The organism is Streptomyces sp. ADMS, from assembly GCF_033441795.1.
Classification (GTDB): domain Bacteria; phylum Actinomycetota; class Actinomycetes; order Streptomycetales; family Streptomycetaceae; genus Streptomyces.
The window spans coordinates 1-82,517 of record NZ_JAVFVX010000026.1 but is presented as its reverse complement, the minus strand read 5'-3'; the positions used below and the strand labels follow the sequence as shown (position 1 = coordinate 82,517).

The 82,517-nt window shown below is 71.6% G+C and carries 78 protein-coding genes, 4 pseudogenes and 1 riboswitch; of the genes and pseudogenes, 46 read left to right on the top strand and 36 right to left on the bottom strand.

The window, feature by feature from the left end:
- From RB628_RS14360 to RB628_RS14340, 5 genes are all read left to right on the top strand, one after another.
- Window positions 1-838 (top strand): ATP-dependent 6-phosphofructokinase (locus RB628_RS14360; protein WP_318320779.1); only part of this gene is annotated, 838 nt, incomplete at its 5' end.
- A gap of 163 nt (window positions 839-1,001) precedes the next feature.
- Complete coding sequence (locus RB628_RS14355; RefSeq protein WP_318320778.1) at window positions 1,002-1,952, top strand: cytochrome c oxidase assembly protein; 951 nt, start codon at window positions 1,002-1,004, stop codon at window positions 1,950-1,952.
- Window positions 1,953-2,084: 132 nt separating this feature from the next.
- Window positions 2,085-3,674 (top strand): PASTA domain-containing protein, encoded by a 1,590-nt coding sequence (locus tag RB628_RS14350; protein WP_318320777.1) that lies wholly within the window; start codon window positions 2,085-2,087, stop codon window positions 3,672-3,674.
- On the top strand, window positions 3,632-5,482 hold the full coding sequence (locus RB628_RS14345; protein ID WP_318320776.1) for a serine/threonine-protein kinase: 1,851 nt from the start codon (window positions 3,632-3,634) through the stop codon (window positions 5,480-5,482). The genes RB628_RS14350 and RB628_RS14345 overlap by 43 nt, the downstream gene beginning before the upstream one ends.
- Window positions 5,483-5,495: 13 nt before the next feature.
- The gene (locus tag RB628_RS14340; protein WP_105969565.1) at window positions 5,496-5,666 is read left to right on the top strand and encodes a hypothetical protein; all 171 of its coding nucleotides are present in this window, start codon (window positions 5,496-5,498) and stop codon (window positions 5,664-5,666) included.
- 35 nt (window positions 5,667-5,701) lie between these two features.
- Here RB628_RS14340 and RB628_RS14335 read toward each other — a convergent pair whose 3' ends face one another.
- Genes RB628_RS14335 through RB628_RS14320 form a run of 4 tightly spaced genes read right to left on the bottom strand, consistent with a single transcriptional unit; the run spans window position 5,702 to window position 9,850 of the window.
- A complete protein-coding gene (locus tag RB628_RS14335; protein WP_318320775.1) occupies window positions 5,702-6,916 on the bottom strand; it encodes a sensor histidine kinase in 1,215 nt (404 codons plus the stop codon).
- The gene (locus tag RB628_RS14330; RefSeq protein WP_318320774.1) at window positions 6,913-8,676 is read right to left on the bottom strand and encodes a cation acetate symporter; all 1,764 of its coding nucleotides are present in this window, start codon (window positions 8,674-8,676) and stop codon (window positions 6,913-6,915) included. The genes RB628_RS14335 and RB628_RS14330 overlap by 4 nt, the downstream gene beginning before the upstream one ends.
- Before the next feature lie 24 nt (window positions 8,677-8,700).
- A complete protein-coding gene (locus tag RB628_RS14325) occupies window positions 8,701-9,066 on the bottom strand; it encodes a hypothetical protein (RefSeq protein WP_318320773.1) in 366 nt (121 codons plus the stop codon).
- Between the two features lie 16 nt (window positions 9,067-9,082).
- Window positions 9,083-9,850, bottom strand: a complete 768-nt coding sequence (locus RB628_RS14320; protein ID WP_318320772.1) for a LytTR family DNA-binding domain-containing protein — start codon at window positions 9,848-9,850, stop codon at window positions 9,083-9,085.
- A 100-nt stretch (window positions 9,851-9,950) separates the two neighbouring features.
- Between RB628_RS14320 and RB628_RS14315 the strand changes: the two genes are divergently transcribed.
- The 3 genes from RB628_RS14315 to rocD all read left to right on the top strand — a co-directional run bounded on the left by RB628_RS14315 (window position 9,951) and on the right by rocD (window position 12,637).
- Entirely contained in the window at window positions 9,951-10,466 is a 516-nt protein-coding gene (locus RB628_RS14315) for an Lrp/AsnC family transcriptional regulator (RefSeq protein ID WP_318320771.1), read from the top strand.
- 123 nt (window positions 10,467-10,589) lie between these two features.
- On the top strand, window positions 10,590-11,402 hold the full coding sequence (ddaH, locus tag RB628_RS14310; protein ID WP_318320770.1) for a dimethylargininase: 813 nt from the start codon (window positions 10,590-10,592) through the stop codon (window positions 11,400-11,402).
- Window positions 11,399-12,637 (top strand): ornithine--oxo-acid transaminase, encoded by a 1,239-nt coding sequence (gene rocD, locus RB628_RS14305; RefSeq protein ID WP_318320769.1) that lies wholly within the window; start codon window positions 11,399-11,401, stop codon window positions 12,635-12,637. Before ddaH ends, rocD begins: the two co-directional genes overlap by 4 nt.
- A gap of 69 nt (window positions 12,638-12,706) precedes the next feature.
- Here the strand turns inward: rocD and RB628_RS14300 are convergent, their stop codons facing one another.
- Window positions 12,707-13,597: an SCO2521 family protein gene (locus RB628_RS14300; RefSeq protein WP_318320785.1), complete on the bottom strand. Its 891-nt coding sequence runs from the start codon at window positions 13,595-13,597 to the stop codon at window positions 12,707-12,709.
- Between the two features lie 179 nt (window positions 13,598-13,776).
- Here RB628_RS14300 and RB628_RS14295 point away from each other — a divergent pair, with 179 nt between their 5' ends.
- Together RB628_RS14295 and RB628_RS14290 are read left to right on the top strand one after the other, a co-directional pair.
- A complete protein-coding gene (locus RB628_RS14295; protein WP_318320768.1) occupies window positions 13,777-14,526 on the top strand; it encodes a lysophospholipid acyltransferase family protein in 750 nt (249 codons plus the stop codon).
- Between the two features lie 71 nt (window positions 14,527-14,597).
- A complete protein-coding gene (locus RB628_RS14290) occupies window positions 14,598-15,608 on the top strand; it encodes an NAD-dependent epimerase/dehydratase family protein (protein ID WP_318320784.1) in 1,011 nt (336 codons plus the stop codon).
- A 72-nt stretch (window positions 15,609-15,680) separates the two neighbouring features.
- On the opposite strand, the gene RB628_RS14285 is transcribed toward RB628_RS14290, so the two are convergent.
- The 8 genes from RB628_RS14285 to RB628_RS14250 form a co-directional block, all read right to left on the bottom strand.
- Window positions 15,681-15,794, bottom strand: coding sequence for a hypothetical protein (locus tag RB628_RS14285; RefSeq protein ID WP_412180653.1), 114 nt, complete (start codon window positions 15,792-15,794; stop codon window positions 15,681-15,683).
- 22 nt (window positions 15,795-15,816) lie between these two features.
- Window positions 15,817-16,587 carry an urease accessory protein UreD gene (locus RB628_RS14280; protein WP_318320783.1) on the bottom strand — a complete coding sequence of 257 codons (771 nt, stop codon included), beginning with the start codon at window positions 16,585-16,587 and terminating at the stop codon, window positions 15,817-15,819.
- Window positions 16,584-17,264: an urease accessory protein UreG gene (gene ureG, locus RB628_RS14275; RefSeq protein WP_318320767.1), complete on the bottom strand. Its 681-nt coding sequence runs from the start codon at window positions 17,262-17,264 to the stop codon at window positions 16,584-16,586. The genes RB628_RS14280 and ureG overlap by 4 nt, the downstream gene beginning before the upstream one ends.
- A 246-nt stretch (window positions 17,265-17,510) precedes the next feature.
- Entirely contained in the window at window positions 17,511-18,188 is a 678-nt protein-coding gene (locus tag RB628_RS14270) for an urease accessory protein UreF (RefSeq protein ID WP_318320766.1), read from the bottom strand.
- A gap of 28 nt (window positions 18,189-18,216) precedes the next feature.
- A complete protein-coding gene (locus RB628_RS14265; protein ID WP_318320765.1) occupies window positions 18,217-19,938 on the bottom strand; it encodes an urease subunit alpha in 1,722 nt (573 codons plus the stop codon).
- Entirely contained in the window at window positions 19,931-20,242 is a 312-nt protein-coding gene (locus tag RB628_RS14260; RefSeq protein WP_318320764.1) for an urease subunit beta, read from the bottom strand. Before RB628_RS14260 ends, RB628_RS14265 begins: the two co-directional genes overlap by 8 nt.
- Window positions 20,243-20,256: 14 nt before the next feature.
- Window positions 20,257-20,559, bottom strand: coding sequence for an urease subunit gamma (locus tag RB628_RS14255; RefSeq protein ID WP_055535472.1), 303 nt, complete (start codon window positions 20,557-20,559; stop codon window positions 20,257-20,259).
- A gap of 86 nt (window positions 20,560-20,645) precedes the next feature.
- The gene (locus RB628_RS14250; protein ID WP_318320763.1) at window positions 20,646-21,350 is read right to left on the bottom strand and encodes a TetR/AcrR family transcriptional regulator; all 705 of its coding nucleotides are present in this window, start codon (window positions 21,348-21,350) and stop codon (window positions 20,646-20,648) included.
- 197 nt (window positions 21,351-21,547) lie between these two features.
- Here RB628_RS14250 and RB628_RS14245 point away from each other — a divergent pair, with 197 nt between their 5' ends.
- Window positions 21,548-22,528 (top strand): ABC transporter permease, encoded by a 981-nt coding sequence (locus tag RB628_RS14245; RefSeq protein ID WP_318320782.1) that lies wholly within the window; start codon window positions 21,548-21,550, stop codon window positions 22,526-22,528.
- Between the two features lie 93 nt (window positions 22,529-22,621).
- Here RB628_RS14245 and RB628_RS14240 read toward each other — a convergent pair whose 3' ends face one another.
- Both RB628_RS14240 and RB628_RS14235 read right to left on the bottom strand, forming a co-directional pair.
- A complete protein-coding gene (locus RB628_RS14240) occupies window positions 22,622-22,897 on the bottom strand; it encodes a type II toxin-antitoxin system Phd/YefM family antitoxin (RefSeq protein WP_318320762.1) in 276 nt (91 codons plus the stop codon).
- A complete protein-coding gene (locus tag RB628_RS14235; protein ID WP_318320761.1) occupies window positions 22,876-23,955 on the bottom strand; it encodes a zinc ribbon domain-containing protein in 1,080 nt (359 codons plus the stop codon). The genes RB628_RS14240 and RB628_RS14235 overlap by 22 nt, the downstream gene beginning before the upstream one ends.
- 239 nt (window positions 23,956-24,194) lie before the next feature.
- Between RB628_RS14235 and RB628_RS14230 the strand changes: the two genes are divergently transcribed.
- The 4 genes from RB628_RS14230 (at window position 24,195) to RB628_RS14215 (ending at window position 27,020) form a co-directional block, all read left to right on the top strand.
- Window positions 24,195-24,830: an ATP-dependent Clp protease proteolytic subunit gene (locus RB628_RS14230; RefSeq protein WP_318320781.1), complete on the top strand. Its 636-nt coding sequence runs from the start codon at window positions 24,195-24,197 to the stop codon at window positions 24,828-24,830.
- 7 nt (window positions 24,831-24,837) lie between these two features.
- Window positions 24,838-25,146, top strand: a complete 309-nt coding sequence (locus tag RB628_RS14225; protein WP_318320760.1) for a hypothetical protein — start codon at window positions 24,838-24,840, stop codon at window positions 25,144-25,146.
- A 382-nt stretch (window positions 25,147-25,528) separates the two neighbouring features.
- Window positions 25,529-25,708: riboswitch (cyclic di-AMP (ydaO/yuaA leader) on the top strand.
- A 3-nt stretch (window positions 25,709-25,711) separates the two neighbouring features.
- Window positions 25,712-26,185 (top strand): C40 family peptidase, encoded by a 474-nt coding sequence (locus RB628_RS14220; protein ID WP_318320759.1) that lies wholly within the window; start codon window positions 25,712-25,714, stop codon window positions 26,183-26,185.
- Window positions 26,124-27,020, top strand: coding sequence for a LysR substrate-binding domain-containing protein (locus RB628_RS14215; protein WP_412180652.1), 897 nt, complete (start codon window positions 26,124-26,126; stop codon window positions 27,018-27,020). The genes RB628_RS14220 and RB628_RS14215 overlap by 62 nt, the downstream gene beginning before the upstream one ends.
- Before the next feature lie 9 nt (window positions 27,021-27,029).
- On the opposite strand, the gene RB628_RS14210 is transcribed toward RB628_RS14215, so the two are convergent.
- Window positions 27,030-27,491 carry an ATP-binding protein gene (locus tag RB628_RS14210; protein WP_318320758.1) on the bottom strand — a complete coding sequence of 154 codons (462 nt, stop codon included), beginning with the start codon at window positions 27,489-27,491 and terminating at the stop codon, window positions 27,030-27,032.
- 212 nt (window positions 27,492-27,703) lie between these two features.
- Between RB628_RS14210 and RB628_RS14205 the strand changes: the two genes are divergently transcribed.
- Both RB628_RS14205 and RB628_RS14200 read left to right on the top strand, forming a co-directional pair.
- Window positions 27,704-28,561, top strand: coding sequence for a helix-turn-helix transcriptional regulator (locus tag RB628_RS14205; RefSeq protein WP_318320757.1), 858 nt, complete (start codon window positions 27,704-27,706; stop codon window positions 28,559-28,561).
- Between the two features lie 9 nt (window positions 28,562-28,570).
- Window positions 28,571-28,795 carry a DUF397 domain-containing protein gene (locus RB628_RS14200; protein WP_318320756.1) on the top strand — a complete coding sequence of 75 codons (225 nt, stop codon included), beginning with the start codon at window positions 28,571-28,573 and terminating at the stop codon, window positions 28,793-28,795.
- A 78-nt stretch (window positions 28,796-28,873) separates the two neighbouring features.
- Here the strand turns inward: RB628_RS14200 and RB628_RS14195 are convergent, their stop codons facing one another.
- A complete protein-coding gene (locus tag RB628_RS14195) occupies window positions 28,874-30,001 on the bottom strand; it encodes an 8-amino-7-oxononanoate synthase (protein WP_318320755.1) in 1,128 nt (375 codons plus the stop codon).
- Between the two features lie 374 nt (window positions 30,002-30,375).
- Between RB628_RS14195 and bioB the strand changes: the two genes are divergently transcribed.
- The 3 genes from bioB to bioD are packed head-to-tail and all read left to right on the top strand — an operon-like array spanning window position 30,376 to window position 33,542.
- On the top strand, window positions 30,376-31,548 hold the full coding sequence (bioB, locus tag RB628_RS14190) for a biotin synthase BioB (RefSeq protein WP_318320754.1): 1,173 nt from the start codon (window positions 30,376-30,378) through the stop codon (window positions 31,546-31,548).
- Complete coding sequence (locus tag RB628_RS14185; protein WP_318320753.1) at window positions 31,541-32,821, top strand: adenosylmethionine--8-amino-7-oxononanoate transaminase; 1,281 nt, start codon at window positions 31,541-31,543, stop codon at window positions 32,819-32,821. Before bioB ends, RB628_RS14185 begins: the two co-directional genes overlap by 8 nt.
- A 1-nt stretch (window position 32,822) precedes the next feature.
- Window positions 32,823-33,542, top strand: a complete 720-nt coding sequence (gene bioD, locus RB628_RS14180) for a dethiobiotin synthase (RefSeq protein ID WP_318320752.1) — start codon at window positions 32,823-32,825, stop codon at window positions 33,540-33,542.
- A gap of 71 nt (window positions 33,543-33,613) precedes the next feature.
- Here bioD and RB628_RS14175 read toward each other — a convergent pair whose 3' ends face one another.
- Entirely contained in the window at window positions 33,614-35,962 is a 2,349-nt protein-coding gene (locus tag RB628_RS14175) for a LuxR C-terminal-related transcriptional regulator (RefSeq protein ID WP_412180651.1), read from the bottom strand.
- A gap of 116 nt (window positions 35,963-36,078) precedes the next feature.
- Here RB628_RS14175 and RB628_RS14170 point away from each other — a divergent pair, with 116 nt between their 5' ends.
- Together RB628_RS14170 and RB628_RS14165 are read left to right on the top strand one after the other, a co-directional pair.
- Entirely contained in the window at window positions 36,079-36,765 is a 687-nt protein-coding gene (locus RB628_RS14170) for an esterase/lipase family protein (protein WP_318320750.1), read from the top strand.
- A 125-nt stretch (window positions 36,766-36,890) separates the two neighbouring features.
- On the top strand, window positions 36,891-37,598 hold the full coding sequence (locus RB628_RS14165; RefSeq protein WP_318320749.1) for a class I SAM-dependent methyltransferase: 708 nt from the start codon (window positions 36,891-36,893) through the stop codon (window positions 37,596-37,598).
- On the opposite strand, the gene RB628_RS14160 is transcribed toward RB628_RS14165, so the two are convergent.
- Window positions 37,593-37,967, bottom strand: a complete 375-nt coding sequence (locus RB628_RS14160) for a fic family toxin-antitoxin system, toxin component (protein ID WP_318320748.1) — start codon at window positions 37,965-37,967, stop codon at window positions 37,593-37,595. The two genes, RB628_RS14165 and RB628_RS14160, sit on opposite strands and share 6 nt — an antisense overlap.
- A 4-nt stretch (window positions 37,968-37,971) precedes the next feature.
- The gene (locus tag RB628_RS14155) at window positions 37,972-38,211 is read right to left on the bottom strand and encodes a toxin-antitoxin system HicB family antitoxin (RefSeq protein ID WP_318320747.1); all 240 of its coding nucleotides are present in this window, start codon (window positions 38,209-38,211) and stop codon (window positions 37,972-37,974) included.
- Between the two features lie 169 nt (window positions 38,212-38,380).
- On the opposite strand from RB628_RS14155, the gene RB628_RS14150 reads away from it, so the two are divergent.
- The 6 genes from RB628_RS14150 to RB628_RS14125 all read left to right on the top strand — a co-directional run bounded on the left by RB628_RS14150 (window position 38,381) and on the right by RB628_RS14125 (window position 45,904).
- Entirely contained in the window at window positions 38,381-39,229 is an 849-nt protein-coding gene (locus tag RB628_RS14150; RefSeq protein WP_318320746.1) for an ABC transporter ATP-binding protein, read from the top strand.
- A gap of 6 nt (window positions 39,230-39,235) precedes the next feature.
- The gene (locus RB628_RS14145; protein ID WP_318320745.1) at window positions 39,236-41,803 is read left to right on the top strand and encodes an ABC transporter permease; all 2,568 of its coding nucleotides are present in this window, start codon (window positions 39,236-39,238) and stop codon (window positions 41,801-41,803) included.
- Between the two features lie 529 nt (window positions 41,804-42,332).
- Complete coding sequence (locus tag RB628_RS14140) at window positions 42,333-42,818, top strand: hypothetical protein (RefSeq protein ID WP_318320744.1); 486 nt, start codon at window positions 42,333-42,335, stop codon at window positions 42,816-42,818.
- A gap of 169 nt (window positions 42,819-42,987) precedes the next feature.
- Window positions 42,988-43,671: a class F sortase gene (locus tag RB628_RS14135; protein WP_318320743.1), complete on the top strand. Its 684-nt coding sequence runs from the start codon at window positions 42,988-42,990 to the stop codon at window positions 43,669-43,671.
- 85 nt (window positions 43,672-43,756) lie between these two features.
- Window positions 43,757-44,818: a nitrous oxide reductase family maturation protein NosD gene (locus RB628_RS14130; RefSeq protein ID WP_318320742.1), complete on the top strand. Its 1,062-nt coding sequence runs from the start codon at window positions 43,757-43,759 to the stop codon at window positions 44,816-44,818.
- 48 nt (window positions 44,819-44,866) lie between these two features.
- Window positions 44,867-45,904, top strand: coding sequence for a methyltransferase (locus tag RB628_RS14125; RefSeq protein WP_318320741.1), 1,038 nt, complete (start codon window positions 44,867-44,869; stop codon window positions 45,902-45,904).
- 65 nt (window positions 45,905-45,969) lie between these two features.
- Here the strand turns inward: RB628_RS14125 and RB628_RS14120 are convergent, their stop codons facing one another.
- The 7 genes from RB628_RS14120 to RB628_RS14090 all read right to left on the bottom strand — a co-directional run bounded on the left by RB628_RS14120 (window position 45,970) and on the right by RB628_RS14090 (window position 51,332).
- Entirely contained in the window at window positions 45,970-46,302 is a 333-nt protein-coding gene (locus tag RB628_RS14120; RefSeq protein ID WP_318320740.1) for a TcmI family type II polyketide cyclase, read from the bottom strand.
- Window positions 46,303-46,327: 25 nt separating this feature from the next.
- The gene (locus RB628_RS14115; RefSeq protein WP_318320739.1) at window positions 46,328-46,807 is read right to left on the bottom strand and encodes an SRPBCC family protein; all 480 of its coding nucleotides are present in this window, start codon (window positions 46,805-46,807) and stop codon (window positions 46,328-46,330) included.
- A 1-nt stretch (window position 46,808) separates the two neighbouring features.
- Window positions 46,809-47,069, bottom strand: coding sequence for a phosphopantetheine-binding protein (locus RB628_RS14110; RefSeq protein ID WP_318320738.1), 261 nt, complete (start codon window positions 47,067-47,069; stop codon window positions 46,809-46,811).
- 25 nt (window positions 47,070-47,094) lie between these two features.
- Complete coding sequence (locus RB628_RS14105; RefSeq protein WP_318320737.1) at window positions 47,095-48,387, bottom strand: ketosynthase chain-length factor; 1,293 nt, start codon at window positions 48,385-48,387, stop codon at window positions 47,095-47,097.
- Window positions 48,384-49,652, bottom strand: a complete 1,269-nt coding sequence (locus RB628_RS14100) for a beta-ketoacyl-[acyl-carrier-protein] synthase family protein (RefSeq protein WP_318320736.1) — start codon at window positions 49,650-49,652, stop codon at window positions 48,384-48,386. The genes RB628_RS14105 and RB628_RS14100 overlap by 4 nt, the downstream gene beginning before the upstream one ends.
- Window positions 49,649-50,131, bottom strand: coding sequence for a cupin domain-containing protein (locus tag RB628_RS14095; RefSeq protein WP_318320735.1), 483 nt, complete (start codon window positions 50,129-50,131; stop codon window positions 49,649-49,651). The genes RB628_RS14100 and RB628_RS14095 overlap by 4 nt, the downstream gene beginning before the upstream one ends.
- 76 nt (window positions 50,132-50,207) lie before the next feature.
- Window positions 50,208-51,332, bottom strand: coding sequence for a SchA/CurD-like domain-containing protein (locus RB628_RS14090; RefSeq protein WP_318320734.1), 1,125 nt, complete (start codon window positions 51,330-51,332; stop codon window positions 50,208-50,210).
- 276 nt (window positions 51,333-51,608) lie between these two features.
- On the opposite strand from RB628_RS14090, the gene RB628_RS14085 reads away from it, so the two are divergent.
- From RB628_RS14085 to mug, 7 genes are all read left to right on the top strand, one after another.
- A complete protein-coding gene (locus RB628_RS14085) occupies window positions 51,609-53,267 on the top strand; it encodes an FAD-dependent monooxygenase (protein WP_318320733.1) in 1,659 nt (552 codons plus the stop codon).
- Window positions 53,268-53,359: 92 nt separating this feature from the next.
- On the top strand, window positions 53,360-53,785 hold the full coding sequence (locus tag RB628_RS14080) for a GNAT family N-acetyltransferase (RefSeq protein WP_318320732.1): 426 nt from the start codon (window positions 53,360-53,362) through the stop codon (window positions 53,783-53,785).
- Window positions 53,786-53,940: 155 nt separating this feature from the next.
- Window positions 53,941-55,287, top strand: coding sequence for a hemolysin family protein (locus RB628_RS14075; protein ID WP_318320731.1), 1,347 nt, complete (start codon window positions 53,941-53,943; stop codon window positions 55,285-55,287).
- Window positions 55,284-56,321 carry a hemolysin family protein gene (locus RB628_RS14070; protein WP_318320730.1) on the top strand — a complete coding sequence of 346 codons (1,038 nt, stop codon included), beginning with the start codon at window positions 55,284-55,286 and terminating at the stop codon, window positions 56,319-56,321. Before RB628_RS14075 ends, RB628_RS14070 begins: the two co-directional genes overlap by 4 nt.
- A 90-nt stretch (window positions 56,322-56,411) precedes the next feature.
- Complete coding sequence (locus tag RB628_RS14065; RefSeq protein ID WP_318320729.1) at window positions 56,412-57,191, top strand: SGNH/GDSL hydrolase family protein; 780 nt, start codon at window positions 56,412-56,414, stop codon at window positions 57,189-57,191.
- A 59-nt stretch (window positions 57,192-57,250) separates the two neighbouring features.
- Window positions 57,251-58,693 carry an adenylosuccinate lyase gene (gene purB / locus RB628_RS14060; protein ID WP_318320728.1) on the top strand — a complete coding sequence of 481 codons (1,443 nt, stop codon included), beginning with the start codon at window positions 57,251-57,253 and terminating at the stop codon, window positions 58,691-58,693.
- On the top strand, window positions 58,690-59,232 hold the full coding sequence (mug, locus tag RB628_RS14055) for a G/U mismatch-specific DNA glycosylase (RefSeq protein ID WP_318320780.1): 543 nt from the start codon (window positions 58,690-58,692) through the stop codon (window positions 59,230-59,232). Before purB ends, mug begins: the two co-directional genes overlap by 4 nt.
- Window positions 59,233-59,264: 32 nt before the next feature.
- On the opposite strand, the gene RB628_RS14050 is transcribed toward mug, so the two are convergent.
- Window positions 59,265-59,993: an ABC transporter permease gene (locus RB628_RS14050; RefSeq protein WP_318320727.1), complete on the bottom strand. Its 729-nt coding sequence runs from the start codon at window positions 59,991-59,993 to the stop codon at window positions 59,265-59,267.
- A 2-nt stretch (window positions 59,994-59,995) separates the two neighbouring features.
- Entirely contained in the window at window positions 59,996-60,958 is a 963-nt protein-coding gene (locus tag RB628_RS14045; RefSeq protein ID WP_318320726.1) for an ABC transporter ATP-binding protein, read from the bottom strand.
- A 107-nt stretch (window positions 60,959-61,065) separates the two neighbouring features.
- Here RB628_RS14045 and RB628_RS14040 point away from each other — a divergent pair, with 107 nt between their 5' ends.
- From RB628_RS14040 to RB628_RS14030, 3 genes are all read left to right on the top strand, one after another.
- On the top strand, window positions 61,066-62,355 hold the full coding sequence (locus RB628_RS14040; protein WP_318320725.1) for a sensor histidine kinase: 1,290 nt from the start codon (window positions 61,066-61,068) through the stop codon (window positions 62,353-62,355).
- A 77-nt stretch (window positions 62,356-62,432) separates the two neighbouring features.
- Entirely contained in the window at window positions 62,433-63,089 is a 657-nt protein-coding gene (locus RB628_RS14035) for a response regulator transcription factor (RefSeq protein WP_318320724.1), read from the top strand.
- A gap of 100 nt (window positions 63,090-63,189) precedes the next feature.
- The gene (locus tag RB628_RS14030; protein WP_318320723.1) at window positions 63,190-64,347 is read left to right on the top strand and encodes an ROK family transcriptional regulator; all 1,158 of its coding nucleotides are present in this window, start codon (window positions 63,190-63,192) and stop codon (window positions 64,345-64,347) included.
- 227 nt (window positions 64,348-64,574) lie between these two features.
- On the opposite strand, the gene RB628_RS14025 is transcribed toward RB628_RS14030, so the two are convergent.
- Both RB628_RS14025 and sigJ read right to left on the bottom strand, forming a co-directional pair.
- Complete coding sequence (locus RB628_RS14025; RefSeq protein ID WP_318320722.1) at window positions 64,575-65,336, bottom strand: GntR family transcriptional regulator; 762 nt, start codon at window positions 65,334-65,336, stop codon at window positions 64,575-64,577.
- Between the two features lie 111 nt (window positions 65,337-65,447).
- Complete coding sequence (gene sigJ / locus RB628_RS14020; protein ID WP_318320721.1) at window positions 65,448-66,350, bottom strand: RNA polymerase sigma factor SigJ; 903 nt, start codon at window positions 66,348-66,350, stop codon at window positions 65,448-65,450.
- Between the two features lie 149 nt (window positions 66,351-66,499).
- Between sigJ and RB628_RS14015 the strand changes: the two genes are divergently transcribed.
- Window positions 66,500-67,342, top strand: coding sequence for an alpha/beta fold hydrolase (locus RB628_RS14015; RefSeq protein WP_318320720.1), 843 nt, complete (start codon window positions 66,500-66,502; stop codon window positions 67,340-67,342).
- Window positions 67,343-67,432: 90 nt separating this feature from the next.
- On the opposite strand, the pseudogene RB628_RS14010 reads toward RB628_RS14015, so the two are convergent.
- Window positions 67,433-68,242 (bottom strand): annotated as a pseudogene (locus tag RB628_RS14010) (DMT family transporter); the annotation flags it as partial.
- Window positions 68,243-68,289: 47 nt separating this feature from the next.
- Here RB628_RS14010 and RB628_RS14005 point away from each other — a divergent pair.
- The 4 genes and pseudogenes from RB628_RS14005 to RB628_RS13995 all read left to right on the top strand — a co-directional run bounded on the left by RB628_RS14005 (window position 68,290) and on the right by RB628_RS13995 (window position 73,280).
- Window positions 68,290-69,733: pseudogene (locus RB628_RS14005) on the top strand (PLP-dependent aminotransferase family protein).
- A gap of 60 nt (window positions 69,734-69,793) precedes the next feature.
- Window positions 69,794-69,979: pseudogene (locus RB628_RS42600) on the top strand (alkaline phosphatase); the annotation flags it as partial.
- A gap of 229 nt (window positions 69,980-70,208) precedes the next feature.
- The gene (locus RB628_RS14000; protein WP_318320719.1) at window positions 70,209-71,477 is read left to right on the top strand and encodes a GNAT family N-acetyltransferase; all 1,269 of its coding nucleotides are present in this window, start codon (window positions 70,209-70,211) and stop codon (window positions 71,475-71,477) included.
- Window positions 71,478-71,588: 111 nt separating this feature from the next.
- Window positions 71,589-73,280, top strand: coding sequence for a DUF885 domain-containing protein (locus RB628_RS13995; RefSeq protein WP_318320718.1), 1,692 nt, complete (start codon window positions 71,589-71,591; stop codon window positions 73,278-73,280).
- Window positions 73,281-73,366: 86 nt separating this feature from the next.
- Here RB628_RS13995 and RB628_RS13990 read toward each other — a convergent pair whose 3' ends face one another.
- Window positions 73,367-73,861, bottom strand: a complete 495-nt coding sequence (locus RB628_RS13990; protein WP_318320717.1) for an immunity 21 family protein — start codon at window positions 73,859-73,861, stop codon at window positions 73,367-73,369.
- Between the two features lie 77 nt (window positions 73,862-73,938).
- Between RB628_RS13990 and RB628_RS13985 the strand changes: the two genes are divergently transcribed.
- Window positions 73,939-74,733 (top strand): ATP-grasp domain-containing protein, encoded by a 795-nt coding sequence (locus RB628_RS13985; protein WP_318320716.1) that lies wholly within the window; start codon window positions 73,939-73,941, stop codon window positions 74,731-74,733.
- A gap of 40 nt (window positions 74,734-74,773) precedes the next feature.
- Here the strand turns inward: RB628_RS13985 and RB628_RS13980 are convergent, their stop codons facing one another.
- Entirely contained in the window at window positions 74,774-75,256 is a 483-nt protein-coding gene (locus RB628_RS13980; protein ID WP_318320715.1) for a rhodanese-like domain-containing protein, read from the bottom strand.
- Window positions 75,257-75,392: 136 nt separating this feature from the next.
- Between RB628_RS13980 and RB628_RS13975 the strand changes: the two genes are divergently transcribed.
- Entirely contained in the window at window positions 75,393-75,839 is a 447-nt protein-coding gene (locus RB628_RS13975) for an Lrp/AsnC family transcriptional regulator (RefSeq protein ID WP_318320714.1), read from the top strand.
- Here RB628_RS13975 and RB628_RS13970 read toward each other — a convergent pair.
- Both RB628_RS13970 and RB628_RS13965 read right to left on the bottom strand, forming a co-directional pair.
- Window positions 75,833-78,820, bottom strand: coding sequence for an SMC family ATPase (locus tag RB628_RS13970; protein WP_318320713.1), 2,988 nt, complete (start codon window positions 78,818-78,820; stop codon window positions 75,833-75,835). The two genes, RB628_RS13975 and RB628_RS13970, sit on opposite strands and share 7 nt — an antisense overlap.
- Window positions 78,821-78,998: 178 nt before the next feature.
- Window positions 78,999-80,162 (bottom strand): exonuclease SbcCD subunit D, encoded by a 1,164-nt coding sequence (locus RB628_RS13965; protein WP_318320712.1) that lies wholly within the window; start codon window positions 80,160-80,162, stop codon window positions 78,999-79,001.
- A 1,199-nt stretch (window positions 80,163-81,361) separates the two neighbouring features.
- Between RB628_RS13965 and RB628_RS13960 the strand changes: the two are divergent.
- Window positions 81,362-81,842: pseudogene (locus tag RB628_RS13960) on the top strand (LacI family DNA-binding transcriptional regulator); the annotation flags it as partial.
- Window positions 81,843-82,517: the final 675 nt, after the last annotated feature.

Sequence of the window (82,517 nt, the reverse complement as noted above, 5' to 3'; positions counted from 1 at the left end):
CGGCGGCACCATCCTCGGCTCGTCCCGGGTCCGCCCCGAGCATCTGCGGGACGGTGTGGAGCGGGCCAAGGGCCATGTCGCGGAGCTCGGGCTCGACGCGATCATCCCGATCGGCGGCGAGGGCACGCTCAAGGCGGCCCGGCTGCTGTCCGACAACGGCCTGCCGATAGTCGGCGTTCCGAAGACCATCGACAACGACATCGCGGTCACGGACGTCACCTTCGGCTTCGACACGGCTGTCGGGGTCGCCACGGAGGCCCTGGACCGGCTGAAGACCACCGCCGAGTCCCACCAGCGCGTCCTGATCGTCGAGGTCATGGGCCGCCACACCGGCTGGATCGCCCTGCACTCCGGTATGGCCGCCGGCGCCCACGCCATCGTCGTACCTGAACGCCCCTTCGACATCGAGGAGTTGGCCGCACGCGTCGGCGAACGCTTCGAGGCGGGCAAGCGGTTCGCGATCGTCGTCGCCGCGGAGGGTGCGAAGCCGCGCGCGGGCTCGATGAAGTTCGACGAGGGCGACAAGGACGTGTACGGCCACGAGCGCTTCGCCGGGATCGCGCGGCAGCTCTCCCTGGAGCTGGAAAAGCGGCTCGGGAAGGAGGCGCGGCCGGTGATTCTGGGCCATGTACAGCGGGGTGGGACGCCTACGGCCTATGACCGGGTACTCGCCACCCGGTTCGGGTGGCATGCGGTGGAGGCTGTGCACCGGGGGGAGTTCGGGCGGATGACCGCGCTTCGGGGGACGGACATAGTGATGGTGTCCCTGGCCGAGGCGGTGGAGACGTTGAAGACGGTTCCTGAGGCTCGGTATGCGGAAGCCCAGTGCGTGCTGTGACGGTTGTCTGTCGGGTGCGGGTACGTGGGGCCTTGTTGTCGCGCAGTTCCCCGCGCCCCTGAAGGGGCGCTTGCGCCGCCCCCGGTCCAAGTCGTGACCGGGGGCGGTTCTACTCTTGGTTCGGACAGACAGCACGCAACCAGCACGAACCAGGAGCCGGCGGATGGATCACAGCGGGCACGGTACGACCATGGATCTTCTGCCCTTCACCTTGGGGCGGGGGCTCGGGTGGTCCGCCGACCCGTTCTTTCTGGTCGCCTGTCTGGTGGGCCTCGGCCTCTACGGGTGGGGGGTCGTACGGCTGGCCCGGCGTGGGGACAAGTGGTCATCCGGGCGGACCGTCTCCTTTGTGCTCGGTGTGCTGACCGTCATGCTCGTCATGTGCACCCGGCTCAACGACTACGGCATGGTCATGTTCAGCGTGCACATGGTGCAGCACATGGTGATCAGCATGGTCTCGCCGATCCTCATCCTGCTCGGCGCTCCGATCACGCTCGCGTTGCGGGCGCTGCCGGTCGCGCCGCGCGGGCGCAAGGGGCCGCGTGAGCTGCTGCTCGCGGTGCTGCACAGCCGGTACATGCGGATCATCACGCATGCGGCGTTCACGATTCCGCTGTTCATCGCGAGCCTGTACGTCCTGTACTTCACGCCGCTCTTCGACTTCCTGATGAGTTCGAAGGCAGGGCACATCACGATGATGTGTCACTTCCTCGCCGTCGGACTGATCTTCTTCTGGCCGATCATGGGCGTCGACCCCGGTCCGAACCGGCCCGGTTACCTGATGCGGATGCTGGAGCTGTTCGCGGGCATGCCGTTCCACGCGTTCTTCGGGATCGCGCTGATGATGGCGTCGACACCGATGGTGGACTCGTACAGGAATCCGCCCTCCTCGCTCGGTATCGACGCGCTGTCCGACCAGAACGCGGCCGGCGGGATCGCCTGGGCGTTCAGCGAGATCCCGACCGTGCTCGTGCTGCTGGCACTGCTCTTCCAGTGGTACGGCTCCGAGCAGCGGCAGGCCAAGCGCCAGGACCGGGCCGCCGACCGCGACGGCGACAAGGAACTCGAGGCGTACAACGCCTATTTGGCCTCACTGAACGCACGCGGGCGCTGAATCAACTTCAATTCCCCTTGCCTGAAACTCTTTCGCATTCAGTAGCATGGACGTGACGTACCCGCCGGGGGGAGCGGTATGACACTTCGTGCTTTCGGGAAACGTGGACTTCAGCGGCTGACTGTCGCACTGTTGTGCGTTCTATTTGCCGGCAGTTGCGACAGCGGGGCGCCGCTGACGGTGGTGAAGGCGGTGGCTTCGGGAGTGCCCTCCCTCGCTCCGTTCTTCGACGAGAACATCGGCCTGGGCCAGGACGCCCAGGTCCGTTCAGAGCCCGCCCATGGCAGCAGCCTGCAGCAGGGCAGCACGCCTGGCCTGTACGGGGGGACGAGGAAACCGACGGTCTGTGACGTCGACCGGCTCAAGCAATTCCTCATCGACCCCAAGAACAACAGGAAGGCCCAGGAATGGGCACGTGTGGTCGATATTCCGCAGAGTGGGATTCCTGCCCATCTCGACCGGCTCACGCCCGTTCTCCTGCGCCACGACACTCTCGTGAAGAACCACGACTACAAGAAGAAAAAAGCGGTCCCCTTCGACGCGCTGCTCCAGGCGGGAATCGCGGTTCTCGTCGACGACGCGGGAGTTCCCGCTGTGAAGTGTTCATGCGGAAATCCGCTGAAGCCGTTCAAGGGTGCCACGGACCGCATTTCCGTCGAGTTCGAGGACGGCAACGAGAAGTGGAGCGACTACGACGCCGACGAGGTCGTGCTCGTACGTCCCGCACCCAGCGAGGTCGACCGGTTCGCGCTCGTCGACGTGGAGGAACCGGAGCGGGGCATCTACCGCCGGACCGGTACCCGGGGCGAGGCCGACAAGGTCTTCGACACCCGTGAGCGGCACCGGGTACCGACGCTCACCGGGACGACCTTCGGCGCCGCGAGCGGCCGGCTGACGAACCTGGGCCTGGCGACGGCATACGACAGCGACGGTCTGCCGCCGTCCGACGCCACCGTCACCGGGTCGGACCCGGGGCCGGGGACCACGCTCCCGTTCGGCTCGTACGTCATGCTGAACGTCCGCATCGAGTCCGGGTCGGCGGATGACGGGAGCGGCGGAGGCGACGGAACGACACCGCCGGAGTCGGGCTCGGGCTCGGGCTCGGGCTCGGGCTCGGAGCCAGGGTCCGGGACGGAGCCAGGGCCGGGGCCCATCACCTCGGCGCCCGGCGGGACCGATCCGTCGTCTCCCTCGTCCGATCCGGCGACGTCTCCGTCGTCTCCGTCCTCGTCCAGCAGCGAGCCCGCGCCCTCCACGTCCGAACCCTCCTCGTCGGATCCCTCGCCGTCCGGGCCCGGCAGCGGTACCCCCGACAGCGGGGCCACGAGCGAGGCGCCCTACTCCGAGCCACCTCCACCATCCCCTCCCCCTCCCCCGCCTCCCCCTCCCCCGCCTCCGCCTCCGCCGTCGAGCGACACGCCCGGCCCCGCCCCGCCGAACAGCGAACCCCCGCCTCCACCACCACCGCCGGAAACGACCAGCGCACCCACCGACCCGCCGCCGTCCGAGGTGAGCAGCCCGCCGGCGACGGCCCAGGGGAAGTCGGGTGCGCACCGCGCCCGGACAGGGGCGCGGGACTGTATCGACTTGCGGCTCAGCCGCGTGGGCGCGACCAGCCCCCACCGGCCCGCAGCAGACGAACCGCATGTCCAGCGGATCGCAGACCCGGGAGTCACCGGATGCCATCAGGATCACCGACATCAGGAGTGGGCCGGGTCATAGCCGGCCGTTACCTGCTGCTGAACCAGCTCGGCAGCGGCGGCATGGGCCACGTCTGGCTCGCCCACGACCAGAGACTCACCTGCGAGGTCGCCCTCAAGGAGATCGTGTTCCGCGATGCGGCGGAGGCCTCCGACGAACGCGCCACCCGGGTGGCGCGCGCCCGCGCCGAGGCCCGCCACGCGGCCGTGCTGCGCGGCAACCCCAACGTGGTGACCGTGCACGACGTGCTGGAGCACGAGGGCCTGCCGTGGATCGTCATGGAGTACGTGGCGGGCGCCCTCGACCTGCGTGACCTGGTCGGTATGCGCGGCCCGCTGGCGCCCGCCGAGTGCGCCCGCATCGGCCTCGCCGTACTCGACGCGCTGACCGCCGGACACGAGCAGGGCATCATGCACCGGGACGTGAAGCCCGCGAACATCCTGCTGGCGCCGGACCGCACCGGGACGCCGTACGCCCGGATCCTGCTCACCGACTACGGCATCTCGGTGCAGCCGGACACGGGTGAGACGCGGTACACACTGGCGTCGGCCCTCGTCGGCACGGCGGGCTATCTGGCACCCGAGCGGGCCACCGGCGGGCAGCCGACCGCCGCCGCCGACCTGTTCTCGCTGGGCTGCACTCTTTACTACGCGGTCGAGGGCGTCGGACCGTTCGAACGGGACACGCATCTCGCGGAGATCACCGCGGTGGTGATGGAGGAGCCCCGGAGGCCGGAGCGGGCGGGCGCGCTGGGCCCGGTGCTGGAGGCGATGCTCGCCAAGGACCCGGCGCAGCGGATCACGGCGGCCGGTGCGGAGGCGGCTCTGGACTCCATCGTCACGCCCCGGGCCGATCCGTACGAGCGCACCAGGACGGACCCGGGGTCGATGCCGCCGTGGGGCGGGCCGGAGGAACTGTACGGGCCCCGGCACGCGCCTGCCGCCTTCGCGCGAGCGGGCGAACTTCCGCGGCCTCCGGGCCTCGCCTCACCGCCCCCTCCCCGGCGTGCCCGTGCGCTCCCCGCCGCCCTCGGGGCCCTTCTCGGGGTCGCCCTGGCCGGTGCCGGTCTCTGGTTCACCCTGGGCGCCCCGCCGGGCGGCGGTGACGAGCAGACCGTGCGGAAGCCGTACGGCGACCCCGTCGGTCTCGCCGCGCCGCTGGCAAAGGGCGACTGTGTGATCGCCGACTGGCCCGGCGGTACGCGTTTCCGGGGGACGCCGCGGCTGACCGTGGATCCCACCTGCCGGGACGCGCCGCCGGACGGACAGGTGCTGGCTGTCGTGAACGCCGGGTCCGCCGCCGAGGCGCGGGAGCAGGGGCCCGTCGAGTGCGAGGAGCGGACCCGGGATCTCCGGGAGAAGCTTGCGGACGTACGCGGGTATGCCGTCGTGCCGGCCGAGGGCGGGTTCGAGGCCGCCGAGGGGCGTACGGCCTGTGTGCTGCTCGGTGCGCACGGGCCGGTGTTCGGGCCGCTCGGGCCGCACCGCGAGCCCGGGCAGGCGTTCCGTGAGACGGCCACCATGCAGAAACGGGACTGCCTCCGGGCGCCCTCCGGGCGGGAGGCGCGGCTGGTCCCCTGTACCGAGCCGCACGACGAGCAGGTGCTCGGGTTCGCCCGGCTGGACGCCGGTGTTCCCTTCGAGAAGGCGCGGGACATATCGGACGCGGCCTGCGCGCGGGACGTGCCGCCGACCGACTACGGCTTCGATCCGTCGGTCTACGAGGCCGGGTCCTGGACGAGCCGCGGAGCGTGGGACTCCGAAACACATTTCGTCGTCTGCACTGTCCGGAAGCAGAACGGGGGCACCATGGAGGGAGAAGAGCCATGAGGAGGGTGTTGCGATGCCCGGTTCCACGAACGGTTCCACGAAGACCATGGGGGTGCTCACCGTAGGCGGGCTCGTCGTGGTGACGGCCTACACGGTGGCGCTCGGCAGCAACGGCTGGCTGTGGTTCGGCTGGGTCGTATTGGGCCTGATCACCCTCGGGATGGTGGTCAGTCGCCCGACATGACATCCGTACACCCGTATGGAGCAAGGCGGGCCGGGTCAGTCCTCGAAGAGCCGGCCCGCCGAGTGCACACCCGGCTGGTACTTCGGCAACCGGGCGGTGATCTTCATGCCGGCCCCGAGCGCGGTCTCGATGACGAGGCCGTGGTCGTCGCCGTAGACCTGACGGAGCCGGTCGTCCACGTTCGAGAGGCCGATGCCTCCTGACGGGCTGACCTCGCCCGCGAGGATACGGCGGAGCAGGACCGGGTCCATTCCGGCGCCGTCGTCCTCGATGACGACCAGAGCCTCGGCTCCCGCGTCCTGCGCCGTGATGCTGATGTGGCTCTTGCCCGCGAACGCCGCTCTGCCCTCCAGGCCGTGTTTGACGGCGTTCTCCACGAGGGGCTGGAGGCAGAGGAAGGGCAGGGCGACCGGGAGCACCTCGGGGGCGATCTGGAGGGTGACGGAGAGGCGGTCGCCGAAGCGTGCCCGGACGAGGGCCAAGTAGTGGTCGATGGCGTGGAGTTCGTCGGCGAGGGTGGTGAAGTCGCCGTGCCTGCGGAACGAGTAGCGGGTGAAGTCGGCGAACTCCAGGAGCAGTTCGCGGGCGCGCTCGGGGTCCGTGCGTACGAAGGAGGCGATCACCGCGAGCGAGTTGAAGATGAAGTGCGGGGATATCTGGGCGCGAAGTGCCTTGATCTCGGCCTCGATGAGGCGGGTGCGGGACTGGTCGAGGTCCGCCAACTCCAGCTGGACCGAGACCCACCTCGCGACCTCTCCGGCCGCGCGGACGAGGACGGCGGACTCACGGGGCGCGCAGGCGACGAGGGCGCCGTGGACGCGGTCGTCGACGGTGAGGGGGGCCACGACAGCCCAGCGCAGGGGGCAGTCCGGGGCGTCGCAGGTGAGGCGGAAGGCTTCGCCGCGGCCGGTTTCGAGAGGGCCGGCGAGCCGTTCCATGATCTCGGCGCGGTGGTGTTCGCCGACGCCGTCCCAGACGAGCACCGACTTCTGGTCGGTGAGGCAGAGGGCGTCCGTGCCGAGCAGGGTACGCAGACGGCGGGCCGAGCGGCGGGCGGTCTCCTCGGTGAGGCCGGCGCGCAGCGGGGGCGCGGCGAGGGAGGCGGTGTGCAGGGTCTCGAAGGTGGCGTGCTCGACGGGGGTGCCGAGGCCGCCGAGGCGTTCGGGGCGGGCGGTGCGCCGGCCGAGCCAGAAGCCTGCGGCGAGCAGCGGGAGGATGGCCACGCAGAGCCCGGCCAGGAATCCGCTCATGTCCGGGACACCTCCGTGCGCGTCGGTCCCCCGAGGCCGTGGCCGCCATGGCCGCCGGGCGCCCCGGACAGCTCCTCCGGCAGATGGAAGCGGGCCAGGATGGCCGCCGTACCGGCCGGGACACGGCCCGGGGTGGCCAGGGACACCAGGACCATGGTGAGGAAGCCCAGGGGCACCGACCAGAGGGCGGGCCAGGCGAGCAGGGCGTGCAGGGCGCCCGTGCCCGGGAAGCCCGCCATGGTCGCGGCCACGGCGAGGAGCGCGGAGCCCCCGCCGACCAGCATCCCGGCGGCGGCGCCCGGCGGGGTCAGCCGGCGCCACCAGATGCCGAGGACGAGCAGCGGGCAGAAGGAGGACGCGGACACGGCGAAGGCGAGCCCGACGGCGTCGGCGACCGGGAGTCCGCCGACGATGACGCTGGCGGCGAGCGGTACGGCCATGGCGATGACCGTACCGAGCCGGAAGTGGCGTACGCCGCGTGAGGGCAGGACGTCCTGGGTGAGGACGCCGGCGACGGCCATGGTGAGCCCCGAAGCGGTGGACAGGAACGCGGCGAAGGCGCCGCCGGCGACCAGTGCGCCCAGCAGGTCGCCGCCGAGGCCGCCGATCATGCGGTCGGGCAGCAGGAGGACGGAGGCGTCGGCGTCGGAGGTGAGGGCCAGTTCGGGGGCGTAGAGGCGGCCCAGGGCGCCGTAGACGGGCGGGAGGAGGTAGAAGGCGCCGATGAGGCCGAGGACGGCGACGGTGGTGCGGCGGGCGGCGACGCCGTGGGGGCTGGTGTAGAAGCGGACCACGACGTGCGGCAGGCCCATGGTGCCGAGGAAGGTGGCGAGGATCAGGCCGTACGTGGCGTACAGCGGGCGTTCGTCGCGGCCCTCGGCGAGGGAGGTCGACATGCCGCCGTTGGTGCCCCGGTCTGCCTCGGGGACGGCGGCGCCCTTGGCGAAGGTGAGGCTGGTGCCGGCGTCGATGTGGTGGGTGCCGGCGGGGAGGCGGAGGACCTGCTCCTGGTGCGGGCGGCCGTCGACCGTGCCGGTCACGGTGACGGTGAGGGGGGCCTGCAGCTTCAGGTGGAGGCCTTCCTCGACGCGGACGACGCGCTGTTCGCGGAAGGTGGCGGGTTCGTCGAAGGCGTGACGCGGGGCGCCGTCGCCCTGCCAGGCTAGGACGAGGAAGAGGGCGGGGACGAGCAGCGCGGTGAGTTTCAGCCAGTACTGGAAGGCCTGGACGAAGGTGATGCTGCGCATGCCGCCGGCGGCGACGGTGGCGACCACGACGACGGCGACGATGACCCCGCCGACCCAGTCGGGCGCGTCGGTCAGCACGGCCAGCGTCAGTCCGGCGCCCTGGAGTTGGGGCAGCAGATAAAGCCAGCCGACGCCGACGACGAAGGCCCCGGCGAGCCGTCGTACGGCCTGGGAGGCGAGGCGGGCCTCGGCGAAGTCGGGGAGCGTGTAGGCGCCGGAGCGGCGCAGCGGGGCGGCGACGAAGAGGAGCAGCAGGAGGTAGCCGGCGGTGTAGCCGACGGGGTACCAGAGCATGTCGGGGCCCTGGACGAGGACGAGGCCCGCGATGCCGAGGAAGGAGGCGGCGGAGAGGTACTCGCCGCTGATGGCGGTGGCGTTGAGGCGGGGGCCGACGGTGCGGGAGGCGACGTAGAAGTCGGAGGTGGTGCGGGAGATGCGCAGGCCGAACGCGCCGACGAAGACCGTCGCCACGACGACGAGGGCGACCGCCGGGACGGCGTAGTTCTCGTTCACTGGGACCGGTTCCCGTTCATGACGTCAGCGGTCCCGGTCCTCGACCAGCCGGACGAAGTCCCGCTCGTTGCGTTCGGCGCGCCGCACGTACCAGCGGGCGAGCAGCACCAGCGGCGTGTAGAGGCCGAACCCGAGGATCAGCCACTCCAGGTGGTGGGCTTCGGGCATCGCCGCGAAGAGCAGCGGCAGCGGGGCGATGAGCAGTGCGAGGACCGCGAACACGGCGAAGGCGGCGCGGAGTTGGGAGCGCATAAGGGAGCGGACGTAGGTGTGGCCGAGGGTGGTCTGTTCGTCGATCTCGGTGCGCGGCCGGTAGTAGCCGGAGGTATGGCGGGCGCGGCGGGGCGGCCCGGTGACGACCACACGGCGTTCGGAAGGATCCTGGGGCATGGCTGGATGGGCCCCCTCAGCTCGTGGGCCGGCGCATCAGCAGGTCCCGCAGCTCACGGGCGTGCCGCCGGCTGACCTGGAGCTCCTCGGCGCCGACCAGGACGCTCACGGTGCCCGCGTCGAGGCGGAGTTCCCCGATGTGACGCAGGGCGACGAGATGGCGTCGGTGGATGCGGACGAATCCGCGGGCGCGCCAGCGGTCCTCCAGGGTGGAGAGCGGGATGCGTACGAGATGGCTGCCCCGGTCGGTGTGCAGACGGGCGTAGTCGCCCTGGGCCTCGGCGTGGGTGATGTCGTCGACGGCGACGAAACGGGTCACGCCGCCGAGTTCGACGGGTATGTGGTCGGGGTCGGGTTCGTGCACGGGTATGGGTGCGGGGAGGGGCGGGGCGGTGATCCGCAGTTCGGCGGCTCTGCGGATGGCCTCGGCGAGGCGTTCCCTGCGTACGGGTTTCAGTACGTAGTCCACGGCCTTGAGGTCGAAGGCCTGGACGGCGAAGTCCTCGTGGGCGGTGACGAACACGACGAGCGGCGGCTTGGCGAACCCGGTGAGAAGGCGGGCCAGGTCGAGGCCGTCGAGGCCGGGCATGTGGATGTCGAGGAACACCACGTCGATGGCCTCGGGCCCGCCGGGCCCCGACTCCAGGGCCCGGTTGATGCGGCGCAGCGCCTCGGTCGCGTCACCGGCGCCTTCGGCGCTGCCGATCCGTGGATCCGCGTTCAGCAGATACAGCAGCTCCTCCAGGGAGGGGCGTTCGTCGTCGACGGCGAGGGCGCGCAGCATGAACGTGGAGTGTAGGTGGAATTCGTACGTGTGCACATGCGCCGGACATGCAAGCCGCCGCCGGGGCGCGGTACCCGCCGTCGCTGGATACAGTGCCCGGGTGAACAGCAGGCCGGCGCCTTTCGACGAGATCGACCGGAAGATCATCACCACCCTGATGGCGAACGCCCGTACGAGCTTCGCCGAGATCGGCGCGGCGGTCGGACTGTCCGCCACCGCGGTGAAGCGGCGGGTGGACCGGCTCCGCGAGACGGGCGTGATCACCGGGTTCACGGCGACGGTGGAGCCGTCGGCGCTCGGCTGGAGCACGGAGGCGTACGTCGAGGTGTACTGCGAGGGGGCGGCGCCACCGCGGCGGCTCGCGGAGGTGGTACGCAACCATCCGGAGATCACGGCGGCGATGACGGTGACGGGCGGCGCGGACGCGCTGCTGCATGTGCGGGCGACGGATGTGGAGCACTTCGAGAACGTGCTGGAGCGCATCCGTACCGAGCCGTTCATCCGGAAGACGATCAGCTACATGGTCCTGTCCCACCTCCTCCCGGAAAGCCCGGAGGCGGGCGCCACCCACCCCGCTCCGAACAACCCTTCGGGCGACGCATCAGACCTGCGTTGAGAACCTGAAAGACGCAGGATTCCTGCGCGGACACGCAATCGTTGTCACTTGTCGGGCGTCAGGCTCTGTTTCTACCGTGGTGTACATCCAACTCAACACCGCAGGAAGCGGAGGAACCCCTCTGTGCCCGACAGCCGTGTGCCGCGCCCCCGGCGCTTTCTTGTCTGTGAACCCAGACATTTCGCCGTGCAGTACGCGATCAACCCCTGGATGAACCCCGACACCAGGGTCGACGTGGATCTGGCCCAGGAGCAGTGGCGCTCACTGATCAGCGCCTATCGCGCCCACGGCCACACCGTGGACACCGTGGAGCCGGTCGCCGGCCTGCCCGACATGGTGTTCGCCGCGAACTCGGCGGTCGTCGTCGACGGCCGTGTCTTCGGCTCCTCCTTCCACGCCCCCGAGCGCCGTCCCGAGTCGACCGCGTACGAGACGTGGTTCAAGTCGGCGGGCTACGACGTCCACCGCCCCGAGTCGGTGTGCGAGGGCGAGGGCGACCTGGTCCCGGCCGGCCGCTGGATCCTGGCGGGCACGGGCTTCCGTACGACCCGGGAGGCCCATCACGAGGTGCAGGAGTACTTCGGCGTCCCGGTGATCGGCCTCAAGCTGACGGACCCGTACTTCTACCACCTGGACACGGCGCTGTTCGTCCTCGACGAGAGCAACATCGCCTACTACCCGGACGCGTTCTCGCCGGGCAGCCGCGAGGTGCTGGCGCGGCTGTATCCGGACGCGGTCGTGGCGACCCGCGAGGACGCGCTGACGTTCGGTCTGAACTCGGTCTCGGACGGCCACCACGTCTTCATCGACCCGGGCGCCACGGCTCTCGCCGCCGAACTGACGCGCCACGGCTACCTTCCCGTCCCCGTCGACCTGTCGGAGTTCCGCAAGGCCGGCGGCGGCATCAAGTGCTGCACTCAGGAGATCCGCTCATGACCGCACCAGCGAGCACAAGCACGGGCACGCGTACCTCCGCGGACCTGATCCGCGCCGAGGAACCGGTCCTCGCCCACAACTACCACCCGCTGCCCGTGGTCGTGGCCCGCGCGGAGGGTGCCTGGGTCGAGGACGTCGAGGGCCGCCGCTATCTGGACATGCTGGCCGGCTACTCGGCCCTCAACTTCGGCCACCGCCACCCGGCACTGATCGAGGCGGCGCACCGCCAGCTGGACCGCCTCACGCTCACGTCCCGCGCCTTCCACAACGACCGCCTGGCCCAGTTCGCCACCTCCCTGGCCGAGTTGACGGGCCAGGACATGGTCCTGCCGATGAACACCGGCGCGGAGGCGGTGGAGAGCGCCGTCAAGGTGGCCCGCAAGTGGGCGTACGACGTGAAGGGCGTCCCGGCCGACCGGGCGACGATCGTGGTGGCGGCGGACAACTTCCACGGCCGTACGACGACGATCGTCAGCTTCTCCACCGACGAGACGGCCAGGGCGGGCTTCGGCCCGTTCACGCCGGGCTTCCGGATCGTCCCCTACAACGACCTGGCGGCCCTGGAGGAGGCGGTCGACGAGACGACGGCGGCGGTCCTCCTGGAGCCCATCCAGGGCGAGGCGGGCGTGCTGATCCCGGACGACGGCTATCTGACCGGCGTACGCGAACTGACCCGCCGCATGGGCTGCCTCTTCGTCGCTGACGAGATCCAGTCGGGCCTGGGCCGCACGGGCAGCACGCTCGCGGTCGACCACGAGGGCGTCGTCCCGGACATGCTGCTCCTCGGCAAGGCCCTGGGCGGCGGCATCGTGCCGGTGTCGGCCGTGGTCGCCCGCCGGGACGTCCTCGGGGTACTGCACCCGGGCGAACACGGCTCCACGTTCGGCGGCAACCCCCTGGCGGCGGCGGTCGGCCAGGCCGTGGTCGAGCTGCTGGAGACGGGCGAGTTCCAGCGCCGGGCCGCCGAACTGGGCGTCGTCCTGCGCGACGGTCTGACCGGCCTTGTCGGCAAGGGCGTGGTCGGGTTCCGGTCGCGCGGACTGTGGGCGGGGGTCGACATCGACCCGGCCATCGGTACCGGGCGGGAGATCAGTGAACGGCTGATGCGCGAGGGGATTCTGGTCAAGGACACGCACGGGTCGACGATCCGGCTGGCGCCGCCGCTGACGGTCACCGGGGAGGAACTGGGGATGGCTCTGGAGGTGCTGGAGAGGGTGCTGACGCGGGGCGCCTGACGCCCGACGGCACGGCCGGACCCGGCCGGTTCCCTCACTCGGGCCGGCTGTCCATGCGCCGTGCCGTCATCAGCTCCAGCGCGCGGAGCGCCATGCGATCGCGCGTGCGGTGCACGCACGCGTTCCACTGCCGGGTGAGTCCCGGGCGTTCCTCCGGGTGCTCCCACACCCTGAGCGGTCCCGGGGCGACGCCCGCACCCGGCATCCGCAGATGGACCAGGTGGTCGACCACCGGACGCGGCGCGCGCAGTCCGGCGGTGTCGTCGCCGGCGCACGCCCGTCGACGACGAGGGCGACCGTGGCGAGCAGCCAGTCGTGCGGGGCCAGGTCCTCGCGCAGGGCCACCGGCCGCTCCGGAGTCGCTCCCGCCGTCGGTTCGAGCCCGGGACGCACCCTGCGTGCTTCGTCGTCGGCCAGGGCGAAGGCACCGTGGAAGTCCTCGCCGCCGACCGCGGCCCAGCGCAGCCTCGTGCGCCGGGCCGGAAACGCGGCGCGGTGGTCCGGCAGCGGTGACCGCTGGACGCGGCCGGCCAGCGACGCGCTCACGGCTCCGGGGTCCAGGCTCTCGTCGTCGCGGCCCGCCAGGAAGCGGCTCTGGAGGCTCTCCGGGGCGCGGTGCCCGCCGACCTCGATCACGCCGGGCCGCGCCAGACAGTGCGCCCAGGGCAGTCGGCGGTCCCCGCCGGCGACGACCACGGTACGCGTCGAACCCTGGGCGACCCGGCCGCCCACCACACAGGCCCGGGCCGGCAGGGTTCCGATGCCACGCCCCCGTCCGCCCGACTCGGTGAACAGCGGACGGTCCACGCCGTACGGAAGGTCGGCGGACACCACCCGGCGCACCGGTCGTTCGTGCACCCGGACCCACTCGCCCGGCACGAGATCCAGCAGGCGCGCGTCGGCGGGGGCGGGCAGGGGCGTGCGGTTCATGAACAGCCCGGTACGGATCTCACCGAGCACGGCCCACGGGGCGTCGCCGGTCGGGGACCGCCCCGGCTTCGAGGCGCTCGACCGCGTGTGGGAGGTGGGTTGCAAGCGTCTCGACGAGGTCCTCTATGACTGCACAGGATGCTGATCACCCCCGTTACAGGGGGCCGCCTCGACACATAGACTGGCGTCCCAAGTGAGGAGCGACGCCCTTGTTCTACTACGTACTCAAATACGTGCTGCTCGGGCCGCTGCTGAGACTGGTCTTCCGGCCTCGGATCGAAGGGCTCGAACACGTACCGTCGTCGGGCGCCGCCATCGTCGCCGGCAATCATCTGTCGTTCTCGGACCACTTCCTGATGCCCGCGATCCTCAAACGGCGCATCACCTTCCTCGCGAAGGCCGAGTACTTCACGGGGCCCGGGATCAAGGGGCGGCTGACCGCGTACTTCTTTCGCAGCGCCGGGCAGATTCCGGTGGACCGGTCCGGCAAGGAGGCCGGGCAGGCGGCGATCCGTGAAGGGCTCGGGGTCCTGAGCAAGGACGAGCTACTCGGCATCTATCCGGAGGGCACCCGGTCACACGACGGACGGCTGTACAAAGGCAAGGTCGGGGTCGCCGTCATGGCGCTCAAGGCCCAGGTGCCCGTCATCCCGTGCGCGATGATCGGCACCTTCGAGGCACAGCCGCCGGGCAAGGTCATCCCGAACATCCACCCCGTGGCGATCCGCTTCGGCAAACCGCTCGACTTCTCCCGTTACGCCGGGATGGAGAACGAGAAGGCGGTTCTGCGGGCCATCACCGACGAGATCATGTACGCCATCCTCTCCCTCTCCGAGCAGGAGTACGTCGACCAGTACGCGGCCGTCGCCAAGAAGGAGGAGGCCGCGCGGAAGGCCGCCGAGAAGAAGGCGGAGAAGGAGCAGCGGGGGCGCAAGTTCCCGCGCATGCCGCTCAGTTGACGATCTGCTCGTAGCTAATCCCCGCTGGACGGGTCGGTTTCAGCGGTTACGGTCGCTCCATGAGACGAGCTGTGGTGATCGGAGCGGCCGGGCAGATCGGGCGGGTGGCGGTGGGGGCGCTCGCCCGGGACGGGTGGGAGGTGACCGCCGTATCTCGGGGCGGCGCGCGGGACGTGAGCTGGCCGGACGAGGTGCGGGTGAGCACCGCCGACCGGGCCGACGAGACGGCGCTCGCGGCCGTCGTGGGCGACGGGTGTGACGTCCTCGTGGACATGGTGGCCTACGGGCCCGAGCACGCACGGCAGTTGACCGGACTCGCCGGCCGGGTCGGGTCGGCCGTGGTGATCTCCAGTCTGTCCGTGTACGAGGACGACAAAGGACGGAACTTCGACACACAGACGGAGCCCGACGGCTTCCCCGAGTACCCCGTGCCCATCACCGAGGGCCGGCGGACGGTCCGGCCGGGCGAGGGCTCGTACAGCACCAGGAAGGCGGGCCTCGAACGTGAACTCCTCGTCGCCGGAGATCAGTTGCCGGCCACACTGCTGCGGGCGGGCGCGATCCACGGGCCGTACTGCCGCACCCCGCGCGAGCTGTACTTCGTCAAGCGCAACCTGGACGGGCGGCGCCGTCGGGTCCTCGCCCACGGGGGCGCGAGCCGCTTCCATCCGGCGAGCGTCCACAACATCGCCGAGCTGATCCGGCTGGCCGCCGCACAGCCGGGGACCCGGGTCCTCAACGCCGTCGATGCCGAGGCGCCGACGGTGGCGGAGATCGCCGGGGCGATCGACGCCGTGATGGGGGTCGAGGTGGAGACCGTCCTGGTGGACGGACCGCCCCCGGCACCCACCGTGGGCGACACGCCGTGGTCGGTACCGGTTCCCGTGGTGTGCGACATGTCCGCCGCCGCACGGGAGCTGGGCTACCGGCCCGTCGTCACGTACGCGGAGAGCCTGCCGGAGACCGTCGCCTGGATCGAGGACCGGCTGGCCGGGCAGGACTGGCGGAAGGCGTATCCCAGGATGTACGAGGCATACGGCGACCTCTTCGACTACGCGGCGGAGGACGCCTGGCCCGCGTGACGGGAAGGGGGCGTCAAGAGGAGTCTTTGGCCGCCCCTCACCTCGTACGACGACTCGCTGCCGCTCCTGCTGCTACGGCTTCGGTGCGGCGCGCGGGGCGCAGGTCACGTCCGCCGCGTCCGCCCTGGCGGTGCGCAGGTAGGTGTCCACCCGCTCGTTGACGCACCGGGTGGCGCGCCCGGTCACGCGATGTGCGGCTTTGCCGTTCTCAGCAGAGGGACGTCGACTCCAGCGCCCCGAGTGCCTCGTCCAGCACCCGGCGCAGCCGCAGCGCGTCCGGTGCGACCGCGGTCACCAGCGCGGCGGGGCCCGCGAGCGGGACGAGCGCGGCCCCCTCCCCCAGCAGCCGGGCCTCGACCGGGGTGTGCACGAACTCCGGCCGTACGACGACGAGTTGACCGAGGGCGCGATGTCCCGCCAGTACGGCGGGCCCGTCCCAGCCGCCCGGCGCTCCGGGGCCGCAGGCCAGCTCCTGGTCGAGGACGACCCGGCCTCCGACCCGCACCGTGAGACGGCTGCCGAGCCGTCCGGGCTCCTCACCGGAGCGCCCGAGCACCTGCTCCTCCCGGAACACGAGCCGGGCGCCCGGCGCGAGATCGACTCGGGTGGCGACGTACAGCTCGCTGCCCTGGGCGCAGATCAACTGCTCGGGCAGCCAACGGAGTTCGCCTCCGTCGGCGACGACGATCCGTACGTCGTAGCGGGCCTCGCCCTTCGCCTGACCCGGCAGTGCGATGGTGGCCGCGGCGGACGCCAGATGCAGTCGGGCGCCCTCCCCCACCTCCGCCTCGACGGCGAAGTGGTCGCCGCCGAGCGGGCCGCTCATGGCGCCGACCAGCATGACGCGGGCCTCGTCTCCGTGCGCACGGATGCGGCGCAGTGCCAGCGGTCCGTCGCCGTCGAGCACCGGAAGGGCGGTGCCGCCCCGGCCGTTCTCCCGGGCGACGATCCGAGCGGTGGCCCGTACGCCGACGCTCATGCCGTCCACGCCGTGAGCCGCGCCCGCACCCACAGGGCGACCTCCGCGACGCCGGCTTCGCTGCGCAGCGACTGGAAGACGACGGGCATCTCTCCGCGCGCCGTCTTCGCGTCGGCGGCCATCCGGCCGAGGTCGGAGCCGACGTACGGCGCGAGGTCGGTCTTGTTGACGACGAGCAGGTCCGATGTGGTGACACCGGGGCCGCCCTTGCGCGGGATGTCGTCCCCGCCGGCGACGTCGATCACGAAGATCTGCGCGTCGACGAGCCCCTTGGAGAAGGTGGCGGTGAGGTTGTCGCCGCCGGACTCGACGAGCACGATGTCGAGTGGCCCGACCTCGTCCTCCAGGTCCTCGACGGCTTCGAGGTTGGCGGAGATGTCGTCGCGGATCGCGGTGTGCGGGCAGGCGCCTGTCTCGACGGCGGTGATCCGCTCGGGCGGCAGCACGGCCTCGCGCAGCAGGAACTCGGCGTCCTCGCGGGTGTAGATGTCGTTCGTGACGACGGCGAGGGACAACTCCTCACGGAGGGCGCGGCAGAGGGCGGCGACGGTGGCGGTCTTGCCGGACCCCACGGGGCCGCCGAGGCCGATACGGAGAGCGCGGCGGGTGCCGTCGGGGCGGTGCGCGTCCGCGCCCACGGCTGCGCCGACTTGGGGGTGGGAGTGGTCGAGGTGCATGGGATACGGCTCCTGTTCTGGCTGCTGTTGTTGTGCGTGTGCGTGTGCGTCGACGGTCCGGGATCGCTTTCCCATCCGCCCGTTGCCGGTCCGTTTCGCCAGGCACCCTCGAACTTCTCGGTGCCGGGCGGCATTCCCAGCCCGTCCGACGGTTGAGACCGAGGCTCTTTCAGGGCCGGAGCGGGGGTCTGGGGGGCGGCAAGCCCCCAGTGGATGGGAACGGACAGGGGAGGCGGGGGCGAACCCCTACGACGCGAACAACCGCACCGCCCAAGCCGCATGACCCTCCGCGCTCACCTCCAGCATCGGTGCGGAAGCCGCGGGCAACGCGTCAACGCCGCCCCCAGCCCCCACCCCCCGAGCCGCCTCCACCGCCCGGTCCGCGACACGATCCAGCTCCGGCGCCAGCCGAGCCAGTACCCCGGTCGCATCGAACGGATCAAGACTCAGCAACCGAACCGTCGCCGAAGCAGGCCCACTGACGCTCTCGTACACGGAGCAGTACGCCGCATCCTCCGGCCCCAGCCCCGCCGCCCGCGCCGCGAGCCCCAGCACGACCGGCTGATGCGCTCCCTTTGGGAACTCCCTTGCCAGTGCGTCGAGTTCGGCCGACGGCCAGGTCGCCCGCGCCGCCCGCATCAACTGGCGCCCCAGCTTGCGCGCGGCAACACGCAACGCCGGCGACGGCGTCCGAGCGTCCGCCGCACCGTCGAGTGCCACCGGATCGACTCCCAGCACCGCGGCCGCGGCCAGCGCGGCCGACACCAGCCCCGCCGTGTGCAGCCGGCCCCGGCAGAACTCCTCCAGACTCGCGGCCCCGGTGATCCGCCCCGCCTTGACGGCAGCCTCAGCCCCGCCGGAGTGCGCGTGCCCTCCGGCGGGGAAACGGCCGTCGGCCAGGACGAGCAACGCTGCCCTGCTCATCAGGCCCTGCCCAAGGAAAGAGTGCTCATCAGAAGAGGAAGTAGCGCTGGGCCATGGGCAGTTCGGCGGCCGGAGTGGCCTCGACCAGCTCCCCGTCGATGTGCACGGCGAAGCTGTCGGGGTTGATCCGTACGTCCGGACGCGCGTCGTTCTCCCGCATGTCGGCCTTGGTCACGGCGCGCGTCGACTCGATCGGCACGAACCGCTTACCCAGCTGGAGCCGCTCCGGCAGTCCGTCCTCGATCGCCAACTGCGCGACGAAGTTGAACGAGTTGGCGGCAGGCGCCCGCCCGATCGCCCCGAACATCGGCCGGGGCAGGATCGGCTGCGGAGTCGGGATCGAGGCGTTCGCGTCGCCCATCTGCGCGTACGCGATCTGCCCGCCCTTGATGACGAGATGCGGCTTGACCCCGAAGAACGCGGGCTCCCAGAGGACCAGGTCGGCGAGCTTGCCCGTCTCCACGGAGCCCACCTCCCCCGCGAGGCCCTGCGCGAGGGCCGGGTTGATCGTGTACTTGGCGACATAACGACGTACCCGACGGTTGTCGGCCCTGCCGTCGCCCGGAAGAGCCCCCCGCCGCCGCTTCATCACATGAGCCGTCTGCCAGGTCCGCATGATGACCTCGCCGACCCGGCCCATGGCCTGAGAGTCGGACGAAATAATGGAAATAGCACCAAGATCGTGCAGGATGTCCTCCGCCCCGATCGTCGACGGCCGGATGCGTGACTCGGCGAACGCCAGGTCCTCCGGCACCGCCGGGTTCAGGTGGTGGCAGACCATCAGCATGTCGAGGTGTTCCTCGGCGGTGTTGACGGTGTACGGCCGCGTCGGATTGGTCGAGCTCGGCAGGACGTGCGGCTCGGAGACCACGGACATGATGTCCGGCGCGTGGCCGCCGCCCGCACCCTCGGTGTGGTACGCGTGGATGCCACGACCCGCGATCGCGGCGAGCGTGTCGGCCACGAAACCGGCCTCGTTGAGGGTGTCCGTGTGGATGGCGACCTGGACGCCCGTGCGGTCGGCGACGGTCAGGGCCGCGTCGATGGCGGCCGGGGTCGAGCCCCAGTCCTCGTGGATCTTCAGACCGAGGGCGCCGCCGCGGATCTGGGAGAGCATCGCGTCGTGCGAGACGGTGTTGCCCTTGCCGAGCAGACCGAAGTTGAGCGGGTACTGCTCCATCGCCTCCAGCATCCGGGCGAGGTGCCAGGGACCGGGGGTCACCGTCGTCGCCTTCGAGCCCTCGGCCGGTCCCGTACCGCCGCCGACGATGGTCGTGATGCCCGACGCGAGCGCCTCGTCGGCGATCTGCGGGCAGATCAGGTGGACGTGCGCGTCGATGGCACCCGCCGTCACGATCCGGCCGTTGCCCGCGATGATCTCGGTCTCCGGACCGATGACCAGGTCGGGATGGATCCCGTCCATCGTGTCGGGGTTGCCGGCCTTGCCGATGCCGGTGATCCGGCCGTCACGGATGCCGATGTCGGCCTTGACGATGCCCCAGTGGTCGACGATCACCGCGCCCGTGATGACCGTGTCCGGGGTGCCGTCTGCGCGCGTAGCACGCGCCTGGCCCATGGATTCGCGGATGACCTTGCCACCGCCGAACACCGCCTCGTCACCGGCGAGTCCGGGACCGCCGCTGCGGTCCTCCTCGATCTCGACCAGCAGGTCGGTGTCGGCGAGCCGGATACGGTCGCCGGTGGTGGGGCCGAACAGGTCGGCGTACGCGGCACGCGAGATCTCAGGCATCGAGGGCACCTCCGGTCTCCCCGCGCAGTCCGGGCACGATGCGCGCGCCGGCGAGCGGAACGAGTTCCACGTCGACGGGGATCCCGGGTTCGAAGCGGACGGCGGTGCCGGCGGCGATGTTGAGTCGCCTGCCGCGCGCTGCCACACGGTCGAACTCCAGTCCGGGGTTGGCCTCGGCGAAGTGATAGTGGGAGCCGACCTGGACGGGCCGGTCGGCGGCGTTCAGCACGGTCATCGTCGTGACCTCGCGGCCCTCGTTGTACTCAACGGGTCCGTCGGCGAACAGGATCTCTCCGGGAATCACGGCAGTCCCGCCCCTCAGACGATCGGGTCATGGACGGTGACGAGCTTGGTGCCGTCCGGGAAGGTCGCCTCGACCTGGACGTCGTGGATCATCTCGGGGATGCCCTCCATGACGTCCTCCCTGGTCAGCAGCTTGCGTCCGGAGGACATCAGCTCGGCGACCGTACGACCGTCCCGGGCGCCTTCGAGAATGTGCGAGGTGATCAGCGCGACCGCCTCGGGATGGTTCAGCCTGAGCCCACGGGCCCGGCGCTTCTCGGCCACGTCCGCCGCCACATGGATCAGCAGCCTCTCCTGCTCGTGCGGGGTCAGTTGCACGGCGTCCCACCTCACATCCTCGCTCCGGACCGTGCGGGGTCCGGTTGCCCGATGCCACCAAAACCGCTGGTGGCGAGATGGGCACGCTAGTTGGCCGGAGTTTCAGGGACGTTAACCGCCCGGGGATCGAGCGACCCGCTGTCAACCGGCCTTCGACCCGTTCGGCCCCCGGGAGCGGGGGCGCCCATGCTCATCAGTCCGCGCAGCCCGTCCTGAAGCACCTCCACCGGCGCACCGCCGAAGAGGGCCATCTGTGCGAGGAATCCCTGAGCTGCCGCGATCATGGTCCGTGCGACGCTCTCGGCCGGTACGTCGGCACGCATCATCCCCGTCTCCTGGTACCGCTCGACCACCCGCACCCAGGGCACGCGGACCTGGGCGTAGCCCTCGTTGAGCACCTTCGACAGCGCGCCGTCACGCAGCGTCTCGGCCCACACCTGGATGATCAGCCGGGGAAAGACGGCCGCTCCCTCATGCACCAGCCCCGGGCGCAGGCCCAGCATCCTGCTCATCACCTCGCCCACGATCTCGTCCGGGGGCGGAGGCGGACTCTGCTCTCCCGCGGTCTCGAAGGCGTCACGGACCTCCTGGAGCACCTCGGTCACGATGGCGGCGATCAGCTCCTCCTTGCCGCTGAAGTAGCGGTAGACGGCCCCGGCGGAAAGGTCGACCTCCTTGAGCACGTCCTGCATCGACGTGGCGTGGAAGCCGTTGCGGGCGAAGCAGAGTGCCGCCCCGTCGAGGATCTGACGGCGCCGGGCGTCGAGGTGTTCCTGGGATACGCGAGCCATGCCACCAAAGTAAAACGAACATTCCTTCTTGACAAGACAAGCGGGCGGCGGGACGGTGATGACGTACCTAAAACGAACGATCCTTCTTTTTGGATCGTCGGTCCCGTCGATTCGAGGGGGAAACCATGCCCACCACGCCCACCGCGGCGGCTGCGGCCGTCACGAGCACTGCGACCGCCCAGAGGCACCGCCGCCACATGATCGCCGTCGTCGTCCTGATCCCCGTCCTGGTCGCACTGGCGCTCTGGGCCTTCGCCTGGCCCGCCGCCCGCACCGCCCCCCGCGACCTGCCCCTGGGGGTGGCGGGCCCGGCCGCCGCGGTCACCCAGGTGGAGCAGCAACTGTCGGCACACGAGGGCGCCTTCGAGATCCACCACTACGCCGACGAGGCCGCCGCCCGGGACGCCATCGAGAACCGGACCGTATACGGTGCCGTGGTCGTCACCGCCCAGGGTCCGAAGCTGCTCACCGCGTCGGCCGCGAGCCCCTTGGTCTCCCAGCTGCTCCAGCAGGCGGTGACCACACAGGCGGCGCGGTCCGGCACCCAGGTCACGACCGTCGATGTCGTCCCCGCCGCCGCGAGCGATCCGCGCGGCGGCGCTTTCGGCGCGAGCGTGCTGCCGCTGGCTCTCGCCGGTGTGGCCGCCGGCGCGGTGGTCACCCTGCTCGGTCTGCGTGGGGTTCGTGCGGCCGGTGCGCTGCTGGCCGCCGCCGCGCTGGTCGGTGTCGTCGCCGCCGCGATCGCGCACAGCTGGCTCGGCGTGCTCACCGGCGACTGGTGGACCGAGGCAGCCGCGCTGGGACTGACGGCGCTGGCCGTGAGCGGTGCAGTCGCCGGACTCGCCGCGCTGCTGGGAACCGCGGGAATCGGCCTCGGCGGCCTGACCGTCGTGCTGATCGGCAACCCGTTCTCCGGCGCGTCCAGTGCCCCGCAGTTGCTGCCCGAGCCGGCGGGCACGATCGGTCAGTGGCTGCCGCCGGGCGCCGGCGCCTCCCTGCTCCGCTCGGTGTCGTTCTTCGACGGCGCGGCGGCCTTCGGCCCCGCCCTGACGCTGGCCTGGTGGGCGGCCCTGGGTCTGGGCGCGGTTCTGCTGGGCAGTGCGCTCAAGCGCCGTACGGAGGACAGGGACTGCGCGCCGGTGACGACCGCCGAGCGGGAACCCGCTTTTGTGAACTGACCGCCCGCGCGGAACCCGACCGGGTGCCCCCGCTGCGGCGGGCGGGGCATCCTGTCCTTCTCCCGCCGTGCCCATCACCCCCCGCGCGTCCGCTCAGCGGGCCCCGGGCCCCCGGTGCTCCGCCGCGATGCCGAACCGCTGCCGTTCGACGGGCACCGCAGGGACCTCCCTGACGCTGGAGACCGCGCTGACGACCTGCTCCTCCGCCGCGTCCAGCTCGTCGAGGCGTTCCAGGTCGGCTGCGGAGACCAGGGCGACCAGGGGCTTGCCGTGCCGCGTCACGACGACGCGCTCACCGCCGTACACCACCTTGTTGATCAGGTCGGCGAGTTCAGCCCTGGCTTGCGTCACCGGAATCTCGTAGGCCATGTGTTCCAGCCTAGAGCGTCTCTAGAACTCTGTGTGTGCCTGTGGTTTCCAGGCTTTTCGGGCGCGGCGTGGCCGTGTGCGGTTGCCGTCGGGTGGTCCGAACCTCGGGGTGAGGGGGTGGACTTCGGTGGCGTGCAGGTGGTGGAAGCCGGTCCGCTGGGCGCGCGGGTGCGCCGTCGACAGGTTCTGCGTGAGAGCCGCACCCGGCCGGGCCGAGGAAGGTCTTCGAGCTGGCGGGGTGCGGGTACTGCATGACCTGGCACCGGCCTGCACGCTGCTGGTGTCGTGGTGTCATGCCCCGCCGGACGCTGGACCACCCCGGTGGGGGTGGTGGCGGGGACCGTACGCACATCGGGCATACGGCGGGGAGTCTGTGAGTCCCGGGCCGGGCCCGGGGCTGGGTCTTTGGCAGCGCGCCGGGCGGTCCGGTGCCGGGGGGCGGTGAGTCTGGTGGGGGTGGGGTGCCCCTTGCCCGGGGTGGTCTTCGGACCGGCCGGCCGGGGCGGGGCCGCCTCCGCGTGGCGTTGGCGGCGCAGGCGGCGGGTGGTCTTCTTCGGGCGCCGGACCAGCGTCACGGTGCCCTCCACCGTGGTGTGGATGGTCCGGGTCCCGGTGGTGCGTTCGGTGGTGGTGTGGGTCTGGGCGAGCAGGCCGCGGGAGACGATGCGGCGGGCGGCGGCGTGGTCGCGGTCCATGGACAGCCCGCACCCGGCGCAGTGCGCCCATTTCCAGCCGCGTTCGGATAGCCGGTCGGGGGCGGGGTGGTGGGTGAGGGCGTTCAGGCAGCCGGGGCAGAGTCTGGAGGTGCCCCGGGCCGGGACGGTGACCACCGCGAGCCCGGCCTTCGCGGCCAGGTGGCGGATCGCCTCGGCCACGGTGCCGCGCACCTGCCCCGACAGGCGGGCGTTGCCCCGCCGGTGGCCGCGGGTTTCCAGGGTGGTGAGGTCTTCGAGGTAGATGACGGACGCGCCGAGCGCGGTCGCCTGGTCGACGGCCCAGCGGGCCGCCGCCCAACCGTGCCCCATGGGGTGGCCGACGCGCGGCATACCGGAACGCATCGAGCAAGGTCGCTCACACCACGAAGCGGGACACGACTGACGGCACCCCTTCCACGGCGGCCCGGCCGAGACCCACCCACCTGACTCCGCGGGCAACCGACAGCGCGTGCCTCGTGCGGCGAGCTGCTCCACGGCATTTTCGCTGTCAGCGAGCACCTCGCGGAGGCCCTCGCGGCGGACTCTGTACGTCCTGTACATTTTTTACGGAAGCCACCGAGGAGGCGCGCGCCATGAAGGCCATCGACGAACCGTCAGCCCGCTATGTCCTGCCCGAGTTCACCGAACGGACCAGCGCCGGGCACCGCACGCTCGACCCGTACTCGAAGTTGCTGGAGGAGCGGATCGTCTTTCTCGGGACGCCGGTCGACGACATCTCGGCGAACGACGTGATGGCGCAGTTCATGCATCTCGAATACCTGGCGCCCGACCGGGACATCTCGCTGTACATCAACTCCCCCGGCGGCTCGTTCAGCGCGATGACGGCGATCTACGACACGATGCAGTTCGTCACCTGCGAGGTGGAGACGATCTGCCTGGGGCAGGCGGCGTCGGCGGCGGCCGTACTGCTGGCCGCGGGTACGCCGGGCAAGCGCAGCGCGCTGCCGGGGGCCCGCGTACTGATCCACCAGCCCTCGCTGCCCGAGCCGATCCACGGCCAGGCCAGCGATCTCGCCATTCAGGCCCAGGAGTTGGGCCGGGTCCGTACCCTGCTGGAAGAACTGCTCGTGCGGCACACCGGACAGAGCCCGGAGCAGGTCGCCGCGGACATCGAGCGGGACAAGATCCTGGACGCCCAAGCCGCCCTGGAATACGGGCTGGTGGACCGGGTCGTGCCCAGCCGCAGGTCCTCGCACCCCGCCCCCGGCACGAGGTGAGCCGCCGATGCTTCCGCCCGAACTGCCTCCGCTGCCCGCCCTGACGCGCGCCGAGGGCGAGTTGATCGACCGATATCTCGAAGTGGCCGATCTGCTCGGCCGTATCAACCCGGCGTATCACGGGGACACGTACCGCGGACTGCGGGCCGCGCAGGCTCTGGTCACCAAGGCGGTGGCGTTGCGGGACGCGCTGGAGCTGATGCATCAGCGGGGCGAGGCCGAGGTGCACGCCGATACGCTGGCGCGTGCGCTGCGCGTCCTCGACGGGGAGCGCCGCACGGCGCGTGTCACCGTTCCGCGTGAGCCCGCCAGTTGACTCACCCGGTCGGCGGACTCGTATCGGACGGGCCCACGTGTCGCGGTGACGGACTGTCCGGAACGGGACGGGACGTGACTGGATACCATCCCCCGTTCGGAGTAGCCGTAGGTCCCTCGACGGGCCCGTTCGCCTTGCGCGACGCGCGTAGTTCCCAGCCGGAACGAAGACGTTTCAGGGCTGGTCCGGGGGTGCGCGACCCCCTCGAAAGTCGCCCGGGGGTACGGGTGTCCACCCGAATGGGGCAGCGGTGAGTAACACCACAAAGCCCCGATTCCATTGGGATTTTCATACTTCCATGAGCCAAGATCCCTTCCTGACGACAAGCCCCCGCCACAACGGTGGGGCGATCCGGGCGGACGCCGAGTCCTGCCGCCGCCCGGATGACCGGTCGACAGATGTGCATCGGCAGGAGTGGAGGACCCAAGCACGACGGGTCGCCGGAACGGTCACGCCATGACCGGGCCGAGCAGCCCTTGGGGTGAAGCCGCAGCAGCGGCCGGGCAACTTCGCCAGCCCGAATCCGACAGGTCATCCTTCACAGGCGGCTGACGAAGGGTTGCGCATGTCTGCGCTCAATCGTGTCCCGTCGCTGATGACCCGTGCCGGTACGGCCTCGGCTCTCACCCTCGCCGCCGTGGGCGGCAGCTTGGTGATCCCCGGTGCCGCAACCGACGCCGCGGCGATCGCACCGTCGACGAAGGCACTTCAGATCGCGGCTTCCAAGAAGGGCTCCCCGTACAAGTACGGCGCCGCGGGACCGAGCAGGTTCGACTGCTCCGGGCTCACGCTCTACTCGTACAAGAAGGCGGGCAAGAAGCTGCCTCGTACGGCGGCGGCCCAGTACAACAAGACCAAGCACATCTCCGCCAAGAGCCGCAGGGGCGGAGACCTGGTCTTCTTCCACTCGGGCTCGAACGTCTACCACGTGGGCATCTACGCCGGGAAGGGAAAGATCTGGCACTCCCCGAAGACCGGTGACGTCGTCAGGCTCCAGAAGATCTGGACGAAGAGCGTCTGGTACGGCCGGGTCAGCTGACCCGCCCGGAGCGCGGGGCGGCTGCCAGAGCCGCCGCCCCGCACTGCTCGTACGGCATCACCGGGGCGCCCGGCTCACACCGGCGGGCGAGCTGCTGGTGGCGCGGGCCCGCCGGGTGCTGGACGAGCTGGAGCGGGCCCGGCACGAACTGGCCCGGCTCACCGGCCTGTCGGGCGGCGCGCTCAGGCTCGGCACCTTCCAGACGGCCGGTATCCAGCTGCTGCCGCCGGTGCTGAGCGCGTTCCGCCGGGCCCATCCGGACGTGGAGCTGTCGGTCGCGGACTACGAACCGCCGGCCGGGGTGGCCGCCGTAGCCGCCGGAGAGGTCGATCTCGCGCTCACGCACGCCTACGAACCGGGCGGACCCGCACCGCTGCCCGCGTCGGTCGCCGCCGAGCCGGTCCTCGTCGAGGAGCTGGTCCTGGTGACCGCGCCGGGCCATGTGCTGGCCGGGGACTCGTCCAGGCTGCCCCTGACCGAGCTGGCGGGCCAGCCGCTGATCAGCATGGCGCCGGACCATCCGCCCCGACAGAGCGTGGAAACGGCCCTCGCCCGGGCGGGCGCCACTCCGTCGGTGCTGGTGGCGACGCCGGGGTACGCCCTGGTGTGCGCGCTGGTCAGCGCGGGCCTCGGGGTGGCGGTCGTACCGGAGATGGTCGCGCGGACGGCGGTCACGCCGGTCGGGACCCGGCTGCTGGAGCCGGGCGACCTCCGCCGGACGATCTCGGTCGTCCGCCGTACCGACGAGACCGCGCCCGCGGCCGACGCCTTCCGCGCCCTGCTGCGGGGCGCGTTCGGGCGAGCCCACGGCAGCGGAGTGCAGGGGCCGACCTGAGCCGAACCGTTACGGCTCCTGCTGGCCGGCCGCCGGTACCGGAGGCCTGGCCGGGGCCGTCCACGGGAGTTCGATCGACACCGTCTTGCCGCCCTCGCGGGTGGGACGGACGCGCAGTTTGCCGCCCGACTCCGCGGTCAGCCAGCGGATGATGACCATCCCGCGGCCGTTGTCCTGCTGGACGGCGGCGGGCAGGCGTTTGGGGAAGCGCGGGTGGCTGTCGGTCACCCCGATGCGCAGGTGTTCGTCACGGTCGAGCGCGATGTCCACCGTGAAGGTGGGTGACAACCCGAAGGTGTGCTGTACGGCGTTGGTGGCGAGTTCCGAGACGATCAGGCGGATGGTGTCGGCCGCTTCGGCGTCACTCGGCAGCCCCCATTCCGCCAGTACGTCGGCGACATATGCGCGGGCGGCGGAGACCGAGGCGGGATCGCTCGGCAGAGTGACGGATGCTTCCAGGTGGTCTGCCATGGCGACGTCGTCCCTTTCCCACAGGACCGGGGCCCGACACGGAGCGGCTGGTTCGAGTACGGTCCCGGACTGGTGCTTCGCGCCAGACTGCCATTCCCGTGCCGGTAACGGGGTGCGATCCACCAAGATATGCATATATCTGTCGCTCGAAGCGGTGAACTCTGCGACCCCAGCACGTATTTGGGCGGCCCATCAGGAGTAGGGAGCAGCCCATGCAGTACGGTCCCGCGGTACGCCGCCGGAAACTGGGATCCGAACTGCGCGCACTGCGCGCCAGGGCAGGCCTCACGAGCGGTGAGGCGGCCCGCTTGGTGGGCTGGCACCAGTCGAAGGTGAGCCGGATCGAGACCGGTACGAGCGGGGTGAAACCGGCCGACGTCCGGTTACTTCTGGATGCGTACGAGGTCCCCGGCGGCGAGTCGCGCGACTTGCTGCTCGTGCTGGCGGGCGCCGAGGACGGTGGCCGGCACCACTGGTGGCACGCCTACCGTGGCGTACTGCCGCCCACCTACCGGGACTTCATCAGCCTGGAGTCACAGGCCAGCACGATGCGCACCCTGGAGACCTCGGCCGTCCCGGGGCTGCTGCAGACTCCGGAGTACGCCCGCGCGATGACCCGGGCCGCCGTGGACGGCCTGGAGGAGACCCGGCTCGATGCCCTGGTCGAGGTGCGGCTGGCCCGGCAGGACGTGCTGCGTTCGGATCCGCCGCTGACCCTGCGCGCGGTCCTCGACGAGGCGGTGCTGCGCCGTGAAGTGGGTGGCCCGGAGGTGATGGCACGTCAGCTGGAACGGCTCATGGAAGCGGCCCTGCTGCCCCAGGTGCGGCTCCAGATCCTGCCGTTCGCCGCGGGGGCGTACATCGGCATCACAGGTCCTTTCGTTATCTTCTCCTTTCCGACCATTTCTGACCTGGATGTGGTTGTTCTCGACCAGATGATGAGTAGCCTCTATCTCGAACGGAAAGAAGACCTCCAGGCCTACAGTGAGGCCTTCAACACCCTTCAGATCCACGCCCTTTCGCCCGAGGACTCGTTGGATTTCATCGCCGGTCTGCATCACGGCGTGTAAGGAGGCACCATGCCAGCACTGCCTCGGAACGCTTCGTCCGTCGTCGAACCGTCCGGTGTGCAATGGCTGCGCAGCAGCTACAGCACCGGCGCGAACAACTGTGTGGAGACGGCCCGTCCGGACACGGAAGTCCGGGTCGGCCTGCTCGCCGTACGCGACTCCAAGAACGCTGCCGGGCCCGTCCTGCTCTTCTCCCCCGAGAGCTGGGCGGGATTCCTCACCGCGTTACGGTGATCGCCCCAGGACACACGGCCGTGGTCCGCCGACTCATGGTCGCGTGTCACTGATCAACCGTACTGACGCACTACCGGTCTACGGCCGGTTCTCGCCGATCACCTGTACCGCCCGTGCGATCTGTTCCTCGGCCAGGTCCGCTCGGGCGGTCAGCCGCAGCCGGGACACCCCGTCGGGCACGGACGGCGGGCGGAAGCAGCCCACACCCACTCCCGCGGCCCGGCAGTCGGCCGCCCACCGCACCGCCTTCTCCGGGGACGGCGCGCGCACGGAGACGACGGCCGCGTCCGGCCGTACCGCCGCCAGTTCCTGAGCCGTCAGCCGGGTGTGCAGATCACACGCCACCGCACGCGCCCGTGCGGCCCGTTCGGGCTCGCGGCGCAGCAGCGTGAGGGCCGCGAGGGCGGCGCCCGCCGCGGCCGGGGCGAGACCGGTGTCGAAGATGAACGTACGGGCCGCGTTGACGAGGTGCTCGATCACCGGAGCGGGTCCCAGCACCGCACCCCCCTGACTGCCGAGCGACTTGGACAGCGTTACGGTCACGACGACGTCCGGCGCCCCCGCCAGACCGGCCGCGAACGCCGATCCCCGCCCGCCCTCACCCAGGACACCCAGCCCGTGCGCGTCGTCGACAACCATCCCCGCGCCGAACTCCCGGCAGGCGGCGGCAAGTTCGGACAGCGGTGCAGCGTCCCCGTCGACCGAGAAGACGGTGTCGGACACGGCCACGGCGGGCCCCGTGTGCGTACCGAGCGCCTTGCGGACGGCGTCCGGGTCGGCGTGCCCGACGACCTGGGTGGTGCCCCGGGCAAGGCGGCAGCCGTCGATCAGCGAGGCGTGGTTGCCCGCGTCCGAGACGACGAGGGAGCCGTGCGGCGCCAGTGCGGTGACCGCGGCGAGGTTGGCCGCGTAGCCGGAGGAGAAGACGAGAGCCGCCTCGAAACCGCAGAAGCCGGCCAGTTCACGTTCGAGTTCCGCGTGCAGTTCGGTGCTGCCGGTGACGAGCCGCGACCCGGTGGCACCGCCGCCCCAGCGCCGGGCGGCCCGGGCCGCGCCCTCGGTGACCTCGGGGTGGCGGGCCAGACCCAGATAGTCGTTGCTGGCGAGGTCGAGGAGCGGGGAGTCGGCGGGGCGCGGACGCAGGTTCCGTACCAGTCCGGCGCGGCGGCGCGCCTCGGCCTGCTGGTCGATCCAGCCGAACGCCATGAGTCCTCCGGGGCACGGGAACGCACTCCCGGAACACATTTCCGGGCAGCTACACGTTTGTAGGCAGTGAACAGACCCTAGGGCCTGTCCGGCGGACCACGCCGCAGACGCGTGGCCCGGCACGCGCGTCGCCGCGCTGTCGTCATGCGCCGACGCTCCGCGTCGACTCCCCCCTCCGCCTTGTAGCGGCGCACGCCAGGCCCCGCCCACCGGCACTGATGAGGCTCCGCCGCTTCCCTGCGGCCTGCTCCGCCGAACAGACCCTAGCGGGCCCCTCTGGCACCCGGGATGTGGCGATAGCCACACGTCGAAGCACCTCTCTTGTGCGAACCCTCCTTTCCCTCGGCCCGTCGGATACGTCAGGATCGACTTCCATGGACCTGCTGACGACGCTGGTGGACAAGGGGCTGCGGCGCGAGTTGCCGACCCGCGAAGAGGCGCTGGCCGTGCTGGCCACCTCCGACGACGATCTGCTCGATGTGGTGGCCGCGGCCGGGAAGGTGCGCCGGCACTGGTTCGGCCGGCGGGTGAAGCTCAACTATCTGGTCAACCTGAAGTCGGGCCTGTGTCCCGAGGACTGTTCCTACTGCTCTCAGCGCCTCGGCTCCACCACCGGCATCCTGAAGTACACCTGGCTCAAGCCGGACGAGGCCTCCGAGGCCGCGGCGGCCGGGCTGGCCGGGGGCGCCAAGCGGGTCTGCCTGGTGGCGTCCGGGCGCGGTCCGACGGACCGGGACGTGGACCGGGTCGCAGGCACGATCAAGGCGATCAAGGACCAGAACGAGGGCGTCGAGGTGTGCGCCTGCCTCGGGCTGCTCTCCGACGGCCAGGCGGAGCGGCTGCGCGAGGCCGGGGCGGACGCCTACAACCACAACCTCAACACGTCCGAGGCCACTTACGGGGACATCACCACGACCCACACCTACCAGGACCGGGTCGACACCGTCCAGAAGGCGCACGCGGCCGGGCTGTCCGCCTGCTCGGGCCTGATCGCGGGCATGGGCGAGAGCGACGAGGACCTCGTCGACGTCGTCTTCTCCCTCCGCGACCTGGACCCGGACTCGATTCCGGTCAACTTCCTCATCCCGGTCGAGGGCACCCCGCTGGCCAAGGAGTGGAACCTCACCCCGCAGCGCTGTCTGCGCATCCTGGCGATGGTCCGGTTCGTCTGCCCGGACGCGGAGGTGCGCATCGCGGGCGGCCGCGAGGTCCATCTGCGCACGATGCAGCCGCTCGCCCTGCACCTCGCCAACTCGATCTTCCTGGGCGACTACCTCACCACCGAGGGTCAGGCCGGCAAGGCCGACCTCGACATGATCGCCGACGCCGGTTTCGAGATCGAGGGCACCGACCAGGTGACGCTGCCGGAACACCGGGCAGCGGTTGGCTGCGGCACGGCATCCGCATCGGCATCGGCATCGGCATCGGCGGGAGGGTGCGGCACGGACTCGGGCACCTGCGGTTCGGACACGGCACCCGAACCGCGTACGGATCTGGTCACTGTACGACGCCGAGGTGCCGGAACGGACCTCGCGCCCAATGCCTGACCTGCTCCTGTCCGACCTGCTGGACCTGGACCGGCGGCACGTCTGGCACCCGTACGGGCCCATGCCGGGCCGCGTCGAACCGCTCGTCGTGGAGTCGGCGAGCGGGGTGCGGCTGCGGCTCGCCGACGGGTCGGGCGAGTTGGTCGACGGGATGTCCTCCTGGTGGTCGGCGATCCACGGCTACAACCACCCGGTGCTCAACGAGGCGGCGCGCGGGCAGCTCTCGCGGATGAGCCATGTCATGTTCGGCGGGCTCACCCACGAGCCCGCCGTTCGGCTGGCGAAGCTTCTTGTCGACTTGTCGCCGGATGGACTCGAACATGTCTTCCTCGCGGACTCGGGGTCGGTGTCGGTCGAGGTCGCGGTCAAGATGTGTCTGCAGTACTGGCGTTCGGTGGGCCGTCCGGCGAAGCGGCGCCTGCTGACCTGGCGCGGCGGCTACCACGGCGACACCTGGCAGCCGATGTCCGTGTGCGACCCCGAGGGCGGTATGCACGAGCTGTGGCAGGGCGTCCTGCCCCGCCAGGTGTTCACGGACGCGCCGCCGACGGAGTACGACGAGTCGTACGCCGACCAGCTGCGCTCGACGATCGAGCGGCACGCCGGTGAACTGGCCGCCGTGATCGTCGAACCGGTGGTGCAGGGCGCGGGCGGGATGCGGTTCCACTCCCCCGCGTATCTGCGGGTGCTGCGCGAGGCGTGCGACGCGTACGGCGTGCTGCTCGTGTTCGACGAGATCGCGACCGGGTTCGGGCGCACGGGCGCACTGTTCGCGGCGGAGCACGCGGCGGTGACGCCGGATGTGATGTGCGTGGGCAAGGCGCTGACCGGCGGCTATCTGACGATGGCGGCGACGCTGTGCACGGCGCGGGTGGCCGACGGCATCTCCCGCGGCGAGGTCCCGGTGCTCGCCCACGGCCCGACGTTCATGGGCAACCCGCTGGCGGCGGCTGTCGCCTGTGCCTCGATCGGGCTGCTGCTCGACCAGGACTGGCGGGCGGAGGTCAAGCGGATCGAGGCCGGACTGCGGGAGGGGCTCGCCGGGGCGGCGGAACTTCCCGGGGTCCGGGATGTGCGCGTGCTGGGTGCGATCGGGGTGGTCCAGCTCGACCACGAGGTCGACATGGCGGCGGCCACAGCGGCGGCCGTGCGCGAGGGCGTGTGGCTGCGGCCGTTCCGCGACCTCGTCTACACGATGCCGCCGTATGTCACCGGCGACGCGGACGTGGCCCGGATCGCGCGCGCGGTGTGCGCGGCGGCACAGGAGGGATGACATGCCGATCCTGGTGATCACGGGGACGGGCACGGAGGTCGGCAAGACGGTCACGACGGCCGCAGTCGCCGCCACGGCGCTCGCGGCCGGCCGCACAGTCGCCGTGCTCAAGCCCGCGCAGACGGGGGTACGTCCGGACGAGCGCGGGGACGCCGACGAGGTCGCGCGACTCGCGGGTGACGTTCGGGCCCTCGAACTCGCGCGTTATCCGGACCCGTTGGCGCCCGCGACGGCCGCCCGGCGAGCCTCGCTGCCACCGGTACGGCCGGCCGAGGTGGCGGAGACCGCCGCGAAACTGGCCGCCGGGTACGACGTGGTGCTGGTGGAGGGCGCGGGCGGGCTGCTCGTACGGTTCGACGACGAGGGCGGAACCCTGGCGGACGTGGCCGGGCTGCTGGACGCACCGGTACTGGTCGTCACGTCGGCGGGCCTGGGCACGCTGAACGCGACGGAACTGACGGCCCGTGAACTGGTCCGCCGGGACCTGGCCTTCATGGGGTGCGTCATCGGCAGCTGGCCCGACTCACCGGATTTGGCAGCCCGTTGCAACCTGGCCGACCTGCCGGTGGTCTCCGGGGCTCCTCTGGTCGGTGCGCTGCCCGCGGGGGTGGGGGCACTGCCCCCGGCCGATTTCCGCACCATGGCTGGGAGTTGGCTGGCGCCCGCGCTGGGCGGGACATGGGACGCGATGGATTTCGCGGAGCAGGAAGCGCTCCTTTAGGGGCGCCGGGCCTGTATCGATCTGCGGCTCCGCCGCTGGGCGCGACCAGCCCCCACCGCCCCGCAGCCAAGTCACACACCCTCCTCCCCAAGCAACCGCACCAACTCGATCCTCGACCGAATCCCCAACCGCGAGAACACCCCCCGCAGATGATGGTCGATCGTGCGCGGACTCAACGCCAGGCGGACAGCGATCTCCCGGTTGGTGGCCCCCTCCGCCGCCATCCGCGCAACCATCAACTGCTGCGCCGTGAGCCGCGTGGTGAGATCCGCCGGCCCCGGCGTGATCGTCGCCGGCGCCCCCAGCGCACGAAGCTCCGCCCGGGCCTGCGTCGCACAGTGCGGCGCACCGAACGTCTCGAAGGCCTCCAGCGCGCTGTGCAGCCGGTCGCGGGCCTCGGTACGGTGCCGCAGGCGGCGCAGCGCGCTGCCGAACAGCAGCTCCGTGCGGGCGCGTTCGAAGTCACGGCTGCCGTGGGCGTGCAGGTCGAGGGCCGTGCGGTAGTGGTCGGCCGCTTCGGCGCCGGGGGCGAGCAGGGCGCGGCAGCGGGCGCTGAGGGCCAGGTCGTCGGCGCTGCGGACGGCGACGGCCCAGCGGTCGTAGTCCGCGTGGGCGGCCCGTGCGACGCGGGTGTCGCCGGTGCGGACGGCGGCCTCGACGTAGTGCGGGGTGGCCAGGTGCCGGATGGCCCGGTGGCCGTGGCCGGGACCGAACCCGGCGAGGGCGCGCAGCCGGGCGGCGGCGCTCTCGAAGCGGCCGGTGGAGAGGTCGAGGAAGGCGAGCGCCCACAGGGCGAGCGCGGCGGGCAGGCCGAGGCCGTGGGCCCGGGCGTGGGTGCGGGCCGCCTCCGCTCGTTCCCTGCAGACCTCACCGTCGCCGGTCACCGCGGCGAACATGGCGAGCGCCGCCTGAAGATGGCAGGCGCCGTTGTCCTGGCCGGTGGCGTACGCCTGCCAGAGGGCGTCGGCCGCGGCGGCCTCGGCGGCGCGCGGGCGTCCGGTCCAGAAGTCGGCGTACGCCCGGAACTCCATGGCCTGTGGGACGGTCACCGTCTCGCCCCGGGCGCGGGCGGAGGCGGCGGCCCGTACGGTGGCGCGTTCGGCACCGGAGTGGTCGCCGAGGAGCAGGGCGGCGATGCCGGAGTGGATGAGCAGGGTGGGGTCGCCACCGGGACCGCAGCGGCCTGCGGCGGCCTTGAGGAGGTTGCGGGCGTCCTCGTACCGCCCCTCTACGGCGGCGGCGAGTCCCGCGAGGGTGCCGGGCGGGATGACGCCGAGCCGTGCGGCCACGGTGGCCGCCTCCCGGCAGCGGCGGAGGTCGCCGGTGTAGACGGCGGCCTCGGTGGCACGTGCCAGCAGGTGCACGGCGATGTCCAGAGCGGGGTTCGGGACGCGGTGCGACGACTGTGAGTCCGGGTGGGAGTACCGGGACGCGGAAGGGTACGGATGCGGGCCGTCCGGCCTGACAAATCGTTCCGGCAGGCCGGAGTGAGACCCCTGATCCCCGGCGGAACGATTCGGCACGCTTCCCTGCTCCAGCGCGGCCCGCGCATGTCGGACCGCGGCGGTCAGCAGCCCGTCGAAGGCCTCGGTCGCGTTGCCCGACCGCAGGGCGAGCATGCCGTTGAGCGCACTCTCGTCCGAGGTCGCCACCAGACCGCGGGCCCGGTCTCCGTCACCGCGGTGCCAGGCGTCGGCGGCGGCCCGGGAGAGCAGCCGGGACCGTTCGCGCGGGTCGGGTGAGAGGGCGGCGGCGCGTTCTCCGAGGGCGCCGGCCAGGGCGTGGTCGCCCAGCTCACGCGCCTCGTGCGCGGCGGTGCCCAGCTCGGCGGCGAGCCGTCCGCTGGGGCCGAGGGCGCCGGCGCCCCGGTGCCAGGACCGCCGGGGCGTCTCACCGTCGCCGTGCAGGACGCGCGCCAGCAGTCGGTGCACGTCCCGCCGGTCCGCCGAGGACCCGGACTCGTACGCCGCGATCCGCGTCCACGCGTCGCGGAAGACGACTCCGCCTGCCGTCGCGTGCGCGATCCCGGCCGTCTCGGCGGCTTCGAGTGCCCGGGTGTCCAGGCCGGCTGCGGTGACCGCGCGCAGGAAGGCCTGGGTCGCCACCGGGTACTGGTCGGCCGCGGCGAGCAGGAGCAGCAGCCGGGTGTCGTCGGGCAGGGCGCGGATCTCCCGGCGGTGCGCCCGCAGCAGTTCGGGGGCGAGCGCGGCGGGTTCCGCCGGGAGCGGGTCGAGCCCCGCCGCCTGCCGTTCGGTGAGGCGCGGTACGAGTTCGGCGGCGGCCCGCGGGTCGCCGTACGCGGCACTGAGGACGCGCACGCGGACCCCTTCGGGAAGCGGGGGGCCGAGCTGCTGCCACGCGTCCGTGAGCTGCGGTGGCGAAATGCGCGGGAGAGGCGGGGGATTCACCGAGGTCACCACACCACTCACGTTACTGGCGAGTTACAAGGTGCGTAAAGACCGGCGATTTCACCGATGCGGCGCGCGTAGACCCGGCCTGACACTCCAGCCAACCCCCGCCCTCATCAGGAGGCACCATGCAGCGCCGCATGCGACGCGTCACGGCAGCCGTCTCGGCCGTCGTGTCCTCGATGCTTCTGTCCCTCTCGCTCACCGCGACGCCCGCCCAGGCCGCAACCCACAATCCGGTCGTTTTCGTACACGGTCTCAGCAGTTCGTCGAGCAGTTGGAACGACTGGGTCGCCGACTTCAAGGCCGACGGCTACACGGCCTCCGAGCTGGACGCCTGGTCGTACTCGTGGTCCCAGTCGAACGTCACGACGGCCCAGCAACTGGCCACCGAGGTCAAGCGAGTTCTGGCTGCGACGGGCGCCACGAAGGTCGACCTCGTCGTCCACTCGATGGGCGCGCTCAGCGCTCGCTACTACCTCAAGAACCTCGGCGGAACCGCGTACGTCGACGACTTCGTCTCCACCGCCGGCGTCAACCACGGCACGACCGTCGCCTCGTGGTGTTCGTGGCTGTACACCTCGTGTTCGGAGATGTACACCGGGAGTTCTTTCCTGACCGCACTGAACTCGGGTGACGAGACGCCTGGCAGCGTGTCGTACGCCAGTTACTGGTCCAACTGCGACGACGCGCTCACCCCGGACACCACCGCGATCCTGAGCGGCGCCACGAACGTCGAGGTCGGCTGCGTCCCGCACAACGAGATGAACAACGACCACGGCGTCTACACACAGGTCCGCGACTTCATCGCCTGATCCAGCCCGATCAAGCCCGATCCAGCCAGATCCGTCCGGTCCGGCCGGATCCGGGCGACAGCGAGGGTGCGCGGGTCCCGTACGGGGGACAATCGCGGTAGGCCAGTCCTCCCCGGGAGGTCCCCATGCCGCTACGGTCCACCGCAGGCTCCGGCAAGGTGCCGCGGGATCCCGTGCACCATCCGCTGTTCGCCCGTTACTACGCCCGGATCAGCGTGGCCGCCGACACCGCCGGTCTGGGCGCCCTGCGGCACCGGCTGCTCACCGGGCTCTCCGGGCGGGTGATCGAGATCGGCGCCGGCAACGGACTGAACTTCGCGCACTATCCGGGCACCGTCTCGGAGGTCGTCGCGATCGAACCCGAGCGCCTGCTGCGGAAGTTGGCCATGGAGGCCGCCCTGCGCTCCGAGGTTCCCGTGGATGTCGTACCGGGTGTGGCGGAGGCGCTGCCGGTGAAGGGTGAGGCCTTCGACGCGGTCGTTCTCTCGCTGGTCCTGTGCGGCCTCCGGGACGTACCCCGGGCGCTCGGCGAGGTACGGCGGGTGCTGCGGCCCGGCGGTGAGGTGCGGTTCTTCGAGCACGGCGTCGGCGGCGGGCCCGCGATGCGGTTCACGCAGCGCGCCCTCGACCGCACGGTGTGGCCCGCGCTCGCCGGCGGCTGCCATGTGGCCCGGGACCCGGTCGCCGCGTTGCGGGACGCCGGGTTCGAACTCGGCCCGTACCGGCGTCTGTTGCTGCCCGAGAAGGGACCCCGGCTGCCCACTTCGTACTGTGTGCTGGGCAGCGCCCGGCGTCCCCCGCAGCCGGGGACGGAGCCAGGGGACGCCTCATAGGCTCCACTGGCGCAGTTCGTGCGCGATGTCGTGCACGGAGGCGTTGCCGGTCTTCACCAGGCGAGCCAGTTCGCGCACCTGCTCGGGCGAGGTGACGACCTTGACCCCGCTGGCGACGAGGTAGGCGTAGGCGACCGCGGAGGCGAACAGCGCGTTGGAGCGCTCCAGCGCGGGCACGTGCAGCAGGAGCTGGAGCAGGGCGGCGGCACGGGCGTGCGGATTGTCGTAGACGGGGACGTCGAATATCTCGGCCTCGTGGCGGGCGACGGCGGCGACCAGGGCGCCCCAGTCGGAGACCTGGGGGTCCCCGGGCGTCTTCCGTTCGGCGATCATGAGGAGCCAGGCGAGGTCGATCCTGAGGTTGTCCAAGGGTTCAGTGACGACCTTCGCGCTTGCCTTCACGGTCCGTGCCGAACTCTTCGGCGAAGACGGACTCGTACTGCTTCATGAAGTCGGCGGCGGCTGCGACGAAGGTGTTGCCCGCCTCGCCCGTGTCCTGTCTGACCAGCTCTTCGATGTAGCGGTTGACGCTCATTCCGCGGGCCAGGGCCTGTTCACGCGCCGCCCGGGCGGTGCCCTCGTCCACCCGGACGTTCAGCTGAGTCTTAGGCATACCTCGACGCTAGCGCGTGAGCGCTAGCACCGGCAAGGGGGCCACTCAAGAGCGAAAAGGATTACCCGGTGTGCGCCTCGTCACACTACGCTCGGCCCGGACGAGGAACGAGGGACGTCGGTACGACATCGGGACGGCCACGACCAGCAAGCCACTGAAGGAGGCAACCTTGTCCACACCTGCTGCGGAGCACGTCCCCGGGCACGCGGAGGCGGACGGGACCGCGGCCCGGGCCCGCGCGCTGACCAAGGCGTACGGCTCGGGCGAGACGACCGTGCTCGCCCTCGACTCGGTCGACGTGGACATCGCGCGCGGTCACTTCACCGCGGTCATGGGGCCCTCAGGGTCGGGCAAGTCCACGTTGATGCACTGTCTGGCGGGGCTCGACTCCGTGTCGGCAGGGCAGGTGTGGCTCGGCGACACGGAGATCACGGGACTGAAGGACCGCGACCTGACCCGGTTGCGCCGGGACCGGATCGGGTTCATGTTCCAGTCGTTCAACCTGATCCCGACCCTGAACGCCATCGAGAACATCACCCTGCCGATGGACATCGCGGGCCAGAAGCCGGACCAGAAGTGGCTGGACCAGGTCATCGACACACTGGGGCTGCGGGACCGGCTGAAGCACCGGCCGGCCCAGCTCTCCGGCGGGCAGCAGCAGCGCGTGGCCTGTGCCCGGGCGCTCGCCTCACGCCCCGAGCTGATCTTCGCGGACGAACCGACCGGCAACCTCGACTCACGCGCCGGGCTCGAAGTCCTCCAGTTCCTGCGCGAGGCCGTCGACGACCTCGGCCAGACGGTCGTCATGGTGACCCACGACCCGGGCGCCGCCGCCCACTCGGACCTGGTGCTCTTCCTCGCCGACGGACGGATCGTGGACGAGATGCCACGGCCCACGGCGGAGGCGGTCCTGGAGCGCATGCGCCTCTTCTCCGGAAGCCAGACCCAGCCCCCCTCTCCCGGTGCCCCCGGCACCCCCGACAACCCGTCCCTCACCAAGCCCACCGACGAGGACTGACACCCCGTGCTGAAGGCAACGCTCAGGAGTTTCCTCGCGCACAAGGGCCGGCTGCTGCTCTCCGCGCTGGCCGTCGTCCTGTCCGTGGCGTTCGTCGCGGGCAGCCTGATCTTCTCCGACACCGTCACCCGTACCTTCGACCGGCTCTTCGCCTCCACCTCCGCCGACGTCACGGTGAGCCCCCGGCAGGACTTCGAGTCGGCGGTGCCGTCCGGAGAGGTCCCGACCCTGCCCGCCTCGCTGGCCCAGCGGGTGGCCGGCGTCGACGGCGTCGAGGAGGCCCACGCGGACGCGTCCGTCGAGAACATCACCGTCGTCGACGACCGGAACGAGTCGGTCTCACCGACCTCGGGCGCCCCCACCATCGCCACCGACTGGTACCTCACCGACCGCAGCCCGGTCGAACTCACCTCCGGCCACGCCCCCGAGGGGGACGGCGAGGCGCTGCTGGACGCGGACACCGCCGACACCAAGGACGTGGGCATCGGCGACACGCTCACCGTGCAGGCGCAGCCGGGGTCGTTCAAGGTGAAGATCGTCGGTATCGCCACCTTCACCACCACCAACCCGGGCGCGGCGCTGCTCTTCCTCGACACGAGGACCGCGCAGACCAGACTGCTCGGTTCGCCGGACCGGGCCACGAGCATCTCGGTGACCGCCGCGAGCGGCGTGAGCGACGAACAGCTGAAGAGCCGTATCGCGCAGCAGATCGGCACCTCGGACTACGAGTTGGAGACGGCCGCCGAGCAGGCCGAGTCCGCCGCGGCCGAACTCGGTGGATTCCTCGACGTGATCAAGTACGTGATGCTGGGCTTCGCCGGGATCGCGGTGCTCGTCGGGGTCTTCCTGATCGTCAACACCTTCTCCATGCTGATCGCCCAACGCACCCGCGAACTGGGCCTGTTGCGGGCGCTCGGCGCCGACCGACGGCAGGTGCGCAGGTCCGTGCTGACGGAGGCGGTACTACTCGGCCTGGTCGGCTCGACACTCGGCCTCGCCGCCGGGATCGGGCTCGCGGCGGGGCTGATCCGGCTGATGAGCGCCTTCGGCATGAACCTCAGATCGGCCGACATGGTGGTGGGTTGGGCGACTCCCGTGTCGGCGTACGCCGTCGGGCTCGGGGTCACCTTCGTGGCGGCCTATCTGCCGGCCAGGCGGGCCGCCGTGGTCTCCCCCATGGCCGCACTCTCGGACGCCGAAATCGCTGGCGTGGGGCGGCCGTTGCGGGTACGGGCGGTGGCCGGCTCGGTCGTCGGGGCCCTCGGGGCCGCCGCGCTCGTGGGCTGCGCCACGGCCGACGAGACCCCGACGTCCGCCTCCCTGCTGGGACTCGGCGTCGTCCTCACGCTCGTCGCGACGGTCATCGCGGGCCCGCTGCTGGTCCGGCCGGTCATCCGGGTCCTCGGCGGCGCGTTCCCGGCGCTCTACGGGCCGGTCGGCCGGATGAGCCAGCGCAACGCCCTGCGCAATCCCCGCCGTACGGGGGCCACGGCCGCCGCACTGATGGTGGGCCTGGCCCTGGTCGGCGGGATGTCGGTGGCCAGCGCCTCGATGACCGAGTCCTTCGACCAGCAGATCGACAGGACGCTCGGCGCCGACTTCGTCGTGCAGAACGACAACTTCGTGCCGTTCCCGCAGGAGGTCACCGACAAGGTGCGGGCCACGGACGGTGTCGGTCTCGTCGTACGGCAGCGGTTCGTGCCGGTCGCGGTGCGGCTGCCGGACGGCCAGCGCCTCGAAACCACGGCCGCCGGATACGACGCGCGGCTCGACGACGTCGCCCGTGTCACCTACGCGCAGGGCGACACGGCCGCCGCGCTCGCCGACGGCCATCTGGCGATGTCCGCCGACTACGCCAAGGACCACGAGGTGCGCGTCGGCAGTGTGCTGCCGGTGGAGTTCCCGGACGGCGCACAGACGGAACTGACGGTCGCCGCCCTCACCGACCAGGACAGCGCCGAGGGGTTCGGGACGCAGGGCGGGATCTACTTCGGGATCGCCGTCGCCGAGAAGTACGTGCCCGGCGGCCAGGAGTCCGCGTTGTACGTCAACGCGGTGGACGGCACGAGCGCCGACACACTGCGTCCCGCGCTGGAGCGGACACTCGACCCGTATCCGCAGGTCAAGGTTCGTGACCAGGCCGACTACAAGGAACTGATCCGCAACCAGATCGCGGTACTGCTCTACCTCGTCTACGCGCTGCTGGGGCTCGCGATCGTCATCGCGGTGCTCGGCGTGGTCAACACTCTCGCCCTGTCGGTCGTGGAGCGCACGCGTGAGATCGGGCTGCTGCGGGCCATCGGGCTGTCCCGACGGCAGCTGCGCCGGATGATCCGGCTGGAGTCCGTGGTGATCGCCGTGTTCGGCGCGGTGCTCGGCCTCGGGCTGGGGCTGGTGTGGGGCGTGTGCATACAGCGGGTGCTGGCGCTCCAGGGCATGGAGGCACTGGCGATTCCCTGGGGCACGATCGTCGCGGTGGTGGTGGGTTCGGCGGTGGTCGGCATCGTGGCGGCGCTGCTGCCGGCGTTGCGCGCGTCCCGGATGAACGTGCTGGCGGCGATCGCGCACGAGTGAGGACAGCGGCGACTGCCTCCTGTCCCGCGCGCCGCAGCTGACCGAGGATCAGGTCCTGGACCTGCCCATCGTCCTGGCCGGGCCCCTGGAGCAGTTCACCGCGCAGGTGCGGGCGGCCCGGGAGCGGTAGGGATTCGCCTGCTTCACCGTTCTGGAGCCGTACATGGAGCCGTACATGGAGCCGTTCGGTCAGGCGATCGAGGCGCTTCGGGCCGGCGGGGGGCCGGCTGGAGCCTGTCCGGCGGAGGCCGGGTGCGTGCAGTCGTGTCGCCGCCGATCGGGTTGTGCGTACGGCGTGGCACGGGCCGGGAAGTGACTGCCGGTCAGCCGATTAAATGCCTGGTCAGGGCCCTGGCGTGTGCCCCGTTGGATGGTCGGACGCCGAATCTGATGCCGCCGTGCGGGTCAGCCGGGTGGACGGCTCGAGTGGTGCGCCCGGCAGGTCTGGCTGACGGTGGATCACGTCGAGGCCGGGTCTCATCAGCTGACATCGCGTCAGCGCCCCAGCCGCGGCGGAAGGACTTCTACCATGCGCTCTGCCCGCCTGCTCCTCGCTACCGCGACGGCCACGGCCGCTCTCGCGATCGCCGCTCCCGGCGCCCTCGCTGCCGACGGCGGTGACTGGGAAAAGGGTGACTCTTCCTACAGCAAGGAGCACGACAAGGACAGCAAGCACGACAAGCCGAACGGTGGAATGCACACGGGTGGCGGTGCGCTCACCGCGGTGAACGAGGGCGACTGGAGCAAGGGCGACAGCGCCGACGAATCCAAGAAGGGCGACTGGGAGGCCGGCAAGGAGGAGCATGGCAAGGGCTCCTGGAGCTCCGGCGACAAGGAGGAGGCAGGCGGCAAGGGCGACTGGGGCTCCAAGCACGAGAAGCCCAGCGGTGGCATGCACACCGGTGGCGGCGCGCTCGCGAACCCGGGTGTCACGTCCGGCGGGCTGGCGGCCCTGGCGGTCGTCGGCGCGGGTGCCTACGCGATGCGCCGCAGGAACGCGGCCCACGGGGCCTGACCGATGCCTGACATAGCAGCCGAGGCCGTCGCGTGTGCACATCCGCCTGTGCACACTGCGGCGGCCCGGCCGGTTCTCCGCCGTTACGCCTTCCGGCGCTCACACATCCGCTGTCCTGTCTTCCGTCTGCGCTGATCCGCTCAGCCTTGTTCCCGTGAGGTGGTTCCCGATGGCAACCCGGTTGCCTTCCCCTGCCGAGGCCGAGTCCGTGTCGTCCAGGCGGCGCTCCCTCGTGCGTCTGACCGCGTGGTCCGCCGTACTCCTGATCCCGGTGTTCTTCCTTTTCTCCGGAAACGACGAGTCGTCCGACGACGCCCGCGCGCCGCGCCCCGCGGCGGCGCACGCACCGTCCTCGTCGGCCGCACCGAAGACCACGGCGACGCCCCGCGCCGGGAAACATCTGCCACGGGCAAGGCCGACCCGGCTGCTCATCCCGGACATCGACGTGGACGCCCCCTTCGTCGGCCTCGCCATCGGCAGGTCGGGCCAGCTGGAGGCGCCGCCCGCCGACGACGTGAACCTGGTCGGCTGGCAGGCCGACGGTGTGTCCCCCGGAGAGACGGGCACCTCGATCATCGCCGGGCATGTCGACACGGCGACCTCGCCCGCGGTGTTCGCGGAGCTGAGCGAGCTCGACAAGGGTGACCGGTTCGCCGTCAAGAGGTCGGACGGGCGCACGGCCGTCTTCGTGGTCGACAGCGTCGAGACGTTCGCGAAGGACGACTTCCCCGACCGGCGCGTGTACGCCGACACTTCGCAGGCCCAGGTCCGGCTGATCACCTGCGCCGGTGAATACGACCACGCGGCGAAGGACTACACCGAGAACCTCGTGGTCTTCGCCCACCTCGTCTGACACCGTCGTCCGTCGGCGTTCGACAGGGGTCCACCTGGGCGATCAGCGGTGGCGGGCCGGAACACCCACTCCTAGCTTCGGGCATATGACCAAACAACAGATGACCCACCTCGTATGCACGGCGGCTGTCGTGGCGTCGGGGCTGGGCGCCGCCGCACCGACCGACCACCGCGCGATGCACCGCGTACACCCCGGCGAATCGATCCAGAAGGCCGTGGACGCCGCGCGTCCGGGGGACACCGTTGTCCTCTCCCCCGGCACCTACCGTGAGAGCGTCCGCATCACCGTCTCCGACCTGACCCTGCGCGGCTCCGGCGCCGGGCCCGCCGTCATCGTCCCCGGCCCGGCCTCCGCCGGCGGCACCTGTGCCACAGCAGGAAACGGTATCTGTGTGACCGGCACCAAGGCCCATCCCGTCAAGCGCGTCACCCTGCGCTCCCTGACGATCAGGGGCTTCGCCAAGAACGGCCTGTGGGCGACGTGGACCGATCAGCTGAAGGTCCAGGGCGTGACCGCCGAGAAGAACGGCCAGTGGGGCATCGCCCAGGAGAGGTCCGTACGCGGCGTGTTCAGCCGCAACATCGCCGAGCGCAACGGCGACGCCGGGCTCTTCGTCGCCAACACCGTCGACCGGGAGGACGGCGCCCAGGACTCCAAGGGCACCGTGATCAGTCACAACCGTCTGCTCGGCAACCGGATCGGCGTCACGGTGCGGCGGCTGCGGAACCTGACCGTCGAGCACAACGAGGCGACCGGGAACTGCGCCGCGGTGTTCGTCGTCGGCGACGAGGGCAAGCCGCGCGCCGGGGCGCTGACCGTCAGGCGGAACCACATCTACGCCAACAACAAGCTGTGCCCGAAGACCCCCCGGCTGCCCTTCCTCCAGGGCTCGGGCATCGTCCTCACCGGCACCGAGAAGGTGCTGGTGACGAAGAACAGGGTCGAGGACAACGTGGGTGCCTCCCCGCTGTCGGGCGGCATCGTGCTGTTCAAGAGCTTCGTGGGCGCCCTCAACGAGAGCAACGAGATCCGCGACAACCTGGTGCTGCGCAACAGCACGGCCGATCTCGCCGACCGGGACACCGGCAAGAACAACACCTTCCGCGACAACACCTGCGGGGTGTCGGAACCCGCCGGCCTGTGCTGACCGCCCGGCTCCCCCGCACACGGCACAACAAGAAAGGTGAGGCATCACATGACGACCGTTGATCCGGCTCCCCCTGCGCCCCCGGCGCCCATGCGGCTGAGGGAGCTCGTTTTCGGGGCGGCCTGCGCCGCCGCCGTACGCGCCGCCGCCCGTCTGGGCGTCGCGGACGCCCTGGACGACACACCCAGGACCGTGGAGGACCTGGCGGCGGCGGTGAAGACCCAGCCGCAGACCCTCAGGCGGCTGCTGCGCGCGCTGACCTGCCAGGACGTCTTCGCGGAGCGCCCCGACGGCACCTTCGTCCACACGGATATGTCCCGGCTGCTGCGCGAGGACGACCCGCACAGCCTCCGCTACATCGCGCTGTGGTGCACCGAGCCGTGGACGTGGAACGTCTGGCCGAAGCTGGACGAGGCGGTGCGCTCCGGCCGCAACGTCTTCGAGGACATGTACGACAGGGAGTTCTTCGCGTACCTCAACGAGGAGGCCCCCGAGTCGGCATACGTGTTCAACCGGGCCATGACGACATCCAGTGAGCAGTCCGCACGGGACGTCGCCGAGCTGCTCGACCTGAGCGGGGTGTCCTCGGTCGCCGACATCGGCGGCGGCCAGGGCCGGGTCGTGGCGAGTCTGCTGGAGAAGCACCCCGGGATGCACGGCACGCTGCTCGACCTGCCCGGGGTGGTGGAGAACGCCGATCCGCGGCTCCGCGCCGGAGGTTCACTGGCCGCGCGGGTGGACATCGTGGCCGGGGACTGCCGGGAGGACATCCCCGTACAGGCGGATGTGTACATCATCAAGAACATCCTGGAGTGGGACGACGACAGCACCCGCAGGGCGCTCGCCGGCGTCCGGAGGGCGGCGCGGCCCGGCGCGCGGGTCGTCGTGATCGAGAACCTCGTGGACGACACGCCGTCGATGAAGTTCACGACGGCCATGGATCTGCTGCTGCTCCTCAACGTCGGCGGTGCGAAGCACACCCGGCAGAGCATGGTCGACCGGCTGACGGACGCGGGACTGGTCATCGGCGAGATCCGCCCGGTCAACGCGTATCTGCACGCCTTCGAGTGCACCGTCCCCGGCTGACCACAGCCACGAAACCCCGAGGCCGGTACCGCGACTCTCGCGGTACCGGCCTCGGGGTTTCGTGCTCAGGAACCGCCGTTGCGCTCCCACTGGTAGAAGCAGTGCGCCATGGCGTCCTTGGGGCCGCGCCACGTCTGCGGGTCGTACGCGGTGACGTACGCCGACAGTTTGTCGCTGATACCCCGGAACTCGGGGTGCCCGGCCACCTTCGCGATGGCGGGCGCCGGGTCCTGGTCGGCCTCGATGAAGTGCAGGTACACGTCGCCGTACTGGAAGAGGCTGCGGCGGTTGACACCGACCAGGTGCGGGAGTTCGCCACGGTCGGAGGCGGCGAACAGGTCGGCGATCGCCGGCGCCGAGCCGGGCGCCATCCGGGCGACGATCAGGGCGTGGTGCATCGGGTGTCCTTCCTGAGCCGGTGGCTCAGCTGGGCAGGGCGGACGCGTTCTCGCGGTCGCGGGCGACCTGCTCGATCCGGTCCCGGATGAGCGCCATCTGCGTACGGGAGTTGCGGTTGATGTTGTCCGTCATCCACTCGTCGTCGACGGGGGCGTCGGGCTTCATCGCGAAGTCCTGCGTCCAGCGCATCTGGGTGCCGCCAGGCAGTTCCGTGTACTCCCACAGGATGTTCATGTGGGCGAAGGGGCCCGTCTCGACCCGGCGTGCCCGGACGGTCCGCGCGGCGCGGTCCACGGTCCGTTCCGAGACCCAGCTCCAGACCTTGCCGTTGTCGTCCGGGTACATGGTCAGCCGGAAGGCCGTCGTGTCGCCCTCGCGGGAGAGTACTTCGAGGGAGGAGTACTCGGTGAAGAGCCGGGGCCAGTTCTCGATGTCGTTGGTGATGTCCCAGACGAGGTCGAGGGGGGCGTCGACGGTGATGCTGTTCTCGGTGTGTCCGGCCACTTCAGGCTCCAGCCTTGAGGGTGCTGTTGACGAGGTCGAGGAACTCCTGGGGCGTCCTGCAGCGCTCCGAGTCCGGGGGCAGCGAGCGGCCGTACTGGATCTCCAGCTCGCCGACGATGCCGAGCAGGCCGAGCGAGTCGAGGCCGAGGACCCCGAAGGGGGTGTCCGACGCCCGCTCCAGTTCGCCCGGGTCGACGGTGACTCCGGCTCCCCTCTTCATGAGGGTGGCCAGCTCGCCGTAGGTCACTTCGGTGGTGATCATGCGGTGTTCTCCTTCCCGCCCGGTGCTATCGGGCGGAGTCGTCTCCACGGCGCACTACCAGCGCCGCGTTGGAACCCATCAGTCCCCGGCTGAGGACCAGGGCCGTGCGCGGCTCGGCGGGGCGAGCGCGGGACATCACCAGGTCGAGGTCGTGGCAGATGTCGAACACGTTGGGGGTGGGAGGGATGAGGTTGTGCTCCATGGCGAGCACCGCGGCCGCGATGTCCAGCACGGGCGCCCCGCAGTAGGCACGCCCGATGCCGGTCTTGGGCGCCGTGACGGGAACCTTGGCGCCGTACTCCCCCAGGGCGTCGGTGATGGCCAGCGCTTCCGCGCGGTCGGCCTCCGGCACGCCCAGGGCGTCCGCGAACACGACGTCGATCTCCTCGGGGGCGCACCCGGCCTCGTCGAGGGCGCCCCGGATCGCGTGGGCGAGCCCCTCCCTGGACCGCTCCCAGCGGGAGGCGCCGGTGAAGGTGGCGGCGTGGCCGGCGACGGTGGCCCGGACGGCCGCCCCCCGGTCGCGGGCACGGTTCTCGTCCTCGACGACGAGCATGGCGCCGCCCTCCGCGGGGACGAAGCCGCAGGCGCCCCCGGTGAAGGGGCGGTAGGCGCGGGCCGGGTCCTCGACGGTGCTGAGTTCGGGGTATCCGAGCTGGCAGACCATCGAGTACGGGGCGAGTGGCGCCTCCGCGCCGCCGACGACGACCGCGCCGGTTCCGCGCCGTACGGCCCGGGCGGCGTGTGCGACGGCGTCCAGACCGCCGGCCTCGTCGCTCGCGACCACTCCGCACGGTCCCTTGAAGCCGCTACGGATGGAGATCTGGCCGGTGCTGGCGGCGTAGAACCAGGCGATGGACTGGTACGGGCCGACGTACCGGGATCCCTGGCCCCACAGTTTCTGGAGTTCCCGCTGCCCGAACTCGCCGCCGCCGGACCCGGCGGCGGTGACGACACCGATGTCGTAAGGCTCCGCGGGTTCGCCCCGGGGGATCCCGGCGTCGTCGAGCGCGAGTGCGGCGGCGGCCATGGCGAAGTGGCTGAACCGGTCGGTCTGGACGAGGAAACGTTCCTCGATGAGGCCCGCGGCGTCGAAGCCCCGGACCTCGCCGGCCACCCGGAGCGGCAGATGACCGCAGCCCTCGCGGGTGATCTCGTCCAGCACGACGAGGCCCTCGCCGACGGCCTTCCAGTACGAGTCGGCCCGCAGGCCGTTGGGCGCGATCACACCGATTCCGGTGATGGCCGCGCGCGGGGTGCGCCGAGTGCGCTGTGTGTGCGGTGTGTGCGGTGTGTGCGGTGTGTGCGGTGTGTTCATCGGGTTCTCCCGCCCGGCCCGGTCAGCAGTACGGCCGACTGGAAGCCGCCGAATCCGCTGCCGACGGAGAGCACGTTCCTGAGCCTGCGCGGGCGCGCGGTGCGCGGCACGTAGTCCAGGTCGCACTCGGGGTCGGGTATCTCGTAGTTCGCTGTCGGCGGCACGACCTGGTGCTTGAGCGCCAGGACGCAGGCGACGACCTCGATCGCGCCGATCGCGCCGAGCGAGTGGCCCACCATGGATTTGATGGAGCTCATGGGTGTGTCGTAGGCGTGCGCGCCCAGGGACCGCTTCACGGCGGCGGTCTCGTGCCGGTCGTTCTGTTTGGTGCCCGAGCCGTGCGCGTTGACGTAGTCGATCATCGTGGGGTCGAGGCGGGCCTGGTCGAGCGTGGTGTCGATCGCCCGGGCCATCTCCAGCCCTTCGCAGGTCAGACCGGTCATGTGGTAGGCGTTGCCGTAGGTGGCGTAGCCGCCGATCTCGCAGTACACGTGCGCACCGCGCGCCCTGGCGTGCTCGTACTCCTCCAGGACGAGCACCGCCGCGCCCTCGCCCATCACGAAGCCGTTGCGGCGGGCGTCGAACGGCCGGGAGGCGTGTTCGGGGTCGTCGTTGTTGTCCGACGTCGCCTTGATGGCGTCGAAGCAGGCCATGGTGATCGGCGAGATCGGCGAGTCCGCCGCGCCGGCGACGCAGATGTCGGCGCGGCCCTCCTCGATGGTGTGGAAGGCGTAACCGACCGCGTCGATCCCGGAGGTGCAGCCGGTGGAGACGGTCTGCACCGGGCCCTGGGCGCCGAACTGCTCGGCGACGGCCGAGGCGAGGGTGCTCGGCGAGAACGCCCGGTGCAGTTGCGGGTCGGCGCCGCGGTGGTCCACGTCCCACCGCTGTCCGCCCGCGCTGACCTGGACGTAGTCGTGTTCCAGACGGGTGGTGCCGCCGACGGCGCTGCCCAGGGAGACCGCGACGCGCCAGGGGTCCTGCGTGCCGGTGTCAAAGCCGGAGTCGCCCACGGCTTCGGCTGCGGCGACCATGGCGAACTGGATGTAGCGGTCGGCGTGTTGACTCAGCGCCGGGTCCAGGCCGTGTGCGAGCGGGTCGAAGTCGCATTCGGCGGCGATGCGCGAGCGCAGGCCCGCCGGATCGAACAGCGTGATGCCCCGGGTCGCGGTACGGCCGTCGGCGAGGAGGTCCCAGAACGCCGTCGCGCCGGTGCCACCGGGAGCGACCACACCGATACCGGTGACAGCCACCCGCCGGGTCACCGTATGGCCTCGCTTCGCTCGGACGGCTGTCCGTTGTCCGGAGCGAGCCGGTCCGGCCCGCCGACGGCGAACTCCGTGCCTGGTACGGCGGTTTCGGTCACCTCCGTGTCGACGTGCCCGAGGCTGGGGCGGGGGGCGAGCGGGCCCAGGTGGAAGACCATGCGGGCCTCCACGTCACCGACGTTGCGGAAGCGGTGGCGTACGTCGATGGGGATCAGGAGGCCCTGATCGGGCCGGAGGGCGTGCGTCTCGCCGTCGAGGTCCACTTCGAGCGCTCCGGAGACGACGTACACGAACTCCTCGGAGTACGGGTGGTAGTGCTCGCCGATGCGCTCGCCGGGCTGGACGATGGCCAGGCCCATGAAGCCGCTGGTGGAACCCACCGTGGCGGGCGTGAGCATGGCCCGCAGATCGCCGCCGCGTCTGCGGTTGGGTTCTGTCTCGCTCAGATCCACGATGCATGGGTGCTGCTTGTTCATGGTTGACACCTCCGGGTGGGTCGGGAACGACGTCCGGGCGCGGACGGGGTGGCGCGGACAGCGCCGTGGTGGTCCGTCAGGAGCGCGCCGAGCTGCGGTCGGTGACGGGCATCATGTCGGCGTGCGACAGGAGGCGGTTGATGTTGCGGTCCGTCTCCAGGGAGCCCTCGACACCGATGGCCGCGCCGTCGAGGAGAGCCTGCATCTCCGCTGCCTTCCCGGGCCCCTTGAGGCCGAGGGAGGCGACCGGATCGGCGTCGAGCTCGCCGGTGGTGTCGATAAGCCGGACAACGATGTCATCGCGCTGGAAGACGGTGCTGCCGAACACCGGGCTGTCCGGGTCGTCCGCGGCGGCCTCGTCCTGGTGGGCGAGCAGCCGGGCCAGCTCCATCCCGCGGCCCTCCTCCGCCGGGTAGTACAGCGCGTGGCGCCGCAGGCCGGCGGGTGCCTTCTCGCCGGAGACCACGTGGTGGACGGCGGGAAGGGCGGCCCGGGTGAAGAAGACGCGCGCCGAGTCGGGGTCGCTGAGGTCCCGGTCCTGTTCCAGGTACGGGTTGATGGCCTCCTCGACGGCCCGTACCTCGGGCTGGCGGGCGACGTGGCGCAGTGCCGCGAGGAGGTCGCCCTCGACCTCCACGGCCCGTACGACACGGTTGCCGTGCATGAAGAGGGAGGTACGGCGCAGCCGGGTGGTGTCGTCGACCTGGGCTTCGGGCGAGGTGTAGCCCGCCAGGATCTCGGCGACCTTCGACTCGGAGCCCGGCTTGACGGTGAAGGTGAGGGCGTGGCGGGCGACACCGTCGCCGACCCGGGCCGCCACCTGCATGCCCGCTGCCGCCGCGGCCGGAGTGACCGGGGCGTTGGGGGTCGTCTCCCGCAGGATGCTGTAGCGCATCGACCGGGTGTCCCGGACGCAGCTGTGCATCGGCCGGACGGTCTCGACGTGCTCCTCGCTGTTCACCCAGGCGAGGAAGGGCGGGGCGCTCTCCCACTCGCTGGTGATGAGCCACTGCGAGGGGTTCTCGATCGACTGGCAGAGCTGGTCACTGAGGTGACCGGGGACGGAGGCGACCTGACTGCGCATGTGTTCGTACGCGTCCAGGAACTGCTGCTGGGCTCCTTCGTACAGGTCGAGCAGCAGGATCACCCGCAGCCTGGAGCCGTCGAACGCCGACTGCGATATGCGTCCCGAGATGGTCATCCGGCGCACCTCTCCTCTTCGTCGTGGAAGTCGTTCCTCGTGGAAGTCGTTCGTCTTGGAAGCCGGGACGACCGCCGTGTCCGAAATACCGGGGCCGCCATGAGCCGATCGTTGACGCGAGTCGCGGTGTGCGCGACTCCCGCGGGTCGGGCGAGTGAACCGTGCGCCATCTGGGCGCCCCGGGCGGGCGGAACGGCTCCCGGGGAGGCACTGTGCAGGTGCATCTCATCGCCGACCCGCGTCCCGGCGGACACCGGCAGACCCTGGAGGCATTCAATGAACCGCGCTCAAGAGGCCGACGAACCGGTCGGCCACCACACGCCCGTCCTGATCGTCGGCGGCTCCCTGGTGGGCCTTTCCACCTCCCTTTTCCTCGGGCGTCTGGGAGTGCCGCACACCCTGGTGGAACGTCACTCGGGCACCTCGGTCCATCCGCGTGGGCGCGGGAACAACGTGCGGACCATGGAGTTGTTCCGGGTGGCCGGGGTGGAGCGGCGCATCGAGGAAGCCGCGTCGGTGCTGGCGGACAACCACGGCATCCTGCAGACGCCGAGCCTGGTGGGTGACGTGGGCGAGTGGCTGTTCAAGGAGATCGACCCCGGCGGCGGGCTCGCCCGGTTCAGCCCCAGCGGGTGGTGCCTGTGCAGCCAGAACGACCTGGAGCCGGTCCTGTTGGAGAACGCGCGGGCGCTGGGCGGGGATCTGCGGTTCTCGACCGAGCTGATGTCGTTCGAGCAGGGCCCCGAGGGGGTGACCGCGCGGGTCAAGAGCCGGGAGACCGGTGAGCACACCACGATCCGGGCGGACTACCTGGTCGCGGCGGACGGTCCGCGCAGCCCCGTCCGCGAGCAGCTCGGCATCGGGCAGAGCGGCCCGGGCGACCTGTTCCACAACGTGAGCATCACCTTCACCTCCCGCGGCCTCGCCGGCGTGGTCGGCGACCGGCGCTTCATCGTCTGCTACCTGACCAGTCCGGACGCCGACGGCGCCCTTCTGCCGGTGGACAACCGGGAGCGCTGGGTGTTCCACGCGCCCTGGCACCCCGAACAGGGCGAGACGCTGGAGGAGTTCACCGACGAGCGGTGCCGGGAACACATCCGGCGGGCGATCGGCGTACCGGATCTGGATGTGGAGATCACCGGCAGGGCCCCCTGGCACGCCGCCGAGAGGGTCGCCGAACAGTACGCGGCCGGCAGGGTGTTCCTCACCGGTGACTCGGCCCACGAGATGTCCCCCACCGGGGCGTTCGGCTCCAACACCGGTATCCAGGACGCCCACAACCTCGCCTGGAAGCTGGCCGCCGTGCTGGGCGGCTGGGCGGGTCCCGGTCTGCTGGCGTCGTACGACATGGAGCGCCGGCCGGTCGCGGGGGCGACCAGCGCCCGTGCCTCCGCGCGGTCGGTCGAGCACAGCCACCCCGGGTACACGCCCGCCCCCGGAACCGGCGGACCTGGCGGAAAGAAGGGCGGAATCCTCAACGTGGCGCTGGGTTACCGCTATCCGCGGGGCGCGGTGCTGGGTGCCGATCCGGCGGTTCCGGTCGTACCCGAGGGCGTGCGGCTGACGGGTGAGCCGGGGAGCCGGGCTCCGCACATGTGGCTGAACCGCGCCGGTACCCGGATCTCCACGCTCGACCTGTACGAGGGTTCGCTGGTCCTTCTCAGCTCCGCGGGCTCCGGCGGCGGCTGGCACGACGCGGCGACGGAGGTGGCGCGACAGCTGGCGGTGCCGCTCGACTCGTACCGGATCGGCAGCGGGCCGGACGCGGAGTTGTCCGCGAGCGACCTGGAGTGGGCGGAGGTCCACGGTGTCGCCTCGGACGGAGCGGTGCTCGTGCGCCCCGACGGGTTCGTCGCCTGGCGCTCCGAGGGGCCGTCGGCGGATCCCGGGGCGGTGTTGCGGAAGGCCCTTTCGGCGCTGCTGGACCGGGGCTGACAGCCCCGGTCCACTGCCTCGCACGGAAACTTCACGTCCACGCACGGAAACGGGTTCGCCAGAGGGGCAGCGGCTCTGCTTGGCTCGCCCCCATGAGTGATCTCCACATCCGCCACGCCACCCCCTCTGACATCGACACCGTGCTGCGGTTCTGGCGCGAGGCCGCCGAGGGAACCAGCATCAGCGACGACCGCGACGGCGTCGCCCGACTCGTCGGGCGGGACCCCGAAGCCCTGCTGCTCGCAGAGCGCGACGGGGTCCTCTCGGGAACCGTGATAGCCGGTTTCGACGGCTGGCGCTGTCATCTCTACCGGCTCGCGGTGCACCCGGAGCGACGGCGGCAGGGCATCGGTTCGGCGCTGCTGGCCGCCGCCGAGGAGCGGTTCGTACGGCTGGGCGGGCGGCGCGCGGACGCCATGGTGCTGGAGCGCAACGAGAGCGGGCAGCATGCGTGGCGAGCGGCGGGGTACGGTCCCGAGGAGCACTGGCGCCGCTGGGTGAAGCCGCTCACCGGCTGAGCAACTTTGCACACCCTTTACCATAAGCGGACCAGTTACTTCTCCGAGGAAAGGTGTGAGCGTCCGCCCATGGGCGAGCCTCCCAGTAGCACCAGCGACACCCGACATCGAGCGACCCCGCCGGCCCTGCCCGATCATGGGACGGAGGTGACCCGATGACAGAAGTGCTCCTCCTCCTGGTGGCGATCCTGCTCTCCCTGACCTGTGGCGCCTTCGTCGCCGCGGAGTTCTCCCTGACCACCGTCGAGCGCGGCGAGCTGGAACGGGCCGTGGAGCGCGGCGAGCGGGGTGCCGCGGGCGCCCTCAAGGCCGTACGGAACCTCACGTTCCAGCTCTCCGGCGCACAGCTCGGCATCACGGTCACCAATCTGGTCGTCGGCATGCTCTCCGAACCGTCGATCGCCGCGCTGATCTCGGGCCCGCTGGAGGCCCTCGGTGTCTCGGCCTCGGCGTCCTCCTCCATGGCGCTCGTGATCGGTACGGCGCTGTCGACCGTCTTCCTGATGGTCGTCGGGGAGCTGGTGCCCAAGAACTGGGCGATCTCCTCACCGCTGGCCGTGGCCAAGCGGGTGGCGACGCCGCAGCGCTGGTTCAGCGCCGCCTTCCGGCCGTTCATCACGCACCTCAACAACACGGCGAACCGTATGGTGCGCCTCATCGGCCTGGAGCCCGCCGAGGAGCTGGCCTCCGCGCGCGGCCCCCAGGAGCTGGCGGCGCTGGCCCGGCACTCCGCCAAGGAGGGTGCCCTGGAGCCCGACACCGCGGAACTGTTCGTACGGACCCTGAACCTCGCCGACCTCACCGCGGAGAACGTGATGACACCGCGCGTCCAGGTCGTCGCCCTCGACGCCCAGGCGACCTGCGAGGACGTGGCGAACGCGACGCGGGCGACCGGGCTCTCCCGGTTCCCCGTCTACCGCGGCAGTCTCGACTCGGTCGTCGGCGTCGCGCACATCAAGGACTGCCTCGCGGTGCCCGCGGAGCGGCGCACCCGGGTGCGTGTCTCCGAACTGATGCGTGAGCCGCTGCTCGTCCCCGAGTCACTGACCGTCGACCGGTTGCTGGACCGGCTCTCCGGCAAGCGCACCATGGCCGTCGTCATCGACGAGTACGGCGGTACGGCGGGCGTGGCCACACTGGAGGACATCGTCGAGGAGGTCGTCGGCGAGGTACGGGACGAGCACGACCCGCACGAGACGTCCGACCTCGACCCGGCCGGCGTGGACGACGAGGGCCGCGTCCTCTACTCCGCGGACGGCGCCGCCCGCACCGACCAGCTCGCCCGCGTCGGCCTCCGGCTCCCGGAGGGGCCGTACGAGACTCTCGCCGGCCTCGTCGCGACCGAACTGGGCCGTATTCCGCAGGCCGGTGACACCGTCGAGGTGGCCGGCTGGCACCTGGACGTGCTGGACGCGTCGGGCCGCAGGGCCGCGCGCGTCCTGCTGCACGCGCCGCCCGTGAAGGAAGAAACCACGGCCGGCAAGGAAGGGGAGGCGAAGTGACCACCGTCCAGCTGCTGATCGGTCTGGCGACGCTGGTCGTCAACGCCTTCTTCGTGGGCGCCGAGTTCGCGCTGATCTCCGTACGCCGCAGCCAGATCGAGCAGTACGTCGACGAAGGCTCCAACGGGGACCACGCGGACGGTGACCGGCGGGCGAAGAGCGTGCTGTGGGGTCTGGAGCACGTGTCCGCGCTGATGGCGGCGGCGCAGCTCGGCATCACACTGTGCACGCTGATCCTCGGTGTGGTCGCGGAGCCGGCGATCGCGCATCTGCTGGAGCCGGTGTTCCACGCGGTGGGCGTCCCCGAGAGCGCGGGCCACGCGGTGTCCTTCGTGATCGCGCTCGCCCTGGCGACCTATCTGCACATGCTGCTCGGCGAGATGGTGCCGAAGAACATCGCCCTCGCGGAGCCGGTGCGCAGCGCGCTGCTCCTCGGGCCGCCCCTGGTGGCCCTGGCACGGGCGCTGAAGCCCGTGATCTTCACGATCAACGCGTTCGCGAACACGGTGCTGAAGCTGCTGCGCGTCGAGGTCAAGGACGAGGTCACGGCGACCTTCTCCGACGCCGAACTGGCCCGCCTGGTCCGGGACTCCGGCGAGGCGGGGCTCATCGACGAGCGCGCGCGGGAACGCCTGCACGACGCCCTGGAACTGGGCCGCCGGCCTGTGCGTGACGTCGTGCTCCCGCTGGAAAGCGTCGTCTACGCGCGCGTGGGCGTCACTCCGGAGGAGCTGGAGGCGCTGTCGGCCGAGTCGGGCTTCTCGCGCTTCCCGGTGGTGGACGAGGAGCGCCGGATCGCCGGCTACCTGCACGTCAAGGACGCGCTGGACGCGGCGCCCCGGGACCTCGCCTTCCAGGTGCGGGACATGCGGCCCATCGCGAGCGTCCGGGCGGACACTCCCCTGGACGACGTCCTCACGGCGATGCGGCGCAGCCGTACGCATCTGGCGGCCGTGCAGGGCGAGGACGGGCTGCTCGCGGGCCTGGTGACGATGGAGGACGTGCTGCGCGAGCTGTTCGGACAGCCGGTTTAGACGGCAGCGGACGGCCCTGGACGGCCGGAAGCGGCTTGGAAGAGGTCGACCGACCGCCGGGTATGTGTACGGGCTATCATCTCTGTCGCCATGCAGACGAACGCCTCATACACCAGCCTGGTCGCGGTCGGCGACTCCTTCACCGAGGGCATGTCGGACCGGCTGCCGGACGGGTCGTACCGCGGCTGGGCCGACCTCCTCGCGGCCCGGATGGCCGCCCGCACGCCCGGCTTCCGGTACGCGAACCTCGCCGTGCGCGGCAAGCTGATCGGGCAGATCACCGCCGAGCAGGTGCCCGTCGCGGTGGCCATGGAGCCCGACGTGATCACGCTGGTGGGCGGGCTGAACGACACGCTGCGCCCCAAGTGCGACATGGGCCGGGTGCGCGGGCTCCTGGAGGAGGCCGTGGAACACCTTGCCCCCGCGTGCAGGCGGCTGGTGCTGATGCGCAGCCCCGGCCGCCAGGGCCCGGTCCTGGAGCGTTTCCGGCCGCGCATGGAGGAACTGTTCGCCTGCGTCGACGACCTCGCCGCCCGGCACGGCGCCCTCGTGGTCGACCTCTACGGTGCCCCCTCGCTCGGCGATCCCCGCCTGTGGGACATCGACCGGCTGCACCTGTCGGGCGAGGGCCACCGGAGGGTCGCCGAGGCGGTCTGGCAGACCCTCGGGTACGAGGCCGAGGACCCGGAGTGGCATACGCCGGTGCCGCCCACGGCGCCTCCCGGCTGGGGCGCGCGGCGGGTCGCGGACGCCCGCTTCGCCCGGCAGCACCTGCTCCCGTGGATAGGCCGCCGGCTGACGGGACGGTCCTCCGGGGACGGGATGCCGGCGAAGCGGCCGGATCTGTCGCCGTACGACAACCTCTCGTAGCTTCCTCCGAACAGGCCAGTGGCGCTGGCCTGCACGAACCGCCAGTACAATCCGTACACGTGACCGCCGCACCCGCAAAGCCCCGCATCCCGAACGTCCTCGCCGGACGCTACGCCTCCGCCGAACTCGCCACACTCTGGTCGCCCGAGCAGAAGGTGAGACTGGAGCGGCAGCTCTGGCTCGCCGTGCTGCGGGCCCAGAAGGACCTCGGTATCGAGGTGCCCGACGCCGCCCTCGCCGACTACGAGCGGGTCCTCGACACCGTCGACCTGGCGTCCATCGCCGAGCGCGAGAAGGTCACCCGGCACGATGTCAAGGCGCGGATCGAGGAGTTCAACGGCCTCGCCGGGCACGAGCACGTCCACAAGGGCATGACCTCGCGCGACCTCACCGAGAACGTGGAACAGCTGCAGATCCGGCTCTCGCTGGAGCTGACGCGCGACCGTACGGTGGCCGTGCTGGCGCGGCTCGGGAAGCTCGCGGGCGAGTACGGCGAGCTGGTCATGGCCGGCCGCTCGCACAACGTCGCCGCGCAGGCCACCACCCTCGGCAAGCGCTTCGCCACCGCGGCCGACGAGCTGCTCGTCGCGTACGGCCGGGTCGAGGAGCTGCTCGGGCGGTATCCACTGCGCGGCATCAAGGGTCCCGTGGGCACCGCCCAGGACATGCTGGACCTGCTCGGCGGTGACGCGGCCAAGCTCGCGGAGCTGGAGCAGCGGATCGCCGGGCACCTCGGCTTCTCCACCGCCTTCACCTCCGTCGGTCAGGTCTACCCGCGCTCGCTCGACTACGAGGTCGTGACCGCGCTGGTGCAGGTGGCTGCCGCGCCCTCCTCTACCGCCAAGACGATCCGGCTGATGGCCGGGCACGAGCTGGTGACCGAGGGTTTCAAGCCCGGCCAGGTCGGCTCGTCGGCGATGCCCCACAAGATGAACACCCGTTCCTGCGAGCGCGTCAACGGCCTCATGGTGATCCTGCGCGGCTACGCCTCGATGACCGGCGAGCTGGCGGGCGACCAGTGGAACGAGGGCGACGTGTCCTGCTCGGTGGTGCGCCGGGTGGCCCTTCCCGACGCGTTCTTCGCCCTCGACGGTCTGCTGGAGACCTTCCTGACGGTCCTCGACGAGTTCGGCGCCTTCCCGGCCGTCGTCGCGCGTGAACTGGACCGCTACCTCCCCTTCCTCGCCACCACCAAGGTGCTGATGGGCGCGGTGCGCGCGGGCGTGGGCCGTGAGGTCGCGCACGAGGCCATCAAGGAGAACGCCGTCGCCTCCGCGCTCGCCATGCGTGAGCGGGGAGCCGAGCGCAACGAGCTCCTCGACAAGCTCGCCGCCGACGAGCGCATTCCCCTGGACCGCGCGCAGCTCGACGCGCTGATGGCCGACAAGCTGTCGTTCACGGGCGCCGCGGCCGACCAGGTCGCCGCCGTCGTCGCCCGGATCGAGGAGATCGCCAAGCAGCGTCCGGAGGCCGCGGCCTACACCCCCGGAGCGATCCTCTGATCCGCTTCACCCGGGCCGAGCTGGAGGCCGCCCGCGACCGTCCCGTACCGGACGTCGTCGCGGACGGCCTCCATGTTCTGTTCTGCGGTATCAACCCCGGCCTGGTGACGGCGGCGACGGGGCACCATTTCGCCCGCCCCGGCAACCGCTTCTGGCCGGTGCTGCACCTGTCCGGCTTCACCCCGAGACTGCTGAAACCCGCCGAGCAGGGCGAGTTGCTCTCGTACGGGCTCGGCATCACGAACGTCGTCGCGCGGGCGACCGCGCGGGCCGACGAGCTGTCCGCGGAGGAGTACCGCGAGGGCGGGCGGATGCTGGCCGCGAAGGTGACGCGGCTGCGACCGCGCTGGCTGGCTGTCGTGGGCGTGACGGCGTACCGGGCCGCCTTTGACGACCGCAAGGCTCAGGTGGGCCCGCAGGAGCGGCAGTTCGGCGACACGCGTGTGTGGGTGCTGCCCAACCCCAGTGGCCTGAACGCGCACTGGACGGCGGCGACCATGGCCGAGGAGTTCGGACGGCTGCGGGAAGCGGCTTCTTAGACCGGGGTGCGCTGTACGGCTGTGTACGGCCGTCACGCGTCCCGGTGTCGTACGCTCCACGCGCCCGCCAGCAGCGCCCCGGCCGCCCACAGGGCGGTCACCGCGAGGCCTGTCCAGGGGCCCAGTGAGCCGTCCCAGGTCTCGTGGAACACCACCTGGCCCGCCTTGTCGGGCAGGAAGTCGGCAATGGTGCCCGAGACTCCGCCGACCACGAACGAGACGATGAGCAGGAACGGGATCAGGATGCTCAGCGTGGCGACTCCGCTGCGCAACAGGGCGGTCAGGCCGGCCGCGAGAAGCGCCATCAGGGTGAGGTAAAGGCCGCAGCCGATCACGCCACGGAGCCCTTCGGCCCAGCTCAGGCCGTTCGCGTCGGCGCCGAGGAGTGTTTTGCCGACGGCCAGGCTCACTCCCCCGGCGACCAGGCCGACGGCCAGGACGGGGAGGGCGACGGCGACCGTCTTGGCCGCGAACCAGCGGCCCCGGCGGGGTACCGCGGCCAGTGTGGCGCGCAGGCCACCGCCCTGAAACTCGGACGACACCGCTGTGGCGCCGAAGGCGACGGCCGCGATCTGCCCGAAGCTGACGCCGAAGAAGGCCGAGAACAGTGGGTCGAAGTCCTCCTCGCCGGCCCCGGAGTCGAGTCCGGCGAGAGCCGAGAACAGTCCGGTGGCCAGGACGACCGCGCACAGCGCCCCGATCAGCGACCGCAGGGTACGGATCTTGATCAACTCGGCGTGGAGTACGGGTACGAAGGACATGCTCAGGCCTCCTGGGGCTGCTGGTCGGGGGTTGGGGCCGGGGTCGTGGTGAATTCGGTCGCCGAGGCCGTCAGGTCCAGATAGGCCTGCTCCAACGTGCCTTCGTCTGCGCCCAGTTCGAGGACGGTCAGACCCGCGGCCGAGGTGAGCCGGCCGATGTCGTCCACGCGCGCGTGCTCCACGGTCCAGTGGCCTTCGTGACTGTCCTGGCCGTCGTCGGGCGCGGCGGCCTCGTACCCGTGCTCCGCCAGCAGTCGGCGCAGGCCTGTGCCGTCCGTGGTGCGCACGCGCACGCGCGGCCGTGCACGTGCGTCGATGAACTCGCGCATCGGGGTGTCCGCCAGCAGGCGTCCACCGCCGAGAACGACGAGGTGGTCCGCGAAGGACGCGGTCTCGTTCATGAGGTGGCTGGAGACCAGGACCGTACGGCCCTCCTGGGCCAGCCGGCGCAGCAACTCGCGGATCCAGACGATGCCTTCGGGGTCGAGGCCGTTCGACGGTTCGTCGAGCATCACCACCTCGGGGTCGCCGAGCAGCGCCGCCGCGATGCCCAGCCGCTGGCGCATGCCCAGGGAGTACGTCCGCACCCGGCGGCGCGCCACGGAGGAGAGCCCCGTCTCGGCCAGCACCTCGTCGACCCGGCGGTCCGGGATGCGGTTGCCCACCGCGAGCACCCGGAGGTGGTCGCGGGCGGTGCGGGAGCCGTGTGCGGCCTGTGCGTCGAGCAGGGCGCCGACCTTGCGGAGGGGGCCGTCGAGGGTGGCGTAGGCCCGGCCGCCAACGGTGGCGGTGCCATGGGTCGGCCGGTCCAGGCCGAGCACGAGCCGCATGGTGGTTGACTTTCCGGCGCCGTTGGGGCCGAGGAAGCCGGTGACGCGGCCGGGCTTGACGCTGAAGGTGAGGTGGTCGACGGCGCGTGCGGTGCCGTACTCCTTGGTGAGGTCCTTGACGTCGATGCTGGTCATGGCACCAGCCTGGCGGGGTGGGCGGTGGCGGGCCTCCCCCACCGGTGGAGAGCGTCTCCCCCGCCCGGGGGAGGCCCACTGTCAGTGGCGGCTGTCACGCTGTCGCCATGGTCCGCTTTCTGCGCCCGCTGCTGCGGGGGACGACGTACACGCGCTTGCTGCACCTGTGGGTGCCGATGCTCGTCGTGAGTGTGTGGATGTTCATCCACATGTCGAGCCCGTGGGTGCCCGCGGCGGTCCTGCTGGTCGTCGGGCTGATTCCGGCCGTGCGGCGGGGCGAGGGGGTACAGGCGCGGCTGCTGCTGACGCCGGGCGAGCCGGAGCCGGATTCCGAGTCGGCGATCTCCGTTGCCCCGTCGGCGAGTTGGCGGGACCGGCTGCGGACGGTGCTGTGGCTGGAGGTGCGGATGGCTCTCGGGGCGGTGACGACGGGGGCCAGTGTCTGGCTGCCGCTGACCTCCGTCGATCTGGTCCGGGCCGCGACCGGGTACTTCTCCGACGACAACCCCTTCCTGCCGACTGCGCAACCGCACTGGGTGTACGCCCTGCTCGCGCCGCTGCCGCTGCTGGCCTTCTACGGCGTGGTGGTCGGCCTGGGCGAGCTGATCACCGCCGCCGCGCACAGCCTGCTGGGTCCGTCGCCGTCCGAGCGGCTGGCCGCGCTGGAGGAACGCACCGAGCAGCTCCTGGAGCGGAGCCGAATAGCCCGCGAGCTGCACGACTCCATAGGGCACGCGCTCACAGTGGCGGTGGTGCAGGCGGGCGCGGCGCGGGCGGCCGGCGATCCGGAGTTCACCGACCGTGCCCTGGGCGCCATCGAGGAGACCGGCCGGGCCGCCCTGGAGGACCTGGAGCGGGTGCTGGGCGTACTGCGCGAGTCGGACCGCCCCGTAGGCAGCCGCCCCGCCCTGACTGATGCCGACCGCCTCCTGGACTCCGCGCGCGCCTCCGGAGCGAAGGTCGACGCCGAGCTGACCGGCCCACTGGACACTCTGCCGGGGCCGGTGTCCCGCGAGGGTTACCGCATCCTCCAGGAGTCGCTCACCAACGTGCTGCGGCACGCGGGTTCGGTCCCGGTGCGAGTTCGGGTGGCGTTCACGGACGGCACGCTGGTCCTCGACGTCCGCAATCCGCTGACGGCCCTGATACCCGGTCCGGGGAGGGGCAGCAGCGGATTGCGCGGGATACGGGAACGGGCGGCGCTGCTGGGCGGGCAGGCGTGGACGGGGGTGGAGCAGCAGACGGGTGAGTGGCGGGTGCGCGTCGAGCTGCCGGCCAGGGAAGGCGGGGTGAGGCCGGCAACGCGCCTCGGGAGACGCTACGGAAAGGGCGGAAGGAGCCCGAGGAACAGAAGCAGGCGACTGGGTGCGGCCCTCGGAGCCGGGAGAAGAGGCTGACCGGGCACGGGCCCTCCCCTTTCGCGGTCTCTCCTGAGCGTCCGGCGACGCGGACCGGGTTGATCTACGCTGACCGAATGCCCGTAACCGTGCTCCTGGTCGACGACGAGCCCCTCGTACGCGCCGGTCTGCGGGCCGTGTTGGAGGCTCAGCCCGATATCGAGGTCGTCGGGGAGGCGGCTGACGGGGCCGCCGTCATTCCGTTGGTCAGGCAGTTGCGGCCGGATGTGGTCGCCATGGATGTCCGGATGCCGTTGATGGACGGGATCGAGGCGACGCGCGCGGTGCTGCGGACCGTGCCTGACCCGCCGAAGATCCTGGTGGTGACGACGTTCGAGAACGACGAGTACGTGTACGAGGCGCTGCGGGCCGGTGCCGACGGTTTTCTGCTCAAGCGGGCCCGGCCGGCCGAGATCGTGCACGCGGTGCGGCTGGTCGCGGAGGGGGAGTCCCTGCTGTTCCCGGCGTCGGTACGGCAGTTGGCGGCCGAGTACGGGGACGGGAATCGGGCGGCGCGAGCGGTGCTGGAGCGGGCGCGGCTGACCGAGCGCGAGGCGGAGGTGCTGAGGCTGATGACCCGGGGGCTGTCCAACGCGGAGATCGCCGCTCGGCTAGTCGTCGGAACCGAGACCGTGAAGTCGCACGTCAGCGCGGTGCTGGCGAAGCTGGGGGCCCGGGATCGTACACAGGCGGTCATCGTGGCGTACGAGTCCGGGTTCGTGGCGCCCGGATGATCCCGGCCGGCCGGACTGGTCGCGGGTGTCCGGGTCTCGCCCGGGTGCTCCGGGCCGAGTACGATCCGCCCCACACACGCACGAGCTGGGAGGACGTACGTTGGGGCAGCTGACCGGCGGGGATCCCTCGCTGCTGCGAAGGATCAACTCCGCGGTGGTGCTGCACGCGCTGCGTGCCACGGACTGCGCGACGCTGACCGAGATCACCCGGGTCACCGGGCTGTCCCGGCCGACGGTCGAGGGCGTCGTCGAGGGGCTCATCGAGGGCGGGCTCGTGGTCGAGAAGGCCGCCGACGAGAGCGTCGCCCGGCGGCAGGGGCGGCCCGCGCGGCGGTTCCGGTTCCGGGCGGAGGCCGGGCATCTGCTGGGGCTGGAGATCGGCTCCCATCGTGTCGCCGCGCTGCTGTCCGACCTCGACGGACGGCTCCTGGGGTCGATCTCGAAGAACGTCGACGAGGCGGCACCCGCGGACGAGCGGCTGGAGCGGCTGCGGTGGGCGGTCGCCGAGCTGCTGCGCCGGGCGGGGGTGGCCCGTGACTCGCTGCGGGCCGTGGGCGTGGCCACGCCGGGAATCGTGGAGGCCGACGGGGTCGTACGGCTGTGCACCGCGCTGCCCGAGTGGACCGGGCTGCGGCTCGGTGAGCGGCTCAGCCGGTCCTTCAAGTGCCCTGTACTCGTCGAGAACGACGCCAACGCGGCCGCTGTCGCCGAGCACTGGAAGGGCGCCGCCGTCGACTCCGACGACGTGGTGTTCGTCCTGGCCGGGCTGAGTCCGGGCGCCGGTTCGCTGATCGGCGGGCGGCTGCACCGGGGGTACGGCGGGGCGGCCGGGGAGATCGGCGCGCTGCATCTTCTGGGCCGGGGGGCGACCCCGGAGGCGCTGCTGTCGACCACGGGCGAGCCTCTGCACCCGCTCGACGAGGTGGCGGTCGCCGAGGTGTTCGCCCGCGCGCGTGAGGGCGACGAGCAGGCCCGCGCGGCCGTGGACCGCTTCATCCAGCGGCTGGTCCACGACGTGGCCGCGCTCGTCCTGGCCCTCGACCCCGAGCTGGTCGTGGTCGGCGGGTGGGCGGCGGGGCTGGACGGCGTACTGGAGCCGTTGCGCGACGAGCTGGCGCGCTACTGTCTGCGCCCGCCCGGTGTGGCCCTGTCGATCCTGGGCGAGGCGGCCGTGGCGACGGGCGCGCTGCGGCTGGCCCTCGACCATGTCGAGGAGCAGCTGTTCGCGGTGGAGGGGACGGTCACGGCCCGCCGCTGAGCGCTCCGCGGGACGTGCGGTAACTGCGGTAACTGCGGTAGGGAACGCGGGGCCGCCGTGGCCGGTCGCTCCCCCCGTCGCGGCGGAGCCGCAGATCGGCACAGCCCCGCGCCCCTTCGGGGCACAGGTGAACGGCGCCGGACTTCGCCCGGCCCGCTCGGCCGCCCGCCCGAGAACGCCGGATGCCCCGGAACTGACGCGTTCCGGGGCACAGGACCGTACAACGGTCAGGACGCGCGGCGTTCCGGGCCGTGGTGGATCTCCACTCCCCCGGTGTCGCCGAACGTCAACCGGCACGTGTCAGCGCGATAGGTGGCGAGGGAGAGCGCGGCCGTGCGGCCCTGCGCGAAGAAGCGGGTCGTGACGACGAGGACGGGGGCCCCGGGGAGGCGGTCCAGCTCCTTGGCGTCGTCCGCGCGGGCCGAGCCCAGCTCCACGGCGCGGTCCTGGCCTTCCAGCGCCAGGCGCTGGAGTTCGCGCAGCACCGCACGCGCGCGTGCCGCGCCGGAGGGGGCGTCTATCGCCGACAGGTCGGGCACCGACGCGGCCGGGACGTAGAGCAGTTCGGCGGCGACCGGCTGGCCGTGCGAGACACGGGAGCGTCGCACGGTGTGGACGGGCTCGTCCTGGCCGGTCCCCAGGGCGCCGGCCACGGCCACGGCCGGAACGGTCAGCGCGCTGTCCACGGGCTGCCACGCGTCGCCCGTCGCACCCGGCCACGCGTGCTGGGCCGTACCGACGGCGACGCCCATGCGCGGCGGGGCGACGGTAGTGCCGACACCGCGGCGGCGCTGGAGCCTGCCTTCGAGTTCGAGTTGTTCCAGTGCCTGGCGGAGCGTGGCGCGGGCGACGCCGAAGCGGGCCGCGAGGTCGCGCTCGTTGGGCAAAATCTCGCCCACGGAGAACTCGGAGTCCAGAGCCTCACTGAGCACGGTCTTCAGATGCCAGTACTTCGGCTCCGGCACCGTTTCCAACTGCGTGGTCCCCACCCTGTCCTCCGCAATCGCCGTGGTCCAGCGGCGTTTTAGCGCCCTTGTTTATTAAAGGTTGTTGCACTTTCCTGCGACCATAGGGCGGCCCCGGTACTTGGTCAAGACCAATCAGTGTTCCTCGGGCGGGGCCAGGGAACGCACCTTGTCCGGGTTGCGGATGATGTACACGCACTGGATACGGCCGTCAGCCACATCCATCTGGAACACGGCGTCGGGCTTGCCGCCGTCCAGGATCAGCACGGCGAAGCCGCCGTTGAGCTCCAGGAAGCGGAACGACGCGTCCGCGAGGCCCTTGCCCGCGGTGCCGACGACGAAGCGGCCCACGTGGTCGGCCGATTCCAGGATCCGGCGCGGCGCCCGCGCCAGGCCGCCGCTGTCGGCGACGAGGCAGACGTCCGGGGCGAGCAGTTCCATGAGACCGGCGAGGTCGCCCTGTTCCGCGGCGACGAGGAACCGTTCCGTCAGGTCACGGCGCTGGGCCGGATCGACCTCGTACCGCGGCCGCCGTTCGTCGACGTGCCGCCGGGCGCGTCCGGCGAGCTGACGCACCGCCGGTTCGGTGCGGTCGAGCATGGCGGCGATCTCCGCGAACGGGTGACCGAAGGCCTCCCGGAGGACGAACACCGCGCGTTCCAGCGGCGAGAGGGACTCCATGACGACCATGACGGCGAGGGACACGGTGTCGGCGAGCACGGCCCGCTCGGCCACGTCCGGGACGATGCCGGTGCCGCCGGTGAGTTCGGTGACGTAGGGCTCGGGCAGCCACGGGCCGACGTATGTCTCGCCCCGCGCCTTCACCTGGCGCAGGCGGTCGATGGCGAGCCGGGTCGTGACGCGCACGAGATAGCCGCGCGGTTCGCGCACGTCGGTCCGGTCGGCGCCGGACCAGCGCAGCCACGCGTCCTGGACCACGTCCTCGGCGTCGGCCACCCGGCCGAGCATGCGGTAGGCGACGCCCATGAGGACGGGCCGGTGCTCTTCGAAGACGCTTGTCACGGTGTCGGCGGTCACTGCTCCATCCCAACCCGCCACCGAGGGTCGTGTCCAGCGAGTTGACGGCGGTGCGCGCCAGGGGCTACCCGTCGGTAGTAATTGCTGACAAGCTGTCTACGCAGTGCCCGTGGACAGCCACACAGACGTGTACGAGTAGGAGCAGCCCCATGTCCGCCACCGTCGCCTTCGAGGTCCCCTCTCCCTACGGCCCAGGGGCCGAGTCCAGGACCGTGACCCTGTCGTACGCGCGCGTGGGCGCCGGCGAACCGCTTCTGCTGCTGCACGGCATCGGCCATCACCGGCAGGCCTGGGACCCGGTGATCGACATCCTGGCCACCGAGCGCGAGGTGATCGCCGTCGATCTTCCCGGGTTCGGCGCGTCCCCGGCGCTGGCGGACAGTTTCTCCCACGACCTGCCGACGATGACCGCCGTGTTCGGGGCCCTGTGCGAGGCCCTGGAGCTGGACCGGCCGCATGTGGCGGGCAACTCGCTGGGCGGTCTGCTGGCCCTGGAACTCGGGCGCGAGAAGCGCGTGCGGTCCGTCACCGCGATCTCCCCGGCGGGGTTCTGGTCGCAGGCGGAGCGGCGGTACGCGTTCGGTGTGCTGCTCGCGATGCGGCGGGCCGCGCGGAGCATGCCGGTGCCCCTGGTCGAGCGGCTGGCGCGCTCGGCGGCGGGCCGCGCCGTCCTGACGAGCACCATCTACGCCCGTCCCGGCCGCCGTTCACCCGAGGCCGTCGTCGCCGAGACCCTCGCGCTGGCGAGCGCCCAGCGGTTCACCGAGACCCTCAGGAGCGGCCGGGACATCCGGTTCACGGACGACATCCCGGGCGTCCCGGTCACCGTGGCGTGGGGCACCCGTGACCTGCTGCTCGTGCGCCGCCAGGGCATCCGCGCCAAGCAGATCATCCCCAAGGCCCGCCTGGTCCGGCTCCCCGGCTGCGGTCACGTCCCGATGAACGACGACCCGGCGCTGGTCGCCAGGGTGATCCTCGACGGGAGCCGCTGACCGGCGTACGAGAGTCAACGCGCCGGATCCCAGGGCGACTCCGGCCCCAACCAGGGCGCTTCCGGCGGCCTGTGCGGCGCCGTAGGAACCTGTGCCGACGAGCGGGGCGGTGCAGGCCGCGGCGACCGGGATGAGGCCGGAGAAGAGCGTGGCGCGTTCCACGCCGATCCGCTGCACGCCGATGTACCAGCACACGAAGCCGACGACGGTGACGACCGCCGCCTGCCACAGCAGCGCGGCGGACTCGGTGGCGTCGGGCACGCGCAGCCAGCCTGCGCCGTCGAGCACCACCCCGGCGAGCGCGGACTCGACGCCGGCGAGGCCGCACACGGTCGCGGACAGCAGCCGGGGCCCCAGGGGGCTTACCAAGGGCACAGCGAGTACCGCGAACCCGACCTCGCCGGCCAGCGCGCACCCGGAGTACGTGATGCCCACGCCGTCCGTACGGCCCCACCCCTGGACCGCGAACGCGCCCACCGCGACGGTCAACGCCCCTAACAGCACAGTCCGTTGGGGCCGCCGCCCGGCCAGCATCGGCACCAGCACCGCCACGATCACGGGCGCGCAGCCCACGAACACTCCCGGTACCGCCGGTTCCGCGCTGCGTTCGGCGGCGATGACGGCCAGGTTGAAGCCCACCATTCCGACGGCCGCGAGCAGCGCGAGGCGGGTCCACTGGCGGGCGGTGAGTGTGCGGAGCGGGGCGGCGCCGCCCCGGCCGACCAGGGGCAGGAGCAGCAGACAGGCCAGGCCATAGCGCAGGAACTGGCCGCCCGCGTACGGGTAGTCGCCGAGGACACTGTTGGCGGTGAAGGAGCAGCCGACGAGCACGGCGGCGAGGGCGGCGAGCAGGGCCCCGCGCGCGGGGGTGATGTCGGCCGGGTCGGCAGTGGCGTTCATGGAGTTGACGCTAGGGAGCGCGGCGGACCGGATTAAGGTCCACTTCCATGACGTCATCGGGGACCAGTCCGAGCGGCCTGCCGGGCTCCGCCGCCTGGGAGTTGCTGCTCCCAGGCTCTGCCGCGCCCGCACGCGCGCGTGGGCGTTCGCTCCAGGAGGCGCTCAGGGCGGCGGTCCGCTCGGGGCGGCTCGTACCGGGGACGCGGCTGCCGTCGAGCCGGGACCTCGCAGCCGACCTCGGGGTGTCGCGGGGGCTGGTCACGGAGGCGTACGAGCAGCTGACCGCGGAGGGCTATCTGCGCAGCGCGCGCGGGGCCGGGACCTGGGTGGGCGGTGCCGCCCGGGCCGCCCGTCCACGCGCGCGGGACCTCGCTCCACGCTCCCCCGGCGTCCGGGCCGACTTCCTGCCGGGCACCCCCGATCTGTCGCTGTTCCCGCGTGCAGCGTGGGCCGCCGCCCAGCGCGCGGTGCTCGCCGAGGTCCCCCATCACGCCCTCGGCTACCCGGATCCGCGCGGGCTGCCCCGGCTGCGGACGGCGCTGGCGGAGCTGCTCGCGCGGCGCCGGGGCGTGGTCGCGGACCCGGAACGGCTGGTGGTCGTCTCCGGGGTGGCGCAGGCGACGACGCTGCTCGGACACGTGCTGCACGCGCGCGGGATGCGCGACATCGGCGTCGAGGACCCCGGGAGCCCTGAACACGGCTCCCTGTACACCTCGGCCGGCCTGGACGCCGTACCGCTGCCCCTGGACGACGAGGGCCTCGACCTCGACAGGCTGCGGGCCTCGGGGGTACGGGCGGTGGTGACCACGCCCGCCCACCAGTTCCCCTCCGGGATCGCCTACTCCGCCGGCCGCCGCCCCGAACTCCTCGACTGGGCGCGATCGGTCGACGGGCTGGTGGTCGAGGACGACTACGACGGGGAGTTCCGGTACGATCGCGCCCCGGTGGGCGCCCTGCAGGGGCTCGACCCCGAGCGCGTCGCCTACACGGGGTCCGTCAGCAAGTAGCTCGCGCCCGGGCTGCGGCTCGGCTGGCTCCTCGTACCGGAGTCGCTCGCCGAGGAGGTCGTCGAGCGGAAGCGGACGATGGACCTGGGCCATCCCGCCCTCGACCAGGAACTGTTCGCGCGGTTCGTGGAACGCGGCGACTACGACCGGCATCTGCGCCGGTGCCAGCGCGCGTACCGCGAACGGCGCGATGGCCTCGTAGCGGCGCTGGCGGAGCACTTTCCCGGGGCCGAGGTGTCGGGGATCGCGGCCGGTCTGCATGTGATCGCCGCGCTGCCGGAGCGGTACGGGCCGCAGGACCGGTTCCTGGAGCGGACAGCGGCGGCCGGGGTGGCGGTACGGCCGCTGACGGACTTCGCGCACGCGCGCGGGGGTCGGGGGCGTGCGGGGCGGGTGCGTGCGGCTGGTGCTGGGGTACGCGCAGTCGTCGCCCGCGCGGATCGCGGCCGGGATCCGGCTGATGGCCGACGCCCTCGCCGCGTGACGTCGGGCCGCACACCGGTCGCCTTGTCCGCTTCCCTTGCCCGCGGGGGCAGTTGTTCACTTGCGGTTCGCGTGGGCGCTGCGGTGCCGCAGTAGTTGGGACAGTGCGCACTCGCCGCATCCTGTCCCGGAGGCACGCCGCATGTCCCCTTCTCCCCTGTCCGGGCGGCCGAAGGCCGGGTGGGGGGTCCAGACCGGAGATGTGACCGCCGACTCGGGGCTGGTGCGGATGCCCTCCGACCCTCCGACCCTCCGACCCTCCGACCCTCCGACCCTCCGGCCCGGACGGCCCGCGCCGCACCCGGCGAGCCGGTGACGGGCACCCTGACGACGATGCCGCAGCCGGGACGGGTGGGACAGTAGGGATACACACGGCAACAACCGTACAAAAGTAAACAAAAAGGGCGGAACGCAACTTAACCCTTCGGTCACAGTCCGTTCGTGATCACGCAACACCGTTGGCGCATGGTGGCTGCATGACTCGAAAGATATCTGAGGAAACCCCTGTGACGGACGGGCGCCCGGTACGCCGGTGGCGGCGTGACGTCGTCGAACTCGCCGCACTGCTGCGCACATGGTGGGCAAGCCGCCACGGTCACGCACCGCCGGGCGACACCGATGGCGGCGTGGATACCGGCGCGAGTGTGCTGTGGCGGATGCGGACGACGGTGAAGGACGAGCCGGGATCACTGGCCGCGCTGTGCATCGCCCTCGCCGAGCGGCGCATCGACATCCTCAGCCTCCAGACGCATCCACTGGCCCGGGGCACGGTCGACGAGTTCCTGCTGCGCGCCCCCGGCGACCTCGCCGCCGCCGAGATCTCCGGGTCGGTGTCCCGGGCGGGCGGCGCCGGAACGTGGATCGAGCGGGCCGACGCCCACGATCTCGTCGACGCGCCGACGCGGGTTCTGGGCCTCGCCACCCGTACGGCGCTGGACGGGGCCGAACTGCCGCTGGCACTCCGCCAGTTGCTCGGGCGCTGCACGATCCGGTCGCTGCCCGGCGGCGACTCGGCGGCGCGCAAGGGCGTACCGGTCGAGGGCGTACCGGTCGAGGGCGCCCTCGAAGAGACGGACACGGTGATGCGGCTGCGCGCGCCGGAAGGCGGAGTGATCACCCTGGAACGGCCGTATCTGCCGTTCACCCCGACCGAGTTCGCCCGGGCGCGGGCGCTGGTGGAGCTGGACGCGCGGCTCGGTCCCCGCGTGCCGCACGGTCGGGACGTGCTGACGCTGCCGCGCGGCAGCGCCATCACCGTACGGCGCGCCGATGTCGGCGACCTGGTGGCGGCGAAGGCGATGCACGAGCGCTGCTCACCGCGCACCCTTTCACTGCGTTACCACGGCCCGATGGGCGACGCCGACCGCTACCTGAACCACCTGCTCAGCCCGCGCTTCGGCCGCACGCTCGCCGTGCAGACGGCGTCGGGGCGGGTTGTCGGCCTCGGTCATCTCCTCTGGGACGGCGACGAGACCGAGATCGCGCTGCTCGTCGAGGACGAGTGGCAGCGGCGGGGCGTCGGCGGCGAACTCCTGCGCCGTCTGGTGTCGATGGCGCGCGAGGCGAACTGCGAGCACGTGTACGCCGTCACGCAGTCCTCCAACACCGGCATGGTCGCGGCGATGCGTGGCCTGGGCCTGCCCCTCGACTACCAGATCGAGGAGGGCACCCTCGTCATCACGGCCCGCCTGGACACGACCCCGGTCGCCTCGCCGAGGTCGTACGACCACAGCGCGCGGGACTGAATCCCGCAGGGGTTGCGCCACGACCGGCCCGGTGGGTTTCCGCCGGGCCGGTCGCGCATGTCGGCGCGAATCGAGGTGACGCCGACCATGGCCGCGTACGAGGATGACCGCATGTCAGACACCAAGAACCCGCTGCCCCGTGAGGTCGCCGACGCCTACGTCGACGACCTCATCGTCCTCGACCCGGTCACCGGTACGTACCTCGGCGTGAAAGAGAGTTCGAGCAGGCTTCCGGACACCTCGCCCACGGGCCAGGAGGCCCTGGCGGAGCTGGCGCGGACGACGCTGGCACGGCTGGACGAGGCCGAGCGGCGGCCCGGCGCGGACAGTGACATCGAGCGGCGCTGCGGGCGGCTGCTGCGCGAGCGGCTCACCGCCGAACTCGCCGTGCACGAGGCCGGCGAGAGCCTGCGCGCCGTCGGCAACATGCACACGGCCGCTCACTCGGTGCGCGAGGTGTTCACCGTGACGCCGACGGAGACGGACGAGGACTGGACGGCGGTCGCGGAACGGCTGCGCGCGGTCCCGGTCGCGCTGCGGGGCTACCGGGAGAGCCTGGCCCTGGGGCTGGAACGCAAGCTGTACGCGGGTCCGCGCCCCACCGCCACGTTCGTCGAGCAGCTCGGCGAGTGGTCCGACCTGGACGGCAAGGGCGTCGGCTGGTTCGCGGACTTCGCGTCGGCGGGCCCCGCGGCGCTGCGCACCGAGCTGGACGAGGCGGCGCGGGTGGCGGACGAGGCCGTCGTCGAACTGCGGGACTGGATGCGGGACGTGTACGCGCCGGCCGTCGAGGGCGCGCCGAACACGGTGGGCCGGGAGCGGTACGCGCGCTGGTCTCGCTACTGGAACGGTACGGTTCTGGACCTGGACGAGGCGTACGCGTACGGCTGGGCCGAGTTCCACCGTCTTCTGGGCGAGATGAGGCTGGAGGCCGAGAACATTCTGCCCGGTGCCGGGACACCGTGGGTGGCGCTGGCGCATCTCGACGAGCACGGCAAACACATCGAGGGGGTCGACGAGGTCCGCGAGTGGCTCCAGGGGCTGATGGACCAGGCGATCGAGGCGCTGGACGGCACGCACTTCGAGCTTGCCGAGCGGGTGAAGAAGGTGGAGTCCCGTATCGCGCCGCCCGGCAGCGCGGCGGCTCCGTACTACATGGCCCCCTCGGAGGACTTCTCCCGCCCCGGCACCACGTGGCTGCCGACGATGGGCCAGACCCGCTTCCCCGTGTACGACCTGGTCTCGACCTGGTACCACGAGGGCGTCCCCGGCCACCACCTCCAGCTCGCGCAGTGGGTGCACGTCGCCGAGAACCTCTCGCGCTATCAGGCCTCCGTCGGCGGTGTCAGCGCCAACTGCGAGGGCTGGGCGCTGTACGCGGAGCGCCTCATGGACGAACTGGGCTATCTCACGGACGCTGAGCAGCGCCTCGGCTACCTCGACGCGCAGATGATGCGGGCAGCCCGCGTCATCGTCGACATCGGTATGCACCTGGAACTGGAGATCCCGGCGGACTCCCCGTTCCACCCCGGCGAGCGCTGGACCCCGGAACTGGCCCAGGAGTTCTTCGGCGCCCACAGCAGCCGCCCCGCGGACTTCGTGGAGAGCGAACTGACGCGGTATCTGACGATCCCCGGCCAGGCGATCGGCTACAAGCTGGGCGAACGGGCGTGGCTGCTGGGCAGGGAGAACGCCCAGCGGCGCCACGGCGACGCGTTCGACGCGAAGGCCTGGCACATGGCCGCGTTGTCGCAGGGGTCGCTGGGGCTGGACGATCTGGTGGACGAGCTGTCCCGGCTGTGAGGTAGCTCGCCGAGAGTGACTCGGGCGCGGGAGGGGGGGGTTGCGGGGCTCGGGGTACGCCCCGCAACCCCTCCCCCGGTCTCGCGTCAGCCGGTAAGCCGCCGCAGCTGTACGAGCCCGACCCACGTCTCCGGTCCCGGCTCCACGTACGCCGCCCGCACCGCGTACCGTCCCGGCGCCAACTCGACCCGCAGGTGATCGGTCCCGTCCGTCTCCTTGCCCGGCCAAGCCGAGTCGAAGAGAAGCACGTCTCCCGGTGTCTCCCACGCCCTGTCCGGCTCCCACTCCGCCGTGGCGAGCGCTGCCGGAACGCAGGCCAGCAGTTCGTCCTCGGAGTCGGCGGCGCACCACCGTACGAAGGTGTCGTGTTCCGGCAGGAACGCGGTCGAGGCGGGTTCGTCGCCGAGGACGAGGGCCGTGGTGTCACCGACGGGCACGAAGCCGATGAGACCGTCCACTTCACAGGCCCGGTCGTAGTCCGTCGACAGTTCGTCGCCGTCCGCCCCCGCCCAGAACGGCAGCACCGCTTCCGGCACCGCGATGAGCGGCCCGCCGCCCGACTCCACCCACTCAACTGCCATGCGCAGCAACCTACACGCAATGCGCGCCCGTGAATTCACTGTCCCCCGACCCTTCCCGTGGGCCACCCTCGACTCCCATGGACGCCCGAACTCTCTTTCTCTCTCCCCGCGTTACGGCGACGGGACGAGCACTGGCCGACGCGGCACGCCGGCGCGCCATGGGTGTCGAAGTCCTGCGCGAGTGGCGGGTGCCCGACGAGTGGCGAGCGACCGAGGGCGCGACGCTGTACGCCGGGCCGCTGTTCGCGGACGCCGTGGGCGCCGAGCTGGGAGTCGGGCTGCTGGAGGCGGCGCCGGACTGGCTGGCCCGGCTGCCGTACGAACTCACGCACAGGGAAATCGAGTTCAGCACTGTCGCCGGGGCGCGGAAGCTACGGCGGCCCGCCTTCGTGAAGCCGCCCAACGACAAGAGTTTCCCCGCGCGCGTCTATCCGGACGGGAGCCGGCTGCCGGGTCCCGACGCGGTCGACGACGGCACGCCGGTGCTGGTGAGCGACATCGTGACATTCACCGTGGAGTACCGGCTGTTCCTGCTCGACGGTGACGTCCGTACCGGCAGCAGGTACTTGACGGACGGCGAGCTGGATGCCGTCCCGCTCGACGAGGACCCTCGACGTCCGGAGGTGCTGGCCTTCGCCGAGCTCCATGCGTCCCAGCACCTGCCAAGTGCCGTCGTCGTAGACGTCGGCCTGGTGGAGGAGGGCTCGGAGTGGGCTGTCGTCGAGGCCAACGCCGCTTGGGCCAGCGGGCATTACGCCTGCGATCCGGATGCCGTTCTCGATGTCGTCCTGCACGCAGCCCGCCCGGAAGGGGAGTTCGGCTCGGCTGACCGTGTTTTCCTGCGCCCGCTGCCCGAAGCCGTGCGGGACTGAGGCTCACCGAGGCCGGAAGGGTCCGCGGCCCGCGCCTGTTTCAGCAGCCGCAGTCCGAGGCGTCCGCCGGGGCCGTCAACGCGTCGGCGTCGCGACGCTCCCGGCCCTCCCATGTCTCGAACTCGAAGCCCTCACGCACCCAGTACTCGAACCCCCCGAGCATCTCCTTGACCTGGTAGCCGAGTTGGGCGAGGGCGAGGGCGGCACGGGTCGCGCCGTTGCAGCCGGGGCCCCAGCAGTACGTCACCACCGGTACCGACTTGTCGAGCAGTCGGGCGGCCTGCTCGGGGATGAGGGCCGTCGGCAGGTGGAGCGCGCCCGGGATGTGGCCCTGGTCCCAGGACTCGGTGGATCGCGAGTCGACGACGACGAAACCGGGGTCGCCGTCGGCCGTGAGTGCGGCGGCCACGTCGGACACGTCGGCGTGGAAGGCGAGGCTGGCACCGAAGTAGGCGGCGGCTTCGGCCGGGGAGGCCGGGGTGACGCGCAGGACCGGGTTGGCGAGAGGTGTGCTGACGCTCATGGGCTGGCCTTTCCCTGGGAGGAGCCCGGGCCGGGACTCCATGGCCAGAATCTACGGCCGACGGTCACCTCACCTGAAGGTGTGATCCACGGCCTTCCCCTTGATCAGCCGGGGATTCTCCTGCTATTTCTCAGGCATGAGCACGTTTTCCCCGGACGCCACCGACTGGCGCATCCTCGATGCCCTCCAGCGCGACGGCCGCGCCAGTTTCGCCGAACTGGCGCGCGCCGTCGCGATGTCCGCGAGCGCGGTCACCGAGCGGGTGCGGCGGCTGGAGGAGGCCGGTGTCATCCAGGGGTACTCGGCGGTCGTCGACCCGGAACGGCTCGGCCTGCCGATCCTCGCCTTCGTACGGCTCAGGTACCCGAACGGCCACTACAAGCCGTTCCACGACCTGGTCGCCGTGACGCCCGAGATCCTGGAGGCGCATCACGTGACGGGTGACGACTGCTTCGTCATCAAGGTCGTCGCGCGTTCGATGCGCCACCTGGAGGAGGTGTCGGGAAAGATCGGGGCGCTGGGCTCGGTGACCACGAGCGTGGTCTACTCCTCGCCGCTCCCCCGCCGCCCCCTCGGTCAGTGAGCACCGCCCAGCTGCCGCACCACCGACCCCGACCTCCCCTTCACCACCTCCAGCTGGGCGTGGATCCGCCGTCGCAGGTCCGGCACATGACTGACGATGCCGACGCTGCGGTCGCGCTCACGCAGTGAGTCGAGCACGTCGAGGACCTCGTCCAGAGTCTGGTCGTCCAGGCTGCCGAAGCCCTCGTCGATGAACAGGGTGTCGAGGCGGACCCCGCCGGCCTCGTCCGTGACAACGTCCGCGAGGCCGAGGGCGAGGGCGAGCGAGGCGAAGAACGTCTCGCCGCCGGACAGGGTCGCCGTGTCCCGCTCGCGGCCGGTCCAGGCGTCGACGACATGCAGCCCGAGGCCGCTGCGGCCCCGCCCGGCCCGGTCGTCGGAGTGGACCAGGGTGTAGCGCCCGGACGACATGCGCCGCAGCCGTGCCGTCGCGGCGGCGGCCACCTGTTCCAGGCGGGCCGCGAGGACGTACGACTCCAGGCGCATCCTGCGTTCGTTGTCCGCCGAGGTGCCCGCGGTGAGGGTGGCGAGGCGGGCCACCCGGTCGTGGGCGGCCCGCAGCGGCGCGAGCCGTCGTACCGCCGTGGCCGAGCGGGCGGACAGACGGTCGAGTTCTGTGCAGCGGCTCGCGGCGGCGTCGCGCGCGGAGGCGGCCTCCCGCAGCCGCCGGGCCGCGGCGGAGGCGGCCTGTTCCGCGCCCACGAGATCGGCGGGGGGGCGCTGCGATGCGGCCACGGTGTCGGGCTCGGTGAGGGCTGCCCGTACGGCGGCCTCCTCCGACTGCCAGGCGTCCAGCCGCCGTTGGAGTTCATGGTGCGCCGCGTCGTCCAGGAGGGCGTCCGCCGCCGCGCCTGGCGTGTCGAACCCGGCGCGGTAGGCGGCGTCGGCGAGGCGGGCGTCGGCGTCCTTGAGGCGCTGGGCGGTGTCCTCGGCGGTACGCGCGGACTCGGCCGTCTCGGTGAACAGCGCGGCCTGCCGTTCCAGCTGCGCGGCCCGCACGGCAACGCTTTCGGCGCCTGCCCTGGCCTGCGCCAACTCCTCCTCCAGCGCGGCCCGTTCACGGTCGAGGGTGTCCCGGCGGGCGACCCGGGACGCTGTCCTGACCGTTGCCTCCTGCTGGGCGGCAGATCGGCGCTCGCGCTCCTGCTCGGCCCGGCGCAGCTCCTCGTGCGCGGAATGCAGCCCGGAGGCACCCCGCCGGGCCTCCTCGTACCGGTGCTCCAACTCCTCGGTCTGCTCGGCGAGTAGCTCGGTGGGCGTGTCACCCGCCTCGGCGGTGGCGGCGGCCAGCGCCTCGCGTACGAGGCCCAGCCGGCGTTCCTCCTCGGTGCGCCGCTCGTCGGCCCGCTGGTAGGCGGACAGCGCCCGCTCCTCCGTCTCCCGGTCGATGTGCCCGGCGATCTTCCGTGCGGGCGCCGGGTGTTCGGTGGCTCCGCAGACGGCACAGGGTTCGCCGTCGCTCAGGTTGGCGGCCAGTTCGGCGGCGATGCCGTTCAGACGCTGTTCCTTGAGGTCGAGCCAGTGCGCCCTGGCCTCGGTGGCACGCTCGCGCGAGGCCAGTACCTGGGTCTGCGCCTCGTCCGTGTCCCGGGCGAACGTGTCGCGCCGGCGGGCCGCCCTGAGCCGGTTCTGGGCGGGTTCCCGCTGGACGGCGAGCTGTTCGGCCCTGGTGGCGGCTTCCTGCGCCGATTCGATACGGATCTGGAGGCCCGCCCGCGCCGCCTCCCACTCGCCCAGCCAGTTCTCGGCGTCGTGCAGCACCTCCTCGTCGGCGCGCTCCTGACGGTCCAGGCCGTCGCGCTCGGCGACCAGTTGGGCCAGGCGCTGTTCGGCGCGGCGGGCGGATTCGAGTCCGCCCAGTTCCTCGGCGGCCCGGCGTGCGGCGGCGGCCAGTCCACCGGCGCCGGCGTCCACGAAGGTGTCCGGCAGCAGGGCACGCGCATGTGTCTCGGTGTCGGCCGCGCGCCGGTGTTCGGTCTCGGCCGCCTCCCGCAGCTCCAGCGCGGGCGCCACCGCCTCGGCCTTGCGGGCCCGCTCCATCCGCGCCCGGTCCTCCCGGTGCGTGTCAGCCCGCTCCTCCAGCCGCCCGGCGCGTTCCCGCGCCTCGGCGAACCGCTGCTGCAACCGCGCCGCTTCGCGTACGTCGGCCAGAGCGTCGTCGGCCGCCCGGTGCGCGGACTCGGCGGCGGCGCGGGCGCAGTGGGCGATGGTGAGCAGCTCACGCGCGGTGCAGCGGGCGATGGCGGCGGCGCCCATGATGGTTTCGGCCAGCCCTGGTTCACCCGGCGTGAGGCCGGGCAGCTCCATGGCGTCACCGGCGGCCTGTTGCATCCGGTGGGCGTCGGCCAGCAACTCCGCGTCCCCCTCTCGCACTTCGGCCTCGGCGGCACGCCGGCGGTCCGCGAGGCGCTTCTCGACCTCGGCGAAGCGGTGGGTGTCGAAGAGGCGGCCGAGGAGCTTGCCGCGGGCCTCGGCGTCGGCGCGCAGGAAGCGGGCGAAGTCGCCCTGGGGCAGCAGCACGACCTGGCAGAACTGCTCGCGGCTCATTCCGAGCAGCTGGGTGATCTCCTCGCCGATCTCCTGGTGGGAGCGGCTGAGGTCCTTCCAGGACCCGGCCGCGACGTCGTACTCGCGCAGCCAGCTCTGGGCCTTGTCCAGTGTCGTGCCCGCGCCCCGCTTCTTGGGGCGCTCCCACGGCGGCTGCCGGGTGAGTTCCAACCTGCGTCCGGCGACGGTGAGTTCGAGGGTGACCTCGGTGCGGGTGCCGGGCGCGGCATGGTCGCTGCGCAGCGAACCGCCCTGGCGGGCGCCGGGCACCGAGCCGTACAGCGCGTAGCAGACGGCGTCCAGGACCGAGGTCTTGCCCGCGCCGGTCGGACCGTGCAGGAGGAAGAGCCCGGCGGCGGACAGCTCGCCGAAGTCGACCTGCTGGGCGCCACCGAAGGGTCCGAAGGCCGTGATGTCCAGCCGATGCAGCCTCACCGGGCGCCCTCCGCGTGCAGGTCGCCGTCGCGGCGGTGCGCCGGGCCGCTGCCGTCCGGGTCGGCGGCGGTTCCTGTGTCGGTGCAGGTCCTCTCGGGAGCGCCTGCCCGGCGGGCTCTTTCCCGCCCGCTCCATCCGCTCCGCCCACTCCACGGAGTCCGCGCAGTCCGCGCCGCCTTCACCGGGCCACCTCCCGTACCGTCTCGTCGGCCCGCACCGCGTCGAACGCGTCCCGCAGGACGCCCCGTTCGTGCTCGTCCGCTCCCGCGCCCCGCACATGCAGGACGAAGTCCTCCGCGATCTCCTGGTCGCCGCGCCCGGCCAGGCGGCTCGCATAGGTCACGTCCGGGTCCCCCGGTGACCGCCCGGGATCGAAGGCGAGGGTCAGGGTGTGCGGGAACCGTTTGATGAGCCGGGCCATGGGGTCGGCGGGGCGTACGGCGTCGGTGAGCGTGGCCTCGACCCACGCGTTCTCGTGGCGGGCGAGGCCCGGATCGGCGAGCAGCTCCTCCAACGCCCCCCGGATGCGCGCGAGCCGGCGCGGCACCGGGCAGTCGACGCGCTCCGCGGTGAGCGAGCCGTCGCCCGCCAGGTCGACCAGCCACATGCTCTTGCGGTGGTCCGCCTCCGAGAAGGAGTAGGGCAGCGGGGAACCCGAGTAGCGCACGCGCTCGGTGATGGTCTGGCAGCCGTGCAGATGGCCCAGCGCCACGTAGTCGACGCCGTCGAACACCCCGGAGGGCACGGCGGCGACCCCTCCGACGGTGATGTCCCGCTCGCTGTCACTGGCCTCACCGCCGGTGACGAAGGCATGGGCGAGGACGACGGACCGGGTGCCCTCCGCTCGCGTGGCGAGATCGGCGCGCACCCGGTCCATGGCGGCGGCGAGGACGCTCTCGTGACCTGCCTTCTCCACCCCGAACTCGTCTTTCACCAGCGCCGGTTCGAGATAGGGCAGTCCGTAGAAGGCGATGTCCCCGAAGGTGTCCTGGAGGACGACGGGGGTGCCTGCGGCGGAGGGGTCGGTGCGCAGGTGGATGCCTGCGCGGTCGATGAGTCCGGCGCCGACGCCGAGACGGCGGGCCGAGTCGTGGTTGCCGGAGATCATCACCGTCGGCACACCGAGGTCGGCGAGCCGGTGCAGGGCGTCGTCGAAGAGCTCGACCGCGGCCAGCGGGGGCACCGCCCGGTCGTACACATCACCCGACACGACCACCGCGTCGACCTCGCGCTCGCGCGCGACGGAGACGAGATGGGCGATGAACCCGGCCTGCGCCCCGAGCATGTTCACCCGGTGGAAGGCGCGGCCGAGATGCCAGTCGGACGTGTGCAGAATTCTCAAGACGCTGCTCCGACCTGCATGTCTCCCCCTACTTCGCCCCTGGACTCAGCACCGGACCAGCACGGTCCTCGCTCTCAGCACCGCCCACGCTAACGCCTGTCAGTACCTGACCAGCACGGTCCTCGGGTGACGCAGCGTGTGCGCACGCGGTCCACGGCTCATCGCCTTCGGCTTTGTATCCATTGGGAACGTTTTGCCCTGACACAACTTCTCGCCGGCCGACCTCAGGCAACGTCCTCGAACGACGCGCCCTGCACGAGGTCATCCTCATCGAACCCCTGGGGGCCGCACTCGGTACGGGTCCGCGCCCGCGCCGGTCAGGCCCCCCGAGGACACCCTCCCCGGCGCCTTCGACGTCCCCGCCGCGGACGCCGCCGCCACCGTGCCCGCGCACGCGGACGGCAGCGCCCGTATCGTCAACGGCCGCCTCACCGTGGAGGCCGGCAAGGACGGCCCGCCGCGCTTCCTGCACACCGCCACGGACCGCGAAACGCTCTCCGCCAAGCACCCCTGCACGGCGTGCCCGCAGGCGCGCGCACACGCACCGCTCGGCGACGGCACCTACCGCATCGAGCAGCGCTTCGAGGCGTACGACGGCGAGCGGATCCACGGCCTGGGCCACCGTGGATCCCGGCAGCCGCAACCACGACACGCCGCACGACGCCGGACTCCTCGTCGGCATCAGCCACGGCGGCCTGCCGGCCAGGCGTACCCGATCCTGACCGCGCACCTGCGGCTACGCCCCTGCCTGCTGGAGCTGTCCGAACAGGCGCACCGCACCGGGGCCCCGGTGATGAGTACTGCGGCTGCGGACGCCGGCTCCCATCGTTCGCATGGAGTGATGCTTTGTCGAACCGGTTCGAAAAAGCTAGCACCGAGGAAACCGGCCAGCAATACCTCCGACACGGATCTCTTCCCCCGCGCACGGTCGGCCGTCCTCACCGGTCAGGGTGTACCCGTCCGCCGAATCCGACACCTGGCCCTGCTGGCGAGCGGGTGCGCACCCGGGCAGGCCAGGCATTACACCTCAGCGCACCGACGTTTCCGGGTCGTTACGAGAAATTCGGCGCGAGGCGTTGACGCCCGCCCGGGTTGCTCCTACCTTCACTTCACACGAACCGGTTCGACGATCGACGTCTGGCCGGTTTCTTTTCCTGGAATCATCGAACCGGTTCGATCGCTCTCGGCCAAGGAGTCCCGTGAACATCGGTGAGATCGCCCGGCGGGCCGGTGTCTCGCGGAGCACTTTGTCCTACGCCCTGAGCGGGAAGCGGCCGGTGTCGGAGGACACCCGCCTGAAGATCCAGCACGTCATCGACGAGCTGGGGCATCAGCCCAACGCGAGTGCTCGGGCGCTGGCCAACGGCCGGACCAGCACCATCGGTCTGGTCTTCCCGCCGACCGGGAACCACTACACCGGCATGCAGATGGACTTCATCGGCATCGTCACCGAGGCCGCCGCCGCGTACGACTACGACGTACTGCTCTCCGCGAGCGGCGGTCGACGGCGCGATCCTGATGGAGATCCGCCTGCAGGACGACCGGATCGAGCACCTCACCGCGGTTGAATTCGCCTCGGTCGCCATCGGCCGCACAGCCCACCCGCAGGGCAGCTGGTGGGTGGGCCTGGACCACACCGCCCTTGCTGCTGCCTGCGTCCACCACCTCGCCGACCTGGGCCTCTGTTTGCGAGCGAGGACCGAACCCGCCGGCAACCTGCCCACCCACCCCGCACCCGCCCACCCGGCTCCGGACCTCGACACCCCCACCAACCCCTGAACCACCACCCCGCACACCCCACTTCACCCTCCGCACCCCACACCGGCCGACCAGGCAGCTCACCGCCGGGTCCGGCAAGCCCAGCAGCACCCGATCACCCCTCCCAGGGCACACCTGTGCCGCTCCCAGGGCACACCATGCCTCGCGGACGAGATCAGCGCCCGCTTCCGCGCCCTGTACGAGACCTCCGGCTTCGCCGAGAACTTCGACTGGGACTACGCGACGGCGCCTGCACCTGGACCTGGACCTGGAACGCCAGCAGATACACCCTCCTCGCCCGCGACCACCACCGCGCGGACGCCGGTACCGACACCACCGCCGCCTGACCCGCGAGCACCACCCCACCCATACGTCCGGCACGGGGGCCGGCGCAGCGACAACCCGCCCTATCCCTGAAGGGACTCACCCACATGCCAGCAATCGGGCAAAGACGCTCGACCACAGGACGCCTCCTCCACGGCATCACCAAGATCATGCTCCCGCTCACCGTCGTAGCCGGCGTCACCACCGTGACGGCAGCACCGGCCTCCGCCGCCACCCCCACCCTCACCGTCGACCTGGGCACCACCACCGGGG

Bases quoted from the DNA above. Each gene is read 5' to 3' on its own strand.
- RB628_RS14355 (WP_318320778.1), top strand. From the start codon at position 1,002: ATGGATCACAGCGGGCACGGTACGACCATGGATCTTCTGCCCTTCACC.
- RB628_RS14345 (WP_318320776.1), top strand. From the start codon at position 3,632: ATGCCATCAGGATCACCGACATCAGGAGTGGGCCGGGTCATAGCCGGC.
- RB628_RS14340 (WP_105969565.1), top strand. From the start codon at position 5,496: ATGCCCGGTTCCACGAACGGTTCCACGAAGACCATGGGGGTGCTCACC.
- RB628_RS14335 (WP_318320775.1), bottom strand. From the start codon at position 6,916: ATGAGCGGATTCCTGGCCGGGCTCTGCGTGGCCATCCTCCCGCTGCTC.
- RB628_RS14325 (WP_318320773.1), bottom strand. From the start codon at position 9,066: ATGCCCCAGGATCCTTCCGAACGCCGTGTGGTCGTCACCGGGCCGCCC.
- RB628_RS14320 (WP_318320772.1), bottom strand. From the start codon at position 9,850: ATGCTGCGCGCCCTCGCCGTCGACGACGAACGCCCCTCCCTGGAGGAG.
- rocD (WP_318320769.1), top strand. From the start codon at position 11,399: ATGACCGCACCAGCGAGCACAAGCACGGGCACGCGTACCTCCGCGGAC.
- RB628_RS14280 (WP_318320783.1), bottom strand. From the start codon at position 16,587: ATGAGCGTCGGCGTACGGGCCACCGCTCGGATCGTCGCCCGGGAGAAC.
- ureG (WP_318320767.1), bottom strand. From the start codon at position 17,264: ATGCACCTCGACCACTCCCACCCCCAAGTCGGCGCAGCCGTGGGCGCG.
- RB628_RS14270 (WP_318320766.1), bottom strand. From the start codon at position 18,188: ATGAGCAGGGCAGCGTTGCTCGTCCTGGCCGACGGCCGTTTCCCCGCC.
- RB628_RS14265 (WP_318320765.1), bottom strand. From the start codon at position 19,938: ATGCCTGAGATCTCGCGTGCCGCGTACGCCGACCTGTTCGGCCCCACC.
- RB628_RS14250 (WP_318320763.1), bottom strand. From the start codon at position 21,350: ATGGCTCGCGTATCCCAGGAACACCTCGACGCCCGGCGCCGTCAGATC.
- RB628_RS14245 (WP_318320782.1), top strand. From the start codon at position 21,548: ATGATCGCCGTCGTCGTCCTGATCCCCGTCCTGGTCGCACTGGCGCTC.
- RB628_RS14240 (WP_318320762.1), bottom strand. From the start codon at position 22,897: ATGGCCTACGAGATTCCGGTGACGCAAGCCAGGGCTGAACTCGCCGAC.
- RB628_RS14235 (WP_318320761.1), bottom strand. From the start codon at position 23,955: ATGCGTTCCGGTATGCCGCGCGTCGGCCACCCCATGGGGCACGGTTGG.
- RB628_RS14225 (WP_318320760.1), top strand. From the start codon at position 24,838: ATGCTTCCGCCCGAACTGCCTCCGCTGCCCGCCCTGACGCGCGCCGAG.
- RB628_RS14220 (WP_318320759.1), top strand. From the start codon at position 25,712: ATGTCTGCGCTCAATCGTGTCCCGTCGCTGATGACCCGTGCCGGTACG.
- RB628_RS14210 (WP_318320758.1), bottom strand. From the start codon at position 27,491: ATGGCAGACCACCTGGAAGCATCCGTCACTCTGCCGAGCGATCCCGCC.
- RB628_RS14205 (WP_318320757.1), top strand. From the start codon at position 27,704: ATGCAGTACGGTCCCGCGGTACGCCGCCGGAAACTGGGATCCGAACTG.
- RB628_RS14200 (WP_318320756.1), top strand. From the start codon at position 28,571: ATGCCAGCACTGCCTCGGAACGCTTCGTCCGTCGTCGAACCGTCCGGT.
- RB628_RS14195 (WP_318320755.1), bottom strand. From the start codon at position 30,001: ATGGCGTTCGGCTGGATCGACCAGCAGGCCGAGGCGCGCCGCCGCGCC.
- bioB (WP_318320754.1), top strand. From the start codon at position 30,376: ATGGACCTGCTGACGACGCTGGTGGACAAGGGGCTGCGGCGCGAGTTG.
- RB628_RS14185 (WP_318320753.1), top strand. From the start codon at position 31,541: ATGCCTGACCTGCTCCTGTCCGACCTGCTGGACCTGGACCGGCGGCAC.
- bioD (WP_318320752.1), top strand. From the start codon at position 32,823: ATGCCGATCCTGGTGATCACGGGGACGGGCACGGAGGTCGGCAAGACG.
- RB628_RS14170 (WP_318320750.1), top strand. From the start codon at position 36,079: ATGCAGCGCCGCATGCGACGCGTCACGGCAGCCGTCTCGGCCGTCGTG.
- RB628_RS14165 (WP_318320749.1), top strand. From the start codon at position 36,891: ATGCCGCTACGGTCCACCGCAGGCTCCGGCAAGGTGCCGCGGGATCCC.
- RB628_RS14155 (WP_318320747.1), bottom strand. From the start codon at position 38,211: ATGCCTAAGACTCAGCTGAACGTCCGGGTGGACGAGGGCACCGCCCGG.
- RB628_RS14140 (WP_318320744.1), top strand. From the start codon at position 42,333: ATGCGCTCTGCCCGCCTGCTCCTCGCTACCGCGACGGCCACGGCCGCT.
- RB628_RS14135 (WP_318320743.1), top strand. From the start codon at position 42,988: ATGGCAACCCGGTTGCCTTCCCCTGCCGAGGCCGAGTCCGTGTCGTCC.
- RB628_RS14130 (WP_318320742.1), top strand. From the start codon at position 43,757: ATGACCAAACAACAGATGACCCACCTCGTATGCACGGCGGCTGTCGTG.
- RB628_RS14125 (WP_318320741.1), top strand. From the start codon at position 44,867: ATGACGACCGTTGATCCGGCTCCCCCTGCGCCCCCGGCGCCCATGCGG.
- RB628_RS14120 (WP_318320740.1), bottom strand. From the start codon at position 46,302: ATGCACCACGCCCTGATCGTCGCCCGGATGGCGCCCGGCTCGGCGCCG.
- RB628_RS14110 (WP_318320738.1), bottom strand. From the start codon at position 47,069: ATGATCACCACCGAAGTGACCTACGGCGAGCTGGCCACCCTCATGAAG.
- RB628_RS14105 (WP_318320737.1), bottom strand. From the start codon at position 48,387: ATGAACACACCGCACACACCGCACACACCGCACACACCGCACACACAG.
- RB628_RS14095 (WP_318320735.1), bottom strand. From the start codon at position 50,131: ATGAACAAGCAGCACCCATGCATCGTGGATCTGAGCGAGACAGAACCC.
- RB628_RS14090 (WP_318320734.1), bottom strand. From the start codon at position 51,332: ATGACCATCTCGGGACGCATATCGCAGTCGGCGTTCGACGGCTCCAGG.
- RB628_RS14085 (WP_318320733.1), top strand. From the start codon at position 51,609: ATGAACCGCGCTCAAGAGGCCGACGAACCGGTCGGCCACCACACGCCC.
- RB628_RS14080 (WP_318320732.1), top strand. From the start codon at position 53,360: ATGAGTGATCTCCACATCCGCCACGCCACCCCCTCTGACATCGACACC.
- RB628_RS14075 (WP_318320731.1), top strand. From the start codon at position 53,941: ATGACAGAAGTGCTCCTCCTCCTGGTGGCGATCCTGCTCTCCCTGACC.
- RB628_RS14065 (WP_318320729.1), top strand. From the start codon at position 56,412: ATGCAGACGAACGCCTCATACACCAGCCTGGTCGCGGTCGGCGACTCC.
- RB628_RS14050 (WP_318320727.1), bottom strand. From the start codon at position 59,993: ATGTCCTTCGTACCCGTACTCCACGCCGAGTTGATCAAGATCCGTACC.
- RB628_RS14045 (WP_318320726.1), bottom strand. From the start codon at position 60,958: ATGACCAGCATCGACGTCAAGGACCTCACCAAGGAGTACGGCACCGCA.
- RB628_RS14040 (WP_318320725.1), top strand. From the start codon at position 61,066: ATGGTCCGCTTTCTGCGCCCGCTGCTGCGGGGGACGACGTACACGCGC.
- RB628_RS14035 (WP_318320724.1), top strand. From the start codon at position 62,433: ATGCCCGTAACCGTGCTCCTGGTCGACGACGAGCCCCTCGTACGCGCC.
- RB628_RS14015 (WP_318320720.1), top strand. From the start codon at position 66,500: ATGTCCGCCACCGTCGCCTTCGAGGTCCCCTCTCCCTACGGCCCAGGG.
- RB628_RS14000 (WP_318320719.1), top strand. From the start codon at position 70,209: ATGACTCGAAAGATATCTGAGGAAACCCCTGTGACGGACGGGCGCCCG.
- RB628_RS13995 (WP_318320718.1), top strand. From the start codon at position 71,589: ATGTCAGACACCAAGAACCCGCTGCCCCGTGAGGTCGCCGACGCCTAC.
- RB628_RS13990 (WP_318320717.1), bottom strand. From the start codon at position 73,861: ATGGCAGTTGAGTGGGTGGAGTCGGGCGGCGGGCCGCTCATCGCGGTG.
- RB628_RS13985 (WP_318320716.1), top strand. From the start codon at position 73,939: ATGGACGCCCGAACTCTCTTTCTCTCTCCCCGCGTTACGGCGACGGGA.
- RB628_RS13980 (WP_318320715.1), bottom strand. From the start codon at position 75,256: ATGAGCGTCAGCACACCTCTCGCCAACCCGGTCCTGCGCGTCACCCCG.
- RB628_RS13975 (WP_318320714.1), top strand. From the start codon at position 75,393: ATGAGCACGTTTTCCCCGGACGCCACCGACTGGCGCATCCTCGATGCC.